The organism is Ferrovibrio sp. GW821-FHT12E11 (genome assembly GCF_058806975.1).
Genome location: NZ_JBXAQG010000001.1, coordinates 3116220 through 3227896, shown reverse-complemented (window position 1 = coordinate 3227896; position 111677 = coordinate 3116220). Strand labels below are relative to the sequence as shown.

Annotated in this window: 110 protein-coding genes and 1 tRNA gene (2 of these 111 cut by a window edge); 53 read left to right on the top strand and 58 right to left on the bottom strand. The window is 64.0% G+C overall.

The genetic code is table 11. The features are described from left to right. The 5 genes from AC1ROT_RS16025 to AC1ROT_RS16005 all read left to right on the top strand — a co-directional run. Positions 1-1159, top strand: the 3' portion of a protein-coding gene (locus AC1ROT_RS16025) for a UbiD family decarboxylase (RefSeq protein ID WP_492971569.1). The gene continues 356 nt to the left of window position 1, outside the view; the window shows 1159 of its 1515 coding nt (coding positions 357-1515); its start codon lies off the left edge, out of view; its stop codon occupies positions 1157-1159. Positions 1160-1271: 112 nt separating this feature from the next. After that, entirely contained in the window at positions 1272-2741 is a 1470-nt protein-coding gene (locus AC1ROT_RS16020; RefSeq protein WP_493000167.1) for an adenylate/guanylate cyclase domain-containing protein, read from the top strand. A 123-nt stretch (positions 2742-2864) separates the two neighbouring features. Beyond that, complete coding sequence (locus AC1ROT_RS16015) at positions 2865-3143, top strand: hypothetical protein (protein WP_493000166.1); 279 nt, start codon at positions 2865-2867, stop codon at positions 3141-3143. Positions 3144-3193: 50 nt separating this feature from the next. After that, a complete protein-coding gene (locus tag AC1ROT_RS16010; protein WP_493000165.1) occupies positions 3194-4549 on the top strand; it encodes a TldD/PmbA family protein in 1356 nt (451 codons plus the stop codon). 11 nt (positions 4550-4560) lie between these two features. Beyond that, positions 4561-5343: a 3'(2'),5'-bisphosphate nucleotidase CysQ gene (locus AC1ROT_RS16005; protein ID WP_492971573.1), complete on the top strand. Its 783-nt coding sequence runs from the start codon at positions 4561-4563 to the stop codon at positions 5341-5343. Between the two features lie 10 nt (positions 5344-5353). Here AC1ROT_RS16005 and AC1ROT_RS16000 read toward each other — a convergent pair whose 3' ends face one another. Both AC1ROT_RS16000 and AC1ROT_RS15995 read right to left on the bottom strand, forming a co-directional pair. Then, positions 5354-8014, bottom strand: a complete 2661-nt coding sequence (locus tag AC1ROT_RS16000; protein ID WP_493000163.1) for an ATP-binding protein — start codon at positions 8012-8014, stop codon at positions 5354-5356. Beyond that, complete coding sequence (locus AC1ROT_RS15995; RefSeq protein WP_493000161.1) at positions 8011-8736, bottom strand: hypothetical protein; 726 nt, start codon at positions 8734-8736, stop codon at positions 8011-8013. Before AC1ROT_RS15995 ends, AC1ROT_RS16000 begins: the two co-directional genes overlap by 4 nt. 280 nt (positions 8737-9016) lie before the next feature. On the opposite strand from AC1ROT_RS15995, the gene AC1ROT_RS15990 reads away from it, so the two are divergent. Further along, positions 9017-9394, top strand: coding sequence for a response regulator (locus AC1ROT_RS15990; protein WP_492971576.1), 378 nt, complete (start codon positions 9017-9019; stop codon positions 9392-9394). Positions 9395-9487: 93 nt separating this feature from the next. Here AC1ROT_RS15990 and AC1ROT_RS15985 read toward each other — a convergent pair whose 3' ends face one another. The 9 genes from AC1ROT_RS15985 to AC1ROT_RS15945 form a co-directional block, all read right to left on the bottom strand. Next, positions 9488-9922, bottom strand: a complete 435-nt coding sequence (locus tag AC1ROT_RS15985) for a YciI family protein (RefSeq protein WP_492971577.1) — start codon at positions 9920-9922, stop codon at positions 9488-9490. Positions 9923-10362: 440 nt separating this feature from the next. After that, complete coding sequence (locus AC1ROT_RS15980; protein ID WP_493000159.1) at positions 10363-12435, bottom strand: molybdopterin-containing oxidoreductase family protein; 2073 nt, start codon at positions 12433-12435, stop codon at positions 10363-10365. After that, positions 12432-13565 carry an NAD(P)/FAD-dependent oxidoreductase gene (locus AC1ROT_RS15975; protein WP_493000157.1) on the bottom strand — a complete coding sequence of 378 codons (1134 nt, stop codon included), beginning with the start codon at positions 13563-13565 and terminating at the stop codon, positions 12432-12434. Before AC1ROT_RS15975 ends, AC1ROT_RS15980 begins: the two co-directional genes overlap by 4 nt. Positions 13566-13701: 136 nt before the next feature. Continuing rightward, complete coding sequence (locus tag AC1ROT_RS15970) at positions 13702-15159, bottom strand: NAD-dependent succinate-semialdehyde dehydrogenase (protein WP_493000156.1); 1458 nt, start codon at positions 15157-15159, stop codon at positions 13702-13704. Positions 15160-15249: 90 nt separating this feature from the next. After that, positions 15250-16023, bottom strand: coding sequence for a polyphosphate kinase 2 (gene ppk2 / locus AC1ROT_RS15965; RefSeq protein ID WP_493000154.1), 774 nt, complete (start codon positions 16021-16023; stop codon positions 15250-15252). Further along, positions 16020-16913, bottom strand: a complete 894-nt coding sequence (locus AC1ROT_RS15960) for a pirin family protein (protein WP_493000153.1) — start codon at positions 16911-16913, stop codon at positions 16020-16022. The genes ppk2 and AC1ROT_RS15960 overlap by 4 nt, the downstream gene beginning before the upstream one ends. A 121-nt stretch (positions 16914-17034) precedes the next feature. After that, a complete protein-coding gene (locus tag AC1ROT_RS15955; RefSeq protein WP_492971583.1) occupies positions 17035-18327 on the bottom strand; it encodes a TRAP transporter large permease in 1293 nt (430 codons plus the stop codon). Next, on the bottom strand, positions 18318-18758 hold the full coding sequence (locus tag AC1ROT_RS15950) for a TRAP transporter small permease (protein WP_492971584.1): 441 nt from the start codon (positions 18756-18758) through the stop codon (positions 18318-18320). Before AC1ROT_RS15950 ends, AC1ROT_RS15955 begins: the two co-directional genes overlap by 10 nt. A gap of 93 nt (positions 18759-18851) precedes the next feature. Continuing rightward, positions 18852-19832 carry a TRAP transporter substrate-binding protein gene (locus tag AC1ROT_RS15945; protein WP_493000152.1) on the bottom strand — a complete coding sequence of 327 codons (981 nt, stop codon included), beginning with the start codon at positions 19830-19832 and terminating at the stop codon, positions 18852-18854. A 299-nt stretch (positions 19833-20131) separates the two neighbouring features. Between AC1ROT_RS15945 and AC1ROT_RS15940 the strand changes: the two genes are divergently transcribed. The 6 genes from AC1ROT_RS15940 (at position 20132) to AC1ROT_RS15915 (ending at position 26251) form a co-directional block, all read left to right on the top strand. After that, complete coding sequence (locus AC1ROT_RS15940; protein WP_492971586.1) at positions 20132-20869, top strand: FadR/GntR family transcriptional regulator; 738 nt, start codon at positions 20132-20134, stop codon at positions 20867-20869. A 39-nt stretch (positions 20870-20908) separates the two neighbouring features. After that, positions 20909-21820 (top strand): 5-dehydro-4-deoxyglucarate dehydratase, encoded by a 912-nt coding sequence (kdgD, locus tag AC1ROT_RS15935; protein ID WP_492971587.1) that lies wholly within the window; start codon positions 20909-20911, stop codon positions 21818-21820. 21 nt (positions 21821-21841) lie between these two features. Next, the gene (locus AC1ROT_RS15930; RefSeq protein WP_493000151.1) at positions 21842-22657 is read left to right on the top strand and encodes an NAD-dependent epimerase/dehydratase family protein; all 816 of its coding nucleotides are present in this window, start codon (positions 21842-21844) and stop codon (positions 22655-22657) included. Between the two features lie 8 nt (positions 22658-22665). Further along, on the top strand, positions 22666-23751 hold the full coding sequence (locus tag AC1ROT_RS15925) for a mandelate racemase/muconate lactonizing enzyme family protein (RefSeq protein ID WP_493000149.1): 1086 nt from the start codon (positions 22666-22668) through the stop codon (positions 23749-23751). A gap of 20 nt (positions 23752-23771) precedes the next feature. Next, positions 23772-24623, top strand: a complete 852-nt coding sequence (locus AC1ROT_RS15920; RefSeq protein WP_492971590.1) for an amidohydrolase family protein — start codon at positions 23772-23774, stop codon at positions 24621-24623. A 269-nt stretch (positions 24624-24892) separates the two neighbouring features. Next, positions 24893-26251, top strand: coding sequence for a DEAD/DEAH box helicase (locus AC1ROT_RS15915; RefSeq protein ID WP_492971591.1), 1359 nt, complete (start codon positions 24893-24895; stop codon positions 26249-26251). 75 nt (positions 26252-26326) lie between these two features. On the opposite strand, the gene pcaC is transcribed toward AC1ROT_RS15915, so the two are convergent. From pcaC to pcaH, 5 genes are read right to left on the bottom strand one after another with little or no spacing between them, the layout of a single operon-like run. Beyond that, positions 26327-26722, bottom strand: a complete 396-nt coding sequence (gene pcaC / locus AC1ROT_RS15910; RefSeq protein WP_492971592.1) for a 4-carboxymuconolactone decarboxylase — start codon at positions 26720-26722, stop codon at positions 26327-26329. Positions 26723-26732: 10 nt separating this feature from the next. Next, positions 26733-27515, bottom strand: a complete 783-nt coding sequence (pcaD, locus tag AC1ROT_RS15905) for a 3-oxoadipate enol-lactonase (RefSeq protein ID WP_493000147.1) — start codon at positions 27513-27515, stop codon at positions 26733-26735. A 17-nt stretch (positions 27516-27532) separates the two neighbouring features. Continuing rightward, the gene (locus AC1ROT_RS15900; RefSeq protein WP_493000145.1) at positions 27533-28888 is read right to left on the bottom strand and encodes a 3-carboxy-cis,cis-muconate cycloisomerase; all 1356 of its coding nucleotides are present in this window, start codon (positions 28886-28888) and stop codon (positions 27533-27535) included. Between the two features lie 28 nt (positions 28889-28916). Next, a complete protein-coding gene (gene pcaG, locus AC1ROT_RS15895) occupies positions 28917-29489 on the bottom strand; it encodes a protocatechuate 3,4-dioxygenase subunit alpha (RefSeq protein WP_493000143.1) in 573 nt (190 codons plus the stop codon). A 20-nt stretch (positions 29490-29509) separates the two neighbouring features. Then, positions 29510-30217 (bottom strand): protocatechuate 3,4-dioxygenase subunit beta, encoded by a 708-nt coding sequence (pcaH, locus tag AC1ROT_RS15890; RefSeq protein WP_493000141.1) that lies wholly within the window; start codon positions 30215-30217, stop codon positions 29510-29512. A 159-nt stretch (positions 30218-30376) separates the two neighbouring features. Between pcaH and AC1ROT_RS15885 the strand changes: the two genes are divergently transcribed. After that, positions 30377-31138, top strand: coding sequence for an IclR family transcriptional regulator (locus AC1ROT_RS15885; RefSeq protein ID WP_493001167.1), 762 nt, complete (start codon positions 30377-30379; stop codon positions 31136-31138). Positions 31139-31199: 61 nt separating this feature from the next. Then, positions 31200-31694 carry a MarR family winged helix-turn-helix transcriptional regulator gene (locus AC1ROT_RS15880; protein ID WP_493000139.1) on the top strand — a complete coding sequence of 165 codons (495 nt, stop codon included), beginning with the start codon at positions 31200-31202 and terminating at the stop codon, positions 31692-31694. Positions 31695-31698: 4 nt separating this feature from the next. Here AC1ROT_RS15880 and AC1ROT_RS15875 read toward each other — a convergent pair whose 3' ends face one another. The 3 genes from AC1ROT_RS15875 to AC1ROT_RS15865 form a co-directional block, all read right to left on the bottom strand. Continuing rightward, entirely contained in the window at positions 31699-32952 is a 1254-nt protein-coding gene (locus tag AC1ROT_RS15875) for a thiolase family protein (protein ID WP_493000138.1), read from the bottom strand. Next, positions 32942-34804, bottom strand: coding sequence for a feruloyl-CoA synthase (locus AC1ROT_RS15870; RefSeq protein ID WP_493000136.1), 1863 nt, complete (start codon positions 34802-34804; stop codon positions 32942-32944). The genes AC1ROT_RS15875 and AC1ROT_RS15870 overlap by 11 nt, the downstream gene beginning before the upstream one ends. A 102-nt stretch (positions 34805-34906) precedes the next feature. Continuing rightward, entirely contained in the window at positions 34907-35719 is an 813-nt protein-coding gene (locus AC1ROT_RS15865) for a crotonase/enoyl-CoA hydratase family protein (protein ID WP_493000135.1), read from the bottom strand. Between the two features lie 117 nt (positions 35720-35836). Between AC1ROT_RS15865 and AC1ROT_RS15860 the strand changes: the two genes are divergently transcribed. Then, entirely contained in the window at positions 35837-37255 is a 1419-nt protein-coding gene (locus AC1ROT_RS15860; protein ID WP_493000133.1) for an MFS transporter, read from the top strand. Positions 37256-37258: 3 nt separating this feature from the next. Here AC1ROT_RS15860 and AC1ROT_RS15855 read toward each other — a convergent pair whose 3' ends face one another. Next, entirely contained in the window at positions 37259-37579 is a 321-nt protein-coding gene (locus AC1ROT_RS15855; RefSeq protein ID WP_493000131.1) for a hypothetical protein, read from the bottom strand. A 56-nt stretch (positions 37580-37635) separates the two neighbouring features. Here AC1ROT_RS15855 and AC1ROT_RS15850 point away from each other — a divergent pair, with 56 nt between their 5' ends. From AC1ROT_RS15850 to AC1ROT_RS15825, 6 genes are all read left to right on the top strand, one after another. Next, positions 37636-37821 (top strand): CsbD family protein, encoded by a 186-nt coding sequence (locus AC1ROT_RS15850; RefSeq protein ID WP_493000129.1) that lies wholly within the window; start codon positions 37636-37638, stop codon positions 37819-37821. 206 nt (positions 37822-38027) lie between these two features. After that, positions 38028-39047, top strand: a complete 1020-nt coding sequence (locus AC1ROT_RS15845; protein ID WP_493000127.1) for an NAD-dependent epimerase/dehydratase family protein — start codon at positions 38028-38030, stop codon at positions 39045-39047. A gap of 21 nt (positions 39048-39068) precedes the next feature. Continuing rightward, positions 39069-40064 (top strand): sialic acid TRAP transporter substrate-binding protein SiaP, encoded by a 996-nt coding sequence (locus AC1ROT_RS15840; protein ID WP_492971606.1) that lies wholly within the window; start codon positions 39069-39071, stop codon positions 40062-40064. A gap of 52 nt (positions 40065-40116) precedes the next feature. Continuing rightward, positions 40117-40644, top strand: coding sequence for a TRAP transporter small permease (locus AC1ROT_RS15835; protein WP_492971607.1), 528 nt, complete (start codon positions 40117-40119; stop codon positions 40642-40644). Positions 40645-40652: 8 nt separating this feature from the next. Further along, a complete protein-coding gene (locus tag AC1ROT_RS15830) occupies positions 40653-42056 on the top strand; it encodes a TRAP transporter large permease (protein WP_493000125.1) in 1404 nt (467 codons plus the stop codon). Between the two features lie 13 nt (positions 42057-42069). Further along, positions 42070-42846: an HpcH/HpaI aldolase family protein gene (locus AC1ROT_RS15825; RefSeq protein WP_493000123.1), complete on the top strand. Its 777-nt coding sequence runs from the start codon at positions 42070-42072 to the stop codon at positions 42844-42846. Positions 42847-42908: 62 nt separating this feature from the next. On the opposite strand, the gene AC1ROT_RS15820 is transcribed toward AC1ROT_RS15825, so the two are convergent. Further along, a tRNA-Leu gene (locus tag AC1ROT_RS15820) sits at positions 42909-42995 on the bottom strand. Positions 42996-43180: 185 nt separating this feature from the next. Between AC1ROT_RS15820 and AC1ROT_RS15815 the strand changes: the two genes are divergently transcribed. From AC1ROT_RS15815 to AC1ROT_RS15805, 3 genes are read left to right on the top strand one after another with little or no spacing between them, the layout of a single operon-like run. Continuing rightward, the gene (locus tag AC1ROT_RS15815) at positions 43181-43762 is read left to right on the top strand and encodes a YqaA family protein (protein WP_492971610.1); all 582 of its coding nucleotides are present in this window, start codon (positions 43181-43183) and stop codon (positions 43760-43762) included. A gap of 3 nt (positions 43763-43765) precedes the next feature. Beyond that, on the top strand, positions 43766-44248 hold the full coding sequence (locus tag AC1ROT_RS15810) for a disulfide bond formation protein B (RefSeq protein ID WP_493000121.1): 483 nt from the start codon (positions 43766-43768) through the stop codon (positions 44246-44248). Next, positions 44248-44790, top strand: coding sequence for a demethoxyubiquinone hydroxylase family protein (locus tag AC1ROT_RS15805; protein WP_493000119.1), 543 nt, complete (start codon positions 44248-44250; stop codon positions 44788-44790). Before AC1ROT_RS15810 ends, AC1ROT_RS15805 begins: the two co-directional genes overlap by 1 nt. A gap of 15 nt (positions 44791-44805) precedes the next feature. Here AC1ROT_RS15805 and AC1ROT_RS15800 read toward each other — a convergent pair whose 3' ends face one another. The 3 genes from AC1ROT_RS15800 to AC1ROT_RS15790 form a co-directional block, all read right to left on the bottom strand. After that, positions 44806-45351, bottom strand: coding sequence for an HNH endonuclease (locus AC1ROT_RS15800; protein ID WP_492971613.1), 546 nt, complete (start codon positions 45349-45351; stop codon positions 44806-44808). Between the two features lie 114 nt (positions 45352-45465). Continuing rightward, positions 45466-46176: an alpha/beta hydrolase gene (locus AC1ROT_RS15795; RefSeq protein ID WP_493000117.1), complete on the bottom strand. Its 711-nt coding sequence runs from the start codon at positions 46174-46176 to the stop codon at positions 45466-45468. Next, positions 46173-46868 (bottom strand): DNA-3-methyladenine glycosylase family protein, encoded by a 696-nt coding sequence (locus tag AC1ROT_RS15790; RefSeq protein ID WP_493000115.1) that lies wholly within the window; start codon positions 46866-46868, stop codon positions 46173-46175. Before AC1ROT_RS15790 ends, AC1ROT_RS15795 begins: the two co-directional genes overlap by 4 nt. A 26-nt stretch (positions 46869-46894) precedes the next feature. Between AC1ROT_RS15790 and gluQRS the strand changes: the two genes are divergently transcribed. Beyond that, positions 46895-47767, top strand: coding sequence for a tRNA glutamyl-Q(34) synthetase GluQRS (gene gluQRS, locus AC1ROT_RS15785; protein ID WP_493000114.1), 873 nt, complete (start codon positions 46895-46897; stop codon positions 47765-47767). 2 nt (positions 47768-47769) lie between these two features. Here the strand turns inward: gluQRS and AC1ROT_RS15780 are convergent, their stop codons facing one another. Both AC1ROT_RS15780 and AC1ROT_RS15775 read right to left on the bottom strand, forming a co-directional pair. Continuing rightward, a complete protein-coding gene (locus AC1ROT_RS15780) occupies positions 47770-48624 on the bottom strand; it encodes a hypothetical protein (RefSeq protein ID WP_493000112.1) in 855 nt (284 codons plus the stop codon). 40 nt (positions 48625-48664) lie between these two features. Continuing rightward, positions 48665-49183: an acyloxyacyl hydrolase gene (locus tag AC1ROT_RS15775; protein WP_493000110.1), complete on the bottom strand. Its 519-nt coding sequence runs from the start codon at positions 49181-49183 to the stop codon at positions 48665-48667. A gap of 171 nt (positions 49184-49354) precedes the next feature. Between AC1ROT_RS15775 and AC1ROT_RS15770 the strand changes: the two genes are divergently transcribed. The 4 genes from AC1ROT_RS15770 to AC1ROT_RS15755 all read left to right on the top strand — a co-directional run bounded on the left by AC1ROT_RS15770 (position 49355) and on the right by AC1ROT_RS15755 (position 53586). Continuing rightward, the gene (locus tag AC1ROT_RS15770; protein ID WP_493000109.1) at positions 49355-50050 is read left to right on the top strand and encodes a TIGR02117 family protein; all 696 of its coding nucleotides are present in this window, start codon (positions 49355-49357) and stop codon (positions 50048-50050) included. Positions 50051-50234: 184 nt separating this feature from the next. Further along, entirely contained in the window at positions 50235-51239 is a 1005-nt protein-coding gene (gap, locus tag AC1ROT_RS15765; protein ID WP_493000108.1) for a type I glyceraldehyde-3-phosphate dehydrogenase, read from the top strand. A gap of 13 nt (positions 51240-51252) precedes the next feature. Beyond that, positions 51253-52467, top strand: a complete 1215-nt coding sequence (locus tag AC1ROT_RS15760; protein ID WP_492971621.1) for a phosphoglycerate kinase — start codon at positions 51253-51255, stop codon at positions 52465-52467. Between the two features lie 87 nt (positions 52468-52554). Beyond that, positions 52555-53586, top strand: a complete 1032-nt coding sequence (locus AC1ROT_RS15755) for a class I fructose-bisphosphate aldolase (protein ID WP_493000106.1) — start codon at positions 52555-52557, stop codon at positions 53584-53586. Positions 53587-53683: 97 nt separating this feature from the next. Here AC1ROT_RS15755 and AC1ROT_RS15750 read toward each other — a convergent pair whose 3' ends face one another. The 4 genes from AC1ROT_RS15750 to AC1ROT_RS15735 form a co-directional block, all read right to left on the bottom strand. Next, positions 53684-54175, bottom strand: a complete 492-nt coding sequence (locus tag AC1ROT_RS15750) for an Hsp20 family protein (RefSeq protein ID WP_492971623.1) — start codon at positions 54173-54175, stop codon at positions 53684-53686. Positions 54176-54374: 199 nt separating this feature from the next. Further along, entirely contained in the window at positions 54375-54758 is a 384-nt protein-coding gene (locus tag AC1ROT_RS15745; protein WP_492971624.1) for a hypothetical protein, read from the bottom strand. Between the two features lie 63 nt (positions 54759-54821). Next, positions 54822-55049, bottom strand: coding sequence for a 50S ribosomal protein L31 (gene rpmE / locus AC1ROT_RS15740; RefSeq protein WP_492971625.1), 228 nt, complete (start codon positions 55047-55049; stop codon positions 54822-54824). A gap of 143 nt (positions 55050-55192) precedes the next feature. Then, positions 55193-56572, bottom strand: a complete 1380-nt coding sequence (locus AC1ROT_RS15735; RefSeq protein ID WP_492971626.1) for a S1C family serine protease — start codon at positions 56570-56572, stop codon at positions 55193-55195. 202 nt (positions 56573-56774) lie between these two features. Between AC1ROT_RS15735 and AC1ROT_RS15730 the strand changes: the two genes are divergently transcribed. Continuing rightward, on the top strand, positions 56775-58550 hold the full coding sequence (locus AC1ROT_RS15730) for an ABC transporter transmembrane domain-containing protein (protein WP_493000104.1): 1776 nt from the start codon (positions 56775-56777) through the stop codon (positions 58548-58550). Next, positions 58540-59661, top strand: coding sequence for a hypothetical protein (locus tag AC1ROT_RS15725; RefSeq protein ID WP_493000102.1), 1122 nt, complete (start codon positions 58540-58542; stop codon positions 59659-59661). Before AC1ROT_RS15730 ends, AC1ROT_RS15725 begins: the two co-directional genes overlap by 11 nt. Here the strand turns inward: AC1ROT_RS15725 and AC1ROT_RS15720 are convergent. From AC1ROT_RS15720 to AC1ROT_RS15685, 8 genes are all read right to left on the bottom strand, one after another. Then, positions 59658-60134, bottom strand: coding sequence for a DUF3574 domain-containing protein (locus AC1ROT_RS15720; RefSeq protein ID WP_493000100.1), 477 nt, complete (start codon positions 60132-60134; stop codon positions 59658-59660). The two genes, AC1ROT_RS15725 and AC1ROT_RS15720, sit on opposite strands and share 4 nt — an antisense overlap. Positions 60135-60138: 4 nt before the next feature. After that, complete coding sequence (locus tag AC1ROT_RS15715; RefSeq protein ID WP_493000098.1) at positions 60139-61209, bottom strand: peptidoglycan -binding protein; 1071 nt, start codon at positions 61207-61209, stop codon at positions 60139-60141. A gap of 7 nt (positions 61210-61216) precedes the next feature. Continuing rightward, entirely contained in the window at positions 61217-62365 is a 1149-nt protein-coding gene (locus AC1ROT_RS15710) for a flagellar motor protein MotA (RefSeq protein ID WP_492971631.1), read from the bottom strand. A 167-nt stretch (positions 62366-62532) separates the two neighbouring features. Then, entirely contained in the window at positions 62533-63504 is a 972-nt protein-coding gene (locus tag AC1ROT_RS15705; protein WP_493000096.1) for an OmpA family protein, read from the bottom strand. A gap of 113 nt (positions 63505-63617) precedes the next feature. Then, positions 63618-64406 carry an inositol monophosphatase family protein gene (locus AC1ROT_RS15700; protein WP_492971633.1) on the bottom strand — a complete coding sequence of 263 codons (789 nt, stop codon included), beginning with the start codon at positions 64404-64406 and terminating at the stop codon, positions 63618-63620. Positions 64407-64440: 34 nt separating this feature from the next. Further along, positions 64441-65097, bottom strand: a complete 657-nt coding sequence (thiE, locus tag AC1ROT_RS15695) for a thiamine phosphate synthase (RefSeq protein WP_492971634.1) — start codon at positions 65095-65097, stop codon at positions 64441-64443. 4 nt (positions 65098-65101) lie between these two features. Beyond that, positions 65102-65896 carry an alpha/beta fold hydrolase gene (locus AC1ROT_RS15690; protein ID WP_493000095.1) on the bottom strand — a complete coding sequence of 265 codons (795 nt, stop codon included), beginning with the start codon at positions 65894-65896 and terminating at the stop codon, positions 65102-65104. An 18-nt stretch (positions 65897-65914) separates the two neighbouring features. Then, entirely contained in the window at positions 65915-67228 is a 1314-nt protein-coding gene (locus AC1ROT_RS15685) for an O-acetylhomoserine aminocarboxypropyltransferase (protein WP_493000093.1), read from the bottom strand. Between the two features lie 317 nt (positions 67229-67545). Here AC1ROT_RS15685 and AC1ROT_RS15680 point away from each other — a divergent pair, with 317 nt between their 5' ends. Further along, a complete protein-coding gene (locus AC1ROT_RS15680) occupies positions 67546-68178 on the top strand; it encodes a TetR/AcrR family transcriptional regulator (protein WP_493000091.1) in 633 nt (210 codons plus the stop codon). Between the two features lie 230 nt (positions 68179-68408). On the opposite strand, the gene AC1ROT_RS15675 is transcribed toward AC1ROT_RS15680, so the two are convergent. Further along, complete coding sequence (locus tag AC1ROT_RS15675; RefSeq protein WP_492971639.1) at positions 68409-68585, bottom strand: DUF1192 family protein; 177 nt, start codon at positions 68583-68585, stop codon at positions 68409-68411. 127 nt (positions 68586-68712) lie between these two features. Between AC1ROT_RS15675 and AC1ROT_RS15670 the strand changes: the two genes are divergently transcribed. The 7 genes from AC1ROT_RS15670 (at position 68713) to AC1ROT_RS15640 (ending at position 75105) form a co-directional block, all read left to right on the top strand. Continuing rightward, positions 68713-69708 carry an NAD(P)H-quinone oxidoreductase gene (locus tag AC1ROT_RS15670; protein ID WP_493000089.1) on the top strand — a complete coding sequence of 332 codons (996 nt, stop codon included), beginning with the start codon at positions 68713-68715 and terminating at the stop codon, positions 69706-69708. Between the two features lie 144 nt (positions 69709-69852). Further along, entirely contained in the window at positions 69853-70479 is a 627-nt protein-coding gene (locus AC1ROT_RS15665; RefSeq protein WP_492971641.1) for a cell cycle transcriptional regulator TrcR, read from the top strand. A 237-nt stretch (positions 70480-70716) separates the two neighbouring features. After that, positions 70717-71691 carry an ABC transporter permease gene (locus AC1ROT_RS15660; RefSeq protein ID WP_492971642.1) on the top strand — a complete coding sequence of 325 codons (975 nt, stop codon included), beginning with the start codon at positions 70717-70719 and terminating at the stop codon, positions 71689-71691. Beyond that, the gene (locus tag AC1ROT_RS15655) at positions 71688-72614 is read left to right on the top strand and encodes an ABC transporter permease (protein ID WP_492971643.1); all 927 of its coding nucleotides are present in this window, start codon (positions 71688-71690) and stop codon (positions 72612-72614) included. The genes AC1ROT_RS15660 and AC1ROT_RS15655 overlap by 4 nt, the downstream gene beginning before the upstream one ends. Before the next feature lie 7 nt (positions 72615-72621). Further along, positions 72622-73617 carry an ABC transporter ATP-binding protein gene (locus AC1ROT_RS15650; RefSeq protein WP_492971644.1) on the top strand — a complete coding sequence of 332 codons (996 nt, stop codon included), beginning with the start codon at positions 72622-72624 and terminating at the stop codon, positions 73615-73617. Beyond that, positions 73614-74612 carry an ABC transporter ATP-binding protein gene (locus AC1ROT_RS15645; protein ID WP_493000088.1) on the top strand — a complete coding sequence of 333 codons (999 nt, stop codon included), beginning with the start codon at positions 73614-73616 and terminating at the stop codon, positions 74610-74612. Before AC1ROT_RS15650 ends, AC1ROT_RS15645 begins: the two co-directional genes overlap by 4 nt. 142 nt (positions 74613-74754) lie before the next feature. Continuing rightward, on the top strand, positions 74755-75105 hold the full coding sequence (locus AC1ROT_RS15640) for a hypothetical protein (protein ID WP_493000086.1): 351 nt from the start codon (positions 74755-74757) through the stop codon (positions 75103-75105). A gap of 9 nt (positions 75106-75114) precedes the next feature. Here AC1ROT_RS15640 and AC1ROT_RS15635 read toward each other — a convergent pair whose 3' ends face one another. From AC1ROT_RS15635 to AC1ROT_RS15620, 4 genes are all read right to left on the bottom strand, one after another. After that, entirely contained in the window at positions 75115-78207 is a 3093-nt protein-coding gene (locus tag AC1ROT_RS15635) for an efflux RND transporter permease subunit (RefSeq protein WP_493000084.1), read from the bottom strand. Then, a complete protein-coding gene (locus tag AC1ROT_RS15630; RefSeq protein ID WP_493000082.1) occupies positions 78204-79337 on the bottom strand; it encodes an efflux RND transporter periplasmic adaptor subunit in 1134 nt (377 codons plus the stop codon). The genes AC1ROT_RS15635 and AC1ROT_RS15630 overlap by 4 nt, the downstream gene beginning before the upstream one ends. A 76-nt stretch (positions 79338-79413) precedes the next feature. Next, positions 79414-79686, bottom strand: a complete 273-nt coding sequence (locus tag AC1ROT_RS15625; RefSeq protein WP_492971649.1) for a ribbon-helix-helix domain-containing protein — start codon at positions 79684-79686, stop codon at positions 79414-79416. A gap of 107 nt (positions 79687-79793) precedes the next feature. After that, positions 79794-80996 (bottom strand): pyridoxal phosphate-dependent aminotransferase, encoded by a 1203-nt coding sequence (locus AC1ROT_RS15620; RefSeq protein WP_493000080.1) that lies wholly within the window; start codon positions 80994-80996, stop codon positions 79794-79796. A 348-nt stretch (positions 80997-81344) separates the two neighbouring features. Here AC1ROT_RS15620 and AC1ROT_RS15615 point away from each other — a divergent pair, with 348 nt between their 5' ends. The 3 genes from AC1ROT_RS15615 (at position 81345) to AC1ROT_RS15605 (ending at position 84554) form a co-directional block, all read left to right on the top strand. Next, positions 81345-82367, top strand: coding sequence for an ABC transporter substrate-binding protein (locus AC1ROT_RS15615; RefSeq protein ID WP_492971651.1), 1023 nt, complete (start codon positions 81345-81347; stop codon positions 82365-82367). Positions 82368-82467: 100 nt separating this feature from the next. Further along, complete coding sequence (locus AC1ROT_RS15610) at positions 82468-83664, top strand: MFS transporter (protein ID WP_492971652.1); 1197 nt, start codon at positions 82468-82470, stop codon at positions 83662-83664. Next, positions 83661-84554 carry a DMT family transporter gene (locus AC1ROT_RS15605; RefSeq protein ID WP_493000078.1) on the top strand — a complete coding sequence of 298 codons (894 nt, stop codon included), beginning with the start codon at positions 83661-83663 and terminating at the stop codon, positions 84552-84554. The genes AC1ROT_RS15610 and AC1ROT_RS15605 overlap by 4 nt, the downstream gene beginning before the upstream one ends. Here the strand turns inward: AC1ROT_RS15605 and AC1ROT_RS15600 are convergent. From AC1ROT_RS15600 to AC1ROT_RS15590, 3 genes are all read right to left on the bottom strand, one after another. Next, complete coding sequence (locus AC1ROT_RS15600; RefSeq protein WP_493000076.1) at positions 84551-86140, bottom strand: class I SAM-dependent DNA methyltransferase; 1590 nt, start codon at positions 86138-86140, stop codon at positions 84551-84553. The two genes, AC1ROT_RS15605 and AC1ROT_RS15600, sit on opposite strands and share 4 nt — an antisense overlap. A gap of 16 nt (positions 86141-86156) precedes the next feature. Next, positions 86157-87839 (bottom strand): energy-dependent translational throttle protein EttA, encoded by a 1683-nt coding sequence (ettA, locus tag AC1ROT_RS15595; protein WP_492971655.1) that lies wholly within the window; start codon positions 87837-87839, stop codon positions 86157-86159. Between the two features lie 95 nt (positions 87840-87934). Then, positions 87935-88861, bottom strand: coding sequence for a histone deacetylase family protein (locus tag AC1ROT_RS15590; protein ID WP_493000075.1), 927 nt, complete (start codon positions 88859-88861; stop codon positions 87935-87937). A 223-nt stretch (positions 88862-89084) separates the two neighbouring features. On the opposite strand from AC1ROT_RS15590, the gene AC1ROT_RS15585 reads away from it, so the two are divergent. The 3 genes from AC1ROT_RS15585 (at position 89085) to AC1ROT_RS15575 (ending at position 93915) form a co-directional block, all read left to right on the top strand. Then, entirely contained in the window at positions 89085-90212 is a 1128-nt protein-coding gene (locus tag AC1ROT_RS15585) for an efflux RND transporter periplasmic adaptor subunit (RefSeq protein ID WP_493000073.1), read from the top strand. Positions 90213-90237: 25 nt separating this feature from the next. Further along, positions 90238-93375: an efflux RND transporter permease subunit gene (locus AC1ROT_RS15580; protein ID WP_493000071.1), complete on the top strand. Its 3138-nt coding sequence runs from the start codon at positions 90238-90240 to the stop codon at positions 93373-93375. A gap of 102 nt (positions 93376-93477) precedes the next feature. After that, a complete protein-coding gene (locus tag AC1ROT_RS15575; protein ID WP_492971659.1) occupies positions 93478-93915 on the top strand; it encodes an Hpt domain-containing protein in 438 nt (145 codons plus the stop codon). On the opposite strand, the gene AC1ROT_RS15570 is transcribed toward AC1ROT_RS15575, so the two are convergent. Continuing rightward, positions 93912-94427 carry a response regulator gene (locus AC1ROT_RS15570; protein ID WP_493000069.1) on the bottom strand — a complete coding sequence of 172 codons (516 nt, stop codon included), beginning with the start codon at positions 94425-94427 and terminating at the stop codon, positions 93912-93914. The genes AC1ROT_RS15575 and AC1ROT_RS15570 overlap by 4 nt on opposite strands. 114 nt (positions 94428-94541) lie before the next feature. Between AC1ROT_RS15570 and AC1ROT_RS15565 the strand changes: the two genes are divergently transcribed. The 4 genes from AC1ROT_RS15565 to AC1ROT_RS15550 all read left to right on the top strand — a co-directional run bounded on the left by AC1ROT_RS15565 (position 94542) and on the right by AC1ROT_RS15550 (position 97575). Continuing rightward, positions 94542-95180: a flavin reductase family protein gene (locus tag AC1ROT_RS15565; protein ID WP_493000067.1), complete on the top strand. Its 639-nt coding sequence runs from the start codon at positions 94542-94544 to the stop codon at positions 95178-95180. Positions 95181-95384: 204 nt separating this feature from the next. Further along, complete coding sequence (gene hemA / locus AC1ROT_RS15560; protein ID WP_493000066.1) at positions 95385-96599, top strand: 5-aminolevulinate synthase; 1215 nt, start codon at positions 95385-95387, stop codon at positions 96597-96599. An 89-nt stretch (positions 96600-96688) separates the two neighbouring features. Beyond that, entirely contained in the window at positions 96689-97180 is a 492-nt protein-coding gene (locus tag AC1ROT_RS15555; protein ID WP_493000065.1) for a P-loop NTPase family protein, read from the top strand. A gap of 65 nt (positions 97181-97245) precedes the next feature. Then, positions 97246-97575 (top strand): chorismate mutase, encoded by a 330-nt coding sequence (locus AC1ROT_RS15550; RefSeq protein WP_493000063.1) that lies wholly within the window; start codon positions 97246-97248, stop codon positions 97573-97575. Positions 97576-97619: 44 nt separating this feature from the next. Here the strand turns inward: AC1ROT_RS15550 and AC1ROT_RS15545 are convergent, their stop codons facing one another. The 7 genes from AC1ROT_RS15545 to AC1ROT_RS15515 all read right to left on the bottom strand — a co-directional run bounded on the left by AC1ROT_RS15545 (position 97620) and on the right by AC1ROT_RS15515 (position 102948). Then, the gene (locus AC1ROT_RS15545; protein WP_492971665.1) at positions 97620-97778 is read right to left on the bottom strand and encodes a DUF3309 family protein; all 159 of its coding nucleotides are present in this window, start codon (positions 97776-97778) and stop codon (positions 97620-97622) included. 84 nt (positions 97779-97862) lie between these two features. Continuing rightward, the gene (locus AC1ROT_RS15540; protein WP_492971666.1) at positions 97863-98066 is read right to left on the bottom strand and encodes a DUF3185 family protein; all 204 of its coding nucleotides are present in this window, start codon (positions 98064-98066) and stop codon (positions 97863-97865) included. Between the two features lie 19 nt (positions 98067-98085). Continuing rightward, positions 98086-98409, bottom strand: a complete 324-nt coding sequence (locus AC1ROT_RS15535; RefSeq protein WP_492971667.1) for a BON domain-containing protein — start codon at positions 98407-98409, stop codon at positions 98086-98088. Between the two features lie 135 nt (positions 98410-98544). Beyond that, positions 98545-98811 (bottom strand): YMGG-like glycine zipper-containing protein, encoded by a 267-nt coding sequence (locus AC1ROT_RS15530; RefSeq protein WP_492971668.1) that lies wholly within the window; start codon positions 98809-98811, stop codon positions 98545-98547. A gap of 180 nt (positions 98812-98991) precedes the next feature. Then, positions 98992-99834: an SDR family oxidoreductase gene (locus AC1ROT_RS15525; protein WP_493000061.1), complete on the bottom strand. Its 843-nt coding sequence runs from the start codon at positions 99832-99834 to the stop codon at positions 98992-98994. Between the two features lie 70 nt (positions 99835-99904). Next, complete coding sequence (locus AC1ROT_RS15520; RefSeq protein WP_493000060.1) at positions 99905-101053, bottom strand: MBL fold metallo-hydrolase; 1149 nt, start codon at positions 101051-101053, stop codon at positions 99905-99907. Positions 101054-101157: 104 nt separating this feature from the next. Further along, positions 101158-102948 (bottom strand): acyl-CoA dehydrogenase, encoded by a 1791-nt coding sequence (locus AC1ROT_RS15515; protein WP_493000059.1) that lies wholly within the window; start codon positions 102946-102948, stop codon positions 101158-101160. Between the two features lie 98 nt (positions 102949-103046). Here AC1ROT_RS15515 and AC1ROT_RS15510 point away from each other — a divergent pair, with 98 nt between their 5' ends. Next, the gene (locus AC1ROT_RS15510) at positions 103047-103976 is read left to right on the top strand and encodes an L-threonylcarbamoyladenylate synthase (protein WP_492971672.1); all 930 of its coding nucleotides are present in this window, start codon (positions 103047-103049) and stop codon (positions 103974-103976) included. On the opposite strand, the gene AC1ROT_RS15505 is transcribed toward AC1ROT_RS15510, so the two are convergent. Then, complete coding sequence (locus AC1ROT_RS15505; protein WP_492971673.1) at positions 103977-104363, bottom strand: VOC family protein; 387 nt, start codon at positions 104361-104363, stop codon at positions 103977-103979. A gap of 91 nt (positions 104364-104454) precedes the next feature. On the opposite strand from AC1ROT_RS15505, the gene AC1ROT_RS15500 reads away from it, so the two are divergent. Then, positions 104455-105894 carry an FAD-binding oxidoreductase gene (locus AC1ROT_RS15500; RefSeq protein ID WP_493000058.1) on the top strand — a complete coding sequence of 480 codons (1440 nt, stop codon included), beginning with the start codon at positions 104455-104457 and terminating at the stop codon, positions 105892-105894. Here the strand turns inward: AC1ROT_RS15500 and AC1ROT_RS15495 are convergent, their stop codons facing one another. The 3 genes from AC1ROT_RS15495 to AC1ROT_RS15485 all read right to left on the bottom strand — a co-directional run bounded on the left by AC1ROT_RS15495 (position 105895) and on the right by AC1ROT_RS15485 (position 109350). Next, positions 105895-107748, bottom strand: a complete 1854-nt coding sequence (locus tag AC1ROT_RS15495) for a TRAP transporter permease (protein WP_493000057.1) — start codon at positions 107746-107748, stop codon at positions 105895-105897. Between the two features lie 108 nt (positions 107749-107856). Next, positions 107857-108807 (bottom strand): TAXI family TRAP transporter solute-binding subunit, encoded by a 951-nt coding sequence (locus tag AC1ROT_RS15490; protein WP_493000056.1) that lies wholly within the window; start codon positions 108805-108807, stop codon positions 107857-107859. A gap of 69 nt (positions 108808-108876) precedes the next feature. Then, on the bottom strand, positions 108877-109350 hold the full coding sequence (locus tag AC1ROT_RS15485) for a DUF488 domain-containing protein (protein ID WP_493000054.1): 474 nt from the start codon (positions 109348-109350) through the stop codon (positions 108877-108879). 102 nt (positions 109351-109452) lie between these two features. Between AC1ROT_RS15485 and AC1ROT_RS15480 the strand changes: the two genes are divergently transcribed. Both AC1ROT_RS15480 and AC1ROT_RS15475 read left to right on the top strand, forming a co-directional pair. Next, the gene (locus AC1ROT_RS15480) at positions 109453-110577 is read left to right on the top strand and encodes an efflux RND transporter periplasmic adaptor subunit (RefSeq protein ID WP_492971678.1); all 1125 of its coding nucleotides are present in this window, start codon (positions 109453-109455) and stop codon (positions 110575-110577) included. A 12-nt stretch (positions 110578-110589) separates the two neighbouring features. Beyond that, positions 110590-111677 carry the 5' end (the start) of an efflux RND transporter permease subunit gene (locus AC1ROT_RS15475; protein ID WP_493000052.1) on the top strand. It continues 2065 nt past the right edge of the window, so only the first 1088 of its 3153 coding nucleotides appear in the window; its start codon is at positions 110590-110592; its stop codon lies beyond the right edge, outside the window.

The window sequence follows — 111677 nt, the reverse complement described above, 5'->3', positions numbered from 1 at the left end:
GGCGATGCAGCCGAAAACGGTGAGCAGCGCGCCGGTGCATGAGGTGGTGCTGCAGGGCGACGATATCGATCTCAACGCGCTGCCGATCCAGACCTGCTGGCCGGGCGAGCCGGCGCCGCTGATCACCTGGCCGCTGGTCGTCACACAAGGCCCGAGCAAAACGGATAAAACCGACCGCTTCAATCTCGGCATCTATCGCATGCAGGTGCTGAACAAGAACCAGACCCTGATGCGCTGGCTCAAGCATCGCGGCGGCGCCCAGCAGCACCAGCGCTGGAAGCAGGCCGGCAAACGCGAGCCCTTCCCCGCCGCGGTCGTCATCGGCGCCGATCCGGGCACTATTCTCGCCGCCGTGACGCCGATCCCGGAAACGCTGTCGGAATACCAGTTCGCCGGCTTGCTGCGTGGCAAGAAGGTCGAGCTGGTGGATTGCAAGACCATTCCGCTGAAAGTGCCCGCAGAAGCCGAGATCGTGCTGGAAGGCCATGTGTCGCTGGAGGATTACCGCGACGAAGGCCCCTATGGCGACCACACCGGCTATTACAATTCCGTCGAGCAGTTCCCGGTTTTCACCGTCAGCGCCATCACCATGCGCAAGGCTCCGATCTATCTCAGCACCTTCACCGGCCGGCCGCCGGACGAACCCAGCGTGCTGGGCGAGGCGCTGAACGATGTCTTCGTGCCGTTGATCCGCCAGCAGTTCCCCGAGATCGTCGACTTCTGGCTGCCACCGGAAGGCTGCTCGTATCGCGTCGCCGTGGTCAGCATGAAGAAGGCCTATCCGGGCCATGCCAAGCGCGTGATGATGGGCGTGTGGTCTTACCTGCGCCAGTTCATGTACACCAAGTGGATCATCGTGGTGGACGACGACATCAACGCGCGCGACTGGAAGGATGTGGTCTGGGCGATGTCGACCCGCATGGACCCGGCGCGCGATATTACGTTCGTCGAGCATACCCCGATCGACTATCTCGATTTCGCCTCGCCGGAATCCGGCCTCGGCAGCAAGATCGGCCTCGACGCCACCAACAAATGGCCGCCGGAGACGAAGCGCGAATGGGGCGAGAAAATCCGCATGGATGACGATGTCATCCGCACCGTCACCGAAAAATGGTCCAAACTCGGCCTGCCCGGATCGGGCAAACCGATCTGGAAATGATCAATTCGGGTTGTCCTGTGGCCTAAGTCACAGGGCGGCCGATTGACGGCGGCGCGGTTCGCTGCTGCAATCCGCACCACAGGGACGCTTAAAACAGGGAAGACCGGAGTCAATGGGGCTGTTCCAACGCCTGCATGACTGGATGCACACGCGGGTTTGCGGCGGCTGGCACAAGGCCCAGCCCGATCCCGCCGAAGCCGCGCGTCTGGAAACCGCCTTCCGTGCCGAGGAATACGATGCCCTGCGCATGACCATGGGTCTGCGCTTCGCTGTCTGCTTCGTCGTCGCCTGCATTCTGAGCGTCGAGATGGGCTTCCCGCTGGCGCTGAACTACTACGGCTATCTCGGCGCCTTTGCCTTTTCGTCCTACCTGCAGATGCTGATGCGCAGGCCCGGCATCGACCGGCCCTGGATGCACTGGCTGTTCCCCTTCATTGACATGGCGCTGCTGGTGGCCGCCATCGCGCTGCCCAATCCCTTCGACCTCAACCCGCTGCCGGCGCCGATGCGGCTCGGCTTCGACACCATCCTCTATGTGACGCTGTTCGTGGTGCTCTCGGCGCTCGGCCAGTCGCCACGCGCCGTGCTCGCCACCACCCTGGCCGCCCTGTTCTGGTGGAGCCTGGGCACCGTCTATGTCGTCATGCAGGACGGCGTCACCTTCGGCAGCCGCTTCGACAACATCCTGCATATGCCGGTGGGCGAACGCATTGCCTATATCCTCGACCCCTGGAATGTGCGGCTGGGCGAATTCCTGCCGCGCCTGATCCTGGTCGCCATGATCGGCGGCCTACTGGCCGTCTCGGTGCAGCGTGGCCGCTACCTGATCGCGCGCCAGGTAGAAAGCGAACGCGCCCGCCGCAATCTCTCGCGCCATTTCTCGCCGCATATGGCTGAGGAACTGTCGCAGATGGACGACGCCATGGGCCAGGTCAAGCAGCTCGATGCCGCCGTGCTGTTCGCCGATATCGTCGGCTTCACCCAGATCGCCGACGACCATACGCCGGAGCAGACCATCGGCATTCTGCGCGAGGTGCACCAGCGCCTCTCGCGCGCCGTCGCCGACAATGCCGGCACGCTGGATAAATATCTCGGCGACGGCATCATGGCCTCCTTCGGCACGCCGCGCGCCGGCCCGCGCGATGCCTCGGCCGCCCTGCTGGCCGCCCGCGCCATGCTGCGCGAGATGGATCACCTGAACCGCCAGCGCAAGCTGCTGCGCCAGGTGCCGCTGCATCTGGCCGTCGGCGTCCATTACGGCCCGCTGACGCTTGGCAATATCGGCGACGAGACCCGGATCGAATACGCCCTGATCGGCGAGACGGTGAATGTGGCGCACCGGCTGGAACAGATGACCCGCACGCTGAACGCCCAGCTCTGCCTGAGCCAGGCTTTCATCGACAAGCTGGGCGAGGAGACCCGTGGCGATCTGGGCGCCGTGCGCGATCTGGTGGCGCTGAAGCCCCAGCCGATCCGCGGCCTGCGCGACCGCATGGTGCTGTGGATTCTGGCCCGCCCGCCGGTGACTCCCGGGGTGACGCCGGAAGCCGATGCGCCCGACGCGGTACCGACCATCCACTGACCGGTCAGAAATGGGACCCGCGGATCAAGTCCGCGGGTGACTGTTCTTGTTTAGCGGGCCAATTCCATCCATTTGTCATACGCGGGCTTGACCCGCGTATCCCATTCTTGCCAGCCTGCCCCGATGATCTTCCGTCCGCCCCAACCCTCCCAGCGCGACCTGCTGCCCTGGTGGCATCCGGCCAGCCTGATGCGTGCCGCCTGGAATCTGGTGTTTTCCATGGCGCTGGGCGCCGGGATCGGCTTCCTGCTGCTGGAACTGGCCGCCCAGATCGCGGCCCGGATCACCGGCGAGGACTGGCGCGTCTGGCAGGATGCGCTCAGTCCGCTGGCCTGGGTGGTCGGTTGTTTTGTCGCCATCGTTGCATATATGTCTTACAGGATGGACGATAAGGCCGACTGACCTGTCGGCCCGCGTCCTGCCTTCCGTCCCCGATCTTCGAGCACCGCACCATGTCCGATACCGCCCAGCGTGCCGCCAAGGCACAGACCATCGTCGCCGACCTGATCGCGGCCGCCCGCAGGGCCGGTGCCGACGGGGCCGATGCGATGTATCACGAGTCCCGCTCGCTCGGCGCCGGCGTGCGGCTGGGCCAGCCCGAGGATGTCGAGAGTTCGGAAAGCCGTGAGCTTGGTCTGCGCGTGCTGGTCGGCCGGCAGCAGGCCTGCGTCTCCACCACCGATTTCACCGCTGCCACCCTGGACGACCTGGTCGCCCGCGCCGTCAGCATGGCGCGCGCCGCGCCCGAGGACAAATTCTGCGGCCTGCCCGATGCGGCGCAGCTCGCCACCCAGCCGCAGGATTTCGACATCTTCGACAGTGTCGAACTGGAAATGCCGCAGCTGCTGGAACGCGCCCGCGAAGCCGAGGCCGCCGCCATGGCGGTGCCCGGCGTGACCAATTCCGATGGCGGCAGCGCCGGCCGCGCCTTTTCCATGACCGCCTATGCCAACACCGCCGGCTTCAACGGTGCCGGCTGGATCGGCTGGCACAGCGTCTCGGCTTCGGCCATCGCCGGCAAGGATACCGGCATGGAAACCGATTACGATTCCGAAGTGCGCACGCATCTGTCCGACCTGCCCTCGCCCGAGAGCATCGGGCGCAAGGCCGGCGAGCGCGCGGTGAAGCGGCTCAACCCGCGCAAGCTCGACAGCAAGCCGATGCCGATCGTCTACGATCCGCGCGTGGCCTCGGGCCTGGTCGGCCATCTGCTCGGCGCCATCAACGGCGCATCCGTGGCCCGCGGCACATCCTTCCTGAAAGACCGGCTCGGCGAGATGGTGTTTGCGCCCGGCATCACCATTGTCGACGATCCGCACCGGCCGCGCGCCTTCCGCTCCTGCTGGTTCGACCTGGAAGGCGTGGGCACCGCCACCCGCAACCTCATCGACGATGGCCGCCTCACCACCTGGCTGCTCGATTGCGCCACCGCGCGCCAGCTCGGCATGCAGAGCACCGGCCATGCCTCGCGCGGCACATCCTCGCCGCCCTCGCCCTCGGCCTATAACCTGCACCTGCAGCCCGGCAGCCTGTCGCCCGCCGAACTCATGGCCGATATCAAGGAAGGCGTCTATGTCACCCAGCTGATCGGCATGGGCGTCAACGGCGTGACCGGCGATTACAGCCGCGGCGCGTCCGGTTTCGTGATCCGCGACGGCCAGATCGCCGAGGCGGTGTCGGAAATCACCGTCGCCGGCAACCTGAAGCAGATGTATGCCCAGCTCACCCCCGCGAACGATCTGGTGTTCCGCGGCGGCATCGATGCCCCCACCCTGCGGGTCGAGGGCATGACCGTCGCCGGGCGCTGACGGCCAAAGCCATGACATCCTTCCGGCAGGATCACGAACTGATGACCGCTGCCGTGCGCGAAGCCGGCGCATTGGCGCTTGGCTATTTCACCAATGGCGTGAAGTCCTGGAACAAGAAGCCCAACGACCCGGTCTCGGAAGCCGATCTCGCCGTCGACAAGCTGCTGCATGAGCGGCTGGCTGCCGCACGGCCCGATTACGGCTGGCTCAGCGAGGAAAGCGAACGCCGTGCGGCGAAAGCCGGCAGCGTCTGGGTCATCGACCCGATCGACGGCACCCGGGCCTTCATCGAGGGCAAGCCGGAATTCACCGTCTGCGTCGCCCTGCTGCAGGACGGCCAGCCGGTGCTGGCTGCGATCTACAATCCGGCCAGCGAGGAATTCTTCGAGGCCACAGCGGGCGGTGGCGCCAAGCTGAACGGCAAGCCGATCCAGACCTCGGGCCATGCCAGCCTGAAGGAAGCCCGCTTCCTCGCCTCGCGCCGCACCTTCGAGAAGCATGGCTGGCTCAGCCGCGCCGCCAAGGCCGATTTCGGCTACCGCAATTCGATTGCCTATCGCATGGCGCTGGTGGCGGCCGGCAAATTCGACGCCGCCATCAGCCTGACGCCGAAAAGCGACTGGGATATCGCCGCCGCCGACCTGCTGGTGCGCGAGGCCGGCGGTCGCGTCAGCACCGCCGACGGCGTGCTGCTGGACTATGCCAGCGCCGATCACCGGCACCCGTCCGTGATCGCCACCGGCGCCTATGTCTTCGATGACCTTGTGGATCTGCTGAAAACGCGCAAATCGTGACGGCGCGGCGTCAGCCGTTTTTGAGCCCGGGCAGCAGGTCCAGCATCGCCTCCAGCAGGTCGCGGCGGCGGAAGGGTTTGGTCAGCAGGGGCCAGTCCCCATCGGATCGGTCGCCGCGGGACCTTGTCATGCGCGGGTCGGAATAGCCCGACATCAGCAGCACCTTCATATCCGGCCGCAGTTTTGCCGCCGCCTCGGCGAGCTGGCGACCATCCATGCCGCCCGGCATCACGATATCCGACAGCATCAGGTCGAATTTCACATCGCTCTGCAGATGCACGAGGGCAGAGGCGGCGTCGACGGCTTCCATCACCTCGCAACCGATCTGTCTGAGTTGCTGGTTGGCCACCTGCCGCAGATCGGCATTGTCCTCCACCAGCAGAACCATGATTTCCCGAGACAACGCCATGGTACTGGCCTCCACAGGGATTTCCTTGCTTTCGGCGTCGCCATCCGCATAGGGCAGGTAAAGGCGGAACGTGGTGCCTTTGCCGAATTCGGAATAGCAGGTGATGTGACCGCCGGACTGCTTCACGAAGCCATAGACCATACTGAGGCCAAGGCCCGAACCCTTGCCCACCTCCTTGGTGGTGTAAAACGGCTCGAATATCCGCTTGAGGACGTCGTCCGGCATGCCGGTGCCGGTATCGGAAACGCAGAGCACGACATAGCGCCCGCGCGGAATTTTGGTTCCATCTTCCTGCAGGCTCTCGGTATCGAGAATCCGGTTGGAAACATCGACCTCCAGGATGCCGCCGCCGGGCATGGCATCGCGGGCATTGACGCCGAGATTGATGACGCTGGCCTGCAGCTGGCTCGGATCCACCAGCACCGGCCAGACCTCGGGCGCCACCTTCGACTTCACCACGATATGCTCGCCCAGCGTCCGTTTGAGCAGGCTGAGGATATTGCCGATCTCGTCGCCCAGGCGCACGACCTCCGGCGCCAGCGGCTGCCGCCGGGCATAGGCCAGCAGGCGCTTGTTCAGTTCCGCACCCTGCAGGGCGGCCGCCAGGGCTGAATCCGCGTATCCCTTCAGGACCGGATCGTCCTCCACGGCATCGAGGATGAAATCCATATTGCCGATCACGACACCCAGCAGATTGTTGAAGTCATGCGACAGGCCACCGGTCAGCTGGCCGATCGCTTCCATTTTCTGGGCCTGGGCGAACTGCCGCTCGACCAGCCGGCGATCCGTTTCATCCTGGAAGATCACCACGGCGCCGTCGATATGGCCTGCTTCATCATGCAGCGGCGCGAAAGACGCCCGCACCTCCAGCAGCCGGCCATCCTTGTGCAGGCGATGCAGGTCGACATGGGTCAGCGTCTCGCCATTGAAAACCCTGGCGACATAGGCCTGCGCCCTCGGGAATTCTTCCGGCGGCACGATGGGCGGAATCTGGCCGATCACCTCTGCGGCCGAATATCCGAAGACTTTCTCGGCGGCAGGACTCCAGAACAGCGCGCGCATGTCCCTGGCCAGGCAGACAATGGGAACCGGCGAGGCCGCGATCAGGGCCTCCATGCGGGCCAGCGTCGCCGCGATACGCTGCTCGCTGCGGAACAGGGCCTTGCTGCGCTCCTCCACTGCATCCGCCAGCTGGTCCAGCCCCTGGCCCAGCAAACCGATCTCGCCGCGGATATAGGGCGGTCCAAGCCGGGCCCGCTGGTCGCCGCCCGCATAGCGCCGTACCGATGCCAGCACGGCCTGGATCGGCCGGGTCAGTGCACGCTCGGCAAAAACAAAGCCCAGAACCGCCACGAGAATGGTGAACAGAATGTAAGGCGTAATCAGCGTTCTCAGGGTCTGCAAGGCCTGCTCGGCCGCGGTATCCGCGTTGATCCCGGCCAGCAGGTGGAAGGTCGCCTGCCCGCCGAGGATGATCGGCATGATGTTGAAATGGCGCTCCACACCGTCGACATCCGCGGCTGTGGCCCGGCTTTCGCTGCCTTTCGCCGCCTGCCACAGCGCCGGCGGCGTTTCCCGGTCCAGATTCACGTCGTTATTCGCGCCCGTATGCACCACCATCCGGCCGGCGGCATCCAGCATCATCAGGATCGTGTTGTCGGTATCGGCCGCCTCCAGACGCAGGACGCCGGCCAGCCACACCAGGTCGATGGAGGAGAAAACGACGACCGGCCTTTCATTCGGCGTATCGACGCGCATCGCACTGACCAGAACCGGACGCTTGCTCAGTCTGCCATAGGTCACCTGGAAGAATGACCGGCGCCCGTTCTGCAGCTCCTGGAACCAGTCGCGATCTTCGATCGAGGTCACCGTCTCGCCGGAGCGCGTTCCCACGCACAGGATCTCGCCATCGAGAGATGCGATCCCCATGGTCAGATAGCGCGCCTGTTCATGGAGAAAACTGAATATATCGCTCCTGCACTGCTCGCGGTTGAACCCCAGGCCATGGGCCAGGCGCGCCATCAGGTGAAGATGCCCGACCTGGGCATCGATGATGCGGCTGGCCGAAGCGGTGGCGCGCGCGGCCAGATACAGCCCGTCCTGGTCGATCTTGCGTTTCAGGGACTGATAGTGAAACCAGGTGTTGCCCATGATGATCAGCAGCGTCCCGGCCAGGACCAGGATGAGAAAGCTGACGACCTTGGCCCGGAGACTGAATATTCGTTCCGACTTGTCGTCCGATGCGACAGGAAGACCGCTCACGTCCCGACCCCCAGCATCCGGATATAGAGATCGTCGAGGCCGAAATGCTCGACCATTTTCAGTCCGGCCGCCGGCGAGGCAACAGGATCGCCCGCGATATAGGTAAAGCCGGCCGCCACGGCGGCGGCGGTCAGGCTGAGTGACGGCGAGCCCTGCAGGTAGGTTTCAAAGCGGGCCTTCTGAGCCGCCGCCGCGAAGCCGTTCAGCAGCGCGATCGTTTTCGTTTCGTCGCTGGGCCGCGCGGCCAGACGCAGGCCGCAGACCTTGATGCCCGCATCCCGCATGATCGTGAAGGGTGTCTCGGTCGGCTGGACCTGCACAATCACCGACCGGCAGAGCTGCTTGATTCCGGTGGTGACATCGATCAGCCGGACGCCGGGAATGCCCTTGGGCAGACCGACGAATTCCACGATCAGGTGCTTGCGGGTATCGGCAGGCAGGCTCCTGATTTCCTGTAAATACTCCGTACGCGTTGCAGCAGATGCGACCGTCTCGTAGTGCACCGGCAGCGAGACCAGCGCGCGCAATCCTGCATCCAGAAGGTCGCCCAGGTCCTGCGCTACGCGCTGCAGGGCCATATGGTCTGCATCCAGATGATGCCGCAGCGCCGAAAGGCTGCCGGCCTCCCCGGCATCACCGCCGGTTACGGCAAGGCCGCGCGTTGTGGCGACATAGGTTGAAATTGCATGCCGTCGTATGTCCCACATCGGCAGATACTGCATTGCCGCATCAGACTCGCTGACCGCTTTATCTGGATTTCCGGGAATTTCGTCTGAGACAACGCGGTCTTCTGCAGCGCTTGCCGCGCCGCACTCTGTCTGGCTTGTGCCAGTATTCTTCTCTGCGCGCGCGCGATCCTGGACCAGGACATTCCCCGTTTATCAGTTTGTTATGGGGCGCTCTCAGAAAAATCATCGTACTGTTTTTTTGAATATTGCAATCTGCAGGGATGAAATCCAGCGAGAATATCAACCGCACCTCGTTGTTACCTGAGGACAAAGAATGAAGGCGCTTGTCATCGACGATGAACCCGGTATGCGCGCGCTGATTACCGCCGTTCTGAAAGAAGCCGGTTACACCGTGGCCGAAGCCGCGGATGGTCGCATCGGCATGGCCCTGATGCAGGCGGATCCGGCCGATCTGGTGGTGACCGATATCATCATGCCGAACCAGGAAGGGGTCGAAACGATCCGTATGATGCGCAAGCAGTATCCGGAAACCCAGATCGTCGCCGTCTCCGGCGGTGGCCGCACATCGAATTTCGATTTCCTGCGGATCGCACAACAGTTCGGCGCCGTGGCGACACTGGAAAAGCCGTTCCGGAAACAGCAGCTTCTCGAGTTGATCCGGACGCTACCGGGAAAATCCGTCGAGCCCTGACCCGCAGTCGGGTGATGCCTTGCAGATTTTGCCGGGCGCATCGGCCGCAGCGCGAAGGCGGCGGCCGATGCTGACAATATCTGAACCCGGGGTTTAGGACTTGGCGTTCTTGGCCGCAAGCTCGTCGCGCATGCGGTCGAAATGCTCGGCCACCGCCGGGGTCACCGCGTCGCCGAAATCTTCCATCTCGTAGAACGGGCGAATTTCGATCTCGCTCGGCCCCATCATCGGATTGGGGCAGCGCTTCACCCATTCGACGGCCTCGGCCATGTCCTTCACCGTCCAGATCCAGAAGCCGGCCACCACTTCCTTGGTTTCGGCGAACGGCCCGTCGATGACGGTGCGGCTGGCGCCATCGAAGGCGATCCGCTTGCCCTTCGACGAAGGCTGCAGGCCATCGCCGCTCTGCATGATGCCCGCCTTGATCAGCAGTTCGTTGTACTTGCCCATGGCCTCGAACAGTTCGGCCGGGGGCATGATGCCTGCTTCGCTGTCCTTGGTCGCCTTCACCAACACCATCACGCGCATTGTCTGTCTCCTGTTGATCCGTGGCGGCCGTATCGGCGGCCCATGCCCACAGGACGCTGGCGGCCAAACCGATCCGACACCCGGTCTGAAATTTTTGGCCCGCGCACGTAACGCCTGAAGACGCGCGCCTTCCCGGATCTTGACTTTATTCCTTTATAATGTACGCTGTATGTTCCATATTGTCAATTCACCGATCTGCCGCTGATGAAAATCGTGAATACGAAAATATGCACGGGTATGAACGGCCCGTCTGGACAACGAGCGCGCGATCAAGACGCGATAAGACGGAATAAGCCCGAATAAGGATCGCATAAGCCGGTTTAAGCCCCGAACAAGACTCAACAGAGGCCGGATAAAACGAAATAAGCACCGAATAAGACGAGATAAGCCGGAATGGCCAAGCCATTACGTCGTGCGGATTCAGATGGCCCGCCGGACGACTACGTCGTCCGGACCCAGATGGCATTATCGTGGAAGGCGGCGCCGCCATTGGGCTGGGCAGCATCGGCGCCGGTCAGCGCATTGATGCCCATGCCGTCGACGAAGGCTTTGTGCGGCCAGATGCTTTCCACCACGGTCACGCCGCGCTGTACGCCCTTGTACAGCTTGGCATGGATGCGGATATTGCCGCGGCGGTTGCCGATACGCACCAGATCGCCATCGGCGATGCTCAACTCCGCCGCGTCGTCCGGATGGATGAACAGCGTCGGGCGGTGTTCCTTCTTGGTCGAGGTCGGCGTCTCGGTGAAGCTGGTGTTGAGGAAGTTGCGCGCCGGCGAAGTGATCATCCGGAAGGGATGCTCCGCCGTCGCCGTCTCGATGCTGAGCCAGTGATCGGGCAGCGCCGGCATGCCGGCAGGATTCGGACCCATCGCCGCCCAGTCGGGCTTGAAGCGGAACTTGCGGTCTGGCCAGTTGAACCCGTTGAGGAAATGCGCGGTGTCGAATTCAGGCTGGCAGTCATGCCATTTCTGTGCCCGCAGCGTCGCCACATCGGGCCAGTGTGACGCCTTCAGCGTGGCCTCGACGATCTCCTCGGCGGTCATGTCGAAGCCGGCATGTTTCGCGCCCAGGCGTCTGGCCAGCTCCGAGATGACATAATGATTCTCGCGCGCCTCGCCCGGCGCTTCCACCAGCTTCGGCCCCAGCAGGATATGCTGCTGTCCGCCGGCCTGGTAGATGTCGTCATGCTCGGTGAACATGGTGGCCGGCAGCACGATATCGGCCATCTTCGCGGTCGCGGTCATGAACTGCTCATGCACGCAGACGAACAGGTCCTCGCGTTCGAAGCCCTGCTTCACCAGCCAGGATTCCGGCGCCACTTCCATCGGATTGGTATTCTGGATCAGCAGCGCCTTGACCGGGCCGCCATGCCGCAGCGCTTCCGGATCTCCGGTCAGCACCGGGCCGATCTGCGACTGGTCGAGCAGGCGGACCTTCGGGTCCACCGCATCCAGCCCGTCGATCAGGGTCTTGTTCCAGTTGAAGATGGCGCCGTTGTTGTGGAAGGCGCCGCCGCCCTCGTATTTCCAGGCGCCGGTGACCGAGGCGATGCAGGTGGCGGCATGCATGTTGACCGCGCCGTTGCGGCTGCGGGCGAAGCCGTAGCCGAGCCGGAAGTAATGCCGGCGGCGCTCGCCCAGCAGATGCGCGAAGGCCTCGATCTCGGCAGCCGGAATGCCGGTGATGGCCTCGGCCCAGACGGGATCGCGCGACTGCAGATGCGCCTCCAGCTCGGCCGGCGCATCGGTGTAGCGCGCCATGTAGTCGCGGTCGGCGAGGTTGTCGCGGAACAGCACATGCATCACCGCGCAGGCCAGCGCACCGTCGGTGCCCGGCTTCACGATCAGGGCGATGTCGGCCTGTTCGGCGGTGGCATTGCGATAGGCGTCGATCACCACGATCTTGGCGCCGCGCTCTTTGCGGGCGCGGATCGCATGGGTCATCACGTTGACCTGCGTATGCACCGCGTTGGTGCCCCAGATGACGACCAGGTCGCTCTTGGCCATCTCGCGCGGGTCGGGGCCACTCAGATGCCCGGTCGCGGCGATGAAGCCGGCGCGCGCCAATGTGACGCAGATGGTGGAATGCTGGCCGGAATATTTCTTCACATGGCGCAGGCGATTGATGCCGTCACGCTGCACCAGGCCCATGGTGCCGGCATAGTAATAGGGCCAGACGCTTTCGCTGCCGAAGTCGCGCTCGGCCGCCAGCATGGCCTCGGCCGTGCGGTCCAGCGCCTCCTCCCAGGAGATCGGCGTGAACTGGCCGCTGCCCTTCGGGCCGGTGCGCAGCAGCGGCTGCAGCACCCGCTCCTTGTGGTTGGCGCGCTCGGCATAGCGCGCCACCTTGGCGCAGATCACGCCGGCCGTGTAGCTGTTGTCCTCGGCGCCGCGCACCTTACCGATGCGGCCGTCCGGCAGCAGCTCGATCTCCAGCGCGCAGGTCGACGGGCAGTCATGCGGGCAGGCGCTGTGGCCGACTTTTTTGGCTGGGGCAAAAGGCGCGTTCATCTCAGTCTGGCTGGGCTCAGGTCCTTCTCGGTCAGGCCGAGATCAGCCACATCCTGCGGCAAAGCCCGGCCCTGCGCCAGCGCCGATGCAACCCGGGCCATGGCGGCGGAGGTCTGGATACCATAGCCGCCCTGCCCCGCCAGCCAGAAGAAACCGGATTTCTGTTTGTCGAAGCCGCAAACCACCGTGCGGTCGGCGACGAAGCTGCGCAGGCCCGCCCATTTGGCGGCCAGGCGGCGAACCTGGAGCGTCGACACCGTCTCCAGCCGGTCGACCGCAATGGCGATGTCCATCTCGTCGGGCTGGGCGTCGGTCGGCTCGGAGTCCGTCTCGTCGCAGGGCGACAGCAGGATGCGGCCAGCGTCAGGTTTGAAGTACCACTCCTCGTCGGCATCGATCACCATCGGCCAGGCATGGATGTCGGCACCAGCCGGCGGATCGAAGGTGACGGCCGTGCGGCGCTTGGGCTTCAGGCCGATGGGGGTCGCACCGGCCATCGCGCCGATCACATCGGCCCAGGCACCAGCGGCGTTGATGACCACCGGCGCGCTGAAACTGCCCTTGCTGGTCTCGACCTGCCAATCGCCATTGATCTGGGACAGACCGGTGACTTCCGCATCGGTGATCATCCGGCCGCCGGCAGCGGTCATGCCGCGCAGCAGGCCGTTATGCAGGGCATGGACCTCGATATCCATGGCGTCGGGTTCGGCCAGCGCGCCGCCGCTGACGGCTTCGGGCTTCAGTACCGGCATCATTGCCTGGGTCTCGGCTGCGCCCAGACGCTTCACCGTCGGCACCAGCTTGCGCATGTCGTCGTATTTGCGGTCCAGTTCGGCGGCCTGTTCGGTGCTGCCGATATGCAGCGCGCCGCGCGGCGTCAGGATCGGCACGGAAGCGAAACCCGCCGGCGGGTTCATCAGGAAGTCGCGGCTGGCCACCGTGAGCGCGCGGATCGGCGCATTGCCATAGGTCTCGGCGAACAAAGCCGCCGAGCGGCCGGTGGTGTGATAGCCCGGCTGGCTCTCGCGTTCCAGCAGCACCACCGTCTTGCCGGCGCGCGCCAGTTCATAACCCGCGCCGGCGCCGGCGATACCGCCGCCGATAATCACAACGTCGCAACGATCCGTCATGCGGTCCTCTTCCAGTCCTGGGGAGCGCCGCGGCCGTCTTTCGCGCCGTCAGCGACTCACCGGACTATAGGACTCGCGGCAGGGCAGTACCAATGCCTTCAGGACATGGCCCGATACTGCGCCGTGTGTCTTCTACTCACACACCGCCAAAGCACAGGTATTTCAGCTCGACAAAGCTGTCGATGCCGTATTTCGAGCCTTCGCGGCCATGACCGGATTCCTTGATGCCGCCGAACGGCGCTTCCGCCGTGGAGATCAGGCCCTCGTTGATGCCGACCATGCCGTATTCCAGCTTCTCGGCCACACGCCAGGCGCGACCGATGTCGCGGCTGTAGAAATAGGCGGCCAGGCCATAGACCGTATCGTTGGCCAGCCGGATCGCATCGGCCTCGTCCTTGAACTTGTAGACCAGCGCGACGGGCCCGAAGATTTCCTCCTGCGCGGAATCCATCTGCGTGGTCGCATCGACGATCACGCTGGGCTGATAGAATGTACCACCCAGTTCGTGCCGTTCACCGCCGACCAACACCTTGGCACCCTTGGCCTTGGCATCGGCGACCAGACGCTCCACCTTGTCCAGCGCATCGGTATTGATCAGGGGGCCCTGGTTGACACCCTCGGTAAAACCCGGGCCGGTCTTCAGGATCTTCACGGCTTCGGTCAGCTTCTTGGCGAAGGCATCGTATACGCCCTCCTGCACGAAGAAGCGGTTGGTGCAGACGCAGGTCTGGCCGGTGTTGCGGTATTTCGAGATCATCGCACCGGCGACCGCCGCGTCGATATCGGCATCGTCGAAGACGATGAACGGCGCATTGCCGCCCAGTTCCAGCGACAGCTTCTTCAGCGTGTCCGAACTCTGGCGCATCAGGATCTTGCCGACTTCCGTGGAGCCGGTGAAGGAGACCTTGCGCACGATGGGATTGGTGGTCAGTTCTGTGCCGACTTCGGCGCCATGGGACGAGGTGATGACGTTGAACACGCCCTTCGGGATGCCGGCCTCGGCAGCCAGATGCGCCAGCGCCAGGGCACAGAGCGGCGTGTCCTCGGCCGGCTTGACCACCACGGTGCAGCCGGCGGCCAGCGCCGGCGCCACTTTGCGGGTGATCATGGCGATGGGGAAATTCCATGGCGTGATCGCGGCGACCACGCCGATCGGCTGCTTGATCACGACGATGCGTTTATCCGCCGCGTGGCCGGGGATGGTATCGCCATAGATGCGGCGGCCTTCCTCGGCGAACCATTCGACGAAGCTGGCCCCATAGGCCACTTCACCCTTGGCCTCGGCCAGCGGTTTGCCCTGCTCCAGCGTCATCAGCGCGCCGAGGTCATCCTGATGCTGCAGGATCAGGTCGTTCCACTTGCGCAGGATTGCCGCGCGCTGTTTGGCGGTCCGTCCGGCCCAGCCGGGGCCGGCGGCATGGGCGGCCTCGATGGCGCGCTTCGTCTCGGCCTTGCCCATATCCGGCACTTCGGCGATCAGGGCGCCATCGGCCGGATTGGTTACCTTGAAGCTCTTGCCGCTGTCCGCGCCTACCCAGGCCCCGTCGATATAGGCCTGACGGCGCAGCAGGTCGGCATGTTTGAGATGGGTCATGGCGAGGCTCCTTTTGCTTTGCGCGAAACGGTAGCGTCCCAAAGGCCGCGCTTCCAGAGGCAGGCTGTGACCGGAGCGTAATTTTGCCGGCTATTTCGCCAGGCGCCCGTCGCTCAGGGCGCGGGTCTCAAATGGAAAGACGATGCTGCGGTCAGATTTCAGCGGCGCGGCCTTGCCCTTGTCCTTGTAATCGATGCGGCCGAGCAGGTCGCGGATCAGGTTCAGGCGGGCGGTTTTCTTGTTATTCGCCGAAACGATGGTCCAGGGCGAAGCCCGTGTGCTGGTTTTCACCAGCATGGTGTCGCGCGCCCGGCTGTAATCTTTCCAGCGTTTCAGCGCCGCTTCGTCGATGGGGCTGATCTTCCACTGCTTGAGCGGATCCTTGCGCCGGTCATCCAACCGTCGTTTCTGCTCGGCACGGTCGATGTCGAGATAATACTTGAACAGGTGGATGCCGGAACGGATCAGCATATCTTCAAAAACCGGGACATCCCGCAGGAACCGCTTGTACTCCTCGTCGCTGCAGAATCCCATGACGCGCTCGACGCCGGCGCGGTTGTACCAGCTTCTGTTGAACAGCACGAAATCGCCGCCGGCCGGCAGATGCGCCACATAGCGCTGGAAATACCACTGGGTGTCTTCGCGGTCGGACGGCTTGCCCAGCGCCACCACCCGCGATTCACGCGGGTTCATATGCTCGAGGATGACCCGAATCATGCCGTCCTTGCCGGCACCATCGCGCCCTTCCAGCAGGACCAGCAGTGTCCCGCCCGTATTGATCAGATGGCGCTGCAGCCGCACCAGCTCGATCTGCAGGTTCCGCAGCTGATCGTCGTAGGTCGCCACGGCCGGCTTGCTGCTCACATCCCCTCCGGCAACGGGATGAACTCGGTTTCGCCCGGCACCTTGGCCCAGTTGCCGGCGCGCCAGTCGGCCTTGGCCTGCTCGATGCGGTCCTTGGACGACGAGACGAAGTTCCACCACAGATGCCGTTCGCCATCCAGCGGCGCGCCGCCCAGCAGCATCAATCGCGCCGCGCCGCGGGCCACGATCTTCGGGTCGGTGCCCGGCTTGAGCACCAGCATGGTGCCGCTTTCATAAACCTGGCCATCCAGGATCACTTCACCGATGGCGACATAAACCGCACGCTCCTCATAGTCCTGCGGCAGCGGCACGGTTGCGCCATCGCTGAGCTGGGCATCGATATAGAACATCGGCGCGAAGATCTGCGGCGGTGCTTCGGCACCGAAGGCCTTGCCGGCGATCAGGCGCAGGCGGGCGCCCGGTTTTTCGATCTCCGGCAGGCTGCTCGCCGGATGATGGTGGAAGGTCGGTTCGGTTTCCTCATGGCTCTGCGGCAGCGCGAACCAGGACTGGATGCCATGCAGGCCAGCGCCGCTTTTGCGGATCTCGTCGCGGGTGCGTTCGGAATGGGCGATGCCGCGGCCGGCCACCATCCAGTTGACGTCGCCGGGCCGGATCGGCTGCACCACGCCCAGACTGTCGCGATGCATGATCTCGCCTTCGAACAGGTAGGTCACGGTGGCCAGCCCGATATGCGGATGCGGCCGCACGTCCAGACCCTGGCCGGGCTCGAACCGGGCCGGACCCATATGGTCGAAGAAGACGAACGGACCGACATGCCGGCGCTTGGCCACCGGCAGGACGCGGCGGACGGTGAAGCCGTCCCCCAGGTCGCGCAGGCGCGGCACGATCAGCATATCGACGGAATCAGGCAGGGCGGCTTCGGACATCGGGACCTCATCTGGAGAGCCCCGAGACTAGCGCGATCCGTTCAGCCCTGCCAGCAGTCGCCTCCAGCGGCACCGCCCATCCGCGCCAGAAACAAAACCATGGGAAACGGTCGGCCCTGGATCAGTGGGTGGGGCCGAGGATCAGGTTCGGCAGGAACAGCGAGAACTGCGGCACATAGGTGACCAGGAACAGGGCCGCGATCAGGGCGCCGTAGAAGGGCCAGATCGTCTTCATCACATGGCCGATCGACACTTCGCCGATGGCGCAGCCGACGAACTGCGTGGTACCGACCGGTGGCGTGTTCAGGCCCAGCGCGCAGTTGATCAGCATCAGCATGCCGAACTGCACCGGACCCATGCCGTACTGCATGCAGATCGGCAGGAAGATCGGCGTGCAGATCAGGATGGTCGCCGCCATGTCGAGGAAGGTGCCAAGCACGAACAGGATCAGGTTGACCAGGAAAAACATCATCCACGGATTGGTGGTGATGCTGGCCAGCGCCTGGCCGGTCAGATCGGCGACACTGTACAGGCTGATCAGGTAGCCAAAGGTGTTCGATACGCCGATCAGCAGCAACACGATGCCAGTGGTTTTGACGGCTTTCGCCGCCGCCTTGATCAGCTGCTGCCAGGTCAGCGACTTGTAGAGCAGCGTCGCCAGCAGGATGGCATAGACCACCGCGATGGCCGCAGATTCGGTTGCCGTGAACACGCCGGTCAGGATGCCGGTGATGATGATCACCACCACGAACAGGCCCGGTATCGCCGCCGCACCCGAGCGCAGCACGACAGGCCAGCCCGGGAAGGTGCCGGCCGGATAGCCGCGCTTGATCGCCACCAGATAGGCGGCCACCAGCATGCAGAGCGTGAGCAGGGCCGCCGGGATCATGCCAGCCACAATCAGCGCCGCGATCGACACCTTGCCGCCGGCGGCCAGCGAGTAAATGATCATGTTGTGGCTGGTCGGCATCAGCGCGCCGACGAGCGAGGCATGGGTGGTGACGTTGACGGCGTAGTCCGCGTCATACCCTTCCTTCTTCATCATCGGAATCATCACGGCGCCCATGGCCGAGACATCGGCGACCGGCGAACCGGAGACGCCGCCGAACAGCGTACAGGCCACCACATTCGACATGCCGAGGCCGCCGCGGATATGGCCGACAAGGTTCTTGGCGAATTTCACGATGCGATCGGCGACGCCGCCGTAGAGCATCAGTTCACCGGCGAAGATGAAGAACGGGATCGCCAGGAAGGAAAAGATGTTCATGCCGGCAGCCATGCGCTGGAACACCACGGCCAGCGGCAGGCCTTCATAAACGATGGTGGCGATGGCCGAGAGACCGATGGCGAAGGCGACGGGAACGCCGAGAACCAGGAAGCCGAAGAAGCTGACGGCCAGAATTGTCAGTGCCATGACGGGCGAACCTCTTTGCCCGCAATCAGGGCCAGGATGTGCTCAAGCGAGAACAGGGTGATCAGCACGCCGGCCAGCGCCAGCGGGATATGGTTGAGGCCTTCGGACAGGCCGAGATTGGGAATCTTGTAGGGCATGACCGATTCCGCCAGCACCCAGGCATTCCAGCCCATGACGATGCCGAAGACGGCGACCATGACATGGATGATGATCTCTACCCAGACGCGGTGCCGTTCGGGCAGGATCATAATGAACACCGATTCCAGGCCGATATGGCCGGCATCGCGGACGCCGACAGCAGCGCCGAACATGGTGACATACAGCACGAGGACGAGCGCGAAACTCTCGGCCCAGGTCGGCGTGTCGTTCAGTACGTAACGGCCGAAGACCTGGTAGGTGACGACGGTGACGATGCCCAGCAGGCCCGTCACCGCCACATACATACAAAGCCGGGAGATCCAGGCGTTGATAGGACTTAACCAACTCAGCATGGATACTCCCGGCTTTGCTTGATACTACGCGACTTAGTTGGAGTCCTGGATGCGCTTGACCAGCGCCTGCAGTTTCGCGTCACCAGCGAACTTGGTGTAAACCGGCTGCATTGCGGCCTGGAACGCCTTCTTGTCGATGTCGGTCACGATCTGCGCGCCAGCGGCTTCCACCGTCTTGCGCGAGGCCGCTTCACGATCATCCCACTGCTTGCGCATGAAGGGCACCGACTCCTTGGCGGCCTTGCGGATCACGTCCTGCTCATCCTTCGCCAGGCCGTCCCAGACCCGCTTGGAGAAGACCAGCACTTCCGGCGCCAGCGAATGTTCGGTCATGCTGTAATACTTGGCCACTTCGTAATGACGCGAGCTGTCGTAGGACGGCCAGTTGTTCTCGGCCGCGTCGACAACACCGGTCTTCAGCGCGGTATAGACCTCGGCATAGGGCAGCGGCGTGGCATTGGCGCCCACCGCCTGCATGATGGCAACCCACATGTCAGATTGCTGCACGCGGATCTTGAGGCCCTTCATATCGTCAACGGTCTTGATCGGCTTCTTGGTGGTGTAGAAGCTGCGCGCGCCGCTGTCATAGAAGGCCAGGCCGATGAAGCCCTGTGGCTCCAGCGACTTCAGGATGTCCTCGCCGATCGGGCCGTCCAGCACACTGCGCATGTGGGCGGTCGACTTGAAGACGAAGGGCAGCGCCGGGACGATGGTCTCGGGCGCGATGTTGTTGAAGGCCGAACTGTTGACGCGCACCATGTCGAGCGCGCCGAGCTTGGTCTGTTCAATCGTGTCTTTTTCCGAACCGAGCGCGCTCTGGCCGAACACCTTGACGCCGTGCTTGCCGCCGGTGCGCTCGCTGATCAGCTTGCCCATCTGGATGACCGCCGTGACGGTCGGATAGTCCATCGGATGCACGTCCGAGGAGCGGAATTCCTTGGCCGAGGCCGCGCCGGCAAAACCGGCGGCCACCGCCAGCCCGAGCAGGGCGCGAGTTGCTACGCGAGTCGTCATTTTTGATCTCCTCCCTAGCGGATCGGTCGATATGCCGATCCGGTTGCGACACTTTGTTAGTCGTCGTGTCATCATACAACACTTCTGCGAATTGAAGTCAACGGCGATCCAGAGGGCTGAGAAAATTTCGACAATCGACCTTCGATTAATGGCCAATTATATGGGTATTTTATGCTGCGCCGCAGCGAATCGGTTTTCCTGGGCTCCTATATCCCGGCTCGTGGAAAAACCCATTACCCATCAGTTGTCATACAAGCTGAAGGATGCTAATCCTCGTTTCGACCAATGGAGGACGCCCTGTGACGGCACTGCGCCGACGCGAAACCCTGACCTCGCAGCTGAGCAAATCGCTGACCGAGCGCATCGCCAAAGGCGCGCTCAAGCCAGGCGACAAACTGCCCAGCGAGCAGGAGCTGATCGAGGAATTCGGCGTCAGCCGCACGGTGGTGCGCGAGGCGATCTCGTCTTTACGCGCTGCCGGCCTTGTCGCCACCCAGCAAGGCGTTGGTGCTTTCGTGCAGCCGGGCGCCGCCACGCAGCCCTTCCGGATCGACGAATCCAATCTCGACCTCATCAAAGAGGTCATCAATGTGCTGGAGCTGCGCACCGGCCTGGAGGCCGAAGCCGCAGCGCTGGCCGCCCAGCGCCGCAAGCCCGAGCATCTGGAAGCCATGCGTGCTGCGCTAGACCGTATGACGGCCGCCATTGCGGCTTCCGAAGATGCCGTGGCGCCGGATCTGGATTTCCACCAGACCATCGCCGAGGCCACCGGCAACCAGCATTTCACCCATCTGTTCAACTATCTCGGCGCGCTGATGATCCCGCGCGCCCGCGTGCAGACTTTCCGCTTCTTCGCCGATGACCGCACCGCCTATCTGAACCGTGTCAACGGCGAACATGAAGACATCTATCAGGCGATCTTCCGCCAGGACACCGACGCCGCCCGCTCGGCCATGCGCCTGCATCTGAGCAACAGCCGCGAACGCCTGCGCAAGGCGATGGAGCAGACGCGGGAACAACCCGCGCCGCGCCGCTGAAACCCCGACATTCGATTGGTTCTTAGATAAGGTGAGATAATGGAACCCAGTGCTCTCAAGGCCGCGATTTCCACCGGCCTGCTGTCTTTCCCGGTGACCGATTTCGACGCCGCCGGCAATTTCGAGCCGAAAGGCTATCGCCGCCGCCTGGAATGGCTCGCCCCCTATGGCGCCACCGCGCTGTTTGCCGCCGGTGGCACCGGCGAGTTCTTCTCGCTGGCGCCCGATGAATACAGTGCCGTGGTGAAAACCGCTGTCGATACCTGCAAAGGCAAGGTGCCGATCATCGCCGGCACCGGCTACGGCACCCGCCAGGCGATTCAATATGCCCAGGAAGCCGAACGCCTCGGCGCTGCCGGCCTGCTGGTGCTGCCGCATTACCTGGTCGAAGCCGATGCCGATGGCATCAGCCGCCATGTCGCCGCGATCTGCAAAAGCGTGAAGATCGGCGTCATCGTCTACAATCGCGGCGTCTGCCGCCTGGGACCCGATCACCTCGCGCGGCTGGCGGACCAGTGCCCGAACCTGATCGGCTTCAAGGACGGCATCGGCGATCTGGAACTCATGGTTGCCGTGCGCCGCAAGATGGGCGACCGCTTCACCTATCTGGGCGGGCTGCCGACTGCCGAATTCTTCGCCGCGCCCTACAAGGCGATGGGCGTACCGGTCTATTCTTCGGCCGTGTTCAATTTCATTCCGAAGACGGCGATGGATTTCTACCGTGCCATTGCCAAGGATGACGTTGCCACGTCGACCCGCATCCTCGACGACTTCTTCATGCCCTATTCGACGATCCGCAACCGTCGCCCGGGCTATGCCATCAGCATCATCAAGGCCGGCGCCCGCCTGGTCGGTTATGATGCCGGTCCGGTGCGCACGCCGCTGGTCGACTGCAGCGAGGAAGAGCATGCCATGCTCAAGGTGCTGATCGACAAGATGGGTCCGCAGTAAGACGGTCTGGGAGGATCATTCATGAAACGCGTTCTGCTTACCGGTGCCAGCGGCGGTGTCGGCACCCGCCTGCGCCAGCTGCTGAAACCGCTCTATCCGGAGCTGGTGCTGAGCGATCTCAAGGCGCCGGCTGATCTGCGCAGCGACGAGGAGTTCATCGCCGCCGATCTGGCCGATTACGCCGCCGTCGAAAAAATGCTCAAGGGCGTGGATGGCATCGTGCATCTGGGCGGATTCTCGGTGGAAGGCCCCTGGGAAACCATCCTGAATGCCAACATCATCGGCTGCTACAACCTGTTCGAAGCCGCTCACAAGGCCGGCACGCAACGCGTGGTCTTTGCCTCGTCCAACCATGTGATGGGTTTCCATCCGCGCAGCGAAAAGATCGGCATCGAAGCGGTGCCGAAGCCTGACACCCGCTACGGCCTGAGCAAGCTGTTCGGCGAAGGTCTCGGCGCGCTCTATGCCCACAAGCATGGCATGGGCGTGCTGTCGATCCGCATTGGCAATTTCGGCGACAAGCCGCTGGACCAGCGCCGCCTGTCGATCTGGCTGCGGCCCGACGATCTGGTGCAGCTCATCCGTCTCGGCCTGGAGAAACCCGATCTGGTTTATGAAGTCGTCTACGGTATGTCGGACAACAAGCGCGCCTGGTGGGATAACGCCCATGCGCTGAAGCTGGGCTACAAGCCGGGCGGCCAGTCGGAAGACTTCGCCGCCGAAGCACTGGAAGCGCAGAAAGTCCTGCCCAAGGATCCGATCGGCGATTACTTCCAGGGTGGCACGCCGTTCTGCAGCCAGGAATTCGACGGCGATTTCGAGAAACTGAAAAAGTAACGCGTTCCATGCGCATCAAAAGCGTCGATACGGTCACGCTGAAGATTCCCTTCAGCGATCTCTACGAGGGGCCACGGGCCAAGCGCCGCGGCTGGACCGAATTCGACACCCTTTTGGTGCGCATCGAAACCGAAGACGGCCTGGTCGGCTGGGGCGAGGCGTTTTCCTATGGCTGCGCCTCAGCGGTGCGGGCGCTGTTGCAGGATACGGTGGTACCGCTGGTTGTCGGGCAGGAGATCGCGGATGTCGCCGCCTTCACCCTGAAGCTGCAGCAGGACCTGCATATCTGGGGCCGTTACGGCATCACCATCTTCGCCATCTCCGGCATCGATATCGCGCTCTGGGACCTGGCCGCGAAACAGGCCGGCAAAAGCCTGTCGGCGCATCTGGGCGGGCGGGTACGCGACAGTGTTACGGCCTATGCCAGCCTGGTGCGCTATGGCGGTGCCGAGCCGATTGCCGCGATGACCCGGCGTGCCGTCGCCGAAGGCTTCCGCGATATCAAACTGCACGAGATCGCCTATGAGCCGATTGCCGCCGCCCGCGCCGCCATCGGGCCGGAAATTCGCCTGACCACCGATGTGAACTGCGCCTGGAGCTTGGCCGAGGCCGAAGACCTGCTGCCAAAGATGAAGGCGCTCGATCTCTACTGGGTGGAGGAACCCACCTTCCCCCCTGAGGATTACGAAACCCACAAGGCGCTTAGCCGCTTTGGCGTTGCGCTCTCGGCCGGCGAAAATGCCTGCACCGCGATGGAATTCACCCGGCTCTCGGCTGCCCTGACCTTCCCGCAGCCCAGCGTGATCAAGATCGGCGGCGTCAGTGAATTCATCAAGGCGACCCGGCATGCCGCCAGCTTAAGCAAGACCGTGATGCCGCATTCGCCCTATTTCGGCCCCGGCTACTGGGCAACGCTGCAACTGGCCGCCCATCTCGAAGCCGTCGGCCTGTTCGAATACATGTATGTGAAGCCCGAAGCCTATAGTGGCTGCGACATCCCACTACCGCAGCAGGGGCGTATCAGCATTCCCGATGCACCCGGCATCGGCTTCGTTCCCGATGAAGACACCCTGCGGCGCTATCGCGTCGCTTAGAGAATACCTGGAGGATGGATATGGACTATACCCGCGTCTTCACCGGCCCGAAGCCGAAGCTGCAGATGCCCAAAGGGGCCTGCGACACCCATATCCATTTCTACGATGACCGCTACACGACGCTGCCCAACACACCGACACCGCCAGCGGTGGGCGTACCGGAATATCGTCAGGTGATGGACTGGCTGGGCATCGAGCGCGTGATCGTCGTCCAGGCCAACGCCTATGGCGACGACAACCGCCTGGTGATGGATACCACCGCCGAGCTGGGCCACGACAAGGCGCGCGCCGTGGTGGTGGTGAAACCCGGTGTCGCCGATGCCGAACTGCAGCGCCTGACCGCTGGTGGCGCCCGCGGCATCCGCATCATGAACCTGCTGGGCGGCACGCTGGGCCTGAACGTGGCCGAGGAAATGGCCGGCCGCATCAAGCCGTTTGGCTGGAGCATGCTGCTGCAGCTCAATGGCCGCGAACTGCCCGAGCATGAGGCGATGATCAAGCGCCTGCCGGTGAAGATCGTCATCGATCATATCGGCAAGTTCATCGATCCGGTGCCGGTGGACCATCCGTCCTTCCAATGCCTGCTGCGCCTGATCGATACCGGCAATGTCTGGGTCAAGCTGGCCGGCTGTTACGAGACCTCGCTGACCGGCAAGCCGCATTACGAGGATGTCGGCGTCATCGCCAGGGCACTGATCAAGCACGCTCCCGAGCGTATGATCTGGGCCAGCAACTTCCCCCATGCCCAGGCCAGCAAATTCGGCTACCCCGACGAGTCCAAACTGCTTGACCTGCTGCTCGACTGGGCCCCGAACGAGGCCGACCGGCAGAAAATCTTCACGGCTAACCCCGCGGAATTGTACGGCTTCTGACCATCACCGGTTATTTCGCTTGACGCGGGACGGCGGTGGGCCCATATACCGCCTGCCGTCCACGGACTGATTCCAGCGTCGATGGCCTTTCGCGCCTGGCCGCGTGAACGAAGAGCGCTCCAACTGCTCCTTCGTCCTGCCAGCGCCTTCAGTCTCTTCATATACGACCCAGGTCACGCGGGGCGTTTCATCGGTCCCCGCGTATGACCGTTGCGCTGCTGGCGATTCCCGCCCCGCGCCGTCGTATGCCTTGTTTCAAGGATTCCCCTTTGACCAGTTTCAATGACCTCGGCCTCAACCAGGCCCTGCTCAATGCCATTACCGCCGGCAAATACACCCAGCCCACGCCGATCCAGACCCAGGCCATTCCGCCGGTGCTCGCCGGCCGCGATCTGCTGGGTATCGCCCAGACCGGCACCGGCAAGACTGCTGCCTTCGCCCTACCGATCCTGCATCGTCTGGCCGCCGGCAACCGTCGCCCGGCACCGAAGACCTGCCGCGCACTGATCCTGAGCCCGACCCGCGAGCTGGCCTCGCAGATCGCCGACAAGTTCCGCGCCTATGGCCGCGAGACCAACCTGAATGTCGTCACCGTCTTCGGCGGCGTCGGCATGAACCCGCAGACCCAGGCGCTGGCGCGCGGCGTCGATGTGCTCGTCGCCACGCCTGGCCGCCTGATCGACCATATGCAGCAGGGTCACCTGCGTCTCGACCAGGTCGAGACCGTGGTGCTGGACGAAGCCGACCAGATGCTGGACCTCGGCTTCGTGCATGCCATCAAGCGTATCTCGCAGGCCCTGCCGAAGGTGCGCCAGAGCCTGTTCTTCTCGGCCACCATGCCGCAGACCATCGGCCAGCTCGCTGCCGGCTTCCTGAAGGATCCGGTCAAAGTGGAAGTGACCCCGGTCGCCACCACCGCCGAGCGCGTCGAACAGCAGGTGATCTTCATCGAGGCCGAGCGCAAGCGTGCGCTGCTGGCTGAGATCATGACCGATCCGGCCATCACCCGCGCCCTGGTCTTCACCCGTACCAAGCATGGTGCCGACCGCGTCGCCCGCCATCTGGTCGGTGGCGGCGTGCCGGCCGCGGCCATCCACGGCAACAAGTCGCAGAGCCAGCGCGAGCGGGCTTTGGCCGACTTCAAGGCCGGCCGCATCCGCGTGCTGGTCGCCACCGACATTGCCGCCCGCGGCATCGATGTCACCGGCGTCAGCCATGTGGTGAATTTCGAACTGCCGAACGTGCCGGAAAGCTACGTCCATCGCATCGGCCGCACGGCCCGCGCCGGCGCGGCCGGCCAGGCGATCTCGCTTTGCGCCCAGGACGAGCGTCCCTACCTGCGCGATATCGAGCGGATCACCCGCCAGCGCATCGAGTCGACCGACCGTCGCGGCGATGCCAAGCTGGCAGCCGCCACGGCTGCCGAGCCGAAGGGCGAAAACCGCCCGCAGCAACAGCGCCCGCATGGCCAGAACCGCAACAATCCGCGCGGCAACGGTCAGCGTCACGGCGGCCAGCGCTCGGAAGGCGGCCGCGGCGACGGCCAGCGTCCGCAGCAGCAGCGCCAGGGCCAGCGCCCCAATGGCGGTCATCGCGGCGGCCAGCAGGCCAAAGCGACCACCCACTGATCCGCACCTGCATCTGATACGGAAACGGCGCCTTCACGGCGCCGTTTTCATTTGCCCTGCCTGCGTGACGCGGCCTCAGGTCTTGAGGCCGTCCTTTTCCATCTGCACGAACACCTCTTCGGCCCAGTGCATGGCACTGTTGCCGGCCGGCACGCCGCAATAGATCGAAGCCTGCAGGATGACCTCCTTAAGATCGTCGCGGGTCAGGCCGTTGTTGAAAGCGGCCTTCACATGCAGCTTGAACTCGTCCGGGCGATTGAGCGCGATCATCATCGACAATGTCATGCAACTGCGCGTCTTCCGCTCCAGGCCGGGCCGGGTCCAGACTTCGCCCCAGGCATAGCGGGTGATGAAATTTTGGAATTCCTCGTTGAACGGCGTGATCTTGGCGAGCGAGCGGTCAACATGGGTATCGCCCAGAACCGCACGCCGCACCGTCATGCCGGCGCCGTAACGCTGCTTGTCATCCATTGCTGTCTCCTCAGCCGGCCAGGAAGCCGGTCAGTTCCTTGGTGAAGTCGGCCGCCACTTCCACATTCGACAGATGCGCCGCCGGAAATTCGACATAGCGGGCGCCGGGAATGGTGTCCGCGGCCAGCTTGCCATCGGCGGCCGTTGTGGCCAGATCATGCGTACCGGCGATCACCAGGACCGGAAGGCGGATCGCGGCGATGCTTTCGCGTTGGTCCATGTCACGCACCGCGCCGCAGGCGGCGTTATAGCCTTCCGGCTTCGTCGCCAGCAGAACGCTGGAGATGCGCTCAACCGCCGCCGGCTGCGCCTTCACGAAGCCTTCGGTGAACCAGCGCTGGATCACGCCGGGCACAATGGCGGCCATGCCGCCTTTCTGCACGGCGGCAATGCGGGTGTTCCAGACATCGGGCGTGCCGATCTTGGCGGCCGTATTGCACAGGACCAGTTTGGAGAAGCGCTGCGGCGCATGCACGCCCAGCCACATCCCGGTCATGCCACCCATGGACAGACCACAGAACATCGCCTGCGGGATATCCAGTGCATCCAGCAGGGCCACCACATCCTTGCCAAGACGCTCGACCTGATAGGGCGCCGGCGGCAGACCGGACTGGCCATGACCGCGGGTGTCGTAGCGCAACACGCGGAAACGCTGCTGCAGCGCCGGCATCTGCGCATCCCACATGGAAAGGTCGGTGCCCAGGGAATTCGACATCACCAGAATCGGCGCGTCTGCAGGCCCGTCCAGCCTGTAGTGCAGCGAAACGCCGTCATCGGTCGTGATATGCGACATGACTCCTCCGGATTTTCTTATGGCTTGCGGGCAGCCAGAACGCGATCGACCAGCGCCACCGCAACCCCGCTATAGCCCAGCGGATCGAACAGACCATCGAGGTCGGCCGGCGTCAGATGCGCCATCACATCCTTGTCGTCGGCCAGGACACTCCGCAGATGCCGTTTTGCCGCAACCGCGCGCTTGGATGCCGCCTCGACCAGCTTATGTGCCGTCATGCGGCCGATCTTCACGCCCAGAGCCATGGTCACAGCCTCGGCCATAATCAGGCCATCGGTCGCATCCAGATTCTCGCGCATGCGATCAGGCTGCACGTCCAGTCCGGTCATGATCTCGGCCATATGCTGCAGAGCGCCGGCGCCAAGTTGCACCAGCTCGGGCAGCACCGTCCATTCGGCATGCCAGCCGCCCAGGCCGCGCTCATGCTCCTGCACCATGCCCGACAGCAGGCTGCCCGCCAGATGCGGCACTCGCGTGGCTGCGGCCAGTACAGCGGCGCAGGCCACCGGATTGCGCTTGTGCGGCATGGTCGATGAACCGCCCCTGCCCTCGCCCGCCGGTTCGAAAACCTCACCCACATCGGTCTGCATCAGCAGCGCCACGTCGCGCGCCATCTTGCCCAAGGTACCGGTCAGCAGGGCCAGGGTTGTGCCCAGTTCCACCACGCGGTCGCGCGCGCCATGCCAGGGCGTGGCCGGGAGCGACAGCTTCAGATCGGTGGCCAGAGCCTCGGCCACCGTAAGGCCCTTGTCGCCGAGCGCCGCCAGCGTACCGGCCGCGCCGCCGAACTGCAGCACCAGCAGGCGCGGCTTCAATTCCGCCAGCCGGTCGCGATGGCGTTCGACAGCATCGAGCCAACCGGCCGCTTTCAGGCCGAAGGTGATCGGCAGGGCATGCTGCAGCCAAGTGCGGCCGACCATCGGCGTCTGGCGGTGTTTTTTCGCCAGATCGGCGAGCGCAGCGGAGAGGCGCGACAGATCGGCCTCGATCAACGCCAGGGCCTTGCCCAACTGCAAGACCAACCCGGTATCCATCGCATCCTGGCTGGTGGCGCCCCAATGCACGAAGCCCGCGGCGTCCTTGTCCCTGGCCGCGACCTTTGCCGTCAGCGCTTTAACCAGCGGAATGGCGGTGTTGCCGCCGCGCGTTGCGCCCTCGGCCAGTTCGGCAATATCGTAGAGCGCGGCGTCGCATTGCGCGGCAATCGGCGCAACGGCAGCCGCGGGAATAACACCCACCTTTGCTTCCGCGCGGGCCAGAGCCGCCTCGAAATCCAGCATGCCCTGCAGATGGGCGCGGTCGGTGAAGACCGCGCCGATTGCAGAGCCGTGAAACAGCGGACCGAGCAGGCCCGTCTCTGTGTGAGTCGTCATGCCAGCATGTTGCTGAGCCCGCGGGGGATCAGCAATCGAAAAAGACGGTTTCCCGCTCGCCCTGCATATGAATGTCCCAGCGATATTCGGCCTTGCCGGCCAACCGCTCGGCCACGATGGTCGGCTTGCGCGCCGCATCCTCCACCAGGCCCAGAACCGGATCGTTGGCATTGGCTGCCGTCTCGTCCGAGAAATAGATCCGGGTATAGAGGTGCTTGAGCATGCCGCGCATGAACAGGCAGACCACGATATGCGGGGCCTGCAGGGCATTGCCGGGGCCGGGAACCGGTCCGGGCTTCACCGTGGTAAAGCTGTAACGGCCTTCCTTGTCGGTCGGCACGCGGCCGAAACCGGTGAATGCGCCATCCAGCGGCTTGTCCTGCGTATCCTCGACATGGGCGTATTTGCCATCGGCATTGGCCTGCCAGAATTCGACCAGGGCATCGGGAATCGGCTGGCCTTCGCCGTCGAAAATCCGGCCGGTGATGACGATCTTCTCGCCCTTGGACGCATCCCTGGCGATGTCGTTCACAGCCAGCGGCACCAGGCCGATATGCAGGTAGGGGCCGACGGTGGCGGAAGCAGTGGGAACAAGAGTCATGTCAAACGTCTCCGGCCGGCTTACTTGTTTTCCATGGGCGTGGCGTCGCGGCCGCGCAGGATGATGTCCCACTGATAGCCCAGGGCGAATTCCGGGATCGTGGTCTCAAAATCAAATTTCGAGATCATGCCGTCGCGCGAGCGCTGGTCCGTGACGCAGTTGAAGATCGGATCATGGGGCAGCAGCGGATCGCCCGGGAAATACATCTGGGTGACCATGCGGGTCATGAAGCTCGGCCCGAACAGCGAGAAATGGATATGCTGCGGACGCCAGGCATTGTGGTGATTCCGCCACGGATAGGCGCCGGGCTTGATGGTGACGAAGCGGTAGCGGCCTTCGTCATCGGTGGCAGTGCGGCCGTAGCCGGTGAAATTCGGGTCGAGCGGCGCGTCATGCTGGTCGGCCGGATGCGGATAGCGGCCGCAGGCATTGGCCTGCCAGATTTCGACCAGGGTATGCGGCACCGGGCGGCCAGCCTCGTCCAGCACCCGGCCGGACAGGATCATGCGCTCGCCCAGCGGTTCGCCGGCATGCTGCTTGGTCAGGTCGTTGTCATTCGGGCCGATGCGCTCATGGCCGTAAACCGGGCCTGTCACTTCCGACAGGGTATGGGCCATGCGGATCAGCGGCTTGCCGGGTGCCCGCTTGATCGAGGACTGATAGGGCGGGTGCAGGTAATTGGGCTGGGTGCCAGCCGCCGGCCGTTTGTAGCCGATGATCTCGGACATCGTTTCCTCCTTAACGCTTACGGATACTTATAACCCGGCCTGAGCGGGTTGGCGCTGATCTATGTCAAAAAATCCGACATTTCCTTGACTTATTGTGCGCATAACGCACAATAGTTCTATAAACAAACATTACAGGGAGGCCGGCCGACCTTGTCAACAATGACCATCAATGCGCGCGACTTCTCCACTTCGCTGGCCCGGGGCCTGCGGGTCATCACCGCGTTCGACCGCGACAATGACGAGATGACCCTCAGCGAAGTGGCCCGTCGCGCCGATATGACGCGCGCCGCCGCGCGCCGCTATCTGCTGACGCTGTGCGAGCTGGGTTATGTCACCGGCGACGGCAAATACTTCCGCCTGACACCACGCGTGCTGGAACTCGGCTTCGCTTTCCTGACCTCGATGCATATCTGGGAACGCGCCCAACCCTTCATGGAGCGGCTGACCGAACAGGTGAATGAATCCTGTTCCATCTCGGTGCTGGAAGGCAGCGACATCGTCTATGTCGCCCGCGTACCGACCAAACGCATCATGTCGGTGGCGCTGGGTATCGGCACGCGCCTGCCTGCCTATTGCACATCTATGGGCCGCGTGTTGCTGGCGGATCTGCGGCCCGGCGAACTGGACCAGTATTTCAACGAGGCGAAGTTCACGCCGCTGACCCCGCATACCGTGACCGACAGCGAAGGTCTGCGCAGCGCCATCGGCGAAGCACGCCGCATCGGCTATGCCATGGTCGACCAGGAGTTGGAAATCGGCCTGCGTTCGATTGCCGTGCCGATCCGCAACCAGGGCGGCCGGGTATTGGCCGCGATGAATGTCAGCGGGCACGCCACCCGCATCACGGCAGAAGAGATGCAGCAGCGCTACCTGTCGCCGCTGCTCTATGCCGCCGAAGGTATCCGCATGGCGCTGGCCTGATCCGTGCCGGCTGGGCAGCAACAGTGATTGTCAGCGACGGCAATATTGTCTAAGCACAGATATGGCCTCTACCCGTCGCAAGCCCGCCCTGGCGGACCAATCCTCGCCTGAACAGGATACCGGTGTCGCCGTCGATCTGGGTCCGCTGCAGGATCTGCTCGGCTATCGCCTGCGCCGGGCCCAGCTCGCCGTCTTCCAGGATTTCATGACGGTGATGAAGCCGTTCGATCTGCGGCCGGCCCAGTTTTCCGTGCTGGCCATCATCGATGCCAATCCCGGCCTGAAGCAGTCCCGGGTCAGCGAAGCACTCGGCATCAATCGGGCCAATTTCGTCGCCCTGCTGGACGAACTGGAACAGCGCAAGCTGGCGCGCCGCGCCCCGGCGCCCGACGACCGTCGCTCAAACGCGCTATATCTGACGGCAAAGGGCGAAAGCTTCCTGAAGGAAGCCTATCGCCGCCTGCTGAGTCATCACGAAAAGCGGGTTGACGCCGTGCTTGGCGAAGACAAGCAGAAACTGCTCGCCCTGCTGGAACGCCTGACCAACCTGGACTGATCGTTTACGGCCGGACAGCGTCCGGATTCTCGATCAGCATGGCGATACCCTGGCCACCGCCGATACAGGCCGACGCCACACCATAGCGCAGGCCAGACCGCTTCAGCTCGCGCGCGACGGTCACCGAGAGCCGGACACCAGTGGCACCGAGCGGATGACCGATAGCAATCGCGCCGCCATTCACATTCAGCTTGTCGCGCGGAATGTTGAGCGCCCGCATGCAGGCCATCACCTGGGCGCCAAAGGCCTCGTTGATCTCGAAACGGTCGATCTGATCGACACTGATACCGGCCTTGGCGCAAACAGCCTGGATCGCCGGCACCGGACCGATGCCCATCACTTCCGGCTTCACGCCGACACTGGCGCCGGCAACGATGCGGCCAAGCGGCGTTTTGCCCTTGCTGCGCAGATAATCGCCCGACACCACGATGGCGGCCGCGGCGCCATCCACCACGGCAGACGAGTTGCCGCCGGTCTGCACACCGCCGAAAGCAGGACGAATCTTGGCCAGGGTTTCCACCGGCGAGGGCCGGACATGGGTATCCTCGCTCACGGCGGGCGTCTTGCGGCTCAGCTTGATGCCGCGGCTGTTGTAACCCGGCAGCGCAAACTCCTCGCTGATCACCGCGGTAATCTCGTCGCCGAAATAGCCCTTCTCTTTCGCCTTCACGGCGCGGTCGAAGCTTTCGGCGGCATAAGCATCCACCTCTTCCCGGGTGATCTGGTATTCGCGCGCCAGATTCTCGGCCGTGTCGCCCATCATGATGCCTGGCGCCGGATCGATCAGCGCTTCCCACAGGAAGTCCTTGAACTCCACCTGACCCATACGGAAACCGTTACGATGGGTGTAGGACGCCACCGGATTGCGGCTCATCGACTCCGCGCCAACCACCAGCCCGGCCTCGGTCTGGCCCAGCATGATCTGCCCGGCCGCCTGCATGATCGCCTCGATGCCGGTACCGCAGACGCGCTGCACCAGATGCGCCGGCACTTCGACCGGCACGCCGGCATAAAGGCCGACATGACGCGGCAGCATGTAGGCATCATAAGACGCCTGCGCCATATTGCCGGCCACGACGCTGCCGATATCGGCCGCCGGCATATCGGCTTTCTTCAGCACTTCGCGCGCAACCTTGATGCCGAGATCGATCGGCGAGATATCGGCCAGCGGCCCCATATAGTCGGCAAACGGCGTGCGTACGCCATCCAGCAGCCAGATATCCTTGTAGGCTTGGGCGAGACCGGGATTAGGCGACATGGGCGATTCTCTCTTTGGCGGTGATGACGCGGTCTGAGGGGGAACCGGCGTAAAGATCGTCGACCAGCGGCGCGCGATGATTCAGGACCGCACGCTGGTTGATCGACCCCTTGTCGGTGACCTCGCCGACATCCAGCGAAGGCAGTTCATCCAGGATCACCAGCCGCTCGATACGGCTGGCGCTGCCGGTCGACTGCGCGATGAAGCTGGCCAGCCGCTCGGCGAAGGCAGCCCGCACGCCCGGCGCATGGGCGATCTGGGCAATGCCCGCATTGGCCGGCAATTCAGGGCAAAGCGGCCGGCAGTTGTCGAGATCGAGGATCACCAGCCCGGCCAGCATGTCGCGGTCATGCCCGGCAATCACCACATCGCGGACATAGGGTGCGAAATGGGCGATGAAGCGGCCGCGGAGCGGACCGACACTGACCCAGGTACCGCTGGTCAGTTTGAAGTCTTCGGAGATGCGGCCATCGAACATCAGGCCCTTCCCGGGCTGGTCGGGATCGATGAAGCGCGCCGCGTCCCCCATCATGTAGTAGCCGTCCTCGTCGAAAGACTTGGCGCTGACCTCTGGCATGCGCCAGTAGCCCGGCGTGATATTGGGGCCGCGCACGCGCACTTCCAGCTTCTCGCCATTGGGCACCAGCTTCAGTTCCAGACCCGGCACCGGCAGGCCGATGATGCCCGAGCGGTCGACCGGCCAGTTGGCGCAGAGGGCAAAGGGCGCCGTCTCGGTGGACCCCAGGCCGCTGATGATCGGGATGCGCACGCCGATGGTCTCGACCGCGAGCTCTTCCAGCGCGGTCCACACATGCTGCGGCAGGGCAGCACCGGAGAAGAAGATCATCTTCAGACGGCTGAAAAACATCTCGCGCAACTGCCTGTCGTCGCGCAGGTAAGGCACCAGCATTTCAAAGCCCTTGGGCACGTTGAAATACACCGTGGGGGCAATTTCTTTCAGGTTGCGCACTGTGCGCTCGATCAGCGCCGGCACTGGCTTGCCATCGTCGATATAAAGCGAGCCGCCGTTATACAGCGTGATGCCGATATTGTGGTTACCGCCGAAGGTGTGATTCCACGGCAGCCAGTCGATGAAGACCGGCGGCTCCTCGGCAAAGACCGGCAGCGACTGCGCGATCATCTGCTGGTTGCTGCACAGCATGCGCTGGGTATTGATCACGCCCTTGGGCATGCCGGTGGAGCCGGAGGTGAACAGGAATTTGGCCACCGTATCGGGGCCGACGGCATCATGGGCCTGTTCGACAGCTGCCGTGGCCGGCGTTGCCAGCAAAGCCTCGAAGGCGGTGGCAGGCCGACCGGCGGCACCGGCGGTCACTACCACTTCCACATCATCAGACACCGCTGCGGCAATCGACTTGGCAAAGCGCGCACCATCGGCGGCGAAGACCAGACCGGGCTGCAACAGGCCCAGAACATGCTTCAGCTTGGCAAAATCCGTGGAGACCAGCGCATAGGCGGGCGAGATCGCCGCCGAGGGCACGCCGACATACTGGGCGGCCAGCGCCAGTTTCAGATGCTCCAGGTCGTTATCGGAAAGGATGGCGACCGGCCGTTCGGCCGAGAGCCTGCGATCCAGCAGCGCCTGCCCGATGGCGCGCACGCGAGACAGGAGATCGGCATAGGTCAGGCGCCGCCAGGCGCCGCTGTCGTCCCGTTGCGCCATGAAGGTACGATCCGGCGCCACTCTGGCCCAGTGTACCAGTCGCTCGGTCAGCTTGTCCGGATAAGCCTCCAGTGGCTCCGGCGAGTCCATGAGGATAGTGCCGTCGGGCTTGCGGGTCAGCCGGGTGTCGGCGCGGCCGTAGCGAACCTGACGATGCGGATGTGCCATACGCGTAACTCCTCCCAAGTCTGCCATTCTGAGGCCGGCATCCGGAAGCCAGCCAGGCAGGAACCCGCCGCGGTATGCGCGGTCGGGCTATTTCTTACCGTTTCAGTCCTTGCCGACCTTACCGGCGCGCTTCTCCAGGAAGTCGCGGATCCGGGTCTTGGCTTCGATATCGGCCTGAGCGATCGACGAGATCATCGCCTCCATCATGTAACCGGCCTCGGGCGAACTGTCGGCGATGCGCGGCAGGGCATGCATGACAGCAAAATTGGTCATCGGCGCATTGGCCGCAATCTTCTTCGCCAGATCCATGGCCGTCGCCATGCCCTGGCCTTCATCGACCAGATACTGGGTCAGGCCGATGGCATGGCCTTCTTCGGCCTTGTAGACACGGCCGGTCAGCATCATATCCATCATACGCGACACGCCGATCAGCTTCGGGATGCGGACCGAACCGCCGCCGCCGACAAAGATGCCGCGCTGACCTTCAGGCAACGCATAGAAAGCCGAAGGTTCGGCAATGCGCACATGCGTCGATGCAGCCAGCTCCAGGCCGCCGCCGATCACCGCGCCATGCAGCACCGAAATCACCGGCACCTTGCCGAACTGAATGTGGCGGAAGGATTCGTGCCACATGCGGGAATGGAACACGCCATCGGTGGATGACAGCTCCTGCGTGGCGCTCAGATCGAGGCCAGCGGAGAAATGTTCGCCTTCGCCAGCCAGCACCACCGCCTTCACGCCGGGCGGCGGGGCCATGAAAAAGCTCTGCAGGCCCAGAACCGTGACGTTGTCCAGGGCGTTACGTTTTTCCGCACGCTTCAGCGTAAGCACGGCGACCTCGCCCTGCACATTCACGCCCAGTGTGGGCGGCAGGCTGAGTTCGGCTTCGGAACGGTCAACAGGATCGAGACGCATGACGGTTATCTTTTTTGCTCGAGCGATAATTGTTATGAAGCATAACTATTTTGCCGGCGATGGCAAGGGGACTCAAAATCCCCGCCGGCCGGCCAGAATGCCGCTGGATTAACCGATATGGCGGTGATCCGGACCGATCTGCCCTGCCGGCTGGACCGGCTGCCCTGGGGCCGCTTTCACACCCTTGTGGTGGTGACGCTCGGGATCACCTGGATTCTCGACGGACTGGAAGTGACCCTGGCTGGAGCTGTCGCCAGCATGCTGAAAAGCGAGGCGAGTCTCGGCTTCAGCAATGTGGAGATCGGCCTGGCCAGCAGCGCCTATCTGGCCGGCGCCGTGCTGGGCGCTCTATTCTTCGGCTGGCTGACTGACCGGCTCGGCCGCCGCAAACTCTTCTTCATCACGCTGGCCCTGTACGGACTGGCCACGGCAGGCACGGCGCTGTCATGGGATATCTGGAGCTTCGCGCTGTTCCGCTGTCTCACTGGCGCCGGCATCGGCGGCGAATACACGGCGATCAACTCCACCATCCAGGAGCTGATCCCGGCGCGCTATCGCGGCTGGAGCGATCTGACCATCAACGGCACCTTCTGGATCGGCGCCGGCATGGGCGCTGTCGGCTCACTCGTGCTGCTCGATACGGCGTCTTTCGGGCCCGACTGGGGCTGGCGCATCTGCTTCCTGATCGGCGCGCTGTTGGCGCTGCCGATCCTGCTGATGCGGCTGTGGCTGCCGGAAAGCCCGCGCTGGCTGCTGGTGCACGGCCGCGTGACGGAAGCCGAGGCAATTGTCGTCGAGATCGAGAAAAACGCGCCGGCGGCGCATCAGAACACCCCCGCGACCATGCTGCATATCCGCCCGCGTGCCGCCCCGGGCCTGCTGGAGGTGGCGCATATTCTGTTTTATCGCCATCGCCGCCGCGCCCTGGTAGGCCTGAGCCTCATGGTGGCGCAGGCCTTTTTCTATAACGCGATCTTTTTCACCTATGCACTGGTACTGACCAATTTCTATGCCGTGCCGCCGGCCGATGTCGGCTGGTACATCCTGCCGTTTGCAGCCGGCAATGTGCTGGGGCCGCTGCTGCTCGGACGATACTTCGACACCATCGGACGACGCCCGATGATTGCCGGCACATTCATCATTTCTGCCGTGCTGCTGGCTCTTACCGGCTGGCTGTTCCAGCAGGACCTGTTGACCAGCCGCAGCCAGACCATGGCCTGGACCCTGATCTTCTTCTTTGCATCGGCAGCGGCAAGCTCAGCCTATCTGACCGTGAGTGAAACCTTCCCGCTGGAAATCCGCGCCCTGGCCATTGCCATCTTCTATGCCATTGGCACCGGTCTGGGTGGTGTTGCCGCGCCTGCGCTGTTTGGCGCGCTGATCGAGACCGGTTCGCGCGACAGCGTGTTTGGCGGCTATCTGCTGGGCGCGGCGCTGATGCTGGCTGCGGGCGTGATCCAGGCGATCTGGGGCACGGCGGCCGAACGAAAACCCCTGGAAGAGATCGCCCGGCCGCTCAGCATGGAAGACCCGTAAAGGTCAGCGATCCTGATGGTAATGCGTATTCTGGCGAATGTTGCCCTGCGGGCCCACGCCGGCGTGATCCCTGGCGCTCTGCGCTTTTTGCTGTTGCGCGACATCATCGCCGCGGCGGCGGCGGCGCAGACGCGAATAATCAATCTCCTGTTCCTGCTGCTTGGCGTTTTGCGAACCGGGTTTGCTGTGCTGTCCCATGGAAAAATCCTCCTGACAGTCATAAAACACGCATAAATCGCGGCAGTTCCTGAAAAATATGTAGCGCGGAAAACAGCCGATATGCGGGTTTCCGGTACACACTGCGACAATCTGACCGGAACGCATCGCCGACCATCCCGTTGGGTTCGCACTACTTCGCCACGCACCAACAGGAGAGTCACATGGACAAGGATCGCATTGAAGGCACGGCCAAGCAGGTCAAGGGCGCCATCAAGGACGCCGCCGGTAAAGTCACGGGCGACGCCAAGCTCCAGACCGAAGGCAAGATGGATAAGGCCGAAGGCAAGATCCAGAACGCCATCGGCGGCGCCAAGGATGCCGTGCGCGACGCTACCAAGCGTCACTGATCATCTACCCCCTGAGAAAGCCGGGCAGTCGAAAGGCTGCCCGGCTTTTTCTTGCGACCGGTCTTTTTTGAGCTGTTGGCCAAAAAACAGCAGCGCCCTGCTGTAAATTTGACCGTTTCCGCGGGCATACGCGCGTAAATCGCCGCTCGGCCACTGGCATCCTTCTTGCCTGTATACAGACTGCATACAGTCTGGGGCGAGCAGCAATGGGCGTAGGGATTACCGGGGCGAGCGGGTTTATCGGCCTGAATATCGTCGAGCAGGCGCTGCGCGATGGATGGACCGTGACCGCGTTCGATCTGCAGCCCCTGCCGGCCGCTGCCAAAGCCGCTTTTGCCCGCCTGCCCGGTCGCCTGGTCGAATGCGTGGGCGACATCACCCATGCCGCTGACCGCCGCAGCTTTCTGCGCCAACCCGGCATCACGTCGCTGATCCAGGCTGCTGCCATCACACCGGACGCCAACCGCGAACGCGAGGCCCCGGGCTCGATCCTGGCCGTTAACACCGTCGCCGCTCTCGACTGCATCGCCGAAGCCGTGACGGCGGGCATCGGTCGCGTGGTCGCAGTCTCCTCGGTCTCGGCTTATGGCGCCGTCTCCGACACGCTCGCCGCGATCGATGAGGATACGCCACTCGACCCCTTCAATCTCTATGGCCTGTCGAAACTCGCCTTTGAACGGGGCCTGAAACGCCTGCACGATCTGAAGCCCTTCGATCTCACCATCGCCCGCCTCGGCCCGCAATATGGCCGCTGGGAATGGCGGAGCGGCAAACGCGACGCGCTCTCCGCCCTGCTGCAATGCCTGGCCGCCGCCACGGCCGGCCGCGAAGCCGTGCTGCCGCGCGAGGTGCAGATCGACTGGCTCTATGCCGCCGATGCGGCGCGCGGCCTGCTGATGCTGACCGATGCCGCGGTGCTACCATACCCCGTCTTCAACATCGGTTCAGGCACGCGCTTCGGACTGGCGCAATGGTGCGCTGAGATCGCGCAGCTGATCCCGGGCTTCTGCTGGCGCTTCGCTGCCGAAGGCACCGACGACAGCACCATCATTGTCAATCCGGGCTTCAACCGCCCGCCGCAGGCCATCGCCCGCATGGCCGCCATCGGCTGGCGCCCTGGCTTTGCGCTTGCCGCCGCCTTTGCCGACTACATGAGCTTTATCTCCGATCATCCCGAGTTTTCCCCCGAACGGCAGATGCAGACCGCATCGCCGGTTGCCGCCTGACCCTCACGCATGGAGCCTGCTATGACCCTGTTCAGTCGCATCACCCGCCATCTGGCGCTGCCGCTGGCTGCTGCCGCCCTCACGCTGGGCAGTCTGGGCGCCGCCCAGGCGCAGACCACGCTGAAATGGGCCTATGTCTACGAACCCGGCGAACCGCATCACAAAGGCGCCGTTTTCGCTGCCGAGCAGATCGAGAAGCAGACCAACGGCCGCTACAAGATCCAGCTCTTCCCCTCGGCCGTGCTGGGCAAGGAATCCGATCTCAACCAGGGCCTTTCGCTCGGCACCGTCGACCTGACGATCAGCGCGGCGAGCTTCCAGGCCCAGGTCGCCAAGCGCATCGGTGTCGCCTACTTCCCCTTCGTGTTCCGCGATTTCGACCATGTGATGGCCTATGCGCGCAGCGACATCTACAAGGAGTTCGGTGAGGATTACCGCAAGGCCACCGGCAACTACATTGTCGCACTGACCTATGCCGCCGAGCGTCATGTCACTGCCAGCAAACCGATCCTGAAGCCGGAAGACATGCGCGGCCTGAAGATCCGCGTGCCGGACTCCGCTGCCTATATGGCCTTCCCCAAGGCGCTGGGCGCCAACCCGACGCCGATTGCACTGGCCGAAGTGTATCTGGCGCTGCAGAGCGGCGTGGTGGATGCGCAGGAGAATGCCTTCAACACCATCTGGTCGCGCAAGTTCCATGAGGTGCAGAAGCACATCATGCTGACCGGTCATGTGATCGACTCGCTGAACTCGATCATCAGCGGCGGCACATGGGCCAAGCTCTCGGCCGATGACCGCAAGATCTTCGTGGAGGCGATGCAGGCCGGCGCCATGCTGGCCAGCCAGCAGATCCGCGACCAGGACACCCTGCTGATGAACGAGATCAAGAAGCTGAACGTCACCGAAATCCACACGGTGGATCGCGAAGCCTTCCGCAAGGCGGTGCTGGCCAGCTCGAAGCCGGAGGATTTCGGCTACCTGCGCAGCGACTACGACCGTATCCTCGCCCTCAAGTAACCGCGGACAGATTGTGGAAAAACCCAGCCCGACACCTGCTGTTGAGGAGGCCGTGCTCGACGAGCACGGCCAATTCAATGTTTCCGATGCCGAGATCGACCTCAAGCCCTATCGCTTCGAGGACTGGCTTGCCATGGCCATCTTCTGGGTGCTGGGCATCACGGTCTTCTATCAGTTCTTCACCCGTTACCTGCTCAACAATTCCGCAGCCTGGACCGAAGAGATCGCACGCTATCTCTTGATCTGCGTGATCTTCATCGGCGCTGCCGGCGCGGTGCGCAAGAACAACCACATCCAGGTCGATTTCTTTTACCACATCCTGCCGGCGCGGGTCGTACGCGGCATGTCGACCCTGGTCGACATCATGCGCATCGGCTTCTTCGGCTACGCCTGCTGGATGACCTGGAACCTGATCCAGCGCATCGGATATCAGCCGATGTCGGTGATCGACCTGCCCATGGGCATTGTTTACAGCGTCGTGCTGCTGGGCTTTGTGCTGATGACCGCGCGCGCCATCCAGGTTGCCGTCATGCATTGGCGCCAGGGTTTCAGCGTGCTTGAGCGCCCCGATACGAACTGAGGTTTGCCGTGACCGCCACCACTTTCAAGCTGATGTTCCTGGCCCTGATGGGGTCGGGCATTCCGGTCGCCATCGCCATGGCGGGCGCATCGCTGATCTACATCAACGTCACCGGCATCGCCCCGGATTTCGTCGTCATCCACCGGATGTTTTCCGGCCTCGACAGCTTCCCGCTGCTGGCCGTGCCCTTCTTCATCCTGGCCGGCAATCTGATGAATTCAGCCGGCATCACCAACCGCATCTATAATTTCGCGCTCGGCCTGGTCGGCTGGATGCGCGGCGGCCTGGGCCACGTGAATGTCGTCGGCTCGGTGATCTTTGCCGGCATGTCGGGCACTGCGGTGGCCGATGCCGCCGGCCTGGGCACTATCGAGATTCGTGCGATGAAGGAACATGGCTACGACGTGGAATTCGCCGTCGGCATCACGGCCGCCTCGGCCACACTCGGCCCGATCATCCCCCCGTCCCTGCCCTTCGTCATCTACGGCATGATGTCCAGCGTCTCGATCGGTCAGCTGTTCCTGGCCGGCATCCTGCCCGGCGCCGTGATGGCCGCGCTGATGATGCTGACGGTCAGCTTCTTTGCCTGGCGCAACAAATGGGGCGGCGACATTCCCTTCGAATGGCAGCGCATCATCGGTGTGTTCACCGAACTGGGCGTGCTGATCCTGATGCCCACACTGGTCTTCTTCGCGATCGACTGGGGCGCACCACCGCGCCCGACCGTGATCGTCGCGCTGGCTTTGCTGCTGGTGATGGACCGCGTCTTCCGGTTTTCCGCTGTGCTGCCGCTGCTGACACCAGTGCTGCTGATCGGCGGCATGACCTCGGGACTTTTCACCGCCACCGAAGGCGCGATTGCCGCCTGCGTCTGGGCGCTGTTCCTCGGCCTGGTCTGGTACAAGACCCTGAACTGGCGGATGTTCGTCAAGGCATCGCAGGAAACCGTGGAGACCACCGCCACGGTCCTGTTCATCGTCTCGGCGGCATCGGTCTTCGGCTGGGTGCTCGCCGCCTCGCGCACCACCGAAATGATCGCGCAATGGGTGCTGGAGTTCACCACCAATCCCTGGCTGTTCCTGCTGCTGGTCAACCTGCTGATGCTGTTCGTCGGCTGCTTCCTCGAACCGACGGCCGCCATCACCATCCTGACGCCGATCCTGCTGCCCATCGTGCTCAAGCTCGGCATCGACCCGGTGCATTTCGGTCTGGTCATGGTGCTGAACCTGATGATCGGGTTGCTGCATCCGCCAATGGGACTGGTATTGTTCGTGCTGGCCCGCGTCGCCAACCTCAGCCTCGAACGCACCACCATGGCGATCCTGCCCTGGCTTGCGCCGCTGCTGGTGAGCCTGGCACTGGTCACTTACGTCCCCGCCATCAGCCTGTGGCTGCCGGCCCTGCTGAAATAACCCCGAGGCTGCGATGCTGCGTACCAACAGTCTGAAACCCCGCCTGCTGGCGGGCGAGAAAGTCCTCGGCCCCTGGGTCACCCTCGACACGCCAGCGACCAGCGAAATCTTCGGCCTGGTCGGCTTCGACTTCATCATCGTCGACCAGGAACATGCCCGCGGCACGCCGGAAACCCTGATCGGTCATCTGCAGGCGCTGTCGCGCACCCAGACCACCTGTCTGGTCCGCGTGCCCTCGCATGATCCGGTCTATCTCAAGCGCGTGCTCGATGTCGGTGTCGAAGGCGTGGTCGTCCCCTCCGTGCAGTCCGCGAAAGAAGCCCAGGCCATCGTCTCGGCCTGCCGCTATCCGCCGCGCGGCTCTCGCGGCTCAGCCATCGGCCAGATCCGCGCCTCCAACTACGGCATCGATGGCGCCGCCTATCGCAAAGCCGCTGACGACAACCTGCTGATCGTCTGTCAGATCGAGACCGCCGCCGCGGTTGATGCGATCCCGGAGATCGCTGCGGTGGACGGCGTCGATGCACTCTTCGTCGGACCCTTCGATCTCTCGGGCTCGATCGGGCTTCTGGGCGAATTCGATCATCCCGATGTGGTCGCCCTGCTGGCGAAGACGGAAGCCGCGCTCAAAAAGGCCGGCAAGCCGTTCGGTACCGTGCCGCGCGTCGGCATGACCTGGGCCGATATGTTCGCGCTCGGCTACAGCATGGTGACGGCCGACAACGACACGGCGCGGCTGCGCGATACGGCGATGGCCGATATGGCGAAGTTCAAGGCCATGAAAAGTTGAGGGCGATGAAACTTTAAGGAAGCCGCGCGCCGGTCGGATGGTCGTCGCCAGACGGTCATCGGTGGTGCCCCAGGCCGGACTTGAACCAGCACACCCTTGCGGATAACAGATTTTGAGTCTGTCGCGTCTACCAATTTCACCACTGGGGCCCGGCGATTGCGGCCGGTCTTAGGCGCGGGCGGATATTACCGAAGGCGCGGGCTGAATCAACCGCCGGCCATGGCCGAAAAACCGCGGTAAACACTGTTTTGTCATAGGCCTGCGGCCGGTCGACGCATGGACAAGCCCTGATCGCTCCGGCATACACGAAGCCTGTTCCGGAGATTTCGCCGCCGTGTTTCGCAGCCTTTACGACTGGACCATGCGCCAGGCCGCCCGTCCGCGGGCCGACCGTGCCCTTGCCGTGGTCTCCTTTCTGGAAAGCTCGGTCTTCCCGATCCCGCCCGACGTGATGCTGATCCCGATGTGCCTGGCAAACCGGGCGCGCGCTTTTCATTACGCCGCGATCTGCACCGTTGCCTCGGTGATCGGTGGCCTGTTCGGCTATGCCATCGGTTACTTTCTGATCGAGACCTTGGGTCGCTGGATTATCGACCTCTATGGCTATGCCGAAAAGTGGCATGCCTTCGAAGCCGCTTATGACGAATGGGGCGTCTGGATCATCCTTATCAAGGGCCTGACCCCGATCCCCTATAAGATCGTCACCATCGCCAGCGGCGCGGCGCATTTCAGCCTGCCGGTGTTCATAGCCGCCTCCATCGTCACCCGCGGCATCCGCTTTTTCCTGGTCGCCGGCCTACTGCGCGCTTATGGCGCCCCGATCCAGACCTTCATCGAAAAGCGGCTCAACATCCTCGGCCTGCTGTTCGTGGTCTGCCTGGTTGGCGGTTTCGTCGTCGTGCGCTATGTCTTCTGAGCCATGACCATCGACACCCTGCTCGATCCCCGCCGCTCCGGCCTGCTCGTCGCGCTGGCCGCTGGCGGCACGCTGGCGCTGGCGCTGATCGCGCAATACGGCTTCGGCCTGCCGCCCTGCGAAATGTGCCACTGGCAGCGCTGGCCGCATATCGCCGCCCTGATCTTCGGCCTCGCCACTTTCGTGCTGCCGCGCTGGCGCGCGCAGCTTCTGGCCCTGGCTGCCTTCAGCTTCGCGATCACCGGCGGCATCGGCGCCTTCCATGCCGGCGTCGAATGGCAGTGGTGGCAGGGCCTGACCAGCTGCAGCAGCACCTCCACCGCCACTTCGCTGGACGCCCTGCGCGCCCAGATCATGGCGGCGCCCGTCGTGCGCTGCGACGAGGCCGCCATCCGCGTCCTCGGCCTGTCCATGGCGGGCTGGAATGCCCTGTGGTCGGCAGCCCTGGCGATCTTCGCCCTGCTGGCTGCCAAGAGGATGACGTGATGCAGAAGCGACGTCTGGCCGGCGATCCCGATCCGCGGCAGCTGCTGGCGCGCATCCTGCGTGTCGACCATGCCGGCGAGTATGGCGCCAAGCGCATCTATGAAGGGCAGCTTTCGGTGCTGAAGCAGGCGCCCTCCACGCCGACCATTCGCCATATGCTGGAACAGGAACAGGCGCATCTGGATGCCTTCGACCGCCTGCTGCCGAAACATCATGTCCGCCCCACCCTGCTCTCGCCGCTCTGGCATGTCGGCGGTTTTGCGCTCGGCGCCGCCACGGCGCTGCTGGGCGAGAAGGCTGCTATGGCCTGCACCGAAGCCGTCGAGGACGTGATCGACGCCCATTATGCCAAACAGGTGGAAGCGCTCGGCGAAACCGAGCCCGCGTTGCGCGACATGATCGAGCAGTTCCGCGCCGACGAGGTGAGCCACCGCGACACGGCGCGGGCCGAAGGCGCCGCCGAAGCGCCGGCCTATCCCCTGCTGTCGAAAGGCATCAAAGCGATCACGCGCGGCGCCATCTGGCTGTCCGAGCGTGTCTGACGCGCCATCCGGGACTTACGGCTCCAGTTCGCTGTCCCAGTAGAGAAAATCACGCCAGCTTTCGTGCAGGAAATTGGGCGGGAAGCCGCGCCCGTTGCGCTGCAGTTCCTGCACGGTCGGCATATGCGGCCGCATGCGGGGGTGCATGTGGCAGTCGTCGGGCATGCGACCGCCCTTGGTCAGGTTACAGGGCGCGCAGGCGGCCACCACATTGTCCCAGCGCGTCAGGCCACCGCGCGAGCGCGGGATCACGTGATCGAAGGTCAGCTCATGCCGGCTGCCGCAATACTGGCAGGAGAAGCGGTCACGCAGGAACAGATTGAACCGGGTGAAGGCCGGACGCCGGGCCGGGGCGATATAGCGCTTCAGGGCCACCACGCTGGGCAGCCGCATGCGCATGCTGGGCGAATGAATTTCCTGGTCGTATTCCGACAGGATGGTGACGCGATCCATACACACCGCTTTCACCACTTCCTGCCACGGCCAGACCGAAAGCGGGAAATAGGACAGCGGCTGGTAATCCGCATTCAGAACCAACGCTGGACAACTCTCTGGGGTCATGTCTCCCTCAGGTCCGTACGCCGAATATCATTACCATATGCGGGGTTACCGCATCATGACAACCACCTTATTTGGTGAACCGGGCAGGTTATCCACACCGGTCGTCCTGATGATCTAGCGCGCCGCGAGATGTTCGGCGAGGAAGGCGCCACCGAGGCTGAGTCCCTGGCCGTCAATGCCATGGCCGAGCCCGGGGCTGACATGGAACCGCGCCGGGCAGCCGGCCTCGTTCAAGGCTGCCAGCGCCGCATGCATCGCCTCGATCGGGACGACCGCATCGGCATCGCCGTGAATCAGGAGAATCGGCGGCCGGGCGTGGATCTGCTTTTTCAGATCCGCCCCGCCCAGCAGCGCGCCGGAATAGCCCAGGATCGCCGCCGGTGCCGGATCGCGACGCAGACCGATATGCAGCGCCATCATGGTGCCCTGGCTGAACCCCACCAGCGCGAGGTCACGCGGCCCAAGACCGTGCCGCTTCAGTTCGGCGTCTAGAAACGCATCCAGCGCCGGCGCCACCTGCCCGGCCGCCTGCTGCATGGTCGCATAGATCGCGGCGGTATGTTGCGGATCGCGACGCAGCAGGTTGGGGTCATAAGCGTCCAGAGCGAACCATTGCCGCCCACCACCCATGCCCGGCGGAAAACCCGGGATCATCGCCGGCGCATGCGGCGCGACAAAGGCTGCATCCGGCAGCTGCCGCTGCCACTGCGCGCCCAGTTCGATCAGGTCATTGCCATCGGCGCCATAACCATGCACCAGCACCACCAGCTTGCGGGCGGGGCCTTTGGCGGGCGAAAGACGGGGGCCATCGATGGTTGCGGTCATACGGGTGCCTTCGCGTTACTGTCGTCCGTGGTGAGGCGATTGCCGGTCACGGCATAATAGCGCCACAGCAAACGCGCCGCGACACCGCGATGCGGCCGCCAGTTTTCCGCCATACGATCCATCTTCTTCACGTCCGGGCGGGTCTTCAGGCCGAACAGGCGCTTTGCCGCCTCCTGCAACGCCACGTCATGGGCGGGCCAGATATCCTCGCGGTCGAGTGCAAACATCAGGAAGATTTCCGCCGTCCAGCGTCCGATGCCCTTCACGGCGGTCAACATGGCTATCGCAGCCGCATCATCCAGTCTGGGCAGCAGGTCGAAATCGATGGTGCCGCTTTTTGCCGCCAGGGCCATGTTGCGCACATACCGCACCTTCGGACCGCTCAGGCCGCAGGCGCGCAGCCGGGCCTCGCTCAGTTTCAGCACGCGTTCGGCACTGAAGGCGCCATTGGCGCGGCCCTGCACGGTGGCCTCCAGCCGCCCCCAGACGGTGGCGGCGGCGGCCACCGAAATCTGCTGTTCGATGACGATGCGGCACAGAGTGGCGAAATCCGCCGGCCGTCGCCGGTCCGCGATGAAGCCGACGGCCGCATGGGCGGCGGCAAATTTCGGTTCACGGGCGCAGAGCTGTTTCACGGCCAGGGCCGTGCGCTTGCGGGTATCGGCCTTTGCGGCGGGGAGAGGCTTTGCCATAAGCTGCCTGCAGAGAGAATCGTATCATGCAGTCTGACACCGTTACGCGCTGTGCGCCAAGCCCGACCGGCTACCTGCATCTCGGGCATGCCTATGCCGCGGGGATGGCATATCTGCGTGCCCGGCAGGCGGGTGGGCGCTTTCTGCTGCGGATCGAGGATATCGACGGAATCCGCTGCCGGCCCGAATTGACGACGGCGATTTTCGAGGACCTGACCTGGCTGGGCCTGCGCTGGGAAGAACCGGTGCGCCGGCAATCGCAGCATTTCGCCGACTACAGAGCCGCGCTCGACAGCCTGCGCGATCGCAGCCTGCTCTATCCCTGCTTCTGCACCCGCAAGCAGATTCAGGCCGAAATCGCTGCCGCCGGCCAGGCGCCGCACGGCTTTGAAGGGACCGTGTATCCCGGCACCTGCCGGCATCTTTCGGGCACCGAGCGCGAGCAGCGCATGGCAGCCGGAGACGCCTATGCGCTGCGGCTGGATATCGAGGCCGCCTGCCGCCATGCAGGGCACTGGCCCCTGACCTGGCAGGACGAATCTGCTGGCGAGCAGACGGTGACGCCGGAGCTGCTGATCAGTGGCTTTGGCGATGTCGTGTTGGCCCGCAAGGAAACGCCGGCGAGCTATCATCTCTGCGTCAGCCATGACGACGCCCTGCAGGGCGTCACGCTGGTCACCCGTGGAGAGGACCTGTTTGCCGCCACCCATCTGCATCGCCTGCTGCAGGCATTGTTCGACTGGCCGGTGCCGGCCTATGCCCATCACCCGCTACTGACCGACGACAGCGGCGAACGGCTGGCCAAGCGCAAGAATGCACCGGCTCTGCGCGACCTGCGCGCCAGCGGCCTTGATGCTGCCGATATCTGGCGCCGGACCGGACTGGATTTCGCGCCCTGAGATCAGCGCGTGCCGGCGAGGCGTTTACGCGCTTCGGGATCGAGCCAGTCCAGCATGGACTGCAGCCAGGGCCGATCCGGATGAGCGGCGATCAGGCGATTGATTTTTTCCACGACCGCGTCACTGCCCGGAACACGATTACAGGTTATGCCGCCGCGAATGGCAGCCGGCGCCTCCGCCAGCGGCAAGGATGTGATGGTCGGCATCGCCGCCTCCTCTTTCTGTGCCTGCCGCACCTGCCAGGTGGCCTCGAACGGATACAGCAGCAGCCAGTCGACCCGCTTGGCGGTCAACATCGACAGCATCGTACCGGTTTTCGAAAGTCGCACGACAGGCGCCGAAGGCGGCGCACTGCGCAACTGCTCGTCCAGCGCCGCGCCATAGGACCGGCTGTCATGAACTGCGCCATCCAGCTCGCTCTGCTGCAGCAGACGACGCAACTCAATCATGCCATCGGCATTGCGAAACCCGCGAAACGTATTGACCTCGTCGACCCGCGTCACCAGGGCCAGGCCGGGCATATGCATCAGATCATGACTGACCAGGAACTGAGCCTCGCGCGCCGGATTGCGGGCCAGACCGCTGGCGCAGACTGTTACATCCGTCCGCTCCAGGGTTTTCAGCAGACGCGCCAGCGGCAGACTGCGGATGTCATGGCTGTAGTCCGGCAGTCGTTCGATCAGCCAGGCGAGGGCATGATCGCCAAAACCGCCGTCATTCGTCATGAAGACCGGGGGCCATTCGGTTTTCAGCCACAACAACTTGTCCTGAGCCCGCGCCGATAGCGGCAGCAACAGCAGCAGAACCCCGATCAAACCGAGAGTCAGGGCCGGACGCATCCGCGCCGTATCGATCATTCAGGTGCGGGATGTTTCACCGGAAACACCCCGTACCGAATCACTTGCCGCCGAGCGGCATGGCGTAGGTCAGGAAGAGCGTCTCGGTGCCGGGATTGCTTTTATAGATGCTGGCATTCGACATATGGCTGATGCCGAGGCCCAGCCGCGAGCGGTTATCGAAGCGATAGCTGATTTCCAGCTGCGACTTGAATTCGATGGCGCCGCCCAGGTCCTTGCCATCGCCTTCGCGATACACGCCTGGCGCGAAGCTCGGCGTCAGTACCCAGCGGCGGCCCATATACAGATCGACCAGCACACCGGCATAACCGTATACGGCCTGGTCGCTGGTGCCCATCACGCCAACGAAGGGTTTGAAAATCCAGAACTTGTCGCCGTGGCGATATTCGACCCGGCCTTCAAAGGCATCATGGTCGTCGTTGATGTCATGATACCCGGCGCTGAACGCCAGGAAGGACGGGTCATCGCCATCCTTGCTGTATGCGGCAGGTGCCGAAAAAATGGCCAGCGCGGCCACCGCAAAGCTGACCGCAACACCCCAACACGCGGAATAACGCATCGTCTTGATCCCCCGGATAACCGCCCCTGCCGGCACGGCTTTATTTCAGAAACCCCACTCGTTCCCCCGATCTTAGCCAAAGAAGCGTCATTCCGCCAAGGCCTTATCGGCCGCAGCCGCGCCGGCAGGCGCGCTGAATTGTCGCCACAATTGACAGGCACAAGACCCGTCATGCGCCCCTTCCGCCGCCTTGCCCTCTGGCTCAGCCTCCTGGTGATTGCCGTGCCAGCCTTCTACGCCCTGGCCGTCCTGGGCTTCGGGCTGCTGTCGGCACCGCATCGCGAGCCCATGGCCGGCCAGCCGCGGATACCGGTCTATCTGGTTTCAAATGGCTGGCATGTCTGGCTGGCCCTACCGGTCCGGCAGGGCACGGTCGACTGGGACGAATGGCTGGCGGGCGAGAGACCGGCCACGAGCGGACAGGCAGCACGCAGCGCCGACGGGGCTTACATCGCCTTCGGCTGGGGCGACCGGGACTTTTACCTGGCAACCCGCCGGCCGATCGATTTCCGCCCCGATCTTGCCCTGGCCGCCCTGCTGGGCCGGGGTCCTGCCGCCATGCATGTCATGCGGATCGGGCAACCGGATAGGGCATCCCCTCAGGTCCGGCAGATCGACGTCGATTCGCTGCAGTATCATGCCCTGGCCGCCTATATCCGCGCCGGCTTCAGCCCCGCCTCGGACGGGCGGCCCCAGCAGCTTCCCGAGGCCGGGTTCGGTGCTAACGACGCCTTTTACGAGGCCGTTGGCCGCTACAGCCCTCTTCGCACCTGCAACGAGTGGATCGGCGCCGGACTTCGCGCCGCCGGCCTGCCGACCGGCTGGTGGACCCCGCTGCCCTTCGGGCTGATGAGAAACCGGCCATGACCGATTTTTACGCCATGACAGGGCAATGCGGGATTTTCCCCGTTTCAGGTGGATTTTCGCGCCGTGACCAAGCCGTGCTCGCCTTGCGACTCAGGCTCAAAGACGGTAAACCGAGCCCCGAAAAAAGAGTGGTTCCGGGCCACCGGCCCGCCCCTCGTCACGCCATCCCACGGAGACCAGAAAAATGACGGTTCGGGTTGCGATTAACGGTTTCGGCCGCATCGGCCGCAATGTGCTGCGCGCCATCATCGAGAGCGGCCGCACGGATATCGAAGTTGTTGGCATCAACGATCTGGGCCCGGTGGAAACCAACGCCCATCTGTTCCGCTATGACAGCGTGCATGGCCGTTTTAACGGCACGGTCACCGTCAAGGGCGACAGCATCGATGTGGGCCGCGGCCCGATCAAGGTGAGTGCCGAACGCGACCCGGCCAAGCTGCCGTGGAAGGAACTGAAGGTCGACATCGCGCTGGAATGCACCGGCATCTTCACCGACAAGGAAAAGGCCGCGCTGCACCTCACCGCCGGCGCCCGCAAGGTGCTGGTCTCGGCCCCCGCCACCAATGCCGACCTCACCGTCGTCTACGGCGTGAACCACGATCAGCTCAAGCCCGAGCACACCATCGTCTCGAACGCCTCCTGCACCACCAACTGCCTGGCGCCGGTCGCCTTCGTCCTCGACGCCGCAGTCGGCATCGAGAAGGGCTACATGACCACGATCCATGCCTATACCGGCGACCAGCCGACGCTGGACACCATGCACAAGGATCTCTACCGCGGCCGTGCGGCGGCGCTCTCTATGATCCCGACCACCACCGGCGCCGCCAAAGCCGTCGGCCTGGTGCTGCCCAACCTGAAGGGCAAGCTGGACGGCTCGTCGATCCGCGTGCCGACCCCGAATGTCTCGCTGATCGACTTCAAGTTCATCTCGAAGAAGAACACCACGGCCGAAGAGATCAACGAGGCGATCAAGCGCGCCGCCGGCAACCAGCTCAAGGGCATCCTCGACGTCAACGACCAGCCGCTGGTCTCCAGCGACTTCAACCACAGCCCGGCCAGCTCGACCTTCGACCTGAAGCAGACCACAGTCATGGACGGCAATCTGGTGCGCGTGGTGTCGTGGTACGACAACGAGTGGGGCTTCTCCAACCGCATGTCCGACACTGCGGTTGCGATGGCCAAGCTCTGAGCGGCCGCCGAGCATGCCGGAATTTCGCACCCTCGATGACGTCAACGTCGCCGGCAAGACCGTCCTGACGCGGGTCGATCTGAACGTCCCGATGAAGGACGGCAAGATCACCGACGATCTGCGCATCAGCCGCATCCTGCCCACCCTGCACGAACTCTCGCGCAAGGGTGCCAAGGTTGTCGTGCTGTCGCATTTCGGCCGTCCGGACGGCAAGCCGGTGCCGGAAATGTCGCTCAAGCCGGTGGCGGCCGCGCTCGCCACCGCGCTCGGCTCTTCGATCCCCTTCGCCGAGGACTGCGTCGGCGAGCCGGCCAAGGCTGCGATCGCCAAACTGAAGCCCGGCGGCGTCGTTCTGCTGGAAAACACCCGCTTCCATGCCGGTGAAGAAAAGAACGATCCGGCGCTGGCCAGGCAGATGGCCGAGCTGGGCGACATCTACGTCAACGACGCCTTCTCCTGCGCCCATCGCGCCCATGTCTCGACCGAGGCGCTGGCGCATCTGCTGCCGGCCTATGCCGGCCGCAACATGGAAGTGGAGCTGAAGCATCTGCAGGCCGCGCTCGAACAGCCCGAGAAGCCGGTTGCCGCCGTGATCGGCGGCGCCAAGGTTTCCACCAAGCTGGAGTTGCTCGGCAACCTGCTGGGCAAAGTCGACAAGATCATCATCGGCGGCGGCATGGCGAACACCTTCCTGTTCGCCCAGGGCCGTGAAGTCGGTTCCAGCCTGTGCGAGAAGAACCTCGCCGACACCGCCCGCGACATCCTGCGCGATGCCGTGACGCGGGGCTGCGCCATCATCCTGCCCGATGACGTGGTGGTCGCGCGTGAGTTCCGGCAGGGCGCCCCCAGCAAGGTGGTACCGGCCGAACGCGTGCCGGCCGACCAGATGATCCTGGATATCGGTCCGGTGGCCGCGGCCCGCCTGGGCACCATCCTGGCCGATTGCAAAACATTGGTCTGGAATGGCCCGCTTGGCGCCTTCGAGACGCCGCCCTTCGATGCCGGCACGGTGACGGTGGCGCGCACGGCAGCGGCGCTGACCGCATCGGGTCGCCTGCTCAGCGTGGCTGGCGGCGGTGACACGGTCGCCGCCCTGCGTCATGCCGGCGTGGCGGAAGAGTTTTCCTATGTATCCACGGCTGGCGGCGCCTTCCTGGAATGGCTGGAAGGCAAGCCCCTGCCGGGTGTGGCGGCTCTCTCCGCCCCCATTGCAGTGGCCGCCAAGTGATTGCGTGATAAAATCCGGCCCGATCAACAGCGGGCCGGATTTTTCGTTACAACGACCTCGACTTCAGACGTATCGGGAGCTGACACAATGAACCTCAAGGACCTCAACAAGATCGCCGTTGCGATGGTCGCGCCGGGCAAGGGCATCCTCGCCGCCGACGAAAGCACCAGCACGATCGAAAAGCGCCTCGCCAGCATCAACGTGCCGTCGACGGAAGAGAACCGCCGCGATTACCGCGAGATGCTGTTCACCACCGACGGCGCCGAGAAATACATCTCCGGCGTCATCCTCTATGACGAGACGCTGCGCCAGAAGGGCAAGGACGGTACGCCGCTGGTCGACATCCTGAACAAGCGCGGCATCATTCCGGGCATCAAGGTCGACAAGGGCGTGCAGACCCTGATCGGCAGCCAGGACGAGAAGATCACCGAGGGCCTCGATGGCCTGGGCAAGCGCATGGCCGAATACCACCAGCTCGGCGCCCGCTTCGCCAAATGGCGCGCGGTGCTGAACATCGCCAATGGCAAGCCGAGCCGCCAGGCCCTGGTCGCCAATGCCGAGGCGCTGGCGCGCTATGCCGGCATCTGCCAGGCCAATGGCATCGTGCCGATCGTCGAACCGGAAATCCTGATGGACGGCGACCATGATCTGGCCACCAGCTTCGCCGCCACCGAGCGCACGCTGCATACGGTGTTCGAATATCTGGCGATCCATAACGTGGCGCTGGAAGGCATCATCCTGAAGCCGGGCATGGTGATCCAGGGCGAGAGCAGCAAGAAGACCGCCAGCATCGACGAAGTCGCCGACGCCACCGTGCAGGTACTGAAGCGCTGCGTGCCGTCGGCCGTGCCGGGCATCGCCTTCCTCTCGGGCGGCCAGTCCGACGAACTGGCCTCGGCCCATCTGGGTGCCATGAACGCCCGCCACCCGAACCTGCCCTGGGCGCTGACCTTCTCCTACGGCCGCGCCCTGCAGGCCTTCCCGCTCAAGCTCTGGGGCGGCAAGACCACCAATGTGCCGAATGCGCAGAAGGGCTACCTGCATCGTGCCCGCCTGAACGGCCTGGCCGCACTGGGCAAGTACGAAGCCAAGCTGGAAGGCGAATTCAAGGCTGCGTAACTGCCGCCTCCTCCTCGCGAAACACGAACGGCCCCGGTCTCGCGACCGGGGCCGTTTTCTTTTCAGGAGATGCAGACCTGAACCGTTACGTGGCCCATTAAGCCGCTTTCGGCTGCGCCTCGATCACCGTGCCGCCCAAGGTGCCGCTGTTGGCGGCCGTATTGATCTGGATCTGGCGCGGCTTCTTGGCCTCGGGGATCTCGCGCTTGAGTGCGACATGCAGCAGGCCGTCCTTCAACTCGGCGCCCACCACCTTCACGGTATCGGCCAGCTCGAAGCGGCGCTCGAAGGCGCGGCGCGCGATGCCACGGTGCAGATAGGAAATCTGCTCGCCCTCGTTCGACGGCTGCTCGACCGCCTTGCCGGTAACGATCAGGCTGTTCTCCTTCACCGTGATATCGAGTTCATCCTGGCTGAAACCGGCCACCGCCATGGTAATGCGATAGGCGTCTTCGCCACGTTTCTCGATATTGTACGGGGGATAGCTGGTTGCCGCTTCATCGGCCCGGTTGGCAAGCTCGAACAGGCGGTTCACCTGGTCGAAACCGATGCTGGAACGCAGCAGGGGGGAAAGATCGAAAGCACGCATGAGTCATCCTCCTTCAAGCGATGAGTCGTTTGCGCGGCCCGCCATAAGGCAGGAGGCATTCCCGCGATATCGCCGGGCCGCCGTGACAGCCGGACCTCGATCGAGCATCCGGCACGCCAGACAGTTAGGAAGCGATCAAATCGCCTTCAAGAGGAGGGATAATTTTTCCGGCGACAAATGTCGGCTGGCGGCCAACCGGTCACCCGATGGAAATCGGGTACCATTTGAATTCTGCCAGCGACCGGCCGCGTAGAACATCGACCACATGTTTGGGCCCGACAAATTCAGGCGCCAGACTGGGACCCTGGGCCGCCAGGACCAGGGTGGAATTCTTGAACAGCGGCTTCATGGCCCCCAGCGACCGCGCCGCCATCTCATCCGTCGCAATTGCCGAATAGGACACGTAGATCACCGTGATGACCTCGTTGCCGAGCTTGATCGATGCGGACTGGTAGACCTGGGCCATAGGGCGGGCGCGGCTCGTTGAACAGCGGTTTGGCGTATGTCGTCCAGACAGGGGTAACCCGGTCTTGGTTAATGAAACACATGCGATAGCGGGCTCGACAATAAAAAAGGCGGCCACGGGTGTTTCCCGGGCCGCCTTTAAGACCGGGCTTGGCAGCCCGGCAGACAATCAGAGTACGACTTACTTCTTCAGGCCGAAGCTGCCGAAGCGCTTCTTGAACTTGGCGACCTGGCCGCCAGCTTCGTTCAGACGCGCCGGACCGCCGGTCCAGGCCGGATGCGAGGTCGAATCGATATCGAGCATCAGGGTGTCGCCCGGCTTGCCCCAGGTCGAACGGGTGGCATAGACGGTGCCGTCCGTCATCTGCACCTTGATCTCGTGGTAATCGGGATGGATATCGGTCTTCATGACAGTGCTCCTAGGCCCTCACGCACGGAAAGCCCGCAAATTCCTCAATGGGCCGGCGTTATAGCCAGAACCGGCCCCCCCTGCAAGCCCGAAGACCCGGTCGCTGACATTCAATAATAAATCATTGAAAAACAAAATCTTAATCAGGTCCCTCCGGCTGCCCGACGACGCCGGTCGTATTCCGCCTGATCCACCAGGTCGAGTCCGAGCTTATCCAGGCCATCCAGGATGGGAATGAACAAGTTCAGGCCGATATTGTCGCTGCCATATCCGGCCACGCTGATCCCGACCAGATTGCCCTGCCGGTCGACCAGTGGACCGCCGCTGTTACCGCCATGGGTTCCGACATCGGCCTGGATCAGGTCATGAGCCTGTCCCCGCCGCGCCGGCCGTAAGGCGCTGACCACACCGCGCGTCACGGTCCAGCCAAGCTGCCGGGACCGCGGCGCGCCGATCGCATAGACCTCCTCCGTCACCCGCACCGGGGTTTCCCGCACCGGCAGGACCGGAAACTGGCTGCCTTCGATCTTCACCAGCGCAACGTCACGGGTCTCATGCCGGTACAGCACTTCGCCGGTGACCGTCTGTCCCGACAGCAAACGCACGCGGACAAACCGTTCGGCGCGAACCACATGATTGTTGGTGACGATCAGACCATCGGCCGACACCAGAAAGCCCGAGCCATGGCCGCCGCCGCCGGTTTCGATCAGCACGGTGGCGCTGCGGATATGATCGACTTTTGCATCGATCCCCTGCGTGAAGATCGGCTGGCGCAACAGTACACGCCGAGCAGCCTCCGGCTCGTTTTTGCGAGTGCTGGACAGAGCCAGCGGACGCTGTGCAACGAGATCGCGCAATTGCGGACTGGCCGCCAGCTTGTTGACCGCATCGGCAAAGGCCAGTTGCACCGGCAGCTTCAGGTCGAACGGCAGCACGGTGTCCGATTCATATACCCCCTCATCGCTCCAGCGGCCGATCACCAGGCGTTTGACCGGATCGAAAACCTGCCAGTCGATTTTCATCCTGACGCTGTCGCGCACGCCTGTAGGCCGGCCGCTTATCACTTCGCAGGTCCAGCGATATACATAGAAGTAATCCGTAATACTTCCACCGATCTGCAGATCGATGCTGTCTGCCTCTGGCGTGGGAAACATCACGTCACTGCCGCCGGGCACACGATAGCCATGCCCGCTCATCACCTTCTGGAATGTCTGCTGCCATTCGCGCGGACGCGGCACCGCCCGGTTTCCATCATGGTAGTTCGTCGTCAGTCCGGAGGTGCATAATCCTCCGGCGCTACTGCTCATTTCCTTGCCGCGCGGCATGTCGAACTGAAGGTGGGTCAGTTGCAGGATCGGCTCGCTGGTCGTGCCATTGGCAACTCCGCGCGGCACGATCACCTCGCCGCCAGGCAAGGTCACCGGTTTCGCCTCGATCAGCGGCACCACTGCGGCCGGTTGTCCCGTCGTGACACACCCCGCCGATACCAATGCCATCACTGCAATCATTGCCAGCGCACGCATGCGTTCCCCCGTCTTCATGCCTGCCTGTTATCATAGAACAGCAATAGAAAATTAAAAGATCATATCATGATCATACAAGTGCATGCGTCGACCACCGGGGCATCCTGAAACCGTGTTCAGCCATCGCGTTGTGGCAGGGCGGTGCGACCGCTATAACCGGCCGGGATTCCAAGCAAAGCCAGAGTCGATGCCGTCTGACGCCATGTCGCCCGATCAAAAACGCCCCAGCCTGAATGCGCTGGGAGCCGTGTTCCGCTTCGTCGCCCCCTATCGCTGGATGGCGGCCGGCGCGGCAGTGGCGCTGATCGTGGCTGCCGCCGCCGTGCTGGGTATCGGCCAGGCGATCCGCCGTGTCATCGATGTCGGCTTCGGCCATGGCAACGGCACCTATCTCGACCTGTATTTCGGCGCGTTGTTCGGCGTGGTGGCCGTGCTGGCCGTCGCCACTTTTGCGCGCTTCTACTGCGTGACCTGGCTGGGCGAGCGCGTGGTCGCCGATATCCGCCGTGCCGTCTATGCCCATGTGCTGAAGCTCAGCCCGGTATTCTTCGAATCCACTCGCACCGGCGAGGTGCTGTCGCGGCTGACGACCGATACCGAACTGATCCAGACCCTGGTCGGCTCTTCCATCTCGGTTGCCCTGCGTAACCTGCTGTTGTTCCTGGGCAGTGCCGTGCTGCTGACAATCACCTCGCCCCGTCTGACCCTGCTGGTCGCGCTGGTCATTCCGCTGGTGGTGCTGCCGATCATCATTCTCGGTCGTCGCCTGCGCAAACTGTCGCGCGAAAGCCAGGATCGCATTGCCGACCTTTCGGCCCAGGCTGGCGAGACCCTGAACGCCATCACCACGGTGCAGGCCTATACCTATGAGGCGCGTGAAACGGCGCGCTTCTCTGCCAATGCCGAAGCCGCTTTTGGCACCGCGGTGCGCCGCATCCGCGCCCGTGCCTGGCTCACGGCGCTGGTGATGCTGCTGGTCTTCGGCGCGGTGAATGCCGTGATGTGGATCGGTGGCAAGGCGGTGTTTGCCGGCGAGATGTCGGGCGGCGAGTTGAGCGCCTTTGTCTTCTATGCCGTGATCGGTGCATCCTCAGTCGGTTCGCTCTCGGAAGTCTGGGGCGACGTGCAGCGCGCCGCCGGTGCCGCGGAACGCCTGATGCAACTGCTGGCCACGGAGCCCAGCGTGCAGGCGCCCGCGACGCCGCTACACCTGCCGGCTATTCCGGCGGGCCAACTGCAATTCGACCAACTGCGCTTCCGCTATCCGGCACGACCCGATACCACAGCCGTGGATGGCCTGAGCCTCGATATCGCCGCCGGAGAAACCGTGGCGATCGTCGGCCCCTCGGGCGCCGGCAAGACCACGCTGTTCCAGCTGCTGTTGCGTTTCTACGACCCGGAATCCGGCGCCATCCGCTTCGACGGCATCGACATTGCCCAGCTCGATCCGGTGGCGCTGCGTCGCCATATCGGCCTGGTTGCCCAAGAGCCGGCGATCTTCGGTGCCAGCGTGGCCGAGAATATCCGCTACGGCCGCCCGGAAGCCAGCGACGCCGAGGTGCAGGCCGCCGCCGAAGCCGCGGCGGCGCATGGCTTCATCCAGAGCCTGCCGCAGGGTTACGACACCTATTTGGGTGAACGCGGCGTGCGACTGTCCGGCGGCCAGCGGCAGCGTATCGCCATCGCCCGCGCCCTGCTGCGTGACCCGCCGGTGCTGCTGCTGGACGAAGCGACCTCGTCGCTGGATGCCGAGTCCGAGCGCAAGGTGCAGACCGCGCTCGAGCGTCTGATGCAGGGCCGCACAACGCTGGTGATCGCCCATCGCCTCGCCACCGTACAGAAGGCCGACCGCATCGTGGTGATGGACCATGGCCGCATCGTGGCTGCCGGCCGCCATGACAGCCTGATGGCGGAAGACGGCCTCTATGCCCGCCTCGCCCGCCTGCAGTTCATGAACGGAACGGCCGATGCCGCGTAGACGCCGCGACGACAAGCCACTGCCCGGCCGCCTGATGCGGTTCTGGTGGAAGTTCGGCCTTGCCGGCTTGCTCGTCTATATCGGCTACACGATCTGGATGGGCGGCGCGTATCGCAGCGCCGAGGCCTTCACCGCCGGACAGTGCATCGCCGTTGAGGCGCCGCCGGGCCCCGAAGACATGGCCATGCTGCCCAATGGCAGCGGCGCCATCGTCTCCAGCCAGAACCGCCGCGAGCGCGACGCGCCGGGCGCGCTCTACCTCTATGACCTGAGCAGCCGGCCGGGCCGCTTTGTCAAACTGGAAACGCCGGCCAGCCTGCCCTTCCATCCGCATGGCATCAGCCTGTTCGCAGCCGCCGACGGACAGCTGTTCCTGCATGTCATCAATCACCGCAGTGCGGAAAAGCATACGGTGGAAATCTTCACGCTGCAGTTCGCGGCGGCCGGTGCACCGCCGGTGCTGCGTCATCGCGGCAGCGTTTCCAGCGACCTGTTCGTGCATCCGAACGGCATTGCCGCGGCCGGGCCGGAGGCTTTCTACCTGACCAACGACCGTGGCCCGGGACCGGGCTGGATGCATATGGTGGAAAACCTGCTGCAACTGGCCCGCTCCACCGTGGTCTATCACGATGGCCGCGGCGCCCGCGTGGTGGCCGAGGACATCGCCATGGCCAATGGTGTCGAGATCACGGCCGATGGCAGCACGGTGCTGGTCGGGTCCACCCTGTGGCGCATGATGCTGTCATTCACCCGCGAACCGAGCACCGGCATGCTGCTGCGCAATGGCAGCATGACCCTGCCCGGCGGAGCCGACAATATCCGCCGCGACCGCAATGGCGACCTCTGGGTTGCAGCCCATCCCAACGCCTTCGCCTTCATCGGCCACGCCATGAATGCCGAGAAGGAAAGCCCCAGCATGGTGCTGCGCCTGAGCCGCGACCCACGCGGCGCCGTGCATACCATGCAGGCCTTCGGCGACCCCGGCACGCTCCTGTCAGGCGCCAGCACCGCCGTGCAATATGACGGCCGCCTGCTGATCGGCGCCATCTTCCAGTCCACCGTCATGGATTGTCAGCTGGATGGCGCGCAGCTCCGCGAGATCGGCAGCTAGAAACGATAGGCGCCGCACTGGTCGACGCGCAGCACGCTTTCCTGCTTGAAGCGGAGTTTGTAATCAGTCGCTATCTCGGTCAGGCGGCCACTGCTCTCCCGGCTGCCGCCATGCGCCACGGTCAGGATATAGGCCGGTTCCCGCACCGTATTGCCGTCACGGGCCGAGCGGTAAAAGCCATGGCCGTCGTGAATGGTGAAACCGTCAGGGAAACGCGAGACGATCGCGCTCTCGACGAAGCCTTTCCAGTCGCCCTCGGTGACATGGGCGATATTGCCATGCTCGTTGATATGGGTGCCGAAATAGAGCTGCGTGGTCTGCTGGCGGCAGAGCGAGAGCGGCGACAGCCAGACATAGACGCCGCCCGCGACGGTGACGGCCAGCGCCAGGATCGCGGCCGCCAGAGCGAAAATCGCCTTCGCCTGCAGGGCTCCAAGGCGCTCGCCCACTTTAAGAAACGCTTCTTCGAACACCGGACTATCTTTCGGTCAGCTTCAGTTCGATACGGCGGTTGCGGCGGAAGGCGATCTGGTCGTCGCGCGCATCCAGCGGCTGGAACTCGCCGAAGCCGGTGGCGGCCAGACGCTCGACCGGCACCCCCTGCGAGGCCAGGAACTTCACCACCGAAATGGCGCGCGCCGCCGACAGCTCCCAGTTCGACGGGAACTGCGCCGTATTGATCGGCTGCTTGTCGGTATGGCCATCGACACGCAGCACCCAGGGCAGATCCTTCGGAATCTTGTCGCTGATCTCGATCAGGGTCTTGGCCAGGCGCGCGATCTGCTCGCGGCCCTCGGGCTTGAGCTCGGCGGCGCCGGAATCAAACAGCACCTCCGACTGGAAGACGAAGCGGTCGCCGACGATCTGGACATCGCGGCGGTTGCCCAGCGCCTGCCGCAGGCGCCCGAAGAACTCGGACCGATAGTTGGTCAGCTCATCCACCTTGCGCGCCAGCGCGGCATTCAGGCGCCGGCCCAGATCGCTGACCTGCGCCTGGTTGGCCTTATCCTTCTCTTCGCTTTCCTTCAGGATGCGCTCGATCTGCGCCATCTGTTCGCGCAACGCCATCAGCTGACGATTCAGCAGGTCGACCTGGCTGCGCGCCTCACTGGTCAGACGCTTTTCCTGGTCCAACTGGCCGGTATTCGACATCAGCTTGCCCTGCAGGTCGATCACGATCTGCTGCTGTTCGGTGAGCTTTTTCTCGGCCTCGTCGGCGCGCGCCTGGCTGTCGGCCAGAACGGCGGCGAGCTGGTCGCGCTCGGCATTGGCGCTGCTCAGGGTCGCCTGCAGGCCGCTCAGGTCGAGCCGCAGCTGCGCGTTGTTGCGCTTTTCCAGCGAGAGCTGATCGACCAAGCCGGCCAGTTCGCTGCGCAAGCCATCGATCGCCTTGTCGCGGCCGGAAATCGCATTGGCGAGAAAGAACTGCACCAGCATGAACACCGCCAGCACAAAGACGATCACCATCAGCAGGGTCGACAGCACATCGACATAGCCGGGCCAAGGGCCCGCGCTCTGATGATCGTTGCGCCTGCGGCTGAGCGCCATGGCTCAATCAGCCCCGCCGCTGGGTATCGGCAGAGGCGGCAATCGTGCGCGACAGCAGCTTGATCTCGGCGCGCATCTCGTCGACCAGCTTGGCGCGGCCCTGGGCGGCATCGTCGAGCATCCGGCTGAGCAGGATATCGATATTGCGCAGATGCCCGCGGCTGGCGGAATCGAAACCGCCGCTTTCCGTGCCCTGCGCCAGCTTGGCCATGATCGGCTTCATCTCGATCTGGTGTTCGGTCAGTTTCAGCAGCAGGCCCTGCTCGGCCCGCATCTGCTCGGTCAGCAGGCTCAGCTTTTCGTTCAACTGCAGCAGCGCCGCGCTGCTCTGGCCGCGATTATCCTCACCGCGCGCCATGGTGCGCTGCAGGTTGTCCAGGCTGTCGGCCGTTTGCTCCAGCAGCGCCTGCACATAGGCCGGCACCGACTGCTCGCCTTCCATCACCGCGCCGCCGCCGACGCGGGTGAAGCCGGCCAGCCATTCTTCCAGGTCGTTATAGAAGCGGTTCTGCGCCTGACCGGCCTGCAGGTCGAGGAAGCCCAGCACCAGCGAGCCGGCAAGGCCGAGCATGGAGGCCGAGAAAGCCAGACCCATGCCGGTCAGCGGCGCTTCAAGGCCGCCCTTCAGCTTGCTGAACATCACATTGATGTCTTCGCTGGCATTCAGCGACAGGCCGTTGATGGTGTCGCTGACGCCGTTGATGGTTTCGAGCAGGCCCCAGAAGGTGCCGAGCAGGCCCAGGAACACCATCAGGCCGATGAAGTAGCGCGAGATGTCGCGTGATTCATCCAGGCGTGAGCCGACGGAATCGAGCAGCGCCCGCGTTGCCGCCGCCGACAGCGACCCGCGCGGCCCGCGATTGGCCAGCATGCGCGACAGCGGTGCCAGCAGGCTGGACGGCTCGCCGATCTTTCCGGCGCCGGTGCCACGCTGCGCCAGCTGCCAAGCTTCGACCCAGCTGGCTTCCTGGCCGATGATCCAGACCTGGCGGAAGGCATAGAGGATGCCGACCACCAGCACGAAAACGATCAGGCTGTTCAGCGCCAGATTGGCCATGAAGGCGCGCAGCAAGGTGTTGTGCAACAGCGCGATCACGACGCCCACGGCGACGAGGAACAGCATCATGCGAAACAGGAAACGGCCCGGCTTGGTCATGCGATCACCCTTCCGCGTCTGCCGTAAAGTTGGAATACGGCATTTTCACGGCGCGCGGCCGGAAAGCGCCGCATACCGCGAATCAATCGTCTGGCTCTGGAATGATCGCTTAGGCCGCATGGCCGGATCAACCGCAGGATCGCGGTGAAATCCGGCATCGCAAAACCTTAACGTCCGACGGCGGCGACCTCGACACGATCCGCCACCCCTTCGGCAGGCGCGCCAAGCGCGCGCACATCGATGCGGGTCGAACGGATGCCACGATCGATCAGATACTGCCGCACCGCCAGGGCCCGGGTCAGCGACAGGCGCCGCGCGCCGCTGCCGCCATCGCCGGCACTGTTGGCGGCATAGGCACGCACCTGCAGGCGATCTTCGCCATTGGCATACTGACGGGCCAGCGCGGCCAGGTCGCCGGCCGGCAGGTCGCCCTGACCGTTGGCGAAGGGAATGGTAACCACCCCGGCCTGGACGCTGGGGGCCGGGGCCGGCCGCGGCGCAACCGGCGCGGCGGCCACCTGGGGCGCCGGGGCAGGAGCAGGCGCCGGTGCTGCAGCCTGGGGAGCCGGCATCGGAGGCGGAGTGGGAGCCGGGGCGACGGGGGCCGATGCAGCCGGGGCCGGCGCGGCCGGAGCAGGAGGCACGGGGACTGGAGCGGGTGTCGGTGCCGGGGCGGCGGCCTGCGGGGCCGGCATCACGGGCATGGGCGTGCCGGGCGCGACCTGCGGCTGAACCGGGGCCGGCGCGGGCGCCGGAGACGGCAGCGCCGCCACAACAGGAGCCGGTGCCGCGGCAGTAGCGGCCTTGGCCGGAGTCTGGCGGGCGCCGGCCACCCGGGCCGCGCGCGGCTTGGCCGCAGCGCTCGGACGACCGGTTTCACCAAGCAATGGCGCCGGGCCGGCGGGTTCGGGATTCAACAGCGGCTGACGGCCCATGGCCGGTACGCCGCGGGCTCCGGTGGCGCCGAGCAGCGGCACATTCGCAGTCCCGCTGCCGCGGCTGCCGCTGAGCTGATCGAGGGCCTGCAGATTGATCTGCACATTGCCGCTGCCGATTATTGTCTGTGCCTGCACAGGCAGGGCCAGACCGGTCGCCAGCCAGACGGCAGCGAGCGATAGCGGAAGCGGCTTGGCGGCCATCGGAATATTCCCCCTAACCCCGGATACGGCGGGAACGATAGCGGAGGCGGGCGTGCCGGACAACCCGGCTACTCCTCGGCGCGGCAAGGAAACACCCTATTGTGCGGTACCGTTTACGCCTTGACGAGCTTGCTGAGCGGCCCGTGCAGCACGTCGTTGGCTGCGATGATCCGGCCGGTCTCCAGCATTTTCTCGCCGCCGGCAAAATCCGTCACCGTGCCGCCGGCCTCGCGCACCAGAACGATGCCGGCCGCGATATCCCAGGGCTGCAGGCCGGTTTCCCAGAAGCCATCGAAGCGACCGGCGGCCACATAAGCCAGGTCCAGTGCGGCCGCGCCCATGCGGCGGATGCCGGCCACCTCGGCCATCACGGCGGTCACTTCCTTGAGGAAGGGTTCATGGCCCGGCTTGCCATGGAACGGGATGCCGGTGCCGAACACGGCCTCGGGCAGCTTGCGGCGCGCCGAAACACGAATGCGGCGTTCGTTGATATAGGCGCCCGCGCCCTTCTCGGCCCAGAACAGTTCGTCGCGCACGACGTCCAGCACGATGCCGGCGATGATTTCATCTTCGCGGACCACGCCGACCGAGATGGCGAAATGCGGAATGCCGTGCAGGAAATTGGTGGTGCCGTCCAGCGGATCGATGACCCAGTAGCTCTTGCCGTCCTTGGCCTCGATACGGCCGCCCTCTTCCATGATGAAGCCGAAATCGGGCCGCACCTTGGCCAGTTCCTGCTGCAGGATCTTCTCGGCCTTGCGGTCGGCGGCCGACACGAAGTCAGCCGGGCCCTTCTTCGAGACCTGCAGGTGCTCGACTTCATTGAAATCGCGGATCAGGCTGCGCTGCGCTTTGCGCGCCGCGTTCGCCATCGCATTGATCAAAGCGGATCGCAGGGCCATGGAAATGCTCGTTTGGGAAAGGCCGCGGAACCTATCAGCGCTTCCCGTGCTTGGCAATCGCCCCATGGAAGGCTTTCACGGCCGCGGCCGGGCCCTCCGGGTGGCGCCAGACGCCCGCCGAAACCGCCAGAAAGTCGGCGCCGGCCTCGATCAGGGGGCCGCAGTTCTCCACCGTGATGCCGCCGATGGCGACGCAGGGGACTTCCATCAAGCCGGCCCACCAGTCGATCAGGTCGGGTTCGGCCCGGGTCTTGGGCTGCTTGGTTTCGGTGGCAAAGAAGGCCCCGAAGGCGACGTAATCGGCGCCGGCTTCGGCAGCTTCCATCGCCAGATGGCGGGAGTTGTGACAGGTGACGCCGACAATGCGGTCGGGTCCGAGGATGCGGCGCGCTTCTTCATAGGGTGCGTCGTCCTGGCCGACATGCACGCCGTCCGCACCGAACTTGATGGCCAGATCGGGCCGGTCGTTGATCAGCAGCGCGACATCGTACTCGTGACAGACCGGCAGCAGGGCTTCGGTCGCGCGGCGGAAGGTATTGTCGGAGGCCGTCTGCTCGCCATCCTTCAGGCGCAGTTGCAGACAGGCGACGTCGCCGGCATCCAGCGCCTTTTTCAGGTCTTCCGCGAAGACTGCCGGCTCGATGGCCGGCGGCGTGATCAGATACAGGCGCTGTTCAGATGCTTTTGTCATTCACTCAACCGGCAATAAAGCCCTTCAGGGCATCCAGTGTTTCATCGGGGCGTTCGCCCATCATCATATGGCCGCAGCCCGGCAACACGTCGATGCGGCCGTCTTTAAATTCTTTCGCCCAGCCGCGCGCGGCGCGCAGCGGCGTCATCTGGTCGCGCTCGCCCGCGATGATCTGGGCCGGGACAGTGGTGGCGGCGACCGCCTGCTTGCCGGTGTCATAGCCGTTGCAGACGCGAAAACCCAGCGCCAGCACATTGCGTGGCGCGCGGTCGATCAGGCGGATGCTGCCACCCAGCAGATACGAGCCCGGCACCTTGTTGCCGCCCATCTGGTTTTTCTTGGCGATCATCCAGTCGTTCATCAATTCGACGGTCGTGTAAACGCCGCTGTCGGCCAGCGCCTGCAGTTCGGGATTGACCGCCATCGGATAGCCGAAGCCGAGCAGCGAGATCCGGCTCACGCGTGCCGGATGCTTGGCCGCCGTCTCCAGCGCGATCAGCGCGCCCATCGAATGCCCGACCAGTGAAGCCTGCTGTACACCGGCCGCATCCAGCAGCTGCGGCAGCCAGTCGGCGAAGGCACCGACGCTTTCCGGCATCGGCCCTTCCGAGCGGCCGTTGCCCGGCAGGTCGAGCGCCAGCACCGAATAGCCGTGATAGGCGAACCAGCGCGTCTGCATCGCCCAGACCGTATGGTCGCAGGCATTGCCGTGCAGGAACACCACGGTGGGCCTGGTCTTGTCGAAATCCTTGCCACCGGTGGCGGCGAATATCTTCTTGCCCGCGACGTCGAGCCACATCGTACGTTTCCCCTCGCCTTATTCTGCGGCGGCTTTGACGACCTTCTGCGACGCGCGCAGGGCCTGGTTCAGGTCGTCGATCAGATCCTGTGAATCTTCCAGGCCAACCGACAGGCGCACCAGCTCCTCGCCGATGCCGGCCGCCTTGAGTTCAGCCGCGCTCATCTGCTGATGGGTGGTGCTGGCCGGATGGATCACCAGCGACTTGGCATCGCCGACATTGGCCAGATGCGAAAACACCTGCAGCGTCTCGATCAGCGCACGGCCGGCTTCGCGCCCGCCCTTGACGCCGAAGCTGAACACCGCGCCGCTGCCGCGCGGCAGCAGCGTCTTGGCCAGCGCATGATCGGGATGTTCTTCCAGTTCGGGATAGGAGACCCAGGCGACGGCCGGATGGCTTTTGAGGAAAGTCACCACCTTGCGGCTGTTCTCCACATGGCGCGCCATGCGCAGCGGCAGCGTCTCCACGCCCTGCAGAAGATGGAAGGCATTGGTGGGCGACATGCAGGCGCCGAAATCGCGCAGGCCTTCGGCGCGTGCGCGCATGATGAAAGCAGACGGGCCGAATTCTTCCGCGAAGTCGAGGCCGTGATAGCCGGCGTAAGGCTCGGTCAGAGTCGGGAACTTGCCCGAGGCTTCCCAGTCGAAGCGGCCGGAATCGATCAGCGCGCCGCCGATGGCGACGCCATGGCCGCCGAGGAATTTGGTGGCCGAATGCATGACCAGATCTGCGCCATGCTCGAAGCCCTTGAACAGGTAAGGCGTGGCAAAAGTGCAATCGAGCATCAGCGGCAGACCGGCCTCATGGGCGATCTTCGCCACAGCCGGCACATCCAGCACTTCCAGACCTGGGTTGCCGAGGATTTCGCCGAAGACCAGTCGCGTCTCCGGCTTGATCGCTGCCTTCCAGGCCGCGTGATCGCGCGGATCGACAAAGGTGGTGGTGATGCCGAAACGCGGCAGGGTATGCACGAGGATGTTGTAGCTGCCGCCATAGATGTTGCGCGAGGCGACGATATGGCCGCCCTGTCCCATCAGCGTGACGATGGCGAGATGCAGCGCGGCCTGGCCCGAGGCGGTGCAGACGGCGCCGACGCCGCCTTCCAGTGCGGCCAGACGTTCTTCCAGCACCGCGACGGTGGGATTGGAGATGCGCGAATAGATATGGCCGCCGCGCTCCAGGTTGAACAGCGCGGCTGCATGGTCGGCATCGCGGAAGACATAAGAGGTGGTTTGGTAGATCGGCACCGCGCGGGCGCCAGTCGTCGGGTCCGGCTGCTGGCCGGCATGCAGGCTGAGGGTGTCGAACCGCAGGAATTTCGGTTCCAGCATGATGGGCCTCCCGGTGGTTTTTATGCGTCTGGCCAAAAAAGCGGGCCGCCTTATCCGCATTGGGACCGGGCGACCCGACAATACAACCTCAAACCTCGAAACGGCGTCGATTAATCCATGCCGGCCGACGCCAAGTCAAGACGATGTAACGAAGTGTTTCAGGCACGCAAAAAGAGGCCGCCGAAGCAGCTCGGCGGCCTGTTTGAGTCGCTAACAACAGGGAGGAAACTATGACCGAACTAAATCTGACTGAGGCCAGTATGGCCGGGCGCACTTAAGATTTCGTGAAGCCGCCGCGATCCTGTATGGTCGCCGCCATGACAAATTCCGCTTCTGTGTCACAGGCCCTGCCCCAGGAGGCTGCCGAGCCGCTGGCCGGGCCCGTGCAGGACCGCCTGCTGGACGCGGCGCTCGTCTGTTTCCGCCGGATCGGCGGCAAGCGCACCCGGATAGAGGATATCGCCGCCGAGGCCGGCATTGCCCGCACCGCGGTCTACCGGCATTACCAGAACAAGCGCGCCATCGTGGCGGCGCTGGCGACCCACTGGCTGGCCGAAGACGAGACCCGCCTGGCCGAGATTGCCCGCGATCATGGCCGCAGCCCCGCCGCCCGCCTGCATGCCTTCCTGCTGACGGATGCTGAAAATACAAGGCGTTACCTGTCTGACCCCTGCCTGGTCGAAGTCCTGGAAGAGGTCGTCCAGACCCGGCGCGCCATCCTGCTGCAGCATCGCAGCCATATCCGGCGCCACCTAGCCGGGCTGCTGGCCGAAGGCACCACGGCCGGCGCCTTCCGCAGCGACCCGGCGGACAAGCTGGCCCAGAGCCTCGACGACCTGATGAGCCGGTTCCATGACCCCCGTCTGGCCGGGGAACTGGATAAGACTGTATGGCGCGACCGCGCCTTGGCCGCCGTCGACATGATCCTGAGAACTGTTCGGGCACGCTGAGCTATTTTGACATATGACAATTTTCGTCATTTGTCTGGATATTGCAGCGCTCTTGACTTTAAATCTTTAAAGTGTTCTTATTATGTTCATGATTTCAGTAGGCTCGCAGACCAACCCGAGCCGCAATGAACACGGACGAAGCGAAACGAAGGCCAGCGAAGCAAAACGAAGACGAACGAAGCGGAACGAACGGCAGCGAAGCCGAATGAACCGCAACGAAGGAGACGGTCTCACTTCTTGAAAAAGGTATCCGCTGCGCCGCGTGCGGCCTGTTTCTGCTTGATCACGCCCCGGATGGTGACGATTTCGGCTTCCAGATCGGCGATGCGGCTTTCCAGGTCCTCGATCGACATGACATCGAATTTCGGCAGCGCCGGTTTGCGCGTCTGTGCTTCATCCCAGTCCATGCCGGCCTCCCGTCCATCGCATCGGCCGCATTCTATTCGCCCGGGCAACCGCCGATAAAGCGAAACCTGCCGCCTTGCCGCAGGGCCGGCCGGCCGTTAGATCAGTGGTCGCCATACGGAGAAAACCATGCTGCCGCAGCAAATGACCATTATCGAAATCAGCCAGCCTGGCGGGCCGGAAGTGCTGAAGCCCGCCCAGCGCGCCGTGCCGCAACCGGCAGAAGGCGAAGTGCTGATCAAGGTCCATGCCGCCGGCGTCAATCGCCCCGATGTGCTGCAGCGCGCCGGCATGTATCCGCCGCCGCCCGGTGCGCCGGACTATCCCGGCCTGGAAGTGGCCGGCGAGATCGCTGCTGTTGGAGATGGCGTTCAGAGATGGAAGCTGGGCGACAAGGTCTGCGCGCTGGTCGCCGGCGGCGGTTACGCCACCTACTGCATCGCGCCGGCCGAACAATGCCTGCCGGTGCCCACCGGCCTCGATATGGCTGAAGCCGCGGCCCTGCCGGAAAACTGGTTCACCGTGTGGACGAATATCGCCGATCGCGGCCGCCTGCAGGCCGGGGAAAGCATCCTGATCCATGGCGGCGCCTCGGGCATCGGCGTTGCGGCGATCCAGCTGGCGAAACTGCTGGGTGCGAAACGCATCTTCGTCACCGCCGGCACCGACGAGAAATGCCGCTTCTGCGAAAGCATCGGCGCCGAGAAGGCGATCAACTACAAGACCGAGGATTTCGCCGCCCGCATCGCCGAGCTGACCGGCGGCCAGGGCGTCGATGTCATCCTCGACATGGTCGGCGGCAAGTATTTCGCCCCCAACATCAAAAGCCTGGCCGAGGACGGCCGCCTGGTGCTGATCGCCGTACAGGGCGGGCCGAAGGGCGAAGGCGACCTGAGCGTGCTGATGCGCCGCCGCCTGACCGTCACCGGTTCGACGCTGCGGCCCCGGCCGGTGGCCTTCAAGGCCGCCATCGCCCGGGCGCTCGAGGAGAAAGTCTGGCCGGCCTTTGCCGATGGCCGCCTGAAGGCCATCATCGACAGCCGGTTTCCGCTGGATCAGGCGGCCCAGGCCCATGCCCGGATCGACCATGGCGACCATGTCGGCAAAGTTTTGCTGACGATCTAATTAAAAACAACGACTTAGCAGGCGTCGGGCGGTTGCACCCCCCGTCCGATGCACTATATTACGCCCGATTTTCCAGTTTAAGCCCCGCGGGACGGGCCGCCCTGAAGACCCGGGACGCGGCTCCCGCATGATGAGGATTTACCCATGGCGTTGCCGTTGATGCCGAAAGCCACTGCCGTGTGGCTGATCGACAACACGAAGCTGACCTTCGACCAGATCGGCCGGTTCTGCGGCCTGCATCCGCTGGAAGTGAAGGGCATTGCCGATGGCGAAGTGGCGGTCGGCATCGTCGGCCTCGATCCGGTCGCCAATGGCCAGCTTGCCGCCGGCGAGATCGAGCGCGTGGAAGCCGATGCCTCCGCCGACCTGCGCCTGCTGGCTCCCAGCGTGCCGCTGCAGCGTCAGAAGACCAAGGGCGCCAAGTATACGCCGGTGTCGAAGCGCCAGGATCGTCCCGACGCCATCGCCTGGCTGCTGAAGTATCATCCGGAAGTGCCGACCGCGCAGGTGCAGAAGCTGCTCGGCACCACCAAGGCGACGATCGATCGTGTGAAGAACCACACGCATCCCAATCATGCCAACATCAAGCCGCGCGATCCCGTGTATCTCGGCATCTGCAGCCAGACCGAGCTGGACCGCGTGCTGATCCTGGCGGCCAAGCGCCGCGACAACAAGGAAAAGCGCGACGCGCGTGAAGCCCGTGCCAAGACGCGTGAAGTATCGGCCGCCGAAGCGCCCGCCGCCGAGCCGGCTGCAGCCAGCGACGAATAACTCTGGTTGCATAGAGATTATGGCGCCGCCGATTGCATGATCGGCGGCGCTTCTCGTTTGCGAACCAATCGCACCCGGTGGTTCGGCGCTGCGGGGCCATGTCGGCGCGTTATCAGGTCATTCAGCAACAAAACCTAGGCACTGCATATGGATTCCGGTATAGGCTGGTTTCAGGAGAGCCGGCGAATGACCAGAATTTGGCACCGGCGCAACAGGGTTTCGGGGCGTCTTTAAGTCATGCTTGTTTTCATTATCAGACGCCTGATGCAGGCGGCATTGGTCATGGCGGTCATGTCGGTGCTGGTCTTCGTCGGCATCTACATGATCGGCGATCCGCTCGCCATCCTGGTCAGCCCGGAAGCGACCGAGATGGATCGCGAATCCATCGCACGCGCGCTCGGCCTCGACCGGCCGATGTGGGAACAGTATCTCACCTTCCTGTTCTCCGCCCTGAAGGGCGAGTTCGGCAAGTCCTTCGTCTTCGGCCAGCCGGCGATCAACCTGATCCTGGAGCGCATGCCGGCGACCCTGGAGCTTGCTCTCATCGCCACCTTCCTCTCCGTCGTGATCGGCGTGCCGCTTGGCCTCTATGCTGGCCTGCGTCACGAAACCTTTGCCGCCCGCGCCATCATGGCCGGCTCGGTGCTGGGCTTCTCGCTGCCGAATTTCTGGGTCGGCCTGATGCTCATCATGGTGTTCGCCGTGCAGCTCGGCTGGCTGCCGGCTTCGGGGCGCGGCCCGACCATGGAGCTGCTCGGCATCCAGGTCAGCTTCCTGTCGGCCACCGGATGGAAATACCTGGCGCTGCCGGCACTGACGCTCGGCCTGTCGAAATGCGCGCTCATCATCCGTCTGGCACGCGCCACCGCGCGCGAGGTGATGCTGATGGACTATGTGAAATTTGCGCGCGCCAAGGGCCTGAACGAGCGGCGCGTCATCGGCGTGCATATCCTGAAGAACATCATGGTGCCGATCACCACGGTCACCGGCCTGGAACTCGGCTCGCTGATCGCCTTTGCGGTGATCACCGAGACGATCTTCTCCTGGCCCGGCATGGGCAAGCTGTTGATCGACTCGATCGTGCATCTCGACCGCCCCGTTGTGGTGGCCTATCTGATCGTCGTCGTCTTCCTGCTGGTCATCATCAGCCTGATTGTCGACATTCTGTATTCCGTGCTCGATCCGCGCGTGCGGCTGGGAGAGGCAAAATGAGCCAGGCTCCTGCTGTCGCAACCGCGACCACCGGCGCCCCGCTGGCCAAGACCGAAGCGCCGTGGAAGCGCATCGTCGCCGAATTCGCCGAAAGCAAACTGGCCGTATTCGGCCTGGTGCTGCTGGTGCTGTCGCTGACCGCCGCCTTGCTGGCGCCGTATCTCTCGCCGCAGAACCCCTATGACCTGGCGATCCTGGACATCATGGATGCACGCCAGGCACCGGGGGAAAAGGCTGGCGACGGCTTTACCTTCCTGCTCGGCAGCGACGGCCAGGGTCGCGACATGCTCAGCGCCATGCTCTATGGCCTGCGCATCAGCCTGATGGTTGGCGTCGTATCGGTGGTTCTGGCGCTCAGCATCGGCGCGGTGGCCGGCCTGCTGGCCGCCTATAGCGGCGGCAAGGTCGACGCCCTCATCATGCGCTTCGTCGATATCCAGCTGTCCTTCCCTGCCATCCTGATCGCCCTGATCCTGCTGGCCGTCCTGGGCAATGGCGTCGACAAGGTGATTGTCGCGCTGATCGCCGTGCAGTGGGCCTATTTCGCCCGCGCCGCCCATGGCGCCGCCCTGGTGGAGCGCAACAAGGAATATGTCGAGGCCGCACGATGCCTGGGCCTCAGCCGTACCCGCATGCTGCTCAAGCATCTGCTGCCCAACTGCCTGCCGCCCCTGATCGTGATCGCCACCATCAACATCGCCCGCGCCATCACGCTGGAGGCGACGCTCAGCTTCCTCGGCCTCGGTGTGCCGGTGACTGAGCCGTCCCTTGGCATGCTGATCGCCAACGGCTTCGACTACCTGCTCAGCGGCGTCTACTGGATTTCGCTGTTCCCCGGCGTGGTGCTCACCCTGGTGATCATCGCCATCAACCTCGTCGGCGACCAGCTGCGCGACGTGCTCAACCCCCGCCTCAAGCGCTGATTCATCCATGACCGCTACGCTCCAGGTCGACAATCTCGAAACCCATTTCCCGACCCGAGACGGCATCGTACGTGCCGTCGACGGCGTCAGCTTCTCGGTCGAGGCCGGCGAAATCCTTGGCCTCGTCGGCGAGTCCGGCTCGGGCAAATCCATCACCGGCTTCTCGATTCTTGGCCTGATCGACCCGCCCGGCCGCATCGCCGCCGGCAGCATCCAGTACAAGGGTGAGGAACTGACCACCGCCAGTCCGGAACGCCTGCGCGATCTACGTGGCGCCCGCATCGCGATGATCTTCCAGGATCCGATGATGACGCTGAACCCGGTTCTGCGCGTCGACACCCAGATGATCGAGACGGTGCAGGCCCATGAGAAGGTCAGCGACAAGGCCGCCCGCGCCCGCTGCATCGAAGCCCTGCAGTCGGTCGGCATTGCCGCGCCGGAAGATCGCCTGAAATCCTATCCGCACCAGTTCTCCGGCGGCATGCGCCAGCGCATCGCCATCGCCACCGCCCTGTTGCACAAGCCCGACCTGATTATTGCCGACGAACCCACTACGGCGCTGGATGTCACCATCCAGGGGCAGATTCTCTATGAAATGCGCAAGCTCTGCCGCGATACCGGCACGGCCCTGATCTGGATCACCCATGACCTGTCCGTCGTGGCCGGTCTGGCCGACCGCATCATGGTGATGTATGCCGGCCGGATCGTGGAGACCGGCAGCACCGCGACGGTGATCGAACGGCCGCAGCATCCCTATACCCGTGGCCTGATCGGCTCGGTGCCCGGCGCCATGCCGCGTGGCAAGCGCCTGTTCCAGATTCCCGGCATGGCTCCGGCGCCGCTCAATCTGCCGCCCGGCTGCCGCTTCAAGGCCCGCTGCACCCGGGCCGATGCCCTGTGCGACACCATGCCGGAGCTGGCGGAACTGCATCCGGGCCATCTGGCGCGTTGTCACCACCCCTTCGATGCCAAGCCGCTGAGCCCGGCGGAGGTCGCCTCGTGACTACCCCCATTCTTGAACTGAAAGGCATTTCCAAGCGCTTCGTCTGGCGCCTGGATATCGCCGCCAGAATCGCCAACCTGTTCGGTGCCGGCCTGAAAGAGCGCGCCGTCCATGCGGTGAACCATGTCGACCTGTCGATCCAGGAAGGCGAAGTGGTTGGCCTGGTCGGCGAAAGCGGCTGCGGCAAATCCACGCTGGGCCGCATCGTGGCCGGCATCATGGAGCCCACCGAGGGTGCCATCAGCTATCGCGGCAAGGTCGTCGCCGACCGGACCGGCGCCGAAGAGCGCGCCTACAAACTCGGCGTCCAGATGATCTTCCAGGACCCCTATGCCTCGCTCAATCCGCGCATGCGGGTGGAAGAGATCATCGGCGAGGCGCCGGTGGCGCATGGCCTGATCAAGCGCAGCGAGATGGGGGCATACGTCGAGAAGATCATGCTGCAGGTCGGCCTCGACCCGCGCTATCGCCGCCGCTATCCCCACCAGTTCTCCGGTGGCCAGCGCCAGCGCATCGGCATCGCCCGCGCACTCGCCGTGCAGCCGAAGTTCATCGTCTGCGACGAAGCCGTGGCCGCACTGGATGTTTCGATCCAGGCCCAGGTGCTGAACCTGTTCATGGACCTGCGCGAGCAGCTGGGCCTGACCTATTTGTTCATCAGCCACAATCTGTCGGTCGTCGAGCATATCTCCGATCGCGTGGTGATCATGTATCTCGGCCGCGTGGTGGAAAGCGCGCCGACCGAGCAGATGTTTGCCGCGCCCAATCATCCGTATACCCAGGCCCTGCTGGCCGAAGCGCCGAAGCTGGTGGCCGAGCGCCGCGACTACATGCCGGTGAAGGGCGAAATCCCCTCGCCGCTGAATCCGCCGCCGGGATGCCATTTCCATCCGCGCTGCCCCAAGGCTTTCGACCGCTGCAGAACGGAAGTGCCTGCTTTGAAAGAGATTGCTCCCGGCCGGCTCTCGGCCTGCCACCTCAACGACGCGGCCTGATCCGGCCGCGTCCGATTTTGGTCACGGCCGTGTCACGGCACCGGCACCCTTGAAAACGGAACTTTAAGACCCATTGTGTAGTTTGTCGGTGTGAATGAAGCGTCTGCAGGACGTGGACGTACACACCGCAAGGAGGCCAGCCATGCGCAAGGCCGTCTTTACCAGTGCGTTTATCTTCACAGCCACCATCGCCACCACCGGCATCAGCATTCCATCCGCTCAGGCCCAGCAGCAACCGATGCTCTGCGGCCTGCGCGATGAGATGGGCAAGATGCTGGAGAAGCGGTTTGGCGAACAGCCTCAGGCCGCCGGCGTCGTCGGCGACCGCATCGTTGAACTGCTGGTCTCGCAGAGCGGCTCCTGGACGCTTCTGATGACCAGCGCTGACGGACGTGCCTGCGTGGTCACGGGCGGCGAGGACTGGACCGATCAGCCCGTCACCACGCCCAGCAAGGTGAAGGCCGACAAGGTCAACATCGAGTCGACCCTGTAGCCTTTCAGCTCAGGCAGCAACTGGCCGCTTCACCCGGAACCAGGCGGCGTACAGCGCCGGCAGGAACAGCACGGTCAGCAGCGTCGCCACCAGCAGGCCGCCGATGATGGTGAAGGCCATCGGTCCCCAGAAGTTGCTGGTTGAGAGCGGAATCATCCCTAAGATCGCGGCCAGCGCGGTCAGGATGATCGGCCGGAAGCGCCGCAGCGTGGCATTGATGATCGCTTCCCAGGCCGGCTCGCCCGCCTTGATATCCTGTTCGATCTGATCGACCAGGATCACCGAGTTGCGCATAATCATGCCTGCCAGCGCGATGGCGCCCAGCATGGCGACGAAGCCGAAGGGCACATGGAAGACCAGCAGGCCCAGGGTGACGCCGATCAGGCCCAACGGCGCCGTCAGCAGCACCAGCAGCATGCGCGAAACCGACTGCAGCTGCACCATCAGCAGAGTCACCATGATCATGATCATCACCGGCACCACGGCACCGATCGAGGCATTGGCCTTGGCGCTTTCCTCGATGGCGCCACCCATGACGATGCGGTAGTTCGGCGGCAACTGTTTGCGCAGATCATTCAGTTTCGGCTCGATCTGCAACGATACGACCGGCGCCTGGATACCGTCGACGATATCGGCGCGCACCAGGATCACTGGCTGGCGATCACGCCGCCAGATGATGCCTTCCTCCAGCGCATAGCGGATTTCAGCCACCTGGCTGAGCGGCACCGGCCGGGTGCTTTCCGCACCGGCCACATTCACATCCTTGATCCCGGTCAGGCTGAGACGTTCCGCAGCCTCGGAGCGCGCCACCACATCAATCAGTTCGCGACCCTCGCGATACTGCGTGACCGTGATACCCGACACGATGGAATTCATCGTGGTCGCGAGATCCTGCGACGAGATGCCCAGCAGCCGCGCCTTGGCCTGGTCGACATCCAGAAGCACGGCTTTCGACAGCTCGTTCCAGTCCAGATTGACGTCGCGCGTATTCGGATTGACGCGCATGATATCCGCGACCTGGAAAGCAATGCGGCGCACCTCCATCGGATCCGGACCGCTGACGCGGAACTGCACCGGGAAACCAACCGGCGGGCCGTTTTCGAGACGGTTCACACGCCCGCGCAGCAGGGTGAAGTCCTCCTGGAAAGCCGTGACCAGCTTGGAGCGGACGCGCTCGCGCTCGGCGTCGCCCTTGGTCAGCACGACGACCTGGGCAAAATTATCGGTCGGCAGCTGCACATCCAGCGGCAGGTAGAAGCGTGGCGATCCGCTGCCGACATAGGTCGTGTAATTCACCACGTCGGCATCGCCCTTCAGCAACGCCTCCAGCTTCAGGGCCTCTTCCTCGGTCGCGGCAATCGACGCGCCCTGCGGCAGACGCAGATCCACCATCAGCTCGGGCCGGTTGGACGAGGGGAAGAACTGCTGCTGCACAAAGCCGAAGCCGAACACGCTGAGCATGAAGATGCCGATGGTGGCGCCGATCACGATCCAGCGCCGCGCCACGCACCATTCGACCACAGCGCGCACATAGCGATAAATGCCGCGGTGATAGACATCTTCGCTGTGGCCATGGCCGGCCTTTGGCGTCGGCAGCAGAGTATATCCGATATAGGGGGTGAAAATCACCGCCACCACCCATGACACCAGCAACGAAATGGTGACGACAGCAAAGATCGAGAAGGTGTACTCGCCCGCCGAAGATTTGGCGAATCCGACCGGTACAAAGCCCGCCGCCGTGATCAGCGTGCCGGTCAGCATCGGGAAGGCCGTGGTGGTGTAGGCAAAGCTGGCCGCACGCAGGCGATCAAACCCCTGCTCCATTTTCACCTGCATCATTTCCACGGCGATGATCGCATCGTCGACCAGCAATCCGAGCGAGATGATCAGTGCGCCCAGCGAAATGCGGTGGAAATCGATGCCGAATATCTGCATGCAGACAAAGGTGATCGCCAGCACCAGCGGAATGCAGAACATCACCACCAGGCCGCTGCGCAGACCGAGGCTGAGGAAGCTGACGCCCAGCACGATCACCACGGCTTCCAGCAGTACCTGCATGAATTCCGAGATCGAGCGCTGCACCACGGTCGGCTGGTCGGCCACCTTCTGCACGTCGATGCCGACCGGCATATCGGCCTTCAGCCGGGCCATGGTGGCTTCCAGCTGCTTGCCCAACTCGATCATGTTGCCGCCCTTGGCCATCGAGATCGACAGGCCGATCACATCCTGGCCGTTGAACCGCATATGCGCCGCCGGCGGATCGGCATAGTCGCGCTTGATATCGGCGATGTCGCCCAGCCGGATCAGTTTGCCATTGGCCTGGAAGGACAGTTCCTGCAGGGCGCGCGCCGTGGCCAGGTCGCCGCTGACCCGGGTGGCGATGCGGTCCGATGCCGTCTGCACCACACCCGATGCCGTCTGGTCGTTCTGCTGCTGGATCACGCTGATGATCTGCTGCGGATTGATCCCCAGATTCGCCAGCTTCTTGTTGGAGAACTCGATAAAGATGCGTTCGGGCTGCACGCCCAGAAGGTCGGCCTTGCCGACATCGCGGATGCGCAGAAGCTCCTCGCGCACATCCTCTACGTAATCCTTCAGCTCGCGATGGGTGAAGCCATCCGAGGTAAAGGCGTAAATGGTACCGAAGGTATCGCCGAACTCGTCGTTGAAGAACGGACCCTGGGCGCCCTGCGGCAGGGTGTTGCGGATATCGCCAACTTTCTTGCGGACCTGGTACCAGATATCGGGCACCATTTTCGGCGGCGTACTGTCGCGCAAGGCGACAAAGATCGTCGACTCCGCAGCCTTGGAATAGCTGCGCACGTTGTCGAGATACGGGGTTTCCTGCAGCTTCTTCTCGATCTTGTCGGTAACCTGCTGCTCGACCTCGCGCGCGGTGGCGCCGGGCCAGTTGGTGCGCACGATCATCACCTTGAAGGTGAAGTCAGGATCTTCGGCACGGCCCAGCTGCATGTAGGACATCGCACCGGCCGCCAGCAGCAACACCATCAGAAAACCGATCAGGCTGCGATGGCCTAAAGCCCAGGCGGAAAGATTGAAGCGGTCGTGTCCGGTCTCGGGATCGGCAGGCGTAACGCTCACGACTTGATCCCCACGCCGGCAATGGCGGACTGGGTTTCGGGCAGCAGGCGCACCACCTGTCCGGGGATCAGCTTATGCACCCCGGCGGTGACAACCTTCTCGCCGGCTTTCAGGCCATCGGCGATCAGAACGGCTTTCTCGATATAGGCCGCCACCCGCACCGGGCGCAGCTCCACTTTACCCTGGCCTGCATTGCTTTCACCGACATAGATCCAGACGGCCGGCTTGTCGCCATCCTGGTAGAGTGCCGACAGCGGCAGCGCCACCACGGAGGCATCAGCACGGCGCAGGATGGCCACCGTTGCCGTCATACCCAGCCGCATGCTCGGCGGCGCGGCCTGGACGCTGACCTTCACGGCATAGGTGCGCGTGGCCGGATCGGCGCCGGGCGCGATCTCGCGCACGACGCCGGCATAGTCGCGGTCGGGCTGCGCCCACAGATTCAGGGCAATGGCGGTGGCGTTGCGCAGTTCCTCGAGGCGGTTCTCGGAAACGTTGAACACCACTTCCTTTTCTTCGGGCCGGGCCAGCTTCATCACCGTCTGGCCGGCCGCAACCACCTGGCCGGACTCGACGCCAATCGCCGTGACGACGCCGTCGGCATCGGCATGCAGCTCGGTGTAATCCATCTGGTTCTGCGCAACCCGCATCTGGGACCGCGCACTGTCGAGCTGGGCTTCGGCCGTGTTGTAGGTATTCTGCCGGCGATCCAGTTCAGCCTGGCTGATCACCTTGCTGTCGAACAGCTTCTTGTAGCGGCCGAGCTCGGTCTGCGCCTGGTTGAAGTTGGCCTGGGCGGCGCTCATCTGGGCGCGGGCATTCTGGATGGCCAGACGGGTGTCTTCCGGGTCGAGGCGGGCCAGGACCGTGCCTTTTTTCACCTCCGAGCCGATTTCGACATAGCGGGCCACGATCTTGCCGCCAACCCGGAAGGCCAGATTGGTTTCGTAGCGGGCGCGGACTTCGCCGGTATAGGTCGAGCGGCTTTCATAAATCTGCGGCGATGCCGTGGTGACCCGCACCGGCCGGATCGGCTCGGGCGGCGGAGCCGCCTGCTCGCAAGCCGCAAGCAACAGAACCGCTGCCAGGGCCGAAGCCGTGGCGGTGAACTTCAGACCGATCGCACTCATAGCCGCCTTTTCTGCGAACGGCCGCGCGGGAGCGCTCAACCCAACAAAATGTGAAACTTCCCCCGAACGCCGTACGCTACTGCTCTTGCTTCCCTGCCGTCGGCGCCGCTCTGTCGGCGGTGTCCTCCGGTGTCAGCAGCCCTTCCTTTGCGCGTTCCAGGACCCACACCCGGATTGCGCTCGAAAGATTGCCCGTCCGCGCAGCATCGATATCGCTGACCATCTGGTTGATGGTCTTGCCGTCGCGCGCCGCCAGAACCTGCATGACCTCCCAGAACGCCTGTTCCAGGGAGATGCTGGTGCGGTGGCCGCCGACGACGACGGAGCGTTTTTTTACCGTCGTTGGCATATCGAACCTGCGCGGCCAGATGGCCGCGATGAAGGCTGCTTAGCATCGGCAGATTTCCGCGCCAAGACAGCCTTCCGGGCCCGCGTGACGGCCGTCACCAGTTACCCTTAGGAAAGTTGGGCACAGAACTCCTGGATGCGGCCGCAGGCATCTTTCAGCGCTTCGGTTGACGTAGCGTAAGAAATGCGGAAATGCGGTGCGAGGCCGAAGGCCTCGCCGAAGACCACGGCAACGCCCTTCTCTTCGAGCAGTGCGTTGGCGAAATCCAGATCGCTGGCGATCTTCACGCCGCCCTTCGAGGTCTTGCCGATGGTGCCGGCGCAGCTCGGATAGACATAGAAGGCGCCTTCCGGCTTCGGGCACTGGATGCCCTTGGCCTGGTTCAGCATCGACACCACCAGATCGCGGCGCTGCTTGAACACGGCGTTGTTCTTCGGAATGAAGTCCTGCGGGCCGTTCAGCGCTTCCACGGCAGCCGCCTGGCTGATCGAGGAGGGATTGGAGGTCGACTGCGACTGCAGGCCCGACATGGCCTTGATCAGCTGCACCGGGCCGCCGGCATAGCCGATACGCCAGCCAGTCATGCAATAGGCCTTCGACACGCCGTTCATGGTCAGCGTGCGCTCATAGAGCGCCGGCTCCACCTGGGCAGGCGTGGTGAAGACGAAATTGTCGTAGACCAGATGTTCGTACATGTCGTCGGTCAGGATCCAGACATGCGGATGGCGCACCAGCACGTCGGTCAGCGCCTTCAGTTCGTCGCGCGTATAGGCGGCGCCGGACGGATTGGACGGCGAATTCAGGATCACCCACTTGGTCTTCGGCGTGATCGCCTTCTCCAGCGCATCGGCGCGCAGCTTGAAGCCGTCCTCGGCGGCGCCGGTGACGAAGACCGGGGTACCGCCGGCGAAGTTGACGATATCGGGGTAGCTGACCCAGTAGGGCGCCGGGATGATCACTTCATCGCCCGGATTCACGGTGGAGAGCAGCGCATTGAACAGCACCTGCTTGCCGCCGGTGCCGACGCTGATCTGCTCGGGCTTATAGTCCAGGCTGTTCTCGCGCTTGAACTTGGCGACGATCGCCTGCTTCAGCGCGGCCGTGCCGTCCACATCGGTGTAGCGCGTCTCGCCGCGATCAATCGCCGCCTTGGCAGCGTCGCGGATATTGGCCGGGGTCTCGAAATCCGGTTCGCCGGCGCCGAGGCCGATCACGTCGCGGCCGGCGGCCTTGAGCGCGCGGGCCTTCTGGGTGGCGGCAATGGTGGCAGACGGCTTGATGCGACCGAGAGCTTCGGACAGGAAGGCCATGACGTTTTGCGACTCCTAGGCGCGAGCGTGGGAAAAGGCGGGCGAACCATACGTCCGGCCTATGGGCGGTGCAACATATCAACTTGTCGCCGTGACAATGTTTTGCCGCAAAAGCAGGCAGCACGGCGGCACGTTGGGCAACTTCACCGATTAACCCCATTGGCAGCTTAATTTCCCGCATATCGCCGCCGTAAACAGATTGGACTCAGAATTGCATACAGTTTCCCTCGGGCCTGCGTCCGATTCACGCTTGGCGGGTGTGCATACCCCGGCATAGACTGCCGGGCCTGCTGCGACCCGACTCGCAAAGATCGGCCAGGATAATGTTTACCGGGGAGACTTCTCATTATGACCTTCGCTCGCACGTTTACCTTTGCGGCGGCTGGCCTTGCGCTGGCGCTGGGTGCCGCCGGCACGGCCAACGCCCAGACCAAGCTGAAATTCACGCTCGACTGGGCCTTCCAGGGCCCGACATCGGCGTTCCTGCTCGCTGAGCAGAAGGGCTACTACAAGGCGGCTGGCGTCGATATCACCATCGACGCGGGCCAGGGCTCGGCCGGCGCGCTGCAGCGCGTTGCCACCGGCGCCTATGAAATGGGCTTCGCCGACGTCAACGCGCTGATCGAATACAACGCGAAGAACCCGGACGGCCAGGTGAAGGCCGTGATGATGGCCTATGACGCCGCCCCGATGGGCCTCTATGCGCTGAAGTCCTCGGGCATTAAGTCGCCCAAGGACATGGAAGGCAAGAAGCTGGGCGCGCCGGTCTTTGACGCCTCGTTCAAGCTGTTCCCGGCCTATGCCGCCAAGGTCGGCATCGACAAGAGCAAGGTCACCTTCATCAACCTGCAGCCGCCGCTGCGCGAACCGAGCCTGAAGAACGGCAGCGTGGATTTCATCAGCGGCCACTACTTCTCGTCGATGCTCGATCTCGAAAAGATCGGCGTGCCGGCCAGCGATATCCAGGTCTTTTCCTATGCCGATGCCGGCATGGACTTCTATGGCAACGCCATTGTCGCCTCGCCGAAGTTCATGAAGGAAAATCCGGCCGCCGTGAAGGCCGTGATCAGCGCGACCATCAAGGCCTGGAAGGAAATCGTCGCCAATCCGGAAGTCGGCGTGAAAGCCGCCAAAACCCGCGACGGTCTGGTCGACGAAGCGCTGGAAATGAAACGCCTGAAGATGTCGCTGGAGCGCAACGTGGTGACCAGCTGGGTGAAGCAGAATGGCTTCGGCGGCGTCGACCTGGCCCGCCTGCAGCGTTCTTCGGATGCGGTGGCCTCGGCTATCGGCCTGGACAAGGCGCCGAAGGCGACCGACCTGTTCGAGGAAGGCTTCCTGCCGGCCAAGGCCGAGCGCATGTTGCCGTGATCGGCTCCTGAAAAGCTGATACAATGCAGCGGCGGGGGAAACCCCGCCGCTTTCTTTTTGCCTGTTTCGTTACGCTTACCCAGTCCGTCTCATTCATAAAATGCAGCCCACGCACCCGACCCGGACCAACTGGCAGGCGGTTTTCGCCGTCATTGCCGCCGGCATCATTGTTTCCATGCAGATCGGCAAGCTGCCGCCGCTGCTGACCCAGCTGCGCGCCGAATTCGGCCTCGACCTGGTGCTCGGCGGCCTGCTCGCCTCCTCCGTCAACCTGATCGGCGCCAGCCTAGGCATCCTGGCCGGCTTCGCCAGCGACCGCATAGGCCGCCGCAGCGTCAGCCTCGGCCTGCTGGTTGCCGCACTGGGAAGCCTCGGCGGTGCGCTGGCGCCGGATGGGCCCGGCGGCACCATCGCCCTGCTGGCCGCAAGACTGGTGGAGGGCTGCGGCTTCGTGCTGACCGTGGTCTGCGGCCCCAGCCTCGTCGCTACGGCGGCCGCACCGGCACAGCGCAGCCTGGCGCTCGGCTTCTGGAGCAGCTACATGCCGCTGGGCGTCGCCGGCGGCCTGCTGGGCGCTTTGCTGGTCAGCCTGGGGCTGCTCGACTGGCGCGGCCTGTGGATCGTCATGTCAGCCATCCTGCTGATCGCCGCCATCGTGATCGACCGTCTGACCGCCGGCGCCACCCTGCCGCGCGCCCGCGCCTTCAGCGTCGCGGCGCTTCGCCGTCCCGGTCCCTGGCTGCTGGCCGGCTGCTTTGCCAGCTACACCACGCAATGGTTCTGCATCGTCACATGGATGCCGACCTACCTGCATGACAGCGGCCTGATCGGCAGCACCGGTATCGCCATCGGCGTTGCTCTGGTGGTGCTGGTCAATGCCGTGGGTACCACCAGCGCCGCCGCGCTCATGCATCGCGGCCTCCCGCGCTGGGCCATCATCGCCACCGTCAGCCTCGGCATGGGCATCTTCGGCGTGTCCTGTTTCGCACCGGACCTGCCGGTGCTGCTACGCATTGCGCTCGCCATGGCCGCCAGCGGCTTCGGTGGCATGCTGCCGGCCGCGGTGCTGGCCAGCGTGCCGGGTCAAGCCCGCGATCCGTCTGAAATCGCCACCGTGAACGGTGTTGTGGTGCAACTGCTCAACATCGGCTCCTTCATCGGGCCGCCGACACTGGCCGCGCTCGTCACCCACTTTGGCGGCTGGACGCAGGGCCGCTGGCTGCTGCTTGCCGCCGGTTGCCTCGGTATGCTGCTGGCATTCGGCCTGCGTGCCGTCGAACGGAGGAGCGCGGCATGAAGTTCGAGCGCGGCGACGCCTACCTGCTGCTGACGGTCATCATCTGGGGCAACACCTTCCCGACCGCGAAATACGTGCTCGGCATCATGCCGCCCACGGTCTATGCCTCCACGCGCTACCTGCTCGCGGCCGTCACCCTGATGATCGTGCTGGCCTGGCGCGAGGGCCTGAAGCTGCCGCATCGCCGCGACCTGCTGGCGCTCACCGGTCTCGGTTTCCTCGGCATCACGATGATGCAGTTGCTGTGGACCAATGCCCTGTCGCTCAGCACGGCATCGAAGGGCGCCATTCTGGTCGCGACCTCGCCGATCTGGGCCATGATCTTCAGCAGCCTGCGCGGCCAGCGCCTGCCGGTGCTGGCCTGGTGCGGCGTACTGCTGTCCTTCAGCGGCGTCTTCCTGGTCATCAACAACAGCCTCACCACACTTACGCTGGGCGGCGGCCATATCGTCGGCGACCTGCTGTTCCTGGCCGTCGCCTTCTGCTGGGCGCTCTTTTCGGTGCTTTCGCCGCCCTATCTGACCCGTCTGGGTCCGCTCTATGTCTCGGGCTGGTCAATGCTGTTCGGTGCACTGCTGCTGACGCCGGCCATGCTCTGGGGCTGGGGCGACATGCAATGGAGCGCCATGGGCACCGGACACTGGGCGTCCTTCCTCTACACGGCCATCCTGGCCGGCGCCCTGGGCTATCTGTTCTGGTATGAAGGCATCCAGCGGCTCGGCGTTGCCCGGTCGGTGATCTATTCCTATCTGATCCCGGTCTTCGCCATGCTGAGTGCGATTGCCTTCCTGGACGAGCATGTCTCGGCCGCGCAGCTGATCGGTGCCGCCGTGGTCATCACCGGGCTGGTTCTGACCCGCGTGGCGACCACCAGATCCGCCGCCGCCTAGCTCTCGGCCACCAGGCAAAGACCGGCGCGTCCATCAGCCAGCGTCACGCTTTCGACAGCCAGAACGATCAGGCCTTCCGCCTTCGCCATCTCGCGCAGCGCGGCTTCTCCGTAACCCTCCGCCGGCAATACGCCGATGAAGGCGCCCGCCACAGCCAGCGCAATCTTCACGGCCGAAAAGAACAGCGGCAGGTCCGCCAGTTGCGACTGCATGTCGGCCGCCAGGATCAGGTCGAAGTGATCCGGCCGGCCCTCCAGGAAGGGAAGCAGCGCTTCGGTATCGCAATCGTCATAGAGGCCGGCTTCAAAGGCGCGGCGGCTGCGCGCTTCATCCGGCGACACCATGTCCAGATGCTGGCTGATCTGGCGCAGGGCGGAAATATGCCGGCCAAGATAGCCGCCCAGATCGACAGCCCAGCCGACCGTATAGCCGCCGCCGATCACCTGCTGCGCCGCCGCCAGCACCAGTGCCGCCCCCGGCGCATCCAGGCCGGCGATCAGTTCGTCGGTGGAAAGCGCGACTTCAGCCCCCGGCTCGTCGACCGCCAGCCGGCGGAGCGCAAAGACGAAGCCGCGGACATCCTGGTTCTCTTCCCGCCGCAGCACGATCTCGTCCAGGCTGAGCAGGGCGAAACCGGCCTCGGTCGCGCGCTTGCGCAGATAAGCCTCGCCGTGCTGATAGCGCCCGGTCTTGGCCGCGTGATACCGGGCGCCGGCGCCCTTCTCCACCGTGGCGACAAAAATGCCGTTATCGTGCAGGCTGTCATGCACGGCCGCAAACACCGCGCGCAGATCGCCGAAATACGACAGTACATCAGCGGCACAGGCCAGATCGTAGGTACCAGCGCGCTGCTGCAGCGTGGCGACGATCTCGCCCACGATCAGTTCGTCGTAACCCCGCGCCCGGGCCTTTTCCACCATGCGCGACGACAGGTCGACGCCGTCCAGCCGTCCGCACAGGCTGCGGACTTCAGGGCCCAGCAGGCCAGTGCCGCAACCCAGATCAATGGCCCGGGTGGCCCGCGCATTCTGCAATGCCGCGCGGACGACGGCTGCCACATGCTGCGGGGCCTTGTATTCCAGCCAGTTGGTCAGCTTGTCGTCGAAACTGTCGGCAAAACTGTCGAACAGTTTTTCCACATAGGCCGCATCGGGCTGGTCGGGCGCATGGCCCGACAGAACGGCGATCATATGCTTGGCTTCGGCCTGCCCCGGCTCCACCGTCAGCAGACGCCGGTAGGTGACCAGCGCATCGGCGCGGCGGTCCAGTCGCACCTGCAGGCGCGCCACTGCGTGCAGCAGAGCCACGGAATCGGGATGCTCGCGCAACGCCAGTTCCTGTTTCACGAGCTGGGCGGCGAGGGTTTCGTTCAGCCGCAGCTGCGCCAGGGCGGCATGCACGGGATCGACCGGCGCGCCGGTTGCCACCGGCGCTGGCGGAACTGTGGCCTGTACGCCGCCCAGGTTCATCAGCATGTTGCTGATCGCCGTCGGGCCGCGCGCCATCACCGGACGACGAACCGGGCCGGGCCTGAGCGGCCCGCCGCCACCGGCCTTTTTCTGCGCGCGCCTGTCCTTACGATTCATGGGCTGCGCGTGAGGCTCAGCGCCGCTCGAGCGGCTTGTACTTGATACGGTGCGGCTGGTCGGCATCGGCGCCGAGGCGGCGCTTCTTGTCGGCCTCGTAATCCTGGTAGTTGCCTTCGAACCATTCGACATGACTGTCGCCTTCGAAGGCCATGATGTGGGTGGCGAGGCGATCGAGGAACCAGCGGTCATGGCTGATGACGATGGCGCAGCCGGCGAAGGATTCCAGCGCCTCTTCCAGCGCACGCAGCGTATCGACGTCCAGATCGTTGGTCGGTTCGTCGAGCAGCAGCACATTGGCGCCGGTCTTCAGCATCTTGGCCAGATGCAGGCGATTGCGTTCACCACCCGACAGCATGCCAACCTTCTTCTGCTGGTCAGCGCCCTTGAAGTTGAACCACGAGCAGTAGGCGCGGCTCGGCACATCGCGCTTGCCCAGCGTGATCATGTCATTGCCTTCCGAAACCTCTTCCCATACGGTCTTCTTGTCATTCAGGCTGTCGCGACTCTGGTCGACATAGCCGAGCTTGACGGACTCACCCACGCGCAACTCGCCCTTGTCCGGCGGCTCGCCGCCGGTGAGCATGCGGAACAGCGTGGTCTTGCCGGCACCGTTCGGGCCGATGATGCCGACGATGCCGCCCGGCGGCAGCTTGAAGTCGAGATTGTCGATCAGCAGGCGGTCACCGAAGCCCTTGGACAGGCCCTCGGCCTCGATCACCACATTGCCCAGGCGCGGGCCTGGCGGAATGGTGATGGAGACGGCATCAGCAGCCTTGTCATTCTGCTGCTGCAGCATCTCTTCATAGGCCTTGAGGCGGGCCTTCGATTTGGCCTGCCGTGCACGCGGGCTCTGACGCACCCACTCCAGCTCCTGGGCCAGCGACTTGCGGCGGGAATCCTCTTCCTTGCCTTCCTGGGCCAGGCGCTTTTCCTTCTGCTCCAGCCAGGAGGAGTAATTGCCTTCCCACGGAATGCCTGAACCGCGATCGAGTTCGAGAATCCAGCCGGCAACATTGTCGAGGAAGTAGCGATCATGGGTGATCGCCACCACGGTGCCTTCGTATTCGTGCAGGAAGCGCTCGAGCCAGGCGACCGATTCCGCATCCAGATGATTGGTCGGCTCGTCGAGCAGCAGCATGTCGGGCTTGGACAGCAGCAGGCGGCACAGCGCCACGCGGCGCTTTTCGCCGCCCGACAGCTTGCTCACATCGGCCTCGCCCGGCGGGCAACGCAGCGCGTCCATGGCGATTTCGACACCGCGCTGCAGGTCCCAGGCATTTGCCGCGTCGATCTTTTCCTGCAGCTCCGCCTGTTCGGCGATCAGTGCATTCATTTCGTCGTCATCGGTCACTTCGCCGAACTTCATCGAGACTTCCTCGAAGCGATCGAGCAGCGCCTTGGTCTCGGCCACGCCTTCCATCACGTTGCCCAGCACGTCCTTCGACTCATCCAGCTGCGGCTCCTGCGGCAGGTAGCCGACCTTGACGCCATCGGCCGCCCAGGCTTCGCCGGTGAATTCCTTGTCCAGGCCCGCCATGATCTTGAGCAGGGTCGACTTGCCGGCGCCGTTGTTGCCCAGCACGCCGATCTTGGCGCCCGGCAGGAAGCTCAGCCAGATACCCTTCAGGACCTGTTTGCCGCCCGGATAGGTCTTGGCCAGGTCCTTCATCACGTAGATGTACTGATACGACGCCATGTCACGCTCCGGGCGTTGGAAGCCTAAAAATCCGGCCGAGTTGTACAGAAACGGGGCTGCCGGGGCAATCCCGGGAGCCCCGCATAACAGGCGGTTCAGGCCACCATCAGGGCCTTCACATGGGCCGCCGTGGCGCTGGCCAGCGCCCGCAGGTCATAACCGCCTTCCAGCGCCGAAACGACCCGGCCCCGCGCCGTTTTCTCCGCCACCTGCATCAGCCGCTCGGTCGCCCAGTAATAGTCCTGGTCGCCGAATTGCAGCTGCGCCAGCGGATCGCTCATATGGGCATCGAAGCCGGCCGAGATCAGGACAAGTTCAGGCGCGAAGCCCTCAAGCTTCGTCAGGATGCGCTCGAAGGCGGTGCGAAACTCGCCTGAGCCGGCATAAGGCCTCAGCGGCACATTGACGATGTTGCCGGCCACGCCCTGTTCATGGGCCGCCCCCGTGCCCGGATAGAGCGGCATCTGGTGCGTCGAGGCATAGAAGAGATCGGGATCTGCCGCAAAGGCCGCCTGCGTGCCATTGCCATGGTGAACATCGAAATCGATGGCCGCGACGCGCTTCAGCCCCCAGCGCGCGCGCGCATGCTGGGCGCCGATGGCGATATTGTTGAACAGGCAAAAGCCCATGGCCTGGTCGGGTTCGGCATGGTGCCCGGGCGGGCGGACGGCGCAAAAGGCGTTGCGCAACTCGCCCTGCATGACGGCGTCCACAGCGGCAACCACAGCGCCGGCGGCGTAAAAGGCGGCGTTCCCCGAACCCGGCGACACCACGGTATCCCCGTCGATGAAGCCCAGGCCCTGGGCCGGAATGGCCTGCAGGATGCGGTCGATATAGGGCCCGGGATGGACCCTCGCGATCTGCTCCGGGGTGGCCCGGGGGGCCTCCCGGCGATCCAGGTACAGGAAGTCTTCCCCTTCAAGACGGGCCAGGACCGCCTGCAGCCTTTCCGCGCATTCCGGATGCCCATCTCCCGTATCATGGGTGAGGCAGGCCGCATGGGTGAACAGCCCGGTTACCAAAGCGCCACCTTGACCATTAACTAGGCTCCTCCCCCGGCCGGTCCTGACACAAGGATTTCAACAGAAAACGCAGGACCTTGCGCAGACCGCCGTATACAATAGATCATACGACTGCCGAAATCAGTAGGCCGCTGCGAACGAGCCTGACAGGCATCGTGTTTTCCGGGGGGAAAACGGGCGGGATCTGGGTCGGTTCGGGGATAGCACAGGGTGGTAGAGGACAATGAAGCTTTGGGGTCAGGTTATTGTGGTCGGCGTGCTCGCCGCCAGTGGTGCGCTTGCCTACACCTATCGGGACAGCCTGCCCTTTATCGGCGGCAAACAGACAGCCGCCAAGCCCGCCGTTACGACCCCCGCGATTCCGGTCGAAGCCGTACCGGTTCGGCGCATGGAAATCACCCGCACGATTGAAGCTGTCGGCACCGCGCAGGCCAATGAAGCCGTCGCCATCACCGCCAAGAGCAGCGGCATGGTCGAGCGCCTGAATTTCCAGGAAGGCCAGCTGGTCAAGGCCGGCGTCATCCTGGTGGAACTGGAAGCCGCGGAAAGCTCGGCCAATATTTCGGCCCTGCGCGCCGCCCGTGACGGGGCCAAGATGGCCTATGACCGCGCCAAGCAGCTGATCGAAAGCAAGGCCGTGGCGCAGGCCCGCCTGGATGAACTGTCCAAGGCCTATGAAGGCGCCGAAGGCCGCCTGCGCGCCGAACAGGCCAAGTTTTCCGACAGCGTGATCCGCGCACCCTTCGCCGGCAAGCTCGGCCTGCGCCGCGTCAGCCTCGGAGCCCTAGTCCGTCCGGGCGACATGATCACCACGCTGGACGACACCAGCGTCATCAAGCTTGAATTCGAAATTCCGGAAACCGTGCTGAGCGGCATCGCCATCGGCAATACGGTGAGCGCCAAGGCATCGGCCATGCCGGGCAAGAAATTCAACGGCGTGGTCAGCACCATCGACAGCCGCGTCGATCCCACGACGCGCGCCGTGCGCGTGCGCGCCCAGATCCCCAATGCCGACGACACCCTGAAACCCGGCATGTTCATGACCGTGGCGCTGAGCATGGGCAAGGTGCCCGATGCCATGATGGTGCCGGAAGAATCGCTGCTGGCACAGGGCGGCGAGCAGTTCGTCTTCGTCATCCGCGACGGCAAGGCGACCCGCACCCGCGTCACCATCGGCCAGCGTGTTCCGGGCATGGCGCAGATCACCAACGGCCTGCATGCCGACGATCAGATTGCCATCACCGGGCTGCAGCAGCTGCGCGATGGTTCGCGCGTGCGCCAGACCAATGCACCGGGCAGCACGCCGCCGGTTTCCGGCACCGGCGCCCCGGCTCAGAAATCCGCCAGCTGACCTAGCAGGATACAGGACCCAAACCATGGTTCTCTCGGACGTTTCGATCAAGCGCCCGGTCTTCGCGACCGTGATGTCTCTCGTGCTCATCATCTTCGGCCTGTTCGCCCTGCGCGGCATGGCCGTGCGCGAATATCCCGATATCGATCCGCCCGCAGTGAATGTCTCCACCATCTACCGCGGCGCCTCGGCCGAGATCATCGAAAGCAAGATCACCCAGGTGATCGAGGATTCGGTGGCCGGCATCGAAGGCATCCGCTCGATCTCCTCCGCCAGCCGCGAGGAATCCAGCTCGATCAGCATCGAATTCAATCTGTCGCGCAATGTCGATGCCGCCGCCAACGATGTGCGCGACAAGGTCGGCCGCATCCTGTCCAAGCTGCCCGACGAGGCGGACCAGCCGATCATCGCCAAGACCGAAGCCGACGCCCGGCCGATCATCTACATCTCGCTGTTCAGCGACCGGCTCAGCCTGCTGGAAATGACCGACTATGCCGACCGTTTCCTGGTCGACCAGATGTCGGTCATCGACGGCGTTGCCTCGGTGAACATCTATGGCGCGCGGCGCTATTCCATGCGCGTTTATCTCGACCGCATGGCGATGGCGGCCCGCAACGTCACCGTGCAGGATATCGAAGAAGCCATCCGCCGCCAGAATGTCGAGCTGCCGTCCGGCCGCATCGAAAGCAACATGCGTGAATTCACCGTGCGTGCCGAATCCGGCCTGCGCACCGCCGCGCAGTTCCGCAATGTCGTGCTGCGCGAGCAGGACGGCTACCTGCTGCGACTGGGCGAGGTCGCCAAGGTCGAGCTTGGCGCCGAGGACGACCGCACCGAACAGCGCATCAATGGCGTCACCGCTATCGGCCTGGGCATCATCCGCCAGTCCAAGGCCAATGCCATGGACATTTCCAATGGCGTCACCGCCACGGTAGAGCGCCTGCAGGGCAGCCTGCCGACCGGCGTGCGCATGGAAGTGACCTACGACCAGTCGAAATTCATCAGCCAGTCGATCTACGAAGTGTTCCATGCGCTGACCGTGGCGCTAGCGCTGGTGATCGGCGTGATCTTCCTGTTCCTGCGCTCCTGGCGCGCCACGCTGATTCCCGCCGTCGCCATTCCGGTATCGGTAATCGGCTCTTTCATCGTCATCGGCGCGCTCGGCTATTCGATCAACGTGCTGACCCTGCTGGCGCTGGTGCTGGCCATCGGCCTGGTGGTCGATGACGCCATCGTCGTGCTGGAGAACATTCACCGCCGCATCGAGCTGGGCGAACCGCCGCTGCTGGCATCCTTACGCGGCGCCCGCCAGATCGGCTTCGCCGTCATCGCCACCACGGTGGTGCTGATTGCCGTCTTCGTGCCGATCTCGCTGATGGAAGGCAATACCGGCCGCCTGTTCCGCGAATTCGGCATGTCGGTGGCGGCCGCCGTGCTGTTCTCCGGCTTCGTCGCGCTCACTCTGACACCGATGATGTGCTCCAAGCTGCTGCACGACGCCAAGGAAGAAGGCTGGTTCTACCATGTGACGGAGAAGTTCTTCGTCGGCATGAGCAACGGCTACGGCCGCCTCCTGCGCCTGTCGATGGGGGCGCCGGTGGTGGTGCTGGCGCTCGGCGTCGTCGTGTCGATCGCCGCCTTCCTGATGTTCAAGGCCCTGCCGCGCGAATTCGCCCCGATCGAGGATCGCGGCGCCTTCTTCGTCATCATCGAGGGGCCGGAAGGCTCGTCCTATGATTACACCCGCAAGAATGTCGTTCTGATCGAGCAGACATTGGAAAAGCATATCAAGTCGGGTGCCGTCACCGTCGTGCAGTCGAATGTCGCGCCGGCCTGGGGCGGTCGTCCCTCGCCGGTCAATTCCGGCATGATCGTTGTCCGTATGGCCGACTGGGGCGATCGCGACGTCAAGCAGCAGGAAGTGGCCCGTCAGGTCTTCCAACAACTGCAGTCGCAGACCGGTGTGCGGGCTGTCGTCATCAATCCGCCCAGCCTGGGCCTGCCCGGTGCGCAGACGCCGGTGCGTTTCATTCTCGGCGGATCGACCTATGCGCAGCTCGACGAATGGTCCGATCGCGTGATCGAACGGGCTCTGCAGAACCCGAATCTGCTCGGCGTGAAAAAGAACTACCAGCCGACCCGCCCGGAAATCCAGGTGCAGATCGACCGCGACCGCGCCGCCGACCTGGGCGTGCCGATTGAAACCATCGGCCGCACCCTGGAAACCATGCTGGGTTCGCGCGAGGTCACCAACTTCCAGCGCGACGGCAAGCAGTACAAGGTGCTGGTGCAGGCGCCGGTGGAGCAGCGCGTCACGCCGAACGACATGAACAACATCTATGTGCGCGGCAGCAACACCGGCGGCAAACTGGTGCCGCTGGCCAGCCTCGTGACCCTGAAGGAAGGCGCCAATGCGCGCGAACTGATCCGTACCGACCGCCTGCGCTCGGTGATGATCGAAGCCTCGCCGGCACCGGGCTACACGCTCGGGCAGGCGCTGGACTATCTGGATGCCGCCGCAGCGGAGGTGCTGCCGCCGGAGGTGCGCATTTCCTATGCCGGCCAGAGCCGCGAATATAAGGATTCCTCCGCGGCAATCTTCATCACTTTCGGTCTGGCGCTGATCGTCGTCTTCCTGGTGCTGGCGGGCCAGTTCGAAAGCTGGATTCACCCGATCATCATCATCCTGTCGGTGCCTCTGGCGGTAACCGGAGCCCTGGCCGGCCTACTGCTCGCCGGGCAGACGCTGAACGTCTACAGCCAGATCGGCATCATCATGCTGGTCGGACTGATCGCCAAGAACGGCATCCTGATCGTGGAATTCGCCAATCAGCTGCGCGATGAAGGCCGCGATATCTACGACGCTGCCGTGGACGCCTCGATTGCACGCCTGCGCCCCATCCTGATGACCACGATCGCCACCATCTTCGGCGCGGTTCCGCTGGCACTGGCCCATGGCGCCGGTGCCGAGTCCCGTGCCGCCCTGGGCTGGGTGATCGTCGGCGGCATGACCTTTGCCACGCTACTCAGTCTGTTCGTGGTGCCGGTGCTTTATATGCTGCTGGCCCGCTTCACCAAGCCGGCGGGGTTCATCGCCCGCAAGCTGAGCGAACTGGAACAGCGCCCCGATGTCGATGGGGGCAAGGTCGAGCCGGCCGAATAACCTGTCCGTAAGGACAGGTTACCGGTTGATAACCTAGACTTGGTCTGGCGCTGGCTTTCCTATAGCTGGATAAGAATCGCTCGTACCCCTTACCGGCACGCCATGGTCCCGATTTCCAAAAAAGATCAGTCAAATCAAGCCTTTGATACTGCAGTTGCCAGCGCCCAGGCGGCCGTTGCCGGGCTGTCGGACCAGTATATCGGCTGGGTTAACGACGATCTGAAGCGCTTGGACAATGCCATTGCCGGGGTAACCGATGGCAGCAATGCTCAGGCGTTGCGCGATGTCTACGGGGTCGCCCATGACATCAAGGGCCAGGGCAGCACATTTGGCTATCAACTGGTGACCGATATCGGACAGTTGCTGTGTCGCTATGCCGAGACCGCCATCGAGCAGGGCAAGGTCGATCGCGACGTGATCGACGCCCATGTCGCTGCCCTGCGCACGGTGGTCGATAACCGCATCCAGGGCCCTGCTGGCGAACTGGGCGCCGAGATCATCGAGGCGCTGAAAGGCGCCGCCCAGAAAAGCTTCGCTTAAGGCTTTGCCCTGTCTTCGGCGCGCCTGAACGGCCCGGCATAATCCGCGCGCACGGTACGTCGCCGATCCGGCCCGAAATAATCCGAGCTGCGAACGAACTTCCGGGGCCGCTCGACAATTTCCCGCAGGCGCGTGCCCACGGTTTTCGGGGTCAGCGGCGGCACCAGGATTTCATGGGCCCCAGCCTGCAACGCTTGCCGAATCCGCTCCCGCGTAATGGTCTGCGTCACGATGATCGCCGGCAGAAACGGAGTCGGCGACTCCGGATCGCGGCGCAGTCTGTTCACCAGCGCCAGGCCATCCTCCCCGGGCAATTCCCAACGCGCGATCAGGATGTCGAACGCGGCATCCGACGCCGCGCCACCGCACAACAGGGTCCATGCCGGGGTTGCGCCAAGCACAAAATGGGCCTTACGGATTCGCAGGTCGGTCAGCAACCGGCGCCAGGTGGTGGCGATGGTTTCGTCTGGCTCGATAATCAGCAAAGCCAGGCGACTCAAATCGTAGGGCATGCAGGCCAGCCATACCTATATAGGTTCGCATCTCTCAGCCGATTGCCGGCGGCAGCGGTTTGAACCACTCTATAGCGCAACCTGACCAGACTGCCACAGGGCAGCGGAGCGGAAATGTCGAACATACTGACCACCCTTCCCGAGATGCACTTCTACGATCCGGCAAAAGGCCATGGCCTGGCCCACGACCCCTTCAAGGCCATCGTTGGCCCGCGCCCGATCGGCTGGATTTCTTCGCGCGATGCCCAGGGCCGCGTCAATCTCGCGCCCTACAGCTACTTCAATGCCTTTCATGACAAGCCGCCGATTGTCGCTTTCGGCAGCACCGGCTGGAAAGACAGCATCCGCAACATCCAGGACACCGGCGAATTCGTCGCCAATCTGGCAACCCGGCCGCTGGCGGACGCCATGAACAAGACCTCGGCTAGCGTCGAGTCCGATGTGGATGAGTTCGCGCTGTCCGGCCTGACGCCGGCGCCATGCCACAAGGTCTCCGTACCGCGGGTCGCCGAGAGCCCGACGGCGCTGGAATGCAAACTGCTGCAGGTGATCCGCCAGCACGATCTGGACGGTAATCCGCTGGACGCCTGGATGGCTCTGGGCCAGGTGGTGGGCGTGCATATCAACAAGGCCTTCATCAAGGATGGCCTGTTCGATGCCGCCGCAGCGCGGCCGATCATGCGCTCGGGCTATCTGGCCGACTATTTCGAGGCCACGCCGGAAACCAAATTCCGGATGGTGCGGCCGAAATAGACGCCTGCGATCAGGCCGATGCTACCGCATCGCAACAACACAGCAGGCACCATCAACTGGGCGTGAGAGCGGGTCCCTGCGACCCCTCGTCGCGCCCGCAGCGGTCCGGTCCCACTAGCCAGCCGGTCGGGCCGGAGGCTAATATCCGGCACCAGCTAACGATTTGCCGGCACACAATGCCGGCGCGACCAGGCATCAAGCCCCATGGATTACGAAGCCCTCTTCGGCCAGGCGGTCGAGACATTGCGCGCTGAAAAGCGCTATCGGGTGTTTACCGAACTGGCCCGCAACTGCGGCAGCTTCCCTGTGGCCGACAACCACAGCGGTGTCGGCCCGGCCAAGATCACCATGTGGTGCTCGAACGATTACCTTGCCATGGGCCAGAATCCTGTGGTGATCGAAGCGATGCAGAAGGCGGCCGCCGAATTCGGCGCCGGCGCCGGTGGCACCCGCAACATTTCAGGCAACAGCCACGCGATCGTCGAACTCGAAGCCGAGCTGGCCGACCTGCATGGCAAGCAGGCCGCACTCGCCTTTATGTCGGGCTATATCGCCAACCAGACCTCGCTGGCCACGCTGGCGAAGCTGATGCCCGGCTGCGTCATCCTCTCGGATGCCGACAACCACAATTCCATGATCGAAGGCATTCGTCATTCCGGCTCCGAAAAACTGATCTGGCGCCATAACGATGTTGCCCATCTGGAAGACCTGCTGCAGAAACTGCCGGCCGACCGACCGAAGCTGATCGCTTTCGAAAGCGTCTACTCCATGGATGGCGATATCGCCCCCATCCATGCCATCTGCGACCTGGCCGACAGATACGGCGCGATGACATACCTCGATGAGGTGCATGCCGTCGGCCTCTATGGCAATCGCGGCGGCGGCATAGCCGATCGCGATGACGCCATGCATCGCCTGCACATCATCCAGGGCACGCTGGGCAAGGCCTTCGGTGTCGTTGGCGGCTATATTGCCGGCAGCAAGACCATGATCGATGCCGTCCGGTCCTATGCGCCGGGCTTCATTTTCTCGACGGCCATGCCGCCGGCGATCGCCGCCGCCGCCGCCGCCAGCGTACGCTACCTGAAACGCAGCCGGGTCGAGCGGGCCCGCCATCAGGAGCGCGCCGCCACCCTGCGGCGGATGCTGGTCAATGCCGGCCTGCCGGTGCTGGTCAACCAGAGCCATATCGTGCCGGTGATGGTGGGCGATGCCGCGCTCTGCAAGGCGGCGTCCGACATGCTGCTGGCCGATCACGGGATTTATATCCAGCCGATCAACTACCCGACCGTGCCGCGCGGCACCGAGCGGCTGCGCATCACCCCCACCCCGGTTCATACCGATGCCATGATGCAGGCCCTGACCATGGCCCTGCAGGATGTCTGGCAGCGCCTGGGCCTGCGCCGCCAGGCAGCCTGACGGGCGAAGCGGCCCGGGTTCAAAGGGTTACGGGATTTCAACCTCCGCTGACACTACCCCTGTTAGTACCCCTCGGGTACGACAGGCTCATGTCACAAAAGGCCTACAATCCGATTGCCGGTTTCGGTTTTACCGATCAGCAGGTCACCATCCTGCGGACCCGTCTGGCCGTGCCGCAATTCGTCTACATTTCCGGCCCGGCGGGCGGCGGCAAGACCAAGATTGCCCTGCTGCTGGCCGTGTCTTTCTTCAAGGCCTACAACCGGCCGCACCGGCTGGACGGCCAGGACATGACCACGGCGCAGATCCTGCAGGCGGCCAAGGACCACAACACCGGCATCCTGTTCAACGATCTGGCCTCCCCGCATGACTATATGCGGGCCGGCTATTGCGTGGACTGCCGCATGATCGCGCTCGGCGTCGCCTTCGACGGTCCCTCCCGCGGGGAGAGCGCCTATTCCCAGTTGCTCACCCATCTGCCCGGCATGGCGCTGCGCCAGGACGTCACGGTGATCGGCGTCGACCGCGATGAATCCGCCGCCACCCCTGACATGTACAAACTCGACTTCTTCACCACCTGAAAGCCGGCGGCTTGACCGGGCGCTCGCGCTCCGCATGATGGTGGCCCGTCAGCCACACCATTGTCATGACCGAAAACACGCCCTCCGACCCCGTGCATCCCGAATTGCAGCGCCTGCGCAACAGCATCGACAACATCGATGCTGCGCTGATCCACCTCCTGGCCGAACGTTTCGCCTGCACCCAGCAGGTCGGGCAGCTGAAGGCCCGCGAGAGGCTGCCGCCAGCCGATCCCGCCCGCGAAACCCGGCAGATCGCCCGGCTGCGCCAGTTGGCCGAGAACGCCCGGCTCGACCCCGACTTCGCCGAGAAATTCCTGGCCTTCATCGTCAGGGAAGTGATCCGGCATCACGAAGCCATCGCACAGGAAAGCCGGACAAAAGAAAACGGCGCGTAGCCTTCGCCACGCGCCGTCATTTCTGTCCTGGACTGCCCGATGCGCTAAATGCGCCCCATCAGCAGCAACACAATCACGATGATCAGCACCAGGCCGATACCGCCACTGGGGTAATAGCCCCAGCTGCTGCTGTGCGGCCAGCTCGGCACCGCGCCGATAAGGAGAATGATCAGAATAATAAGCAGGATTGTGCCGATACTCATGGCGCCGCCTCCAAAATGTTTAAAGTAGGATCGACTGAAAAAGAAACGCCGGACGGAAGCATCCATCCGGCGTTGTTTTTATTCTCAGGCCTTGCGGCCGAGGAGCAGGAGTACCGCGCCGCCACAAGCGACAGCAGCGCCCCCCACCAGGTACCACATCGTTCGGTCGCTGTAGCGGCCGGTGAAAGTCTCACTCAGTTGCTCCATCGGGGCATCGGACGCATTCATTCCGAAACCCAGCAGGATCAGGCCGGCGACCAGAGCCACCGCGCCAAGGACGCGTCCCATCGGCATGACGGCGCGCTCCTTACTTCACAACCAGATCGTTTTTCACGCCGCGCACGCCCTGCACGTTGCGGGCAATCTGCTCGGCGCGGGTCTTGGAGGCCGAGGTGTCGACGAAGCCGCTCAGCTGCACGGTGTCCTTAAAGGTCTCGACGCTGATCTGCGAAGCCTTGGTCACCGGGTCCTTGATAAGCTCAGCCTTCACCTTGGTGGTGATCGCAGCCGAATCGACATATTCTCCGGTCGATTCCTGCTTGGGAGTCGAGGAACAGGCGGAAACGGCGACGGCGCCGCCCAACATGATGACGACGGCGAGACTGCGGGAGAAATCTGAAATCTTCAGCATGGTGTCTTCCTTTGCTCCAATAGTGGTGCGGTTAGAAATTCGTCGTCTTAAATAGAAAGTGTGATTTTCCGCCTGATGGCATCGCATTGCCATCAGGCGGATGTTGATGCCGAGAGGCAATGATGGTTCGACCCATCACTTCCAAGCGGGCTTGCCGAGATTGATCTGATCGTCATCGGTCAGCGCGCCTGTCGCTGCGCCAGCCGCGCCGCCAAGCACCGCGCCGCCCAGCGTATTACCGGTTAGCGCGCCACCGACGGCACCAACACCGGCACCAATGGCGCCACCCGAAATCGCGCGATCCGTTTTCGACTGACCGCAGGCACTTAAACCCGCGCCAGCCACCATCAGGGTCATTGCCGCCACAGCGGCCATAAGACGGTTTTTCGTCATGTTCGTCATAACTGCCTCCTAATCACGGCACAGCTTCGTTTGCCGAAGTCATGTCATGAGGTTGCTACAGAAACGACCCCATTCCGGAATAGTTCCGGTTGGCGCCCGATTAGGAGAATATGAGCAGCAAATGCGGCAGCCGCACGGCTGCCGGGTGCTTATCGCAGGAATCTCACAGCTTGTGAGATTTCAGACAAAGAAATCCGGGATCAGGTCGGTTTCCGCCGTGCCCGGATAACGATAGCGCGACAGGTCATTGAGGCCGGCGCTGCGCAGCACTTCATCGTCGATAAAGAAGTTGCCGGTGGTTTCCTTCGCCGGCCGCGTGAGGATCACATGGGCCGCGTCGGCCATGATCTCCACCTTACGACATTTCTTGCGGAGCTCAGGCCCGGTGATGACATTCATCGCATCGGTATCGATAGCGGTGCGCGGCCATAGTGCATTGACGCCGACACCCTTGCGACGGAACTCACCCGCCATGCCCAGCACGCACATGCTCATGCCGAACTTCGCCATCGTGTATGCGACATGGGATTCGAACCAGCGCTGCTCCATGTTGAGCGGCGGCGACAGATTGAGGATATGCGGATTCTCGGCCTTGAGCAGGTATGGCAGGCATTTCTGGCTGCACAGATAGGTGCCGCGTGTGTTGATCTGGTGCATCAGGTCATAGCGCTTCATCGGCGTTTCCAGCGTGCCGGTCAGCGAAATGGCAGAGGCGTTGTTGATCAGGATATCGATGCCGCCGAAGGTTTCCGCCGCCTGGCTCACAGCAGCCTCGACCACGGCCTCCTCGCGCACGTCCACCACCAGCGGCAGGGCCTTGCCGCCGGCTTTCTCGATGGCCTCGGCCGCCGTATAGATCGTGCCGGCCAGTTTGGGATTCGGTTCGGTGGTCTTGGCGGCGATGGCGATATTGGCCCCGTCTTTCGCCGCCCGCAGCGCAATCGCCAGGCCGATGCCGCGGCTGGCGCCGGTGATGAACAGGGTTTTGCCCTGCAGCGAACCGGTCCGGATGGTCTCGGTCATGGTCGTCCTCCCGTCGTTTTCGCCATCCTAGCGCGACGGGTGGACTTTGTGGTGCGAAAAGGAAAAGGAATTACTGCGCGGCTTCGGCGGCGCTACCGGCGCGCAGGAACTCATACTGGCCGGCGGCATTCAGACGACGCATCACCTGCCCCGTATGCATCAGGTGATGCAGATGAGCCAGGGCCTCGCCCACGGCCAGGGTCATATGGTCGGTCACGTCACGGCGAAACAGCAGCGGCAGGGCGTCGATCACGGTCAGCGGCCGCTGCTGCATGGCAGCCAGCAGGGCATCCAGACGTACGGCATGGTGCCGCTTCAGCATCGCGGTACGTTTGTGCAGACCGATAAACGGGTCGCCATGGGCGGGCAGCACCAGCACATCGGCCGGCAGATGATCGAACTTGTCGAGCGAGTCCAGATACTGCGTCAGCGGCCCGGCCTCGGGCTCGCCAGGATAGACCCCGATATGCGGCGAGATGCGCGGCAGCACCTGGTCGCCGGAAATCAGCAGGTTCAGGGTCGGACTGAACAGGCAGGCATGCTCGGGCGAATGGCCGCGACCGACAATCACCTGCCAGTCATGGCCGCCCATGGCGATCACATCGCCCTCGGAAATACGGTGGAAGCTGCGCGGGATCGGCGACACGGCCTTGGCGAAATTGCCGAAGCCGCGGGCCTTGAGCGCATCGAGCTGCGCGGCCGTGAAGCCGAGCCGCGTGTAGAAGGCGATCACATCGGCGGGCACTTCAGGCGACTGCTCCAGTTCGAGCATACGGCCGAATGTCCATTCGCCAAAGGTCATCCACAGCGGCGCATCGAAACGCTGCTGTAGCCAGCCGGCCAGGCCCAGATGGTCGGGGTGGAAATGGGTGCAGAGTATGCGGGTGATGGCCTTGCCCTTCAGATGCTGGGCGACAATGCGATCCCAGATCGTCTGCAGGCGGGACGACCGCAGGCCGGTATCGACCAAGGTCCAGCCCTCGGCCTCCTCGATCAGCCAGAGATTGATGTAGTCCAGCCCCGGAATCGGCACTGGCATGCGCAGCCACAGCACGCCCGGCCGCATCGCCATCACTTCGGCATTGCCGGGGCGTCCGGTTCCCTCCTTGGCAAAGGGATAGGTGAGACTGCCCTGATCGGATACGGCAGTGCCATCGATATTGGGGGAGTCGCTGGGTTGGGCGGCGTCGGCCACGCGGCTGGTCCTGGTCTGGGTCATGGGCGGGTTTTGCCCCAGTTTGACGCTTACGTAAGCGTCAAACAAGCGAAGTCCAGCGCTGACGTAGCGTCAGCGCCGGTCAGCCCGTAACGAAAACCCCGGATTTACGCTCGCAGCAGCTCGGGCGTCACCTCGGCCAGCGCCTCGCTGCCCTCGGTCGCGGCCCGGCACAGGCCATCCACGCTGCTCAGCACCTGCTCGGCAAAGATGCGGGCCGAGACGATCTTGGCGGTGAAATAGGAATCGCTGCTGCCCTGCAGGATCTCGGCTTTCGCCGCCAGCGCCTGACGCGCCAGCAGCCAGCCGCCCACCGTGACAGCAAAACCGCGCAGGTAGGGCGTGGCCCCGGCCAGCGCCGCCTCCGGATTCTTCGTCACCTGGCCACCCATCCAGACCGATGCCTGGATGAGCGACTTCAATGCGCCATCGAGATGGCTGTGCAGGCTGCCAAGATCGCCGGCTTTCGCCAGGTCGGCCACCGTGCCGCCGATCTGGGCGAACAGCGCCTTCACCGTCTCGCCGCCATTCAGCGGCAGTTTCCGCATCACCAGGTCGATGGCCTGGATGCCGTTGGTGCCCTCGTAGATCGGCAGGATGCGGGCGTCGCGGTAATGCTGCGCCGCACCTGTTTCCTCGATAAAGCCCATGCCGCCATGCAGCTGCAGGCCCATGGATGCAACTTCGCAACCGATATCGGTGGCCCAGGATTTCGACAGCGGCGTGAACAGCTCGACCATCGCCTTCCAGTTTTTCCGCTCTGCTTCATCGGGATGATGATGCGCACGGTCGATAGCGGCGGCGTTCAGGTAGATCAGGCCGCGGCAGGCCTCGGTCAGGCTGCGCATCAGCATCAGCGTGCGGCGTACGTCGGCATGCTCGATGATCGCCACATGCTGCTCGGCATTCATGCCGGGATGACGGCCCTGCTTGCGCTGCTCGGCGTAATCCAGCGCCTGCTGGTAGGCGCGCTCGGCGATCGCCAGGCCCTGGCAGCCCACCGAGAGGCGCGCATTGTTCATCATGGTGAACATGCAGCGCATGCCCTGGTTCTCGGCGCCCAGCAGCCAGCCGATGCAGTCATCGTTGTCGCCATAACTCATGACGCAGGTCGGGCTGGCATGGATGCCGAGCTTGTGCTCCAGCGACACCACGCGCGCATCGTTGCGCTTGCCGGGCTTGCCCTGGGCGTCGGGAATGAATTTCGGCACGATGAACAGCGAGATGCCCTTGGTGCCGGCCGGTGCATCCGGCAGGCGCGCCAGCACCAGGTGCACGATATTGTCGGCCATGTCGTGTTCGCCATAGGTGATGAAGATTTTCATCCCCTTGATCTTGTAGGTGCCATCGCCCACCGGCACGGCCTTGGATTTCAGCGCGCCGACATCGGAACCGGCCTGCGGCTCGGTCAGGTTCATCGAGCCGGTCCATTCGCCCGACACCATCTTGGGCAGGTACATCGCCTTTTGATCGTCGGTGCCATGCGCAATGATCGCGTCGATGGCCCCCTGGGTCAGCAAGGGGCAAAGCGAGAAGGACAGGTTGGCCGCCTGCACCATCTCCTGTGCCGCCATGGTGACAGCCCACGGCATGGCGCCACCGCCAAGATCTTCCGCGAATGGCATACCGTTCCAGCCGCCATCGACGAATTTCTTGTAGGCATCGGCAAAACCCGGCGCCGTGCGCACCACGCCGTTGTCGACCTTGGCGCCATGCTGGTCGCCGCCGCGGTTGAGCGGCGACAGCACGCCGGCCGCGAATTTCGCCGCCTCTTCCAGCACGGCAGCCACCGTGTCGCCATCGGCATTCTCCAGACCGGGCAACTGGCCGAGTTCAGCCAGGCCGGCGATCTGGTCCAGCGTGAAGCGCATGTCCTTGAGGGGGGCGGCGTAATCCATCTTGGGTCTCCCTTGACCGCAATCTTGGTGTTGCGGCAGGCATAATATGGTCCGGGATGCCTAGCAAGGCCAAGCCCTGCCCGCCTAAACTGCGCCCCATGGTTGACGTAACGATTTCAGAGGCCGCCGCGCGGCTGCTGGCCGGCGATGTGGTCGCCTTTCCCACCGAGACGGTCTATGGCCTGGGCGGCGACGCCACGGACGCCGTGGCCGTGGCAAAAATCTTCGCCGCCAAGGGCCGGCCGGATTTCAATCCGCTGATCAGCCATGTGGCCGATATCGCCCAGCTCGACGATCTGGTGCTGCTGGACAGCCGCGCCCGTCTGCTGGCGGAACGCTTCTGGCCCGGCGCCCTCACCCTGGTGCTGCCACGCAAACCCGGCTGCCCGGTGACGGACGCCGTTTCTGCCGGTCTGCCGTCGCTGGCCTTGCGGGTGCCAGCCCACCCGCTGGCGCGCGACCTGCTGGCCCGCGTCGCCCGCCCGGTCGCCGCCCCCTCGGCCAACCGCTCCGGCCATGTCTCGCCCACCATGGCACAGCATGTGCGCGACAGCCTAGGACCGGAGATCGCCGTGCTGGATGGCGGCGCCTGCCCGGTCGGACTGGAATCCACCGTGATCGGCCTCACCGGGTCGCAGGCATTGCTGTTGCGGCCGGGCGGCATTGCGGCCGAAGCCATAGAGGCTATGCTGGGCGAGCCGCTCGGCCGACCGGTGGATGCAAAAATCCAGGCGCCGGGCATGCTGCTGAAGCATTATGCGCCGCGCCTGCCGGTACGTCTCAATGCCGCCGCAGCGCAGGGCAGGGAAGGTCTGCTCAGTTTCGGCAAGCCGCCGGCCGGCTATGCCACCGTTTTTTCCTTGAGCGACACCGGCGATCTGGCCCAGGCGGCCGCCCGCCTCTATGCGGGGTTGCATGCACTGGATCACGTCGCAGGGCTGGACGGCATCGCGGTAATGCCGATTCCGCAACAAGGCCTTGGTCTGGCAATCAATGATCGCCTCGTCCGCGCGGCGCGCGGTCGCTAGTCATACCGGACGATAGCCCTTCGGCGCTTCTTGCATCAACGCCAGGCTGTTGCCGTCGGGATCGTCGAAAAATGCCATCCACAAATCATGGTCAGGCATCTCGGCCACCAGATGCGCAGCCTGCGTGAAGACCACGCCACGCCCCTGCAGTTCCGGTATGGCGAGCGCAAGGTCGGCGCAACGGAAATAAATCGTGGCACCCGCCGTCTTCACGGCACCCTGCGCCTTCTCGATCAGCAGGCGCACGCCGGCGCAATCGAAGAACAGCAGATCGCCGAACCGGAACAGTTTCCGGAACCCCAGTTTCACGCCGTAAAAATCTTCCGCCCGGTCGACATCGCCGGCTGAAATTGCAATCTGGCCGATCCGGCCAATATCCACCGTCATTCGCCCCTCCTGCCCGTATTGCCATGCGAGAATAGCATCTCCCGCTGGCCGGAATATTGCGATCTTCTGTCATTGCGCTAGGGTTGCGGCCATGAACGCACCGATTGTCACGCCGCTGCCATCCGCCCTGCTCGACCGCTTCAAGGCTCTTGTCGGCCCCAAGGGCTGGGTCACGGATCCCGATGTGCTGGCCCCGCATCTGCGCGAGCAGCGCGATCTCTATGTCGGCAATTCGCCGATGCTGCTGCGCCCCGCCAATACCAAAGAAGTGTCCGCCATCATCAGACTGGCCCGCGAGACCGGGACCAAGCTGGTGCCACAGGGCGGCAATACCGGTCTGGTCGGCGGCAACATTCCGTTCATGAGCAACGACGAGATCATCCTGTCGCTGCAGCGCATGAACAAGATCATCGCCATCGACCCGCTGAACGACACCATCACGGTGGAAGCCGGCTGCATCCTGCAGCAGGTGCAGCAGGCCGCCCGCGAGGCCGACCGCCTGTTCCCGCTCTCGATCGGTTCGGAAGGCAGTTGCACCATCGGCGGCAACCTTTCCACCAATGCCGGCGGCAATGCCGTGCTGCGCTACGGCAACACGCGCGAACTGGCGCTCGGCCTGGAGGTCGTTCTGGCCGATGGCCAGATCTGGAACGGCCTGCGCGGCCTGCGCAAGGACAATACCGGTTACGACCTGAAGGACCTGTTCATCGGCGGCGAAGGGACACTGGGCATCATCACAGCCGCCGTGCTGAAGCTGCACCCGCTGCCCAAGGCGATGGCCACGGCCTTTACGGCAATTCCGAGCCCGGCGGCGGCCATCGAACTGCTGGCGCTGTCGAAAGCCGCCACCGGCGGCCAGGTAACGGGCTTCGAACTGATCTCGCGCCTGTCACTGGATTTTGCGCTCAAGCACAATCCCGGCACGGTCGATCCCGTGTCCGAGCGGCATCCCTGGTATGTGCTGATGGAATTCTCGTCCGGCCGCGATGACGGCAATATTGGCGAGACCATGGAAGCCCTGCTGGCTGAAGGCTTCGAGAAAGGCCTGGTTCTGGATGCCGCGATTGCGCAATCCGACAGCCAGCGGGCTGCCTTCTGGAAAATCCGCGAACTGCTGTCGAGTTCGCAGAAGCCCGAAGGTGGTTCGATCAAATGCGACATCTCGGTGCCGGTTTCGAAAATGCCGGACTTCATCGCACAGGCATCAAAGGCGGTGGAAGCCTACCTGCCGGGTATCCGCGTCGTCGCCTTCGGCCACATCGGCGATGGCAATGTGCATTTCAATGCCTCGCAGCCGGTTGGCTGGGACCGGCTCGAATACCTGAAGCATTGGGATGCCGTACACACCATCGTGCATGACATCGTCCAGAGCATGCAGGGCTCGATCTCGGCCGAACATGGCGTCGGCCGCATGAAGATCGACGAAATCGTGCATTACAAGTCGCCGGTCGAGATCGAGATGATGCGCAGGATCAAACGCGCCTTCGACCCCGACAACATCCTGAATCCCGGCAAAGTGGTCTGGCCGTAATCATTTGGCCAGCACCACCTGGTTGGGCAGCAGCTTCTGCCCAACCAGCAGGGCAGCTAGTAACGTCACGCCAACCGCATCGCCCATCCAGCCCGGCACCAAAGTCATCGCCAGCGCACCGGCAATCATCATGACGCGCTCATAGCTGCGCAGATGCGTGCGGAAATAGCCGTGCAGGCCGGCCGCCAGCATGGCAATGCCGATGCAGGCCGAAATCGTGGCATGGATGATCTCGGGCCAGTCGCCAATCATCAGCAGCGCCGGCTGGAACACGAACATGAAGGGTACGATGAAACCGGCGGCACCGATCTTCACCGCCGCCCAGCCGGCTTTCCATAGATCCGCTTTCGCCAGGCTGGCCGCTGCGTAGACCGCCAGCGCTACCGGCGGTGTGATGGCCGACAGGATCGCGAAGTAGAAGGCGAACATATGTGCCGCCGGCTCGATGACACCCAGTTTCATGATTGCCGGCACCATCAGCGACACCATGACGATATAGGCCGGTGTGGTTGGCATGCCCATGCCGAGGATGATGCCGGCTACTGCGGTCAAAACCAGCGCCAGAAGCAGGCTGTTCTGCGACAGGCCGATCAGCCAGTTGGTGAAGCTGATACCCAACCCGGTCAGCGTGATCGAGCCGATCACCAGGCCAGCACAGGCGCAGGCCATCGCCACTGCCAGCGTGTTGCGGGCCCCGTCTTCCAGGGCCTCGGGGATCAGGCTCCACCGTAATTCCTGGCGCGTGGCGGCCCGCAGCAGGGCTACCGGGAAACAGGCCAGCGTGCCAGCCAGCGCGCACATCGGCGCCGAATAGCCGGCAATCATACCGCCAAGGATGATGGCGACCGGGATGAACAGATGGCCGCGTTCACGCAACACGGCCAGCAGGCGCGGCACTTCATGGGACGGCAGGCCGAGCAGGCCCTGGCGCTTGGCTTCGAAATGCACGGCCCCGAAGCAGGCGACGTAATAGAGGATACTGGGAATCAGGGCCCAGACCGTGACCTGGAAATAGCTGACCGCCAGGAACTCGGCCATCACGAAAGCGGCAGCACCCATGATCGGCGGCATGATCTGGCCACCGGTGGAAGCCACTGCTTCGACGCCGGCCGCAAAATGCTTGGTAAAACCCGAACGCTTCATCAATGGAATGGTGATTGGCCCGTCGACCATCACATTGGCCACCGCCGAACCCGAGATCGTGCCGAACAGCGAGGATGAAACCACCGACACTTTGCCGGGGCCACCGGCCTGCCGGCCGGTCAGCGCCAGCGCAAAATCCATGAACAGCTTCCCGGTGCCGGTGCGCTCCATCACGCTACCGAACACCACGAAGATGGTCACATAGGATGCCGAAACCGCCAGCGTGGAACCGAAGATGCCTTCGGTGGTCATGTAAAGCTGGTCCAACAGCGTCAGTGGATCGACCCGGGTGACGAACAGCGCGTGCCCCATGAAGATCAGAGCCGTGATCGGCAGCGCCCAGCCGATCACGCGGCGCGTGGCATCCAGCACCACGAGCACCAGGCTGAGACCGGCGAGAATATCCAGCGGCTTGAGATCGTCGATATAGATAATGCGGTTGATGAAGTAGTCGTAATCGAGGAACAGGTGACCCAGGCCCAGCGCCGCGCCGGCAAACAACAAAGCATCGAGCCAGACAAAACGGCGCCGCCCGTCAGTGCCTGCAGCAAAGGGATACAGCAGGTAAATCAGCGCCAGGGCGAAGGCCAGGTGGGTGCCACGGAAGATCAGCGCCTGCGGCGGCCCCATGGCGATGACCCACATATGGTACAACGCCATCGTCACGCCGATGGGCGCCACAATCCGCCCGATCAGGGTCCTGCCTTCCATGGTAACGCTCCCCCAAAATCTTAAAAAGTACCGGCGCCGCCCGTTTCTCCGACGGGGCAACGCCGGTCAGTCGCCTCAACTGATCACGGTTACTCTCCTTTGGAGCGCTTACTTCAGCGCGCCGACTTCGCGGTAATACTTCGCCGCACCAGGATGGAAGGGCACGCCGATATCCTCGGCCATGTCCTTCACCGTCATGCGTGACATCGCCTTGTTCACCGCCACCATGTCGCCCATCTGCGTCGCCATCGCCTTGGTCACGGCATAGACCTTGTCCTCGGGCAGCTTGCACGAGGCGATGAAATGCGCCGAATAGGCAATTGCCGGCACATCCTTGTCCTGTTTGGGGTACGTGTTGGCGGGAATCGTACCCTTCACATAGCCGGCATTAATCTTCTTCATCGCCGCCACTTCCGCATCCGTCACCGGCACCATCTTGATGCCGCGCGACGAGGCCAGATCCATCACCGACGAGGCGGGGATCGTGGTGCCCAGCGTAAAGACCTGGGCATGGCCGTCCTGCAGCAGGGCCGCCGCATCGTTATACGAGGCCATGAAGTTGACCTTGCCCATGTCGCTGTAAGCCAGGCTGTTGGCCTTCAGGATATCGACCGAGATGGCTTCGGCCGTATTGCCCTTGGTCTGCACGGCAATCGTCTTGCCCTTCATATCGGCGACCTTGTCGACTTTGGAGTCGGCCAGTGCGACGATCTGGAAATACTGCGGATAGAGATTGGCGATCTGGCAGACATTGCTTGCCTTCTTGTCGAAGGGTGCGCGGCCCTCGATGGCGTCCACCGTGGAGGTCGAGTTACCGAAGCCGAATTCGACCTTGTTTTCCTCAATGCCCTTCACATTGGCGATACCAGCACCCGGCAAGGTCTGGATCGTGCTGCCCGGCAGCGCTTTTTCGAACATTGCCTTGAAGGTGCCACCCATCGGCACCCAGACGCCGCCCTGCGGGCCGGTCATCAGCTTGTAGGTCTGGGCGTTGGCGGCGCCGGCGAAAACGGCCAAGCCGGCGACTGCGCCAGCATAAAAGATGCTGCGATACTGCATGACGTCCTCCCGTTATGTAATTTTTATGCGGGAAGTCTGCGTATGCGTTACTGCCGCGTCAAGCGAAGATCAGAACAGGCTGCCCTGTTTCGGCGGCTGTTGCAGCGCATCATGCGGCAGCAGGCTGCCGTCGCCCAGAATATGGGCGACCGCCGCGCCCTGCTGCTGCAGCGCCGGCGTCACCAGATGGGTGCGATGGCACTGGCGCGGGTCGCGCTCCGCGCACATCATCGCCACCGGCTGCACGCCGGCCAGTGCGAGCAGGTCGCCGATCCCGTGAGCGAAGACCGGCTCGGCCGCCCGCGGTTTCCCACCCAGCGCTGCGCCCAGCCAGCGATAGCCGATACCGGCATCGTCCAGGCTGCGCTCCAGGGCGGCGCGGTTGAACTGCGGGGCGAACCGCGAGGCCGGTGCGGAACGGATATCGGCCAGCAGGCGGATGCCATGCCGCTGCAGCAGGGCCACGAACTGCGCTGCGGTCTGGTTGGAATGGCCGATGGTGTAAACCGTGAGGGTCAGTGGGACCTCTGTGATTAATATCACAGTTACCTATAGGTAACTATTGCAGGATTGGACGCGGTTCGTCCGTACTTATATATACGGCTCTGCCTGGCAGCACAGGGTGGCCGGGCGGGGGATTACAGCATGAAACGCGTCGTCAAGATCGGTGTCTCGATCCTGGTTCTGGCCGTGGTGGCCGGAGGCGGTCTCTATGTGCTCAAGGGCCGCCAGGCAGCCCGGGCAGTCGCCACAACCGAAACCGCGAAATTCGACGGCCTGGAATTCTCGCCGGCCGATCTGGTGCAGGCCACCCGCGCCGATCTGCGCCAGGTGGTGCGCTTCAGCGGCAGCCTGCAGCCGCTCAACCAGAGCCTGGTGCGCGCCGAAGTCGCCGCCGTGGTCAACGAGATCACCGTGCGGCGCGGCGAGCGTGTGAAGAAAGGCCAGCTGCTGGCCCGTCTCGATACCGCCGATGTCGGCGCCAAGCTGCGCGAGAAGCAGAGCAATCTCGACAGCGCCCGCTCGGCGCTCAACCTGGCCCAGATCAATCGCGAAAAGGCCGAGACGCTGCTGCAGCGCGGCGTGAAGTCGCAGACCGCGATGGACGAGGCCGAGAACGCCTGGCGCAATGCCCGCGCCAATGTCGCGGCGCTGGAGCAGCAGCTCGCCATGGCGCGCAAGGCGTTGGGCGATGCCGCCATTTACGCCCCCATCGATGGCTTGGTGGGCGACCGCCTGGTCAATCCGGGCGAGCGCGTCGCCGTGGATGCCAAGCTGTTCGCCATCGCCGATCTCGATACCATGGAAGTGGAAGCCATGGTGCCGGCGCGCGACGTGCCGCAGCTGAAGATCGGCCAGAAGGTCTCGATCCGCGTCGAGGGCTTCGGCGACCGCAGCTTCACCGGCCAGATCGACCGCATCAATCCGACGGCGCAGACCGGCTCGCGCTCGATCCCGGTCTTCATCCTGCTGGCCAATCCCGACCACGTGCTGCGCGGCGGCATGTTCGGCAGCGGCGAGGCCGTGCTGGTTGAGGCCGCGCAGACCGTGGCGATCCCGCAGGAAGCCCTGCGCCAGGATAACGGCGCGCCGGTCGTCTATGTGCTGAAGGACAACAGGCTGCAGCGCCGCGCCGTCACTGTGGCGATCAGCGGCACTGCGGAAGGCCGCATCGGCATCGCGTCGGGCCTGGAGGCCGGCGAAACCGTGGTGGCGACCCCCGGATTGCGCTTGAGCGACGGCCTCGCCGCCCGTATCGCCGGCCGGTAAGGACCCACCACCATGTGGCTCACCCGCATCAGCGTCAACAATCCCGTTTTCGCCACCATGATGATGCTGTCCCTGCTGGTCGTGGGGCTGTTCGCCTATTTCAAGCTCAGCGTCGAGCAGTTCCCCGATGTCGAGTTTCCCATCGTGCTGGTGAATACCAGTTATCCCGGCGCCACGCCGGAAAGCGTGGAAAGCGAAGTCAGCCGCCCTATCGAGGATGCGGTCAACACCATCAGCGGCGTGCGCACCCTCACCTCGCGTTCGCTGGAGGGTCGCTCCACCGTCATCATCGAATTCGAGCTGACGGTGAATGCCGTCGCGGCGACGCAGGATGTGCGTGAGAAGATCGCCCTGGTGACGCCGAGATTCCGCGACGAAATCAAGATGCCCGAAATCTCGCGCTTCTCGCCCGATAACCAGCCGGTCGCCTCGATCACCGTCCGCAGCGAGCGCCGCGACCTGCGCGAGCTGACCACGCTGGCCGATCAGGTGATCCTCAAGCGCCTGCAGACCGTGCGCGGCGTCGGTCAGGCCTATATCGTCGGCGGCCTCAAGCGCCGCATCAACATCTTGCCCAATCCGGAAAAGATGCAGGCCTATGGCGTTGGCATGGACCAGCTGGTCAATGTGCTGAAAGCCGAGAACCAGCAGATTCCGCTCGGCACGCTCACCCGGCCGCAGACCGAATTCGTCGTGCAGATCGAGGGCCGCGTCGCCGATCCGCGCCGGCTGGGCGAGTTGGTGCTGGCCCGCCGCGGCAATACCTCGGTCACCGTGGGCGACATCGCGACGATCGACGACGGTTCCGAGGAAAAGGAGGCTGTCGCGCTGTTCAACGGCGACCGCCAGCTGGCGATCAGCTTCGTCAAGGTACAGGGCTCCAACACACTGGAGGTCATCACCGGCCTGAAGCAGGCGATGAAGGAGTTGCAGCCCGACCTGCCGTCAGACGTTTCGCTGCAGTTCATGCGCGACGACAGCCGCGCCATCCTCTCTTCAGTCAATGGCGTGCAGCGCACTCTGATCGAAGGCGCCATCCTCACCGTCCTGATCGTCTTCCTGTTCCTGAATTCCTGGCGCAGCACCGTTATCACCGGCCT

Coding starts and splice junctions, on each gene's coding strand:
- pcaH (WP_493000141.1), bottom strand. CDS start 30,217: ATGTCCGAGATCATCGGCTACAAACGGCCGGCGGCTGGCACCCAGCCC.
- AC1ROT_RS15550 (WP_493000063.1), top strand. CDS start 97,246: ATGACCGAAAACACGCCCTCCGACCCCGTGCATCCCGAATTGCAGCGC.
- AC1ROT_RS15490 (WP_493000056.1), bottom strand. CDS start 108,807: ATGCAGTATCGCAGCATCTTTTATGCTGGCGCAGTCGCCGGCTTGGCC.
- AC1ROT_RS15605 (WP_493000078.1), top strand. CDS start 83,661: ATGAAGTTCGAGCGCGGCGACGCCTACCTGCTGCTGACGGTCATCATC.
- AC1ROT_RS15675 (WP_492971639.1), bottom strand. CDS start 68,585: ATGGACTGGGATGAAGCACAGACGCGCAAACCGGCGCTGCCGAAATTC.
- AC1ROT_RS15775 (WP_493000110.1), bottom strand. CDS start 49,183: ATGCGTTATTCCGCGTGTTGGGGTGTTGCGGTCAGCTTTGCGGTGGCC.
- AC1ROT_RS15885 (WP_493001167.1), top strand. CDS start 30,377: ATGACCATCAATGCGCGCGACTTCTCCACTTCGCTGGCCCGGGGCCTG.
- AC1ROT_RS15750 (WP_492971623.1), bottom strand. CDS start 54,175: ATGCGTGCTTTCGATCTTTCCCCCCTGCTGCGTTCCAGCATCGGTTTC.
- AC1ROT_RS15790 (WP_493000115.1), bottom strand. CDS start 46,868: ATGGCAAAGCCTCTCCCCGCCGCAAAGGCCGATACCCGCAAGCGCACG.
- AC1ROT_RS15580 (WP_493000071.1), top strand. CDS start 90,238: ATGGTTCTCTCGGACGTTTCGATCAAGCGCCCGGTCTTCGCGACCGTG.
- AC1ROT_RS15995 (WP_493000161.1), bottom strand. CDS start 8,736: ATGCAGTATCTGCCGATGTGGGACATACGACGGCATGCAATTTCAACC.
- AC1ROT_RS15670 (WP_493000089.1), top strand. CDS start 68,713: ATGCTGCCGCAGCAAATGACCATTATCGAAATCAGCCAGCCTGGCGGG.
- AC1ROT_RS15575 (WP_492971659.1), top strand. CDS start 93,478: ATGGTCCCGATTTCCAAAAAAGATCAGTCAAATCAAGCCTTTGATACT.
- AC1ROT_RS15535 (WP_492971667.1), bottom strand. CDS start 98,409: ATGCTGAAGATTTCAGATTTCTCCCGCAGTCTCGCCGTCGTCATCATG.
- AC1ROT_RS15555 (WP_493000065.1), top strand. CDS start 96,689: ATGTCACAAAAGGCCTACAATCCGATTGCCGGTTTCGGTTTTACCGAT.
- AC1ROT_RS15660 (WP_492971642.1), top strand. CDS start 70,717: ATGCTTGTTTTCATTATCAGACGCCTGATGCAGGCGGCATTGGTCATG.
- AC1ROT_RS15630 (WP_493000082.1), bottom strand. CDS start 79,337: ATGAGTGCGATCGGTCTGAAGTTCACCGCCACGGCTTCGGCCCTGGCA.
- AC1ROT_RS15970 (WP_493000156.1), bottom strand. CDS start 15,159: ATGACCCATCTCAAACATGCCGACCTGCTGCGCCGTCAGGCCTATATC.
- AC1ROT_RS15945 (WP_493000152.1), bottom strand. CDS start 19,832: ATGACGACTCGCGTAGCAACTCGCGCCCTGCTCGGGCTGGCGGTGGCC.
- AC1ROT_RS15600 (WP_493000076.1), bottom strand. CDS start 86,140: ATGAATCGTAAGGACAGGCGCGCGCAGAAAAAGGCCGGTGGCGGCGGG.
- AC1ROT_RS15875 (WP_493000138.1), bottom strand. CDS start 32,952: ATGTCGCCTAATCCCGGTCTCGCCCAAGCCTACAAGGATATCTGGCTG.
- AC1ROT_RS15770 (WP_493000109.1), top strand. CDS start 49,355: ATGCGCCCCTTCCGCCGCCTTGCCCTCTGGCTCAGCCTCCTGGTGATT.
- AC1ROT_RS15810 (WP_493000121.1), top strand. CDS start 43,766: ATGACCATCGACACCCTGCTCGATCCCCGCCGCTCCGGCCTGCTCGTC.
- AC1ROT_RS15625 (WP_492971649.1), bottom strand. CDS start 79,686: ATGCCAACGACGGTAAAAAAACGCTCCGTCGTCGTCGGCGGCCACCGC.
- AC1ROT_RS15975 (WP_493000157.1), bottom strand. CDS start 13,565: ATGACGGATCGTTGCGACGTTGTGATTATCGGCGGCGGTATCGCCGGC.
- AC1ROT_RS15505 (WP_492971673.1), bottom strand. CDS start 104,363: ATGACGGTGGATATTGGCCGGATCGGCCAGATTGCAATTTCAGCCGGC.
- AC1ROT_RS15680 (WP_493000091.1), top strand. CDS start 67,546: ATGACAAATTCCGCTTCTGTGTCACAGGCCCTGCCCCAGGAGGCTGCC.
- ettA (WP_492971655.1), bottom strand. CDS start 87,839: ATGGCGTCGTATCAGTACATCTACGTGATGAAGGACCTGGCCAAGACC.
- AC1ROT_RS15795 (WP_493000117.1), bottom strand. CDS start 46,176: ATGACCGCAACCATCGATGGCCCCCGTCTTTCGCCCGCCAAAGGCCCC.
- AC1ROT_RS15705 (WP_493000096.1), bottom strand. CDS start 63,504: ATGGCCGCCAAGCCGCTTCCGCTATCGCTCGCTGCCGTCTGGCTGGCG.
- AC1ROT_RS15710 (WP_492971631.1), bottom strand. CDS start 62,365: ATGACCAAGCCGGGCCGTTTCCTGTTTCGCATGATGCTGTTCCTCGTC.
- AC1ROT_RS15760 (WP_492971621.1), top strand. CDS start 51,253: ATGCCGGAATTTCGCACCCTCGATGACGTCAACGTCGCCGGCAAGACC.
- AC1ROT_RS15800 (WP_492971613.1), bottom strand. CDS start 45,351: ATGACCCCAGAGAGTTGTCCAGCGTTGGTTCTGAATGCGGATTACCAG.
- AC1ROT_RS15730 (WP_493000104.1), top strand. CDS start 56,775: ATGTCGCCCGATCAAAAACGCCCCAGCCTGAATGCGCTGGGAGCCGTG.
- AC1ROT_RS15570 (WP_493000069.1), bottom strand. CDS start 94,427: ATGCCCTACGATTTGAGTCGCCTGGCTTTGCTGATTATCGAGCCAGAC.
- AC1ROT_RS15690 (WP_493000095.1), bottom strand. CDS start 65,896: ATGTGGCTCGACGTCGCGGGCAAGAAGATATTCGCCGCCACCGGTGGC.
- gluQRS (WP_493000114.1), top strand. CDS start 46,895: ATGCAGTCTGACACCGTTACGCGCTGTGCGCCAAGCCCGACCGGCTAC.
- AC1ROT_RS15990 (WP_492971576.1), top strand. CDS start 9,017: ATGAAGGCGCTTGTCATCGACGATGAACCCGGTATGCGCGCGCTGATT.
- AC1ROT_RS15860 (WP_493000133.1), top strand. CDS start 35,837: ATGGCGGTGATCCGGACCGATCTGCCCTGCCGGCTGGACCGGCTGCCC.
- AC1ROT_RS15755 (WP_493000106.1), top strand. CDS start 52,555: ATGAACCTCAAGGACCTCAACAAGATCGCCGTTGCGATGGTCGCGCCG.
- AC1ROT_RS15540 (WP_492971666.1), bottom strand. CDS start 98,066: ATGGGACGCGTCCTTGGCGCGGTGGCTCTGGTCGCCGGCCTGATCCTG.
- AC1ROT_RS15850 (WP_493000129.1), top strand. CDS start 37,636: ATGGACAAGGATCGCATTGAAGGCACGGCCAAGCAGGTCAAGGGCGCC.
- gap (WP_493000108.1), top strand. CDS start 50,235: ATGACGGTTCGGGTTGCGATTAACGGTTTCGGCCGCATCGGCCGCAAT.
- AC1ROT_RS15920 (WP_492971590.1), top strand. CDS start 23,772: ATGGACTATACCCGCGTCTTCACCGGCCCGAAGCCGAAGCTGCAGATG.
- AC1ROT_RS15655 (WP_492971643.1), top strand. CDS start 71,688: ATGAGCCAGGCTCCTGCTGTCGCAACCGCGACCACCGGCGCCCCGCTG.
- AC1ROT_RS15985 (WP_492971577.1), bottom strand. CDS start 9,922: ATGCGCGTGATGGTGTTGGTGAAGGCGACCAAGGACAGCGAAGCAGGC.
- AC1ROT_RS15900 (WP_493000145.1), bottom strand. CDS start 28,888: ATGACGACTCACACAGAGACGGGCCTGCTCGGTCCGCTGTTTCACGGC.
- AC1ROT_RS15960 (WP_493000153.1), bottom strand. CDS start 16,913: ATGTCCGAAGCCGCCCTGCCTGATTCCGTCGATATGCTGATCGTGCCG.
- AC1ROT_RS15640 (WP_493000086.1), top strand. CDS start 74,755: ATGCGCAAGGCCGTCTTTACCAGTGCGTTTATCTTCACAGCCACCATC.
- AC1ROT_RS15715 (WP_493000098.1), bottom strand. CDS start 61,209: ATGGCGCTCAGCCGCAGGCGCAACGATCATCAGAGCGCGGGCCCTTGG.
- pcaD (WP_493000147.1), bottom strand. CDS start 27,515: ATGTCGCATATCACGACCGATGACGGCGTTTCGCTGCACTACAGGCTG.
- AC1ROT_RS15565 (WP_493000067.1), top strand. CDS start 94,542: ATGTCGAACATACTGACCACCCTTCCCGAGATGCACTTCTACGATCCG.
- AC1ROT_RS15805 (WP_493000119.1), top strand. CDS start 44,248: ATGCAGAAGCGACGTCTGGCCGGCGATCCCGATCCGCGGCAGCTGCTG.
- AC1ROT_RS15870 (WP_493000136.1), bottom strand. CDS start 34,804: ATGGCACATCCGCATCGTCAGGTTCGCTACGGCCGCGCCGACACCCGG.
- AC1ROT_RS15825 (WP_493000123.1), top strand. CDS start 42,070: ATGCTGCGTACCAACAGTCTGAAACCCCGCCTGCTGGCGGGCGAGAAA.
- AC1ROT_RS15665 (WP_492971641.1), top strand. CDS start 69,853: ATGGCGTTGCCGTTGATGCCGAAAGCCACTGCCGTGTGGCTGATCGAC.
- AC1ROT_RS15855 (WP_493000131.1), bottom strand. CDS start 37,579: ATGCGTTCCGGTCAGATTGTCGCAGTGTGTACCGGAAACCCGCATATC.
- AC1ROT_RS15520 (WP_493000060.1), bottom strand. CDS start 101,053: ATGACCCAGACCAGGACCAGCCGCGTGGCCGACGCCGCCCAACCCAGC.
- AC1ROT_RS15495 (WP_493000057.1), bottom strand. CDS start 107,748: ATGGAAGGCAGGACCCTGATCGGGCGGATTGTGGCGCCCATCGGCGTG.
- AC1ROT_RS15585 (WP_493000073.1), top strand. CDS start 89,085: ATGAAGCTTTGGGGTCAGGTTATTGTGGTCGGCGTGCTCGCCGCCAGT.
- thiE (WP_492971634.1), bottom strand. CDS start 65,097: ATGACAAAAGCATCTGAACAGCGCCTGTATCTGATCACGCCGCCGGCC.
- AC1ROT_RS15725 (WP_493000102.1), top strand. CDS start 58,540: ATGCCGCGTAGACGCCGCGACGACAAGCCACTGCCCGGCCGCCTGATG.
- AC1ROT_RS15955 (WP_492971583.1), bottom strand. CDS start 18,327: ATGGCACTGACAATTCTGGCCGTCAGCTTCTTCGGCTTCCTGGTTCTC.
- AC1ROT_RS15610 (WP_492971652.1), top strand. CDS start 82,468: ATGCAGCCCACGCACCCGACCCGGACCAACTGGCAGGCGGTTTTCGCC.
- AC1ROT_RS15615 (WP_492971651.1), top strand. CDS start 81,345: ATGACCTTCGCTCGCACGTTTACCTTTGCGGCGGCTGGCCTTGCGCTG.
- AC1ROT_RS15545 (WP_492971665.1), bottom strand. CDS start 97,778: ATGAGTATCGGCACAATCCTGCTTATTATTCTGATCATTCTCCTTATC.
- AC1ROT_RS16005 (WP_492971573.1), top strand. CDS start 4,561: ATGACATCCTTCCGGCAGGATCACGAACTGATGACCGCTGCCGTGCGC.
- pcaG (WP_493000143.1), bottom strand. CDS start 29,489: ATGACTCTTGTTCCCACTGCTTCCGCCACCGTCGGCCCCTACCTGCAT.
- hemA (WP_493000066.1), top strand. CDS start 95,385: ATGGATTACGAAGCCCTCTTCGGCCAGGCGGTCGAGACATTGCGCGCT.
- AC1ROT_RS15980 (WP_493000159.1), bottom strand. CDS start 12,435: ATGAACGCGCCTTTTGCCCCAGCCAAAAAAGTCGGCCACAGCGCCTGC.
- AC1ROT_RS15700 (WP_492971633.1), bottom strand. CDS start 64,406: ATGGCCCTGCGATCCGCTTTGATCAATGCGATGGCGAACGCGGCGCGC.
- AC1ROT_RS15525 (WP_493000061.1), bottom strand. CDS start 99,834: ATGACCGAGACCATCCGGACCGGTTCGCTGCAGGGCAAAACCCTGTTC.
- AC1ROT_RS15685 (WP_493000093.1), bottom strand. CDS start 67,228: ATGCTGGAACCGAAATTCCTGCGGTTCGACACCCTCAGCCTGCATGCC.
- kdgD (WP_492971587.1), top strand. CDS start 20,909: ATGGAACCCAGTGCTCTCAAGGCCGCGATTTCCACCGGCCTGCTGTCT.
- AC1ROT_RS15500 (WP_493000058.1), top strand. CDS start 104,455: ATGAACGCACCGATTGTCACGCCGCTGCCATCCGCCCTGCTCGACCGC.
- AC1ROT_RS15735 (WP_492971626.1), bottom strand. CDS start 56,572: ATGCGTGCGCTGGCAATGATTGCAGTGATGGCATTGGTATCGGCGGGG.
- AC1ROT_RS15925 (WP_493000149.1), top strand. CDS start 22,666: ATGCGCATCAAAAGCGTCGATACGGTCACGCTGAAGATTCCCTTCAGC.
- AC1ROT_RS15650 (WP_492971644.1), top strand. CDS start 72,622: ATGACCGCTACGCTCCAGGTCGACAATCTCGAAACCCATTTCCCGACC.
- AC1ROT_RS15515 (WP_493000059.1), bottom strand. CDS start 102,948: ATGGATTACGCCGCCCCCCTCAAGGACATGCGCTTCACGCTGGACCAG.
- AC1ROT_RS15840 (WP_492971606.1), top strand. CDS start 39,069: ATGACCCTGTTCAGTCGCATCACCCGCCATCTGGCGCTGCCGCTGGCT.
- rpmE (WP_492971625.1), bottom strand. CDS start 55,049: ATGAAGACCGATATCCATCCCGATTACCACGAGATCAAGGTGCAGATG.
- AC1ROT_RS16020 (WP_493000167.1), top strand. CDS start 1,272: ATGGGGCTGTTCCAACGCCTGCATGACTGGATGCACACGCGGGTTTGC.
- AC1ROT_RS15530 (WP_492971668.1), bottom strand. CDS start 98,811: ATGACGAACATGACGAAAAACCGTCTTATGGCCGCTGTGGCGGCAATG.
- AC1ROT_RS16015 (WP_493000166.1), top strand. CDS start 2,865: ATGATCTTCCGTCCGCCCCAACCCTCCCAGCGCGACCTGCTGCCCTGG.
- pcaC (WP_492971592.1), bottom strand. CDS start 26,722: ATGGATGACAAGCAGCGTTACGGCGCCGGCATGACGGTGCGGCGTGCG.
- AC1ROT_RS15620 (WP_493000080.1), bottom strand. CDS start 80,996: ATGGCCTTCCTGTCCGAAGCTCTCGGTCGCATCAAGCCGTCTGCCACC.
- AC1ROT_RS15930 (WP_493000151.1), top strand. CDS start 21,842: ATGAAACGCGTTCTGCTTACCGGTGCCAGCGGCGGTGTCGGCACCCGC.
- AC1ROT_RS15865 (WP_493000135.1), bottom strand. CDS start 35,719: ATGCGTCTCGATCCTGTTGACCGTTCCGAAGCCGAACTCAGCCTGCCG.
- AC1ROT_RS15510 (WP_492971672.1), top strand. CDS start 103,047: ATGGTTGACGTAACGATTTCAGAGGCCGCCGCGCGGCTGCTGGCCGGC.
- AC1ROT_RS16010 (WP_493000165.1), top strand. CDS start 3,194: ATGTCCGATACCGCCCAGCGTGCCGCCAAGGCACAGACCATCGTCGCC.
- AC1ROT_RS15480 (WP_492971678.1), top strand. CDS start 109,453: ATGAAACGCGTCGTCAAGATCGGTGTCTCGATCCTGGTTCTGGCCGTG.
- AC1ROT_RS15780 (WP_493000112.1), bottom strand. CDS start 48,624: ATGATCGATACGGCGCGGATGCGTCCGGCCCTGACTCTCGGTTTGATC.
- AC1ROT_RS15880 (WP_493000139.1), top strand. CDS start 31,200: ATGGCCTCTACCCGTCGCAAGCCCGCCCTGGCGGACCAATCCTCGCCT.
- AC1ROT_RS15845 (WP_493000127.1), top strand. CDS start 38,028: ATGGGCGTAGGGATTACCGGGGCGAGCGGGTTTATCGGCCTGAATATC.